This window comes from Paenibacillus sp. FSL H7-0326 (assembly GCF_001955535.1).
Lineage (GTDB): Bacteria > Bacillota > Bacilli > Paenibacillales > Paenibacillaceae > Paenibacillus > Paenibacillus shunpengii.
This window is the reverse complement of sequence record NZ_MPVN01000003.1, coordinates 461185-576527: the sequence shown is the minus strand read 5'-3', so window position 1 is coordinate 576527 and position 115343 is coordinate 461185. Positions and strand designations below refer to the sequence as shown.

The following is a 115343-nucleotide window of genomic DNA, read 5'->3' as shown; positions in this document are numbered from 1 at the left end:
TTGAGCCTTTTGTGTCGTTTCATCTACATAAAAGAATCCGGCGGTTGCTACAGGTAATTTCAACGGATCATGTCCATTTTGACGTGCAGCTTCTCGGTAAGCATCAATGGATCTTTTAAATAACACGGCTGGTCCACCTAGATGAGCCAAAAACATAGGAACTCCTGCAACACCTGCTTTAATTGCACTGGCAGGGGTTCCCCCTACGGCTCTCCAAATAGGTAGATAGCCTTCTTCAGGTCGCGGGAGAATTCTTGCTTGGTTAAGAGGAGCACGATATTCGCCTTTCCAATTCAGCACTTCATTCTCGTTTATCTTCAATAACAAATCAAACTTTTCTTCGAATAACTCCTCATAATCGTTGAGATCATATCCTAATAACTGATATAACCCTACTCGAGAGGCACGACCTGCAATGATCTCAGTCCGGCCATTCGATATAAGATCAATCGTTGCAAAATCTTCGTACACCCTGACTGGATCAGAGGTGCTTATTATTGTAGATGAGCTGCCTATTTTCATTGTAGTTGTAGCCTGTGCTATGGCTGCCAGGACAACACTGTGGGCCTGAGTTGCAAAATATTCCTGATGGCTCTCTCCAACACTAAAAAATTCAATGCCTGCTTGTTCTGCAAGCTTCGCCAATTCAATGATTTCCTGTATACGCTGTTTGGCTGATATCCGCTTACCCGTTTCAGGATTAGCTAAATGATCCCCCAATGTATATAGTCCAAACTCTAAACCGTTGTTTATATCAATCCGGTATTGTTCCATGTTCATCCTCTTTTCTCCGCTCTTGTGAGATCTATGGTTCTATTAATAAATCTTTGTTAATATATTTTTGTTAGTTACTATATTAAGTATATTTAATCATACAACTCCTGTCAACTTTTATGCTGGGACAAGAACTTGTGCCGATAAAACAAAAAAAGCCGCTAAAATAGCGACTTCGATGCTCCATATCGGTTATGCTCTAGCTTATTTTTACTATGGGTTTAATGGCCAAACCTTTTTTAGAATCTTCAAATGCCTCGTTTATTTCTGCGAAGTCATAGAATTTTACTAATTTATCAAATGGAAATTGACCTGCTCTGTAGTAATCAATTAATTGTGGAATAAAAACATTGGGCACTGAATCGCCTTCGATTACACCCATCATTGTTTTTCCTTCGGCCATTAGATCATTATGCACATCAATGTTCATTTCTGGTGTAAATCCAACAATCGCAGCAACGCCTAGTGGACGTAATGCTTGTAAACATTGACGGACAACGGGTGGAACGCCTGTTGTATCGACAGCGTAATTTGTACCACCGTTTGTACATTTTTTAATTTTTTCCACAACATCCACTTTTGTTCCGTTGTATGAATGAGTTGCACCAAGCTCTTTCGCTAGCTCTAAGCGTGAATCGTGTACATCAACGACAATAATCGTTTTGCATCCTACAATTTTTGCGGCCATAATAGCACTTAGACCTACTGCACCTGCACCATATATGGCAATTGTGGAGCCGAATTCAGGCTTAATTTTATTTAAAACAGTACCTGCACCTGTTTGAATCCCACAGCCTAAAGGACCAAGTAATGCTAGATCCACATCTTTATCTACTTTGACAACATTGCGCTCATGAGCAACGGCAAATGTACCGAATGAAGATTGACCGAAGAATGTTGAGAGTTGTTGACCATCTTTTGATAAACGATGTGTGTGATCGTCATGCATGCCACCAAAGTTTAAGTCATTAAACGTTTCGCAAACTGTTGGGTGACCTGTTAAACAGTTATCACAATGGCCACAATGTGCGAATGATAATACAATATGATCACCTTTTGCTAAACGTGTAACTCCTTCACCAACCGCCTCTACAATACCTGCACCCTCATGTCCAAGTACAGCCGGCAGCGGTGTGATTGCTGCATCACGTGCAACTGCGTCTGTATGACAAACACCTGTAGCAACGATTTTCACTAACACTTCATTTGCTTTTGGAGCTGCTAATTCTACTTCTTCAATTTTGAATTCTTCTCCCTTACCGTGAGTAACAGCTGCTTGAATTTTCATGGTTACCTCCTAGAAATTGATAACTCAATCAAATACCTTAAATGAGTTCATGAAACTAAGTTATCCAAACAGCGATAATGTATTCACGTGACGTCTCATGCATACCACGACATGCTGCCACAGGTTGGCGCCCAAATCAGCATGTCACAATCGAGGAAGCACAAAGAAGAATTGAAGAGTTTATCCGTTTTTATAATGAAGAACGAGCGCAAAGTAAACTAAATAAGCTGACCCCTGTTGAGTACAGGAATCAGCTTGTTAGAAGGGGTCTTGACCAGACTCCCTCTAGGGGAGTCTTTTGTTTACTATTATTTCAGGTTTTTTGATGACTTATTACATCATGCCGCCCACGGCCCTTTTTTGTTACATTTTTATTGTTCTTGTAGCAATTCTCTTTTGGAAGGTATGGTCATGTTCCACAAAAACCATCGTCGGTTTAAAGGTTTGGATAAGCTCTTCAATCTGCATGCGTGAGTAAATATCAATAAAATTTAATGGTTCATCCCAAATATATAGATGAGCTTTTTCACATAAACTCTTCGCGATAAGCAGCTTTTTCTTCTGTCCACCTGAATAAAAGGAAATATCTTTTTCAAACTGGATTCGGTCAAAATCCATTTTTCTTAAAATGGATTTAAATAACGTTTCATCAATCTGATGTTCCTCAATAAAATCCGATAACATCCCCTTTAAATGCGAGGTATCTTGTTGAACATAAGAAATGATGAGGCTGGAACCTATATTCACCGTGCCTGTATGCTGAATTGAATGGCCTAGAATTAATTTTAAAATACTACTTTTCCCACTGCCGTTCTTCCCGTCCAATACAATTCGATCTCCTGGTTCGACATTAAAACTTATGGGTGAATTCACCATTTGGCCGTCATACATGACAGACACATCAGTTAATTGAACAAGCTCCTTTGATTTGTATTCCAAAGGTTCTAACTGTAAGGATTCCGTCTTTTCAACGTTTTTTAAGAGCTTCGACTTTTCTTCAATCGCCTTTTGCTGCCGAGCTTCAAGATTTTTTGAGCGCTTCATCATTTTTGCAGCTTTATGTCCAACGAATCCTTTGTCTAATTTAGATCCTGAATTCGTTGTTCCGTTTTTTGAAGCTTCGACTTGATTAGACCAGCCTGCTGAACGTTTTGAAGATTGTTTTAACCTTCCGATATCCTTTTGCAAGCGTTCATTTGTTGCTTCTTCATGATCTTGTTGGCGATCAAAATTCAGTTTCCAAGACGAATAATTCCCACTTTGGACTTCTATATTTGCTCTATTTATAGACAAAATATGATCAACGCAGCCATCTAAAAACTGACGGTCATGCGAGATTAAAATAAATCCTTTTTTTCTCCTTAAATAATCAGAGACCATCTTACGAGCTTCCGTATCTAAATGGTTTGTGGGCTCATCAATTAACAAGAATTGTCCTTCATTCAAAAAAAGAGCGGCAAGTAAAACCTTGGTTTGCTCACCGTTCGATAAGGTCTCAAACGGGCGGTACATCGCTTCTGAATCAACATCTAAATAAGCGATCTCTCTAAGAAATTCCCAGTCTTCCGCTTGAGGGCAGATTTCTTCAAGAATTTCATAGGTATATTTACTTTTATCTTTGACTGGATAGGGGAAATAATTAAATTCCACCGAAGAACTTATTTTTCCGATGTATTCGTACTTCCCTAATAATAAATTGAAAAAAGTTGTTTTCCCTCGTCCGTTCCTGCCTATGAAGCCTAGCTTCCAATCTGTATCGATCTGAAAGCTTACATCTTCAAAGATGTTATCGAAACTGCTCGGATATGAGAAAGACAAATTTTGAACTTGGATTATTGACATATTTAAATCCTCCTTTGTATATCATCCTTTCTTATGATTACAAAGTCGGTATATCCATCCGTATTACTTTACTCCGTATAAGTTTGATGGAGTATATCGACTTATACGGAGCATTACATGCGTAACATCCAATTCTATAGCCATGTTATCTCTCCTTTTCAATAGGATTTCCAATTGGTTTCTTGTATTATAAAAACATAAAAAAACACCGATATAATTATCGGTGTTACGCTTAAATACAAATCACTCACAACTATACAAGACATGATGTCATTGAATTTGTCGTTGAGGATAAGCTCCGATAACTGTTTTTATATCCACGTTTGCTTTTTTACCACCAAACATAATTCCAAAAACGGTTAACATTGCTTTCACCTCTTTCTTATTGATTGAGACTAACATTGATTAACTTAGCATAATTGATTTCCTATGTAAAGTCACGAATCACGAGCGATTCCACCAGCTTAACATTACAATTGGCAGCCGCTCTCTCACAACTTTGACGCGCCTCATTACCTCTGTGATCTCGAGATTAGCAACTCAAGCATCGTTGAACTTACATCCTCCATAGTATCAGATGATATTTTTTTTCGATCATAGCTAAATCCAATCTGCATTTTATCTGCTAATGTGGCCACTCCAAGCACAACATAACTGCCGGGGGCTTTGGGTGCAAAGAATACCATATCACGAATGTGGTATGAACCTATCTGGCAATCAAAATTTAACCGTCCAAGATTAGATACTGCCGTAGAAGAAGGATTATCAATCGAAAGCATAGCCGCCGCTTTCTTTGCCGCCATATCATCACAGTTGCCATAAGCGGCAAAATACATAGCGTCAGTAAGCAAAGGATTCAAGAGTGCAAAAAGATTCAAGGGCACCCACGGGGCTTTAGCAGATTCCAACTTTGATTTCAACTTGCTTCGCACCTGGACGGCATTTTGCCAAAAATCTTTTTTTGTATCGTAGAGCTCTTTAATGGTAACAGCTGAAGCAAAGTTGCCCAAGCAATCATCCGTGGGTAATGAAAGTTGTCTTCTCATATTTATTGGAACTCCTACAACCGTTTTTTTATTGCTCCTGTGTAGGCAAATTTCTTGCATAGCCCCAATTAATGCTGTTACAATTGCTTCATTTACGGTTACGCCATGTGCTTTGCATGCTATGTATAAGTCATTCATCTCACTTGAGTTTATCGTTGAATAAGATAATCCAATATCCGCTATTTGATGATAGTTAAAAAACATTTCTTGAAATTCATGTTCTCCAAAACGTCGCCTCTCACCTTTATCCCACATTTTATTCATTGTTCGGGTAAATGCTTTTACAAGAAAAGTTGGTGTTGCGGTATGCGGAAAATCATTTTGACTTGAAATGAGTATTTGATCTTGATGTGACAAATCAATACCCGCATAAGCAGTTACCACGTCCCGCAACAAACGGGCAATAGCGTCACCGTCACCAATCAAATGTTGTACAATGGCCAGAATATCGAAGTCCGTTTCACTGTAAAACACAAAAAAACGAACAAGTGGCCCTTTTTCACAATGAAAGGGATGCTTGTTTTCGGTTTCGGCAACCTCCAGCCATTGATCTTTACGCTCACGCATTGCACAATGCAATTCAAGTCGTTGGACGGCATTTTCACGATAATAAGCCTCTCCGTCATTATCTATGACAACGGACGAATAAAGTAACGGATGAACATGTTTTAATTTTTGCAATGCCTTTTCAAAACGCGGCTCATCAAAATGTCCATCAACGCTTATCTTCATCAATACAGTAAGTGCAGGGTTTCGCAACATATGACGTTCGGTATAGATGCGCAGCTTTTTGTTTTTCATTGTAATCCCTCCTACTAATATACTATCCCATCTTTATATCCCATATTTTATGTGTGGACAAGTACAATGTAGAGTAGATTCTTCCGTCAGCAAATACGATAGCAAGTGCTCGTATAAAACAAATCAGCGCTGCATTAATTCGGCAGCGCTGATTTGTTTTTTTTGGTGGCCTAATATGGTGGTAAGGATATATTAATTTAGAGCTGCTAACCTGCTGACCCGCTACGAGCCCGCGAGGCGCAGCTTAAACCGAAACGCAACGCCGCCCCGCTCGTTGCGGACTTCGCAGCGGCTGCCGTGCAGCTCCATAATCTCGCGCACTATCGCCAGACCGATGCCTGTGCCGCCGCTTTCCCTGCTCCGCGCTTTGTCGATGCGGTAAAATTCACCCCAAATGCGCGTAAGCTCCTCCTCCGGGATCGAATCACCTTCATTATAGACGGTGACCGTCCACTCCTTTTCTCCTGCAGACGCCGATAATTCAATTATCCCGCCGTCCGGCGTATGCCGCACCGCATTTGAAACAAGATTGGTCAGCACCTGATCAATCCGGAAGCGGTCCGCAACAGCGGCCGTCTCGCCATTAGGCGCTGGCGTCACATTTACTTTGACGTGCAAGCCCGCTTTTCCCGCATGTAACCCGTCCGCCCGATCCGCCGCCGCATTCAGCAGCTCCGCCACATCAAACGTTTCCCATTTTAACGCATATTGTCCCGATTCTAAATGGGATAAATTCAGCATATCGGCTACAATCGCCGCCATCCTTCCGGTCTCCTCGAGTATGACTTCGGCATACTTCTCGCGTTTGGCTCCCTTGCCAATGTTGTCTTTCAGCCCTTCTGCATAACCTCCAATTAGGCTCAACGGTGTTTTCAGCTCATGTGATACTCCCGCTACAAATTGGCGTCTCATCCGCTCCAGCTGTTTCTCCCGTTCAATATCTTGCCGCAGCTTCTCATTTGCCGTTTGCAGCTGCTCCAGCGTTTGCTGCAAATTATCCGTCAGAAAGTCAAACGTACGCGCCAGCTCTCCGATTTCGTCCTTGCGTTTCCAGCCGATGCGTTTATCGAACTCCAAATTGGCAAGGCGGCCGGCAAATGCATTCAGCCGAATCAAAGGATTAGCAATCATTTGAGCGTATCCAAACGCCAGCAGCAGCACAAATACAAGAGCGGCGCCAAAAACATACAGTGACAAGCCTCTGAACACACTGGCCGCATGGGTGATGGGCTGCAAAGAGGAAACCGCCAGCAGAATGGTACCGCTTTGGCTGCCATCGGTTGAAGCAGCCGTTATGGCAATTAACGGACTCACGGCGGTGCCGGCAGCAGAGGAAGCTGCTTCTGACTTGTAAGTGAGCGTTTGGCCTTGCTCCATCACCTGCTGGAACGAGTTTTCATCACCTAACCATTCCTGCAGTGCAGCCATTAAGCCTGACACCTCTGATTCCACGGAAGGTTTTGGCGTCACAATAAAATCAGAATTGCTGGGGGCCTGCAGCTGCAATACTAATTGCGAATTTTCCGTACCGCCGCCTGTTAGCAATTGGTTGGCAATGCCGTCTTCAATCGTCAATACTGCAACTTTGGCGAAGTAGCTGCTTTCAAATTGCGAAATATAAGCTGGCAAGCCTGGTTCGATATTTTGCTTCCAATCCAAACCATACTGCTGGCCAATCCCCTTCATAGCTTCCGTAACATCACTGACTTGACGCCGCTCATAAAAACGGGAAAACCCGTTCCCCAGCAATACCAGCAGCAATCCAACAAAGACCATCATCACAACAAATGTGATTACAAAAAGGCGGAATGCAATCGAGTGGCGAAAACGAATCATGGCGTCACCTTAAACCGGTAGCCATTGCCGCGCAGCGTGGTTATCCAATCCGCCCGCGAGCCCAGCTTCTGACGGAGCCGCCTGACATGGGTGTCCACCGTTCGCTCGTCGCCTTCGTAATCATAACCCCACACTTGCTCTACCAACTGATTCCGGCTGAGCACGATATTTTTATGGCTGACAAAATAATGCAGCAGATCAAATTCCTTTGGCGACAACGCCAGCAGCTGTCCGTCCAGCAGCACCTCCCTGCCGGATACGTCGATCTGGATGCTGTCCAAGCTTAACGGCTCCCCTTCCGTTGTCGCCTGTTCAGCCATCGCCTTGTCGGCGCGCCTGAGCAATGCTTTCACTTTTGCTACCAGCTCTTTCGGGCTGAAGGGCTTGGTCATATAATCGTCGGCACCAAGATCATACCCGAGCAGCTTGTCTTCCTCTTCGCTTTTGGCCGTCAAAAATAATACCGGTGCGTCCGACACCTTGCGGATTTCCTCACACACATCGTACCCGTCGAGACCCGGCATCAAAATATCGAGAATAACCAGATCCGGCAAGGCTTCGCGGAACACCGCCACCGCCTCGTCACCGTCAGCGGCTTCGCGCCATGCGATACCTTCGGCTTCCAGGTAATCGGCTATCAATTCCCGCAGCTTCTTCTCGTCTTCAACGATCAGCACAGTCTTGTTCAATTGAATCTTCCTTCCCGCATCAAAATAGACGTAGCTCCATTGTAACGGGATAACTTCTCATTTGCCACATCCAGAGCTGTCACACAGCTGTAACAAAGCCGGGTTATGATTAGGGACGTCAAAATCAGGAAAGGAGGAAGCATCTTGACCAAATTTAAGGCGCCGAAGCTTCGCATTCGGGAGGCAGTTGCCATTTTGGCATTTCTGGGGCCAAGTCTGGCCGGCTTTCTGCTGTTTTTTCTCATTCCATTTGGGGCTGTTGTCTACTACTCTTTCGTTGACTCGCCTATGCAGGGAAATTTCGTTGGATTGGACAATTACCGTCAGCTATGGGACAGCTCATCATTCCGCAAAGCGTTTATGAATTCGCTGCTGTTCGCAGCCACAAGTGTTCCGGTCTTATTCGCCGTATCTCTTAGCCTCGCGCTGCTGCTGAACAAAGCGATGCCGCTTCGCCAAACGTTCCGGACAGCTCTCTTGCTGCCGCTGGTTGTTCCAGTCGCTTCGGTCGTGCTCGTCTGGCAGGCGTTATTCCATTACAACGGGGCGTTTAACGGTTTATTAGTGAACGCCGGGCTTAACCCAATCGATTGGATGAACAGCCGCTGGTCATTTGTCGTGATGATGGCTGTTTTCGTATGGAAAAATACCGGCTACAACTTAGTGCTGTTTATGGCCGGCCTAGCAAACATTCCGGCGGAGCAGCATGAAGCGGCGTCGATTGACGGAGCCGGCACGTGGCGGCACTTCCGGTCCATTGTATGGCCGGGACTGGCTCCTGTTTCTTTTTTTGTTATCATCATGTCAATCGTCAGCTCGTTTAAAGTGTTTCGTGAAGCCTATCTGGTAGCCGGCGCTTATCCCCACGATGCCATCTATACGCTGCAGCACTTCATGAACAATCAATTTTACAATCTGGATTATCCAAAGCTGACGTCTGCGGCGGTGCTTCTCGCGCTTGCCATCGGGGCTGTTGTGTATGTGCTGTTTCGAGCAGAACGCCGTTTTAGGGAGGGGATGGAATGAAGAAGGTAGCTATTAGCCGGCTTGCCATCGCTGTCAAGCTGACGTTTCTCATCCTGCTGTCCGCTATTGTCCTGTTTCCTATTGCATTGACTGTTACAAATGCTTTCATGTCGGAGCGGGAAATTGGGCATCATTACGGCGCGTTGTACGACACCGAGGCAGATGGATTGGATGCGGCGGCCATGCCCAAGGAGCACGTAGGGATCCGCTTCATTCCGGAGCTGGTCACGCTGAAGCCATTTGCAGAAGTGCTTATCTTTAAGCCAACCTTCCTGCTGCTGTTCTGGAATTCGGTTCGGCTGACGGTACCTATTCTTATCGGGCAAGCGGTGGTAGGAACACTTGCGGCCTACGCTTTTGCCAAGCTGAAATTCCCCGGAAGAGACAAGCTGTTTTTTGTTTATCTGCTGACAATGATGATGCCGTACCAAGTAACGCTGGTTCCCAACTACATAGTGGCGGATAAGCTGGGGCTGCTGGATACGTATGGAGCCATTATTTGGCCCGGCGTGTTTGCAGCGTTTGGCGTATTTTTGATGCGCCAGTTCACGTCCGCTATTCCCGATGCGTACCTTGAAGCGGCCAAAATCGACGGAGCCGGTCATTTTCGCGCCTTTTTCCATATCGTGCTGCCGCAAGTCAAGCCGGGCATGACCGCGTTATTGCTGCTGGCTTTTGCGGACAATTGGAACATGGTGGAGCAGCCGCTGTTGTTTTTAACGGAAGAGCTGCGGCAGCCGTTATCCGTCTACCTTGCTCGCATAACCGCTGGTGAGCAAGGCGTCGCTTTTGCATCCTCCGCGCTTTATATGGCACCGATGGTACTGCTGTTTCTGTACGGAGAAGAGCGTCTGGTGGAAGGCATTCAGCGGTCCGGGGTTAAAGGATAATTTCACATTTACTGCATTATGCAAGAAAGGGGGAAAGAAATGTCCACCAAAAAAAGAACCTTGCGTCTTATCATCATCCTATTTTTCACAGTACTGCTGCTGCTAACGTTTTTGTCCAATACGATTCAATCACTGACTTTGCCAAAAGTGGCAGTAGAGAAGGCGGCCATGGGCAGCCTTGACTTAAGCGTATCCGAGGAAGGGTATTTGCAGCCCGCTTATTCCACTCCGCTAATGTCGGCCGGCAATTGGACCATCTCAAAGGTTCATGTCGAAAAAGGCGATCGTGTATGCAAGGGCGATCCGCTGATTACCTTTGATCTCGGCGTTACGGAACGGGCGCTGGAGGATGCAAAAACGCGGTATCAGAAGGAGGAGCTTGTGCTGAACCAATTAATGGAGGCATTAAAGCCGCTGCTGCGCGAGGATGATACCGAAGCGATAGCCAATCAAGAGCATCAAATCGAGATCCAGAAGCTGAATATGACCATCCAGCAGCGTGAACTCAAGGATTTGGAGCAGCAAATCCTCGATGGCCGCGTACTTCGCGCGCCATACGACGGAGTTGTCACCGAATTAACAGCCAAGGAAGGCATCACCGTGTCCGCAGCGCAGCAGGTATGTATAATAGCCAGCGACGATTCAGGCTACAAGCTGGATGTGATCGTCTCAGAATACCAAGCCTCAACCCTGCGGATCGGGGGTGAAGTTAAAGTAAATATTGACGATGGCGGCGTGCGCGTTCTGGACGGGATCATTTCCAGCATCGAAAATCAGGGGGATCCAGCTTCAGCTTCAGCTTCCGAAAGCGGAGCAGCGGACCCGGATTCGAGAGCCGTCACAATTGACGTAAACGGAATCGGCCTGAAGCCAGGATTGAAAGCAACCGCTTATATTCATCAGGAAAGCCAACAGCCTGGATTTATGGTTCCGGCAGATGTAATGCAATCGGATTTAAACGGAACATACTTGTTTACGGTATCCGTCACGGAGGGGCCGCTTGGATCATCCTATTTTGCCAAAAAAACATATGTCAATATAGGCGCCAAAAACAACGAAACGGTTGTTATTACGAACGGATTATTGCCCGAGGAACTATTTATTACGGATACAAGCGAACCGCTTAGCGACGGCAACCGCGTACGCTTGGAATAAATTATTAGGGAGGAATAAGCAATGAGAAAGGTATGGATGACCAAATGGGCCATAACGGCATCTTTAACGCTGCTGTGTTCGACATTAGCGGCCTGCAGCTCAGGTAACGGCAGCACTCCGGCAGTCACCAAGGAACCAACCTCTCTTGATGTAAGCGAGAAGCAGATACTTAAAGTTTCCGTGTTCACGGAGGACCGATTCCTCGAGGAGGCTGTCAACAAATTCGAACAAGCTTATCCGAATATTGACGTGCAAATCCAGGAGACAGTGCCCACGGAGCCTATCGCTAACATGGAGTCGCAAATGTATGATATCGTCCCTGCTGCGGAAGATATTGAGAAATATGTCAACTCGGTCAATACCGCGCTTATGTCTGGCAATGCCGCCGACCTCATCTCGGTGGGTTATCTCCCGGTAGACCGTTATTTGGATAAAGGATTGCTCTCGGACTGGAGCAAGCTGGCTGATCAGGATGGCGAATTTCAGACTGCGGACTATTACGAGCGGGTTCTGAAAGGAATATCCGATACGAATAACGGCTGGTACGCCATCCCGATAAGCTACTCCCTTAAAGTTATGCTTGGAAATAAGGCAGCGATTGCCCAAGGGGGCGAGATCGATGATGAAACATGGACATGGGAGCAATTCATGGCGTTATCCCAGAAATTCGCTTCGCAAGCACAAGCAAGCGGAACCAAAACCTCTGTATTTGGGGGCATGAAGCCGGAAGAGCTGCTTGGCTATTTGACGGAAACGATATATGAAAAGCTTGTTCTTAAGGAAGGCACCAGCCGCACGTTCGATGAGGAGGCATTCCGCGTTTATATGGAACAAATCAAAGAGCTATACGACAGTGGCGCCGCTTCAAAGGATCATCTTGGCATTATGAATCAAGTTTTTTCCACGATGGACATACTAGATCCACTGGCAATAGCTACGCTGCCAAGCACGCTGGGCAACGGCATCGCAGAAGTGCTGACGCCTCCGGGAACGGGAACGGACGAAGGACTCCCTTTCACCTCCGATTTGGCTTTTGCCCTGAACAAGCAGTCCAAGGTGAAGCCGGCTGCTTGGGAATTCGTTAAATTTCTGCTGTCGGAGGAAATCCAATCGTCCCCGTCATTGACTGTGCTTCCTGTCCATCAGGCTGCCGTAAAAACGAGAGTGGAGCAAATCACCGAACGTTTAAATAGCGGCGAGGCTTCTGTTGTGCTCACAGATAAGAACGGTGCCGCTCAATCCTTGTCCGCCACAGATGAACAAATTAACGACGGGTTAAATCTGCTCCCTTCCGTAGGCAACTATGAACACAAGGACGATAAGGTTATCGCCATGATAAAAGAAGAAACAGCCTCCTTTTTCTCAGGCAGCAAATCGGCTGAGGCAGTTGCAGCTGCTGTCGCTAGCAAAGTTAATACGTATTTGAACGAATAACGACAGATCAAAAAACCTCTAAAGCCATCATGGCTTTAGAGGTTTTTTTTGAGGATTTATTTTGATAAATTTATGCCGTTTTATTGGGCTGGCCCCATATTGATGAGGCTCACTTCAGATAATGTTATCGTTGTATTCCCGTCTTCGGCCCCACTGATGTTACCCATATCAAACACAATACGACTGTTTGCATAGCTCGGCTCGGTGGTATCGAATGTGAAGGTGTATTCCTGCTCAGAAGTGGTCAAATCTACTCGTTCACCATAGAATCCATGCCAAACATATCCAGCGGGAACATCAAGCCAACCGATGCCAAGTCCCATTTTACGTGGTTTGTCAGCTTTGGCTGTAAACTTCAGCTGGTATTTATAACCTTGTTGTATCGCAAATCCTTCATTAATAACTTGTCGGTCCCAAGGATTATTCCCCGCCTGACCAATTACTGCTTGAAGCTTCTGATTCTCAACGCTCATCATTAGTTCTGACTCAACCCCGTCAGCGTGTTTAAACCATCCTTCACTGCCTTTAGAGAAATCTCCATTCGGGATCAGATTGACATATACCGGCTGTCCACCTTGATCTGCATTCGGATTCACCTCGTATAACATCACATTCTGAAGAGAGACTTTATGCTCTCCCGCTGGAGGGGTACCCAGACCAAAATTCAGTAAGGCCGCAGCATCCCCTTGTTCCCCCATTGTAAAGTGATAAGCATATTGCTGCTTGGTTTCCGTCAGATGTACGGTTTCATTCATATACTTTATATCTCCGCCGCTGCTTTGTGAGACGACCGCTTGTATCGACTTTGGAGCGGATGCTGAGGCCTCAAAGCTAAGACGATACGTTTTACCCCCCTCAAGAGAAAGCTGCCCCTGCTGCAACAACACCTCCCACCAATTCTCGGTTGTACCCGGCACAGTAATGCTCATGCCGTGATCATGACCATACGTTGCTGATAAAACGTTAGGAATCAGTGTCCAATCCGTCGCATTTTCAGTCAGTTCGCCATTTTTCACCTGGCTCTGTGAAACGTCCAACCAGCGTGTGTTGTATTCGTTCCCTTCAAAATTAACGTAATAAGTAACTCCGGCTTTCAATGGAACTGCTGGCAGATGTACGGTTTTGTAAGTTTGCCATCCACCCGTGTCTCCGAGCATTAGTTCCGAGCTTGCTACGGTTATTCCTTGCTCGTCTTTAACACTGAATCGGACGGTTGAATTGGCCGCGGCACTCGCCATACGTGTGGAGAATGCGTAGACTCCGTCACTCGTAACATTCATTTTAAATTGAAGCAAATCACCTTCATCCATATAGCCGACATGTTTGCCGCCTTCATCGGAGTTCTCCAGTTGTAAGCCTTGCATCTTCCACGCCTCGCCTGCAGGAATATGGGCATAACCTTGGATCGATATCGGCTTTCCGTACTTGGTCAACCTGACATTATCCACATAGACCTTGCCAGTAGAACTGCCGAAGAGAAGCTTTAATTCAGTGGTTGCTTCAGCCGCTCCCTCACCGATGACAATCTCACCTGTGTAATTTTGAAGTTCCTGTCCAAGCTGAATTTGCTGCCCCCCATTTACCTTCACTTCATGACCCTCAGCGCTGGATAAGTTCACATCCATGGTGCGGGACACATCCGCTTTGGCATCAAAAGAGAATCCATAGGTCGTACCACCTTCCAGTATTATATCCGGCTGGACGACTGCGACTTGATCAGGCTCCCCATTCGTTTGCTGCACCTCAACCACGAGCTGCCTCTCCATAATCGGGAACTTCAAGAAGTTATTCACGGATACTTGAGCTTCGGCACCCGTTTCAATCCGGCTCTCCCAAAAGCCGAGACGCTCTTTTCCTTGATCAAACGTACCATTATAGATGTAATTACCGTCCGGCAATACTTTGCGTTCCACCGGGAGAGGATCGGCCTCACCGATCTCGATCAGCTTCACATTCGCCAGTGTAACTTCTCCTTCAACTAATCCTAGATTGAATTCAAACCTTGCGTTGTTGTCGGAACCATTACGCATGTTGAATGTGTATTCGTACGGTTGCCAATCGGACGTTATAGCAAATTCTTTCTCTTCGGAGTAATTCGTCCAGCTCTTTTCAAACTGCGTCACTTTCGAACGAATGATGCGGTTATCGGAAGCTTTTGCATCGAACTGAACCTTGTACTTTTTGTTTTTCTTCATGTAGATTGGCATTTGTGTCAGTTGAACTGAATAATTCTCAGTTCCTGCCTCTGAAATGGTCACCTTCGCGGCTTTGCCTTTTTGTTCATCATCAACAACTTCAACCTTGCCGGCACCACCTGCATTGGTAATAAACTTCCATTCCTTCGGTACACCTGCTTCATCTACACCTTCCGTGAATTGTTCATTGTATATCTGGTTCCCATCCGCTTGCGGCTCGCGCTGAAGTTCGGGCTCAATCGGATTGGAGGTTACATCAGGCCATTGATCTAGCCCTTTATACGAATACACTCGCACAAAATCAACGTTCATCTTCTCCGACACGAATTCACTATCCGGTGATCCCGGCCAGTCTCCACCTACCGCCAGGTTGAGAATCAGATAAAATGGTCGGTCAAACGGTGCAGGGAAGGTGTAGCTTTCCGGCTGCCCTGCCGCTGTGGTCTCCCAATTGTTTACCTGATGATGCAGATTGCCATCCACATAGAATCGGATCATGCCAGGCAGCCATTCCACCTGAAAATCATGATATTCATCGGCAAAAGATTGCTCCTGTGGCAGGGAGAACTTGCCTTGATCATGTCCGTGTGAACCGTCAGGTCTAACGGAGTCATAATGGATCGTGCTGTAGACTTCATGATCTCTGTCCTTGCCACCAATCAGTTCCATAATGTCAATTTCGCCTGAAGCCGGCCATCCCCCATAATGAGCTTCGTCCGTTGGCATCATCCAGATCGCTGGCCACATGCCCTGCTGAACAGGAAGCTTCGCCCGAACGACAACTTTTCCGTAGGTCCAGTCTCCTTTGCCCATGGTGATCAGCTTCCCTGAAGTGAATTCTTTCCCGTCCTTTTGCTCTCGCTTGGCCTCAATTTGCAATACATTCCGTTCACCATCTGTAACGATGCGTGTATTGTCAGGGCTGTAATACTGCATCTCATTGTTATAGACAAGTCCGGTATCCTGAACGGTCCATTTGGTGGTATCTACAGTGGAACCGCTGAATTCATCATTCCAGATAAGCTCCCATTGCTCGTTCGGTATAGTAGTCGCAGGAACGGGCTTCTCACCTGATGGCGTTTCAGGTACGGATGGTGTTCCTCCGCCAGGATTGGACGGTGTGGTATCTGAACCGTTTCCACTACTAGGTTGGTTTGGTTTAGGTTGTTCGGACTCCTCATTGCCTTCTGTTGTGTTAACATGATGCTCCCCGATTGCAGCGGATTCCCCGTTAACAAGTACGTTTCCGGCTTCCACTACCATTAGCTTGATTTTACCTTTGGCATCGATGCGGGTATGAGGGGCTGTGCTGTTCACGCGTAACCTGTTAATGATGCTCTCCTCTGATAGTTCAACCGTTGCTTGGCGCTTAATGGTCATCTCATCGACCACGCTGGTCCCTTCGATATTTACACGAACCGTACCAAAAGCTTTATTGACGTTAACCTGTTGCAGTTTGGAGTCGCGGATGTCAATGGATTGACTTCCTCCACCTGTGATTATGACACTCCCCGTAACGGTTACACCATCCAGGGTCACTGTACCCTCTCCAATTCCTTCGGTGAGTAACAGATTGCCGTTGACCGTCATATTTCGAAGGGTGATATCCGTTGATCGAACGACCAGGTTACCTTCAACGTTAGATTCATACGTACCCGGCGTATGTTTCACATCCGAGATCAGGTTGGAGATTATGGTGGCTGCCTCTGCACGTGTAATTTCTGATTTTGGAGCTAACTTGCCGCTGTATCCGTTTACAATTTGCTGCTGAACAAAATATCTGAATGCTTTCTGTGCGTAACCTGCCACATCTCCTGCATCCTTGTAACCGGTTAAGGCTTGCCCCTCTTCCTTACCTGTCGACAGCTGAAACGCCCGATCGATCATAACAGCCGCGTCTTGTCTGGTAACCAATCGTTCTGGCGACAGATGTTCAGCATCGGTTCCCTGGATGACCCCGGAGCCATGTGCACGTACCATGACATCGTAATACCAGTCTTTTTCATTCATATCTAAAAAAGAAGCTGGAGCTGCTGTTTGCCTCCCGGCAAAGCCGAATATCCGGTCCAGCAGCGCAACTAATTCGGCCCGGCTCATCGGTTCATTCGGTTTAAATGTGGCGTCCGAGTATCCCTTGATTAAGTTCAGATTCTGCATTCGCACTACCGCTTTTTCCGCCCAATGACCCGCAAGGTCCTGGTATGGGGCAGAATGCAGGTTGTCCGCCTGCATCTGTCCCGTCTCTACTTGCTTCGCTGTGCTCCCCGCTCCGGCTGATGCCGGAGCGATCGGTATAATCATCATGCTTCCTGCCAAGAGACAAGCCAAACCTTTTTTCATCCATATTCCTCCCTAAATGTATGGTTGCTTTCAAGGCAGAGCTATTCCTTCACTGCCCCGATCACGATACCTTTTACGAAAAAGCGCTGCAAAAATGGATAAACCAGCAAAATAGGCAATGCTCCGATAAAGATTTGTGCTGCGCGGACCGTACGCTGGGAGACATTCTCCAGCATGGACGGATCTACATTGATTTTACTAAGATCCTGCTGCACGATAATGGTCTGAAGTAAGGAAGCAAGCGGATAATTTTTTACATCAGACATATAGATCATGCCGTCAAACCAGGAGTTCCACTGACCTACCATCGTGAAAAGCGACAGTGTGGCGATCGCCGGGAGAGACAGCGGAACATAGACCAGCGCGAGTGTTTTGATGTGACCAGCACCATCCAGATAGGCAGCTTCCTCCAGTTCCTTGGGCAGTCCTCGAAAGAAGTTCATCATGAGAATTACATTCCATACGGACAGCGCACCCGGTAGAATCAGAGCCCAGATGGTATCCATCAGCCCCAGCTTCTGAATGAGAATGTAGCTCGGAATCAGACCTCCGCTGAATAGAATCGTAAATACGAAGAACCATGTGTATATGGAACGACCCTTGAAGCTGATGTCTTCCTTCGAGAGTGGAAACGCTGTAATTAACATAATGACCATACCAAGGACGGTTGCAATGACTGTTCGTTCGAGCGAGACCAGCAAGGAGTTAATGAAATTTGAATTGCCAAACGTCTTCACGTAGGCATCTGTAGTGAATCCGATCGGCCACAAGCTGACCAGATTGGATGAAGCCGGCGCCATGCTGCTGAACGAGACAGCCAAAATGTGAATGATAGGCAGTATGCACAGCAGTGACAATACACCGAGAAAAATATAATTGGCAACGCTGAATATTCGATATCCTTTTGTTTTGTAATACAAGCCGTTTTCTCCTCTCTAAAACACTCGATAGTTAGCCCATTTGTAAGCAAGTCGGTATGAGATGACGATTAGAATCGTTGCTACGACCGATTTAAACAATCCTACCGCTGTAGCAAAGCTCATCTGACCGTTCAGAATACCTAGTCGATAGACAAACGTATCAATGATATCGCCTTTGTCATACACAAGCGGATTGTACAGATTGAACACCTGATCGAACCCTGCATTAAGAATGTTGCCGATGGAAAGTGTCATGAGTACGATAGTTATCGGCATCAGCGCAGGAATCGTAATGTGCAGCGTCTGCTTGAAACGGTTGGCTCCATCCACTTCTGCAGCTTCATACAATGCCGGGTTAATGCCGGATAGAGAAGCCAAAAATACGATCGTACCGAAGCCGAATTCCTTCCACACATCGCTGACAATCAGTGTTATCCGAAACCAGGTTCCATCCCCAAGGAAAAAGATCGGGTCACCGCCCATGGCAACGATCACTTGGTTTACTAGGCCTCCTTGCGGAGAAAGGATATCCAGCAAAATGCCGCCTAGAATAACCCAGGACAAAAAGTGTGGTAGATAAACGAGTGTCTGACTGACTCTTTTAAAAGCAGTGAGCCGTACTTCGTTTAACAAAATAGCGAACAGGAAGGGAGCAATTAATCCTGCAACAATTTTGAAAAAGGCAATCACCAGCGTGTTCCAGATCACTTGCCCCACATCTGGATAGAGGAACAAGTATTTGAAATTATCCCATCCTACCCATTCCGATCCGGTAAAACCTAGATAAGGTTTGAAATCCTGAAAAGCAATGACAATGCCTCCCATTGGTATGTACTGAAAAATGATCGCCAGCAAAACCGCCGGAATAAGCATCAAATGCAAGGACCAATTTCGTTGCATGTTCCAGCGCTGTTTTTTCTTGATAGCCTGCCGTTCTATCGGCGCTTCTAACGTATGTTCCTTCACCCAACATCCCCCAAGTTCTAAATTTTGTATTTTACAAGTCCACATGAACTTGTATATTAAAATTATAGCAACGGTCATTTGCAATCTATATCCTAATATTGCAACAACGATATCAATATTTTAATGAATTGAGGAGGTGGTGCGTTGTTTGCCCGTCTAAATATCTTTACTAAAATTACGTTGCTGTTCGTTGTGCTGCTGGTACTGGTACTGTTTCTGTATACATACTCAAATAGAGAAAGCGTACGTGTAATTGAACAAGAAATCCAGAATAATACGATGAATCAACTATCCACTTTTGCCGAATCTGTGGAATCCAATATTTACCAACTATCTCTCTATGGCATGTCCATGGGACAAGATTCCAGCATTCAGGAATACCAGCGCCCGGACTACAAAGATATTCCATATGAACGTGTCAAGGTCGGCAGTGCCATTCTGGAAAAGATGAATCTGTACAATGCGGCAAGCCAATGGCATTCGACCATCACGTTGTATTTTCCGCGTTTGCAAAAAGTCATCTCGACGGATTATTATGCCTACATTCCGTATAGCGAAGACGAATTCAGCCAGCCGCTATCGAAATCATGGACGTATACACATGACCAGTTTGAGTGGTACACGACCGACCCGACCACAGCGAGCATCAAGCCTGACGAAGCCCGGTTAATTACCAAGATCAGTTTTCCGGTACGTCATTTAACGGCGATGCTGGATCAGAACAAGTTAAATAACAAGGGTGACCCCTTCATGTTTCATCCAGAACTTGGCCTGATCAGTAATAGCAGCGGAAGCAACACCTTGAATGCAGTGCAATCCAAGCTGCATGAGATTGAATTGCAAGACAAAGGCGGCTTCACCGCCAACCTGAACCAGACGGAGTACTATGTGTCTTATATCCAATCCGACAGTCTTGGATGGTACTATGTGGATTATGTTCCGATGCAGCAGATTCTGAAGCCGATTACAAGCAGTCGGAATCTCTTTTTTGCTTCCATTGCTGTACTGATTGCCATGAGCATCGTGGTATTATATGTCTTGTTCAGGAGTGTTCAGCTCCCGCTTCTGCAGCTGGTGAAAGGTACGAATCGATTATCTACCGGCGACTTTTCCGTTCGTTTACATGATTCTTCCCGGAATGAGTTCAGCTTGCTGTTTGCACGATTTAACATCATGGCCCAGCGAATTCAGGAGTTAATTGAGAACGTTTACGAGGAGCAACTGAGAAGACGTGAGGCCACGCTAAAACAATTGCAATCGCAGATTAATCCGCATTTTCTGTATAACTGCCTCTTCTACATCAAGAATATGGCCCGAATGAAAAATGAAAAAGCGGTTGTTGCCATGGCACTAAATCTAGGTGAGTATTATCGATACATAACCAGGTCGGAGAAGGACCATGCCACGATTGAGGAAGAGCTGACAATGGTCAAGAATTATTTGGAGATCCAAGCGCTGAGGCTAGAGCGAATGCATTTTACAATTGATGTACCTGATGAAATTTTGGGCAAAACCGTACCTAGGCTCACCCTCCAGCCTATCGTTGAAAACGCTATTATCCATGGCATTGAGCCACGTTCCGAGGACGGTCATATTATCATTCGCGCGGATTACAAGGACGACAGGTACAGGATAACCGTTGAAGACAGCGGGCGTGGCATGGAGGATAAACAGCTGGATGAACTCAGGAACAACCTGCTGAAACCACTGGATGAGAATATGGGCTGCGGTACCTGGAACGTACATCAACGTTTGTACTTTTTGTATGGTGAAGGTTCTGGATTAGAATATGAACATTCAACCCGTGGCGGAGTGAAGGTACACATCAAATGGCAAGACAATAATAACGAGTAGGTGACATCTATGTTACAGATTTTATTGGTAGACGATGAGAAATCCGTTGTGGAAACGTTAGCCGAAACGATTCCGTGGGAAAGCTGCGGCATCGGCACTGTTCATGAAGCACTGTCTGGCGCAGTCGCATTGGAAATTATGGAAAATCACGATATAGATATCGTCATGACCGATATTCGCATGCCGGAAATGTCAGGCATTGCACTGATTACAGCCATTCACGAACGCTGGCCGCATGTACAGACCATTCTGTTATCGGGATACGCCGATTTTGAATATGCCAAGCAGGCAATGGCACAGGAAAGTTTCGACTATTTACTCAAGCCCGTCAGTGATGAAGACCTGATTGAGACCGTGCAGCGCCTCGTGAACCGCATCAAACAAAAATGGGAAACAGCTGCGTCGTATCAACGTGCTATGCATGCATTTCAAGAAAACCTTCCTCTTCTGCAATCGACCATGCTCCATGAATTGCTCACAGGCAAAACCTATTCTGAGCAAGCACTGTCAGACAAGCTTGAGTTGTTGGAACTGCCCTACTCTGTCGGTGAAGAGCTAGGTATGATGGTGATTCGTATGGAAGAGCATTTAACCGAGATGGGAAACCAGGATCTGTCTTTAATGGAATATGCGATATGCAATATTATCAGCGAAGTGATGCAGCATCATTTTCATATCTGGCACACAAAGGATGTCCATGATTATCTTGTCGTCCTGGCTAGTGTTAAACAAGCTGCACCGAAGGGATCGACCAAGGATGAGAAACCGCAAGCCCTGCTAGAGCATTATGCAGCTCAGATTCAAACCAATGTACAGCTCTACTTGAAAGGAGCCATTTCCATTTCGGTCTCTCATTGGGGCAAATTCCCACACGAAATCGGGGAGATCTATGAGGGCGCTGTGCGCTCCATGCGCAAACGCATGGGTCAGGTACGAGGCCTGTTCGTGACCGCATCGGATGATCCGGATGTTCATCCGATACCAGCAATTCGTTCCTTGTACAAGCCACCTACACTGATCAGCCTGCTTGAAGCGGGACGTTTCGACGATGTAGAGCAGAAGATTGAGTTGATTTTTGAAGAACTGCTGCAATCTGGAGAGTATCATGATATTGCGGAAACGACCATCGAAGTGTACCATGCCTTGGCCGGTGCATTTGCTTATATCATTCATAAGAACGGCAAGCAGATCTCTTCCGTCCTCCCTGCAGATAAGTTTCGATACTTTCAGGCACCGAGTTACGCGACCGCGCAGCAGCTTAAGGATTGGTCTATCCGGACGCTCCATACGATCAGTCAGGATGCCGAACAAGAGCTGAAGGACAATCACAGTACGATTGTCCGCAGTGTCAAAAGCTTTGTGGATCAACATCTCGACGGTGATGTCTCCTTGCCCGCTATAGCAGAGTATGTTCACCTTCACCCGGTGTATTTGTCCAAGGTGTACAAAGCAGAAACCGGAGAAGCTCTTACCGCTTATGTGTATCGGTTACGAATGGAGAAAGCGGCCTACTACTTACGTTCATCCAGTGCAAAGGTATTTGAAATTGCTGAGCTTGTCGGGTATAACAATACCGCTTATTTTATACGAGTATTTAAAAAGTTCTATGATGTAACACCGCAAGAATACAGAGAGAATCTGCCCGTTTGATACAACAAGGAACCAAAGTCTGGCTGTACCGCTGTCACACATAACAAAATCATGTACTATGCCCTTACAGCCAAAAAGGCATTGCCGGAATTTTTCCCAGCAATGCCTTTTTTATTTTGTGTGGCCGCCCTGATGAATGGACTTGAGCTTAATCGTGAGCTGCATTTAAGTACTTACTTCCGTCGTTTATTTACTACTCGATACAGACTCATACCACTCGTTTACTTCCTGCGTAATCAGATCGCCGCCGGAAGATTTCCATTTCTCTACGAAATCGTCGAATGCATCAACAGGAGCTTTGCCGTAAACAATCTGTGAGAACAAATCTTTCTCCATTTTGGACAAAATATCGTTGTTCATCTGCATCGTCTTCGTTGGTGCGCCTGTGAACATTTGGTTGTAGACAATGTCTTTTTGATCCAGGACAATTTTGGCTGCCGCGAGCATCGGCTCCGGTACACCGGATTTTATCTTCTTCTCGAAAGGTGTTGTTGCTTCTTCCCCGCTTGCGAGTTTGGCAAGTGTCGTCATGCTCAGGCTTGGAATCCGCGCACCGTCAAATGTCAACGTGTACTTCTCGGGCGCATAACCTTGCGTTACACTGGCATCTGTAGAAGGTTTGCCGTCAACCATAGCCCAGTCATATCCTTCTGCGAAGCCGTGTTCGAACTCATCGCCTTCTTGTGGATTCGCGTAGTGGTCAAACAGATAGTTCTGATAGGTAAAAAATGCTTCCGGGTTCTTCATGTCCTTGTTGATCAGAATTACACCGTTACCGTTGGAGGTACCGTGTCGCCCTGCTTTACCGTCTGGTCCAGCCGGAATAGGATAAGCTTTGTATTCCGCTTCCGGATTATTTTTCTTCACATCCTCGAGCGGCCATGATGGCATCCAGTGAGGTCCTACCACAATACCTGCTTTTCCAGCCGTGAATTCTTCAGCTGCTTTGGTCTCGTCATAGACGCCCGCTTCTTCTGGAATATATCCTTTGCTCATCCAGTCCTGCAATGTAGCCAGAGCCTGTTTAGCGCCTGGTGTAACGGAGCCATAGACAAGCTTACCATCAGCGTCAAGATTCCATTGATTCGGCATGGTTCCGTAAGCTCCGAAAATCCAGCCGGCATCAGACATCCAGGTGTTCAGCCAGTTTTTGAATCCGATCGTCAGGCCATACGTGTCTTTTTTGCCGTTTCCATCCGGATCTTGATTTGTAAACGTTTCCATAATAACCTCAAGATCATCCAGTGTTTTAGGGGCTTCGAGATTGAATTTCTTCATCCAGTCTTCCCGAATCCACATCACCGGATCTCCATTATAGGCATAATCCAGAATCGGAATACCGATTCGTTTGCCGTCCTGCATATAAGGATACCATACAGTTGGATCTTCATTTACTGCGGATTTCCAAGTGTCGCTCGCATATTTATCGAATAACTCGCCAGCATCGACAAACTTGCCGGTTTCGATCAGCTCACGTACCAGATTGAACTCTCCACGATAGGAGATAATATCGGGCATCTCTGCGTTGGATGCAAGTGACAAACGAAGCTTGGTTTCGAAGGCATTATTGGTGGAAGGTGAGACCCACTGATTTTTCAATTCGATACCGAGCTTGTCTTTAGCCCATTTCGTGTGTACGTTGTTGTCTTGATCCTCTCCCGGCTTGAACTTCACATCTGGACCCCATGGCCGCAAATAAGTGATGGTTACAGGTGGATCATATTTTCCATCCTTCATCTCCAGTGCAACACTTGGTGTACTTGGCGCAGCTTCCTTACTCTGCCCATTGCTGCTGCACGCACTGAGAACTGTTGAAAGCACGAACATTCCTGCGAGTGCTAGACCGCCGATCTTTCTTTTTTTGCTAGTTTCCAACTTTTGCTCCCCCTGTCTATATAGTAATGTTGTCTACAGAGTCCATCATAATGAATGATCCATATGTATGCCCATACTAATATTACAACATTTATTGTATTAATTTAGGATATTGAAAAATGGATATGAATCTTGTAAAAATGCAATCCTCACAGGATACAAAAGAAGCAGCCTGAACAGCGGCTGCTTCTGCATGTAAGTTTAGTTACTCGTATATTTCACCCAATCGTATTCAGCATACAACGGATTAGCCCCGTTATACGGTCCAAGCCAGCTGTCAACGCCTGTTCCATTCCACAGATTCATCATGATTTTGCCAGGCGTACTCGGAATGTTGGACGTTGCCGTATGTTTCAGAACACCGTCTACATACCATTTAATCGAACCAGGCTGCCAATCGAATGCATACGTATGGAAGCCTTGGGAAGCATCGAAGCCAAGATTTATGATCTTCTCATGACCACCGACTCCGTTCGTATAGTAATTGAATTGGACCTTCGTCGTGTCCTTTCCTAGAAATTCGATATCAATTTCATCCCACTGCGTGCCATGAGCAGGCCCGGTATAAGTGAAGAAAGAAGATACCACTCCCGTATTCTTCGCAGGCTTCATACTCACCTCGTACAAACCATACCCATAGCTGTTCGTTGACCGATATTCCCCGCAATCAAATTTGTTGTATGCTGAACTTGTCAAACCTAGTCTGAGTTTACCATCACTCGTAAAATTAACATTATTCGCTCGCCAAGTACAGTTGAACATGGATCCATTGGAGTAACCGTCAGCTTTTTGCCACGTACTGGAGTTGAAATAACTCAATGGCTCCCAGAACACATATCCCGCAAAAGCACTTACTGAAAAGAACAAAGACACTAATCCAGAAACAATCAATGTATACCAGGTCTTCCTTCTCATCTTACACCTCCATCTCTAATTCCATCCACGTCAATAAAGCGCTTTCATAGATGGTGTCTCCATTTTATATGGACTAGGATAAGCAAGCTATAGTAAACATTAAAGAATCAATGTTCATTTTTTAAGCAAATCAAAACGACAAACCATTCAGTTTGTTTGAATAGCATCGTATAAAAAACCCATCGAAAAAAAGTAAAAACCACTTCTAAAATTGTTTTTAGAAAGTGGTTCTCCCATATCTAGCCTATACTCTTTATATAAAATACAAATATAGTAAAAACTATTCTTTGAGCAATCCACTTAACCCAACCTACTCTGTTGAAAGCATTATATTCAATTTCAGGCTACATTCAATTTGTTAACTGGCTAACTCTTGTTTTATTTTCTTTGTTTTTGAACGCGGAAGAGTCACAGCAACGATTAATCCAACTAGCATACCTACTGCTGCCAAATAAAAAACAGTTCTTCCTCCTGAGGCTAGAGTAGATATTAATGTTGCTCCAGTCTTACCTTCGGTTCCAATATTAGCAACCGCAATTAGAATAGCCATCCTTACAGCATTTCCAATGTTTAGAGCTGTTGAAGCCATTGCGGAAGCAACACCCTGCTCCTTATCAGCTACTCCCATTGAAGCAACAATCCACATCGAGGTCCAAGTAATCCCCTGACCAATTCCTGAAATGATAAGACCAGGTAAGATTGACCAATAACTACTATCCTGATGACCGCCAATTGTCAGTAATAGGGTTCCGATGATTCCAATAATAAACCCAATTATTAATGTACTTCGAGTCTGGAAATGAGTGACAAGTTTGGCACCCAATTGTGTTCCAATGGCTATGGAAATGGCAGGTACAAGAAACGCTAAACCTGTCTGTAACGCACTGAACAGTTGCACACTTTGAAAAAGCACTGTTAAAAAGTAAGGCAATGCGCCGAACGTGCCCATAAAGATAAATGTTGTGGTCATTCCTGATATTAGATTTCGATTTCGCAAAAGGTGGATCGGCATCAATGGATCTTTACTACGTAGTTCAATCCATATAAATAAAGCTAATAATAGAATGGATAAGACTGCACTAATAATAATACTTGATGAAGTCCAACCGATCTCTGGTCCTTGCACCAAAGTGTACACTAATAAAGTTGCTCCAGCAGTAACCGTCAAAGCACCAAATAAATCAAAACTACGCGTTCTGTCTAACGAACGGCATAACACGCGAGGATGCTGCAGCCCAAAAGAGTGAGAACCTGATTCAGAGAGTCTTTAGATCCTCACCACCGAACCAAAAGTGGCTATCGGATATCACCGAAGTCCCTTGTTCAGATGGCAAGCTATATTTGTCCGCCGTGCTGGACTGCTCGCGGAATGATTTAGACAACTCCAATTCACTATTATCCAAAGCGAACAAAACCTCATTGATTCCAAACCACATCATAACCCTAAGTTATCTGCGTGATAACTTAGGGTCTGCTCTCTTTACGCTTTGTGATATTTTAAAAAACGAATATCCAAAATTCCAAAAATAGCTGCACTAATAATAAAGACGTAATTACCTTCTCCATTTGCCCACTCCCAAGGACTTATCCAGTAAATTAAAAGACCGACCAATAAATACGTGACAAAAATGATCAGACTATTCCTTGTAAAAAAACGTACAGTAAATGAAATCAAAGTACCAATAATTACTACAAAAAAGTAAAGAAAAGTCACCATGAAGAACATTTCCATGAACTTATCAGAGTTAGTTAATTCATGAAGAAAATATTCCTTAGACTCTGAAATTTGTAAAAGTACAGTAGTTAACAAACTCACCACTATTGAAATAATTAAGATATAGAATATTCGCTTACTTGTTGTCACTCTATTACCCCTCCCTCTTCAGTTCAAGGGTTAATCAATGTGCACTCTTCTTATAACAACTATATAAAGAGATACTTTAAACCTCTCAATTTCCGTCCATTGTGGCAATTAACCACTCTCCACTTTCTCTATCTTTTAATAATGAATAAGTCATTATGCCCTGCTCAATCTCTTTATCTTTGAATTCGTTCAGCATCATTGTCATAATTGATTTCGTTTACTTCTTTGAATTCGAATCTAACGTCGTTTCCATATTTGTAGTTAAACCAATGTATATTAAACTTAATTGATTCATCATCATACATATTCTCTTTGTATTTAGCCTCGTTGTGCTCCACAATAGACTCCATATTATTTTGAAGTTTATCCGCTATATCCTGAGTGAAGAAATCCTTTACATAGTCAGTTAGTTCAAAAGAAATTCCTTCCTTGAATTTCAAAAGATCCGGATCTTGTTCCCTGAATTCCTTTTGAACTAAAATTGTTGTGCAAGTTAATTGGTCCTTACGCGACCTCGAAGCTAGCTCTTTCACTATGGACTCAGGCCATCGCATCACAGCTCGCCAAGGACGACATCAAGATCCTTAGTGTCGACCCGGGCGGCAACAACACGCTAAGAAAAGGGAAACAATCGGGACTGCCCGTTTTGATTGAAGTAGTGATGAAGCTATTTTTCTCGCCTCCTACTCTCGGAGCTAACAAGCTGTATGAAGGGGCATTCGGGGATCATCATCATGAGAGCGGCGTATTTTTGCTAAAAGGGCGTGTCGTGGAACTAAAGTTTAAAGACCAGGCGCAGAACGTTCTGGAAAGGATTCACGCGATTTATGAACACGAATTTCTCGTGTCTTGAAGCACAGATCTTAAACAGGATACCGCACTAATCTACTCTTTAGCTTAAACGAAGGAGGGAGCAGCTGTTGGCAATGACAAACTGCTCCCTGGCATATGTCTTAAATAGATACTAAAATTGCTCGGATTTGTTTCGTTATAATCAAAAGGAACTAGAGCACCTTAAGGCACCTTAGGCTCAACACACTCTTCTTATGAGAAAATACGAACGGTAAGTCCACCTGTAAAACCCTCAATACTGGCCGTCAGATCTGCATGATTAAGAAAATCAAGTGCTCTGCTATCTGTATGTAAATCAGGCTTCAGCTCTCCATTCACACGCTGGTTCACAATATGAATTCGGCAGTGATCCCCCACATAGTCAACGCCTTCCAGCGCATAATCTGCTCGAATGTTAGTCAGGTTACCTTCATAATAATCCTGCACGTCCTCAGCCCCCTGGACAATATCACCTTTGAAGAAAGGGCTTTCACTGCTTCCTGTAAAAAAGACAGCAATCTGCTTATCTGTTCCCGTATCCTTCCTCACCTCGCTGCCAGTAATTAGAACATCAATCGTTAACACTTCCTTTTTTCCTTTTAAAAATTGATGTATGGAAACAATCATACTTTCCGTTTGTTCCTCGGTAAAATGATGTCCGGCCTCCTTGATGAGTTGCAGTTGACATTGACTTGTTTCATAAGAATTTTGGGCTTGAACAGAATAACTGTAATGTACAATCTCATCTGAGGTGCCATGGATCAGAAGTACAGGTCCTGTGTAAGGAATGATCTCTTCATAAGGATCCATATCTGCGACGGTCTCATGAAACATCTTGCCAATAGTCATTTTCCCGCAATCTATAATTTCAGGAACACAATTGATATCATAGGATGAGTTCGCTAATGCACCTCTTCGGGCATCGTCCGGAATACAAAATGCCGGGTAAATAAGTATTATTGAGTTCACTTCATTTGCGCGTTTGGCAGCGGCAAGCGCCGATACAAATCCGCCCTGACTAAACCCCATTAATGTCAATTTGCTGTCATCAACATAAGTTAACTCTTTAACATAGTTCATAACGGCTATCAAATCGTCACGTTCGGTCAGTACAGTCATATCCGTTGATTTTCCGTCACTTCTTCCCTCTTCATCAGGGCAACCGCCACAGAAGTCAAAACAGTATGTCGCATATCCCCATCCTGCAAACGTTCGGCAGTATGATTCCAGGTTCATTGAATTTCCACCAAATCCATGACTAATGATGATCGCTGGTAAATGATCTCCTTGTGGCAGGAATTCTCTTCCTCGAATCATCAGCCCCTCTCTTCTGCAACAAAAATCACGCTCGATTAATCGGTTAACCATCCGTAGCACCTCTCCCTGTAATACGTCATAAATTACATACAAGCTGTTTTGCTGATCTCCTGTTATATATACTGATTGTCCTAAGTGAATTAGTGCAAAACCAACCTTTCTGTTTTCGATATAAGCAAGCTACTCTCCTCCTAACAAAATCCAAAACAAACGAATTGAAGAAAGGGAAGTACCACCCGTTAGATCTATGGCATGATTTGTGAACAAATGAAAAACACCTCCAAGGTTGTTCTCCATATCTTTACGATAAGAGGTATTCCCTTGAAAGTGTTTTATTTTGTTTCACACACGTCTATTAAAGCACATGTTCAATTCATTACCAAGGGAAATTCCCTATTTGTTCTAGCACGCTATCAATCCTTTTAAGTTCGTCTTCGGTTAATGCTGGGAAAGATACGGATGCTGCATTTTCCTCAATCTGGCTTACCTTGCTTGCTCCGATTAACACGGAGGTAACTCCACCTTTTCGCAAAGCCCACGTAAGTGACATTTGTGCCAAGCTTTGTCCGCGGTGAGCTGCAATGGATTCTAGTTCACGAAATTTAGAGAGTCTTTCTGCAGTTACCGCCTGAGGCTTCAACGTGATTTCGCCGGAGTTCAATTCATGCTCCAACTTGTCTACATATTTGCCTGTTAATTGGCCACGACCAAGCGGACAAAATGCGATGGATCCTACACCTTGTTCCTGCAGCACTTCTGTTAGACCATCCTCAATCCACCGATTCAGCATAGAATAGTTAGGCTGATGAACAAGGAGGGGCGTTCCAAGCTCCTTAAGAATTTCAGCAGCTCGTCTTGTTTCTTCCGGACCATAGTTGGACAAACCGACATATAGTGCTTTCCCTTGTTTCACGGCTTGTGCAAGTGCGCTCATCGACTCTTCCAAGGGAGTATCAGGATCAGGTCTATGGTGATAAAAAATATCAACGTAATCGATTCCCATTCGTCTCAAGCTTTGATCCAAACTCGCGAGCAAATTTTTACGAGAGCCCCATTCTCCATATGGCCCGGGCCACATGTAATACCCCGCTTTTGTTGATATTAGCATTTCATCGCGATATGGCATCATGTCTTTCTTGAGTACTCCCCCAAATGTTTCCTCAGCTGATCCTGCAGGGGGACCATAGTTATTGGCTAGATCAAAATGTGTGATACCCAGGTCAAATGCACGCCGTATCATCGCCCTTGATTCTTCAAAGGGTTTATTGCCTCCAAAGTTCTGCCATAATCCAAGTGAAATAGCAGGAAATTTTATACCGCTTTTACCGGAACGCCTATACTCCATCCTATTGTACCGTTGATCATTCGCCTGATATATCATGACTATTTCTCCTCTGTGTAAAAATTAAACTAACAAATATTAGGTTCGTATTACTAGTTAGATCTTACAAGAAAAGAAAAGTGTTTATAATGTCACAATGTGTTTCTCTTATGGTTTTATGTATGTTATCTCTTAGGGATAAGAAGCGAGATCTATTCGATCATGCACGTAATGTGGTACTGTTAATTTTATATATCAAACGTTTAAGCTTTACGGCAAAGGAGATATCTGCATGACCGAATTTATTTCACCGAACCCTCATTTGCATGATCTCTATTTAATCCAATTCGGTATGGAAGCCTGCAAGCCTGGACACTCCTTCGGCCCGTCCATACGTGAATACTACAAAATACATTATATTCTTGATGGTGAAGGTGTGTTTCAATATGAAGGAAAAAGGTACAATCTAAAAAAAGGTGACGGATTCCTTCTCTGTCCTGAAAAAGTCGCTTTTTATAAAGCAGATCATGAACGTCCGTGGCATTATTGCTGGATTGGATTTAATGGAACTTCTGCTGAAAATTTGCTTCTTGAAGCAGGACTTTCAAACGATGTGCCTATTTTTCATATGAATAACGGCTCCTTAACTCAATATGTTGAAACGATGTTGAGGACAAATACGAGTGCTCAGGGACGAAGCATCTATTTAAATGGACTATTGTATATGTACTTTGGTGAGCTGGCACAAAGAAGCACTGAAATTAAAAGTGTAGTTTCTCATAACCCAAAAGAAAAATACGTAAACCAAGTCATCGATTTTATTAGATTAAATTATGACAGTAGAATTACGGTGGAAGGCATCGCAAAGAGCATTGGTTTGCAGCGCAATTACTTAGGCAGTGTATTTAAAGAGTACACGGGTCTTAGTATACAAGCTTTTCTCATCAAGTATCGAATGAACAGAGCATGCGACCTTTTACATCACGTTCATTTATCGATTGGTGATACTGCACGCTCGGTGGGCTACGAGGATCCACTATTATTTTCAAAATTATTTAAGAAAACGATAGGTCATTCTCCTTCAGCTTATCGGAAACAAATAACTTCGATTTCTACTGAAGAAAGCTCATAGTCTAAGCTCATTACTCTCTTTGAATTTGATATCGAAGCTTATCACGAAATGAAATAAACTTCATCTCTAAAGAACTATTTATTTTGTCGTTTGTTAACTTCAATTGTAATAAACTCTGGTAAATAGCTGGGAGTACATCCTTTTGATACGATTTCATCTTTGTAAAGACCCGTTTTCTCACCCATTTTAATACAACGTTCACGATTCATTTCATCATAAACGCCTATCCAGCCTGCGGTGAAATTCATAGCCCATTGAACTTCCGGTTCCTCCTGCGTAATATTAGCCTCTAATCTAGATAGTAAGTCTGCGGTGTTATCAGGCGGTGCTTGTCCAGTCCATCTCAATCGCGCTTGATAATACCAGTAAGCTCGCCTTTGAAGAGCAGAAGGGCTATTTTCCCATGACTCCATCATTGCAATCGTCTTCTTGTCTTTGGTGAGCTGATTAGCCATTAGCCAATCCATTAAGTTATTTCGCTCATCAAAAGTGTGAGTCTGCATATCCTTATCAAGTATATTTAGCACTTCTTGTGAAAGTAATTTTTTATCCATGATTAAGATTGCTAATAGTCTGGGCAAAAACTCTTCGGTTGACCACAGTTCCATCGCTAACTCGTGATCTTTTTTAATGTCCTTTGCGATTTTTCGTAGGTCGCCTAGCTTTGTTTTGCTATTAAACTGGGATAGAATGCTTTCTGCTTTTGAAGAACGTTTTATTTCTGTAGCTTTATTTTCATTCATTTTATTTAGCTCCTTAATCTCAAAATTAATGATCCTCTTCCCGGTCCCTCAACTTTGTTATACGCACGTGCGATATCTATGTCCCCATCTCCCTCCCTACTTCCTCCATAATGATCCTTACTCCCTCTTCAATTCTCTCCGGCTTGACCAGCGAGATACTGACTCGCATAAACTTTTCCCGCTCAAGCCAGTTTGTTAAATAAAACGGCTTGCCGGTCATGACTTTCACATTCCTCACCGACAGCCGCTTCATCAGCCGATCCAAGTTAACGGTTTGCGGTAGCTTGAACTGAATATACAGGCCGGAGTCGACCCCCGATAATTTCACGTATCCCGCGTCATTTTGACGGCTTACCGCATCGTTTACCCCCTTGATCCGCGCTGCATATTGGCTTCTGATCTTATATTTGTGCCGTTCATACATGCCGTTTCTGATATATACATCAAGCGCCGCTTGCGACAATAGCGAAGTATCGGCATGCCCCTTGTATGCGAGGAATGTATCCAATAGCCGTTCCGGCAGCACGACCGTACCTAAGCGCAAACCCGGGAAAATAATCTTGGAGAAGCTCTTCACGTAAACGACATGCGATGTCCGGTTATACGTGTAAATTGAATCAAATTCTTTTTCCTCTCCTAAATCCCCCATATAATCGTCCTCGATGACGTACACATCGTATTTTCCCGCTAGCCTGGCAATTGTCTTTCGCTCTTCCGCGCTGTACGTGGTTCCTAGTGGATTGTGATATCTGGACATTGTGTAGAAAAATTTAATTCCTCCGTACTTGAACTTCTGTTCCAGCACCTGCAGATCAACGCCAGCTGCGCTTCGCGGAATTCCATCGACCGGAATACCCTCCGCTTCAAGATATCGCAAGTAGATATCGTAACTTGGCTGCTCGACCAGAATGGTCTCTTTACCATTTGGAAATGGCATTCTAGCCAAAATTTCCAATGCCCGCTGAGCTCCCGAAGTGATCATAATTTGCTCCATTTTGGCAAACACCTGGTCATTCGCCAAGTGGGACATTAGCGTCTGTCGAAGCTTCGTCAACCCTCTCAAATCGCCACCCGTAAACAGCTGTTGCTTATACGTATCAATTGCCTTGTTCAAGCAATGCTGGAAGTCTATATAAGGAAATACGTTAATATCCGGCAGTGCTGATGAAAAATCAATCTTGTTGTCATCTCTGCCACTGGATAGGTCTTCCGGTTTGGCAACGACATAGTACCCACTTTGGGGAATGGAATAGATGGCGTGTTTCTTTTCCAGTTCAGCGTAAGCCCGGACGACGGTACTGACGCTGCATCCGTACAGTTTTGCGGCATCGCGGACGGAAGGCAGCCTTTGTCCTGGGTGGTAGTGCCCATCATTTATTTTGAGTTCCATATCGGTAAGGATAGACAAGTATCTTTTCACGCTGCTCACCTCTTCCTTCCATTTCATCATACTTGATACGAACAACTGTATCGATACAATTTTGTAAATTTGTTGTTGTTGGCATCTTCATTTCGCTTTACCATTTCAAGTATCACTTCCATGTTCGCGAACATGACACTAATTGTTGAAGGAGGCAAATGCTTGAATGAATTCTTCCGGAATCAAACTTGCTTATCTCTGCGCGGTTCTGAATGCTTTGATCATAGGCTTTTCATTTGTATTCACCAAGATTGCACTCGAATTCGCCGAACCCCTAGATACACTGACATTCCGCTTCGCCGCATCATTCGCCGTGATATCCATCCCTGTACTGCTGGGCCGGGTCCGTTTAAACTATCGTAGGAAGAAGCTTCACAAGGTACTGCTCTTGGCCATTCTGTATCCGCTGGGATTTTTTACGCTCCAATCATACGGCCTGAAGTATGCCACTTCAAGCGAAGGGGGGATTCTGTTTGCTTTCACACCGATTTTAACGGTGCTGCTGGCATTCCTGTTTTTAAAAGAAACGACCACTCTCTTGCAAAAGCTATCCATCTGTCTGTCGGTCAGCGGAGTCCTGTTTATCTTTATCATGAAGGGCAGCCGGATCGACTGGTCCAACATGACGGGGATCATTCTCTTATTCTTGTCTTGCTTGATAATGGCAGGGTACAACGTACTCGCGAGACGGCTGCTTAAATCATTCAGTCCTGCGGAGATGACGTATTTCATACTCGGCATTGCCTTTCTTTCCTTCCTTTCTGTGTCACTCACCGGGCATGCAGCGGCAGGAACGATTGATCAATTGTTCTCTCCGCTTGCCAGCGGTACGTTTATCGTGTCCATCCTCTATCTTGGCATCATGTCCACACTGGTTACGGCGCTTAGTTCAAACTTTGCCTTGTCCAGAATCGAAGCATCCAAAATGAGCGTATTCTCCAATCTATCGACGATTGTGTCTATCATTGCAGGAGCGCTTTTGCTTGGCGAGGAAGTCAGAATGTACCATATAATCGGTTCTGCACTTATTATTGCCGGTGTCATGGGAACCAATCTGCTAGGGAACAAATGGGAGGAGCAAGTTCTTCATCGTGCAAAAGCCGGATAAAGATTAATACAATTAAAGGAGCGGATAGAACTATGTCAGATATTATACAAAAGGAATTCTTCGCTTTGGTTCGGAATCGCCATGCCGTCAAACATTTCGACTCTAACTATAAGTTAAATAATCAAGAAATCATGACAGCCAAGGCCAAAGGGCTCGACTCCTGTCCTATAGGCGGATTTGATAGCGATGCATTCAATGCTGAGTTTGCGGTTCCATCTCGGTATATTCCGATCCTGCTGGTGGCCATCGGCAAGGGAACTGTCTGTGCCCACCCATCCAGCCGCTTCCCTGTTGAACAAACAATCACTTGGAACAGCTTCCGATCTTAACATGTTAACACTAGACAGATTGGTACCTCCTAAGACTTCATTGATAAGTAAAAAAAGCCGCTCGTTTCACGAAAGGGAACTGAGCGGTAACATGATACACTGGTATGCGATAGAAGTTTTCATTAAACCATAGAGATCTAACGAAAATGCCCTAGGAATCTTCCTAGGGCATTTGTTATATAACAACATCTATATCATTAAAATAAGAGCTTTGCATCTTAGCGTAATATCCGCTAATCATATACTCAAAATCTGCTGAGAAATCACTTTGCTTCAATTCCCTTCTCTTTCTCTAACTTAGTAGCACTTAGATTCAATCCTTCCTGAGTAGTTGAGCCTTCCTCCTGTGATTCAACCATCTCAATTACTGCCGCTAGGAAAGCGAGACCCAGCCCTTGCCCCCAGCCTTGTGCCCATTTCCGGTCAATGCGCAGATACCCTTCAATGTCGTTCATAACAGCTGTTCCGCCCGAGACGTTCATTACTCGTCCGTTCGCGGAGATGTTGGCAAGGACGCCGTCTAAGGCCTTTCGAACGTACTTCGCATGAAGCGGATTATCTTGCATTATCATGGCGGCAGCGATACCCGAAGTGGCGGATACTTCACCATACGCCTCCGGGTAATCAAGTACAGTTCCCCAGAGTCCGTCTTCCTTCTGCAGCTTTTTAATTGCCGCAAGCTGATCTCGAAGTGAACTCCAGATATGCATCATCGGAGGATATAGATAACCTTCAGGCACCCCTCTTGCTGCACGAGACATCGTGTAAGCGGCCCAAGCGTTAGCACGCGCCCAATGAATTCCTGACATGTGGTCTTTGTTGATATGATTATAGCCGTGATACCATAGACTGTTGTCCTCATCCTGCAAATAATTGATATGCCAGAAATACTGATGCAGAGCATCGTCAACTAATCGCTTTTCCTTCAGCTTGACGCCAACACGAAGCATAAAATAGGCGGCCATAAATAGGGTGTCTGCCCAGCATTGCTCTGGAAAATCATTTTTTGAGGACACGGTATGCTGAAGTACACGATCCCCAAAACGCAATGCCTTGTTCTCCAAATAATCCACCTTACTGAGAATAAGATCGAGGTACTTCTGGTCATTTGTCTGCTCATACAGAGTAATTAACATATGCCCCATAGCGCACGTGTTTACCGTCCATCGCGGAAGACCTGCTTCCAGATATTCATCTACCCAATCTGCCATTCGTTCCAAGTAGACCTGTTCACCAGTCACTTCAAATGCCCGGCTTACGCCGTAGAAGGCAACCCCGCCTGGCCAATCCCAAGTCAAATCCATGCCAAATGTGTAATCCACCACACGATCCGCTATGTGTCTTAAATCGGCAGCAGAGTTAGGAATATTTAATTTCATAAATCCTCCATTTCCGGATCCTCCACATACAGCAGAGGCACCTATAAGTTGATAAGAATGAATGGCTTCAGAAAGACCTTATATGAATATGTAATTCCATACATTTAACCTTAACGTTGCTAAGACTCCTGGCATATTCATCAACACACTCGTTCGCTGCTCTTCACCCCAAATCTCATGAATTTTTCCTTCAAGCACTCCTGTTTTCTCATCGTAACTGACGATAAGCATCGGCAAAATCAGAATTGAAGCGCTTCCACAACAAAATCACTGCAATGTTGGTTTTTTGGAAGATTAGGATTGTACACATATTATAGGCAATATATAAATATAAAGTCTACTACTTTATGTCCGTTTATGATGAAAATCAACATAATCACAGATATTCACTGTCACTAATCGTTAGAAAATGGGGTAGTTGATTAACTTGATATCAATCGACTACGTCTGTATCTTTGGCTTCGGCTTCGTAAGTTCAAAGCTGTGATGCACCATCTCGAAGATATCATCCTCTTTCATGTTACGATCCAAAATAATCGTATTCCAGTGCGTTTTGTTCATGTGATAACCTGGTTTAACATCTTCAAAAATGGTACGCAGCAAATCAGCTTTGTTTGGTTCACACTTAAGGTTTAAGCAAAGATGTCCGTCAAGATTAAAAATCATTGCAAATATTTTCTTATTTCTTTTGTGACGTATAACGGTCCATTTGTCATCAAAAGGTTGGTCTTTATAGACATCTGGATAGGTTAGGCAATAGGAGATTATTTCCTCCTTTATCATTTTATTTTCCTCCTTGCTCTGAATAAATGCTTGTATTATTTTCTTATTAGAACGGTCAGTTCTCCTTCAAAAACGACCTCCTCTTTCTCATTAAACGTTGTTAGTAAAACAGTTACTAATCCGGTTTCATTTCGTTTTTCCTTAAGTTCAGTGACCTTCACAAGGGTATATAGTTCGTCTCCCGGATATACAGGTTTTATAAACTTGATATTATTCATAGCAGTTCCGGCAATGACTTCATCACCATAATTACCTGTTTCAACCCATAGTTTGAACGAAACCGCTAGGGTTTGAATTCCTGATGCTATAATTCCATTGAATCTTCCCTGATTCGCTTTGTCCTCGTTTAAGTGCATATATTGGGGATCGAATTCAGACGCAAACCTGATGATATCATCCTTGGACAATCTCAATGACTTGGTTTTAAATTCTTGTCCAATATAAAATTCTCCAAACCGCATTTAATCACACCTTCTTATTTTCATTTATGCTCTGCCCATAGTGTAGCATTTTTAATAAATATCCTGCCAATTTGTTTTTGAGCACCCACTTCAATCCTAAACCATCAAAAAGCCATTTCCGTAAGGAAATGGCTAGATGTTACGACAATTGTATCAATGTGCTCCTCCATGCGCTTGTTAACTTAGTAATACAGTCAAAGGATATGACAATTTGTTGATCTCTTCATCTTTACACTACATATCTTTACTCTACATATCTTACCAAACGTTTCAGCTCAAACCCACACATCATTGAGTGCTGTTAAGTTTGAGTCTGCTGTGCCCGTGTTTATTGTGCCTTTAGGCTCCACCAGCATGATATGACACTCCTTGTTGGCAAAGGGCTTGTGTTCTACTCCCCTTGGTACAATAAACATTTCTCCTTTGGACAGCTTGACCTGACCATCTCGAAAATCAATGAACATCTCCCCATCGATCACAATAAAAACCTCATCGGTGTCTGTATGATTATGCCATACAAAATCACCGGCAATCTTGACCAATTTAAATTGGTAGTTATTCATTTCGCCAATGACTTTTGGAGACCAATGTTCATTAAACTTTGACAATTTCTCCGACAGATTAATCGTTTGGTATTTGATTTGAATTCCTCCTCTTATTACGATATTCACGACGCCCGCCACTTTAAGCTGCCGGTCGTATGTATTGCACGAACATGCCGGCCGCGATGCGGTTAGGAAATTCGTAATTTTTAAATCTAAAACATTCTAGAAAAAATTGGATTATCCTGCCTGTTCTTAATTAGCGGCTCTTTTCATCGTTAACAGACGCATGTCGTTTGTGCTAGATTTAAAAAAGTCGTAGTCCCTTATACCTGAATGAATAGGACTAGCAGATGAGTCGTTTAGATTATTTTCCGATTGTGTCTTCACAATCTTTCTACAATATCCGATAATTTTTGATGTCTCTGAGAGATGTCAATAAATTTAAAGGAGAGAGATAATGATTAGCAAAATGTTTAACACTTTAAACTTAAATGCAGGGGTTAAGAGGAAAAAGGCACTGCAAGCAGCATCGTTACTCGTATGTGGAGTCATCGGATCAATGTTATTCGTTGATCAAGTATCTGCTCATGGTTATATTCACTCTAGTCGTGCGGCTCTATGTAAGGAGCAGAAGAACACAAGCTGCGGACCCGTGCAATACGAACCGCAAAGCGTGGAAGGTCTGGGCGGCTTCCCGGCGAGTGGACCTGCTGATGGCCATATCGCAGGTGGTGGTGTGTTCCCACAGCTTGATGAGCAGACAGCTACTCGTTGGAGTAAAGTAACGATGCATGGCGGGAAGAACACCATAAATTGGACATTAACTGCCCAACACGCAACGAAAGAATGGAAGTATTACATAACCAAGAAGGACTGGAACCCAAATAAGCCTTTAGCTCGCTCTGATTTTGAGCTTATTCAGACGTTTAACGATGGCGGAGCCAAGCCGTCAAGCTCGGTTTCGCACCAAATTAACTTGCCGACAGATCGCAGCGGCTATCATGTAATTCTGGGTGTATGGGAAATTGCGGATACCGCAAATGCTTTTTATCAGGTAGTGGATGTGAATTTGATTAACGATACTAACGGAACTCCAGATCTACAGGATACAACGGCACCAGCGGCCCCTACTGCAGTGACCTCTCCTGTACAAACGACGAACACAGTTGAACTGCGCTGGAACGCAGCTTCCGATAACGTAGGTGTTAATCATTATGAGTTGTATCGCAATGGGGTGAAGGTACAGACGGTAACCGGTACTTCCGTTGTCGATACAGGACTGGAAGCAAATACCTCTTATACGTATACGGTAAAGGCTGTGGATGCGGCAGGTAATGTTTCCAAGGAAAGCACTGCAATTACAGTGACAACCAAGCCAATCCCAGCTAAAGATACAACGGCCCCAACGGTCCCGACCTCCCTGCACACGATGGGACAGACGACCTCGACGATTGATCTCATGTGGAACGCCTCTATGGATAATGTAGGGGTGAAGCACTATGAAATCTATCGTAATGGGGTTAAAGTTCAGACCGTAACAGGTACATCGGCAACAGACAGCGGCTTACAGCCGAACACAGAGTACACATACGTTGTGAAGGCAGTTGATGCGGCAGGCAATGTATCGGAAGCGAGTAATACTATTACATTGAAAACAAAAGAACAACAAGCCGGAGAATTACCAGCGTGGGATCCTTCAAAAGTGTATACAAGCGGTAACCTTGTTGTGTTCCAAGGCAATGAATATGAAGCGAAATGGTGGACGCAAGGCAATCAACCCGATAATTCGGATGCATGGAAGCTGCTCAGCAGCATAACACCAGTATGGAGTGCGAGCAAATCTTACTTTGGTGGAGATCGTGTCCTATATGAAGGCGTTACATACCAAGCGAAGTGGTGGACGCAAGGCAATGTGCCTAGTCAACTAGGTGTTTGGCAGATTGTACAATAAAAGAACAAAATTATCATTGCTAGTAAAGATAAAAAAAGACTTTACCGTCTCAACTGGACGGCAAAGTCTTTTTTTTTGAAACAATAGCTACTTTATTGTCTTGAAGAGATTATTGAAACTGAAAAAGCCGCGGATTACGCGGCTATGGATTGCTTCAATGTATATGGCATGATTACTGAACAGCTGTGACCGTAATGTTATCCACATTCGGTCCTTCTGAGCCAGTTGTGACCACTTTAATCGAATTGGTTCCCGCGTTCATGGGAACCTGAATGTTTTTTTCACTCCAAGTCGACCAGCTTCCGGTTGCAGGAAAAGGTTCGTTGCTGATGACTTTGGTTCCGTTAACGAATATATCGAGGTTACGAGTTCCGCTTTCCAATGCATAACGAAACTTCACGTTTTTGGTACCTGTAATCGTGTTATTAATGGCATTCCATTGGATGGCCGAATTCGTCAAAGTGCTGAAGTTCACGTATCCGGCCCCAGTGTATCCAGGATAGAGGGTTTCAATGACCGCATCGGTAAGAGTCGTACTTGTCTCCGCTTCGTAAGTTGTGCCACTACCTGGATTATTACCACCGCTACCGGAGATACTGGCTACGAATGTCGTTACACTCTGGGCTGGCAGTTGTGCCGTAAAGGCTCCACCTGACACTGTAATCGGCGTTCCGCTTGCCAGGTTTCGGCTGCTATCTGTAACCCATGAGGATACGGTAGAGGCGTTACCGTTTTGTAGAACAAATCTTTGGCTTGCAGCGGAGGTGCCGCGATTAATCGCAACAATGACCACCTTGTTATCGCCTTTGTAGGCTGACACAAAAGTATTGGTATCCGGATTTTTGGTTGCATCTACTCTGTAATATCCTGGCCGAACAAATTTGGAGAAGTGTGCCATGTTATATCCACGTTTGCTAATACTCCCGTCCTCATTCATCGGACCATATTGTCTCCGAATATACCACCATACATAAGCCTGGAAATCCCCTTCAACCATGGCATTGTGCATATGGTAAGATACGTCCAATGCCTCAGGCCAGCGGTCCGATGAGTTGTTATCACTGTTCGGATAGTACACTTCGGTCATCCACAGCTCTTTGCCAGCTCCTTTTTGTTTAAAGAGCGGGTATGCAAAGTCTTTGAACTGGGTTCCATACGTATGTGCTCCCAAAATATCCATGTTGGCAAGTGCCTGAGGATCATTCAGGATCGGATCAGACATGTTTTTCAAATATTGAAACGATTCAGGCGCCATGACCTTTGTATTTTGGATGGACCCAGCATTCTCCTTCATGAAACGGAGCATCTCCTGTGGTGTCCACCAGGTCCAGTCATGGGCATAATCCGGCTCATTTTGAACCGAGATAGCATACAGGTCTACGCCATTGTTTTTCATATAATTTACAAAGTCGTTCAGATGCTGCGCGTACGCGGCATATTTGTCATATTTCAGTCGTTTGGCGTTCGGATCCCCATTGTGGGTAAAGGTTTCGACCATGTCACTCGGAGGGTTCCACGGTGAAGCGAATACAAGTGCACCTTGCTCAATCGCTCTTTTTGCGGTAGGAACCTCTCTGTACCAGTTATTTCGATCTTCGTCGACATAGATTCTCAGAATGGAAAAACCAAGCTGATTCGGTCCATTGCCAAATGCGGTTTCACGCTGAGCTGGCGTCAAATCGCCGATCCAAGCTGGATGGTTAATTCCTCCGAAGCCCTTGATCAGCTGTTTCTCAGAGGACAGATTAATGTTGGCATCACTAGCGGCTGATACATTTGTCGGGGTTAACACTAGAGGCAGAATGGTTAATATGGCCAACAAAATATGGAACGATTTTGTTAATTTCACTTTCATCATCTTCACTCTCCTTAACTAATGTTAGAAATGAAAACGCATTCAATAATAGAAGCTTCTTCGTCTATCAAAGGTATACTTACCACTTCCTCTCGTATTGCATTAAATGTAAAACAAAATAACTATTTTTTTGTAAATCTTACAATATAATTCTCGGGGTTAAAACCTGATATATTATAGTTCTTTTACATACATAGTCGTTCCATATTCCATCACCCTGCTATAGTAACGGCAGCCGAAGAATCGGCTGCCGTTGTCTACACATTATGTTAACCTTCTTCTTGGTTGTACAGTTGGTCAAATATCCTTCTCAATCATGGCCAACGATTCGATGAGGTACATAGGGCTCTTCCAAAAATGAAATTTCTTCGGAAGTTAGTTTAATGGAAAGGGCGGTTTGCGCATCTTCGAGTTGAGATATTTTAGTCGCACCGACAATTGGAGCGGTAACTGGATCTTTGTGGAGAAGCCATGCAAGTGCGATATGGACCCTCCGAACGCCATGCTTCTCGGCAAGGTTATTGACCCGTTCGATCACCAATTGATCAGCATCCGCTGTTGCATCATATTTTTGTTTGGCAATTTCATCTGTTTCAGCACGATGTGTAGCTGCCTCCCGCGCCAATCTTCCTCCTGCTAGCGGGCTGTAAGGGATAACCGCGATTTTCTCTTCCGCACAAAGCGGCAGCATTTCTCTCTCCTCTTCGCGGTAAATGAGGTTCAAATGATCTTGCATGGATACGAAGCGGGTCCATCCATTTTTCTCTGCTACATGTAGCGCCTTTTGGAACTGCCATGCCCACATGGCAGAAGCACCGATATATCGTGCTTTACCCGCCTTAACTACGTCATGAAGAGCCTCCATTGTCTCTTCAATGGGTGTGTCAGCATCCCAACGGTGTATTTGGTACAAATCCACGTAATCGGTCTTCAGTCTCTTAAGACTCTTATCGATTTCGCTCATGATCGCTTTGCGGGAAAGCCCAGCGCCATTAGGTCCTTGGTGCATTCTTCCATGTATCTTCGTTGCAATGACAATCTCATCACGGTTAGCATAATCCTTTAACGCTGCTCCAAGAACTTCCTCGCTGGTCCCCTCAGCGTAAACATTTGCTGTATCAAAAAAGTTGATTCCCATTTCCAATGCTTTTTTTATGATGGGACGAGACTGTTCTTCATTCAGTACCCAGCGATGATGCCCTTTTGAAGCATCACCAAACCCCATACAGCCTAGACAAATTCGGGATACATCCAATCCTGTATTACCAAGTTTCGTATAATACATCTACTTGTTCCTCCCTTTTTAAATAATTAAAGTGATTTTAATTTAAACCTTAGCGATAAAATGAACATTGATCGATTAATCAACAATCGTTTATAATTTTAACCAGAAACAAAAGCGATTCAATAATCAATATTTCACGATGTGTGGTTTACTCAACAGCTTTGCAGGAATTGCCCATTATCTCACAAGGAGAAGACTATAGAAATGACCAACACTAAAGTAGATCGAAGGGTTCTTAAATCTCAAGAAGCCATAAAGAAAGCCATTCTTGAATTAATGACTGAGAAAAATTTTGACGCTATTACCATTCGAGATATCGCTGATAGAGCCAACGTGAACCGAGGAACCATTTACCTTCACTACCTGGATAAATACGATTTACTGGATAAGATCATTGAAGAACACATCAACAATCTCCGTGAACTTTGTCATTCGGCATCTGAAATGAGCTTCCAAGAAGGAAATTACGTCTGGTTTGAATATTTTGCAGATAATCACTTGTTCTTCTCAACAATGCTGAATACTAAAAGTGCGGCTTATTTTCGAAAACAGTTTCTTGAGTTAGTTGTTCAAGAATATCGGGTTGAAGTGAATGTAACAGAAGGAATTAATGAAGATTTAAATGAAGAAGTTATTCTTCAATTTTTTGCAGCAGCTGTTGTAGGGGCCGTGGAATGGTGGTTCAGGAATGGATTAACCATCCCTCCTCGCGTTATGGCCAAGCAAACTGGAATTCTGTTAGATCGAAATTTATAGTCATCCAACTTGACTCAATATTGCGAATTTCCCAAGACGGCCACTACATAAAATAAACAAACTGACGCCGATCGAGTATCGACACCAGTTTGCTTCTATAAATGGCCACACCAAAATTTAAGTACTCCACGCAGCTTAGTATAAAGCTTCTCTCTAGCCAGCTCATCTGTAGCCGATTAATCCCAAGGAATAATAGTAAGGGCTGGCCATATTCCCTTCCATCTATCTACTTTTTTCTCATAAATCTCTTTTGTGATTTGGGCTTTATTTGCTCTTACAATTAAAGAGAATAGATCATTCAAACCGAACGGTGCATATATGCTCCATTCTCCATTTACATCTTTTCGCATCCCTATCGATGTAGCAGTTGTCGGCCAAGTGTTTATGGCTTCTTCAAGTGAAGAATATGGATTTATGGGATACCCAAAATGGTTCTCATACCATAAATGGACACGTGATTGATTTTTTATATCGAGTCTTATAGGAAGATCTCCGAACCTTTGTTTTACTTTATCGATGACCTCGCATTCCTTGTCATATGAAAGATCAGAATCAAAATAAACAAAATCAATATCATTGATCCCATAATTTACAGGTAACCCGCATGCATAGTTCCAAATGCTTTGGGCGATGCATCCTGCACCTATATAATAATCTGTTAGTTTTAGATCAGGTGCTTCCATGAGAATATGATTTGTAATAGGATTCAACGTAACAATCTCTGTAAGACTATTGATTTGACTGAACAAGTCTTTATTGGGAGCCAATAAGTTCATATCTGTCATCATCCCCCTATTAAAAGCGAAGCTTTCATCTAAGTCCTCTTTTTATTCATCAACACAAAAGGCAGCCGTTCCTGGTTCTTTAATTTTAATGAACTTGGCGCTCAAATAACACATTCCGTTGATTCATTTTTGTTAGCCGGCGCAATAAAAAGATATTGACAATGAACAACAATAAACCAGTGATAAGCAGGATCTGTGGACTTAGGAACACGATTCCCGTGATTTGGGAGATTGCAGCTCCGACGATGGGCAGTACGACGACGCCTCCTAATTGCTGAGCTTCTTGGAACCCTTTGGAACGCGCGGAGATAAAGATGCTGATCAGAATAACTAATCCGGTGAACATTGGCGTCACCCACAGCAGGATGATACCCCAGGATAGATTCGGGAAGATCAAACCGTCGAACATGGAGTATGACAGCCCATTAATGACGATACCGCACAGAACAAAGCTCACGAGCGTAACGATAAAGGTAGGAATGAAGGTCCCGACCAATTTGCCCATAAACAGGTCTTTTACCTCGATCGGAGCGAACAGTAGACTTTCCAGCGTTCTGCGCTCCTTCTCTCCGACTAGACTGTTCAATGCAATCATTAACGAATTCAGCACAGGGATAAGCATAAAGAAGGGTCCAAGCATGTAGTTAACGAAAATGTAGATGATTTGATGATTAATCGTGGGAAGTTGGGTGATTAATGCCTTCTTGTCTCCAGTAGGCAGCTGATTAACAACCCTCTGTACCATGTTGACTAAATCTGAATCAACAATATTCACCAATTTCATTGCGAGGATCAAGCCTCCTGGTAACAGCACACCGAATACAAGTGGCAGTATTATAATCCCGATCCATACCTGCGCGTTGCTTGTGATTGCTTTAATATCCTTCTGAGCGATGGCTCTAATCTGGATCCAATTCATGATTTCTCCCCCCTCACGTGAAAATATAGAGATTCCAGGTCATGATTCATGATCTCGACAGTGTGCACCCATGTTTCTTCCAATATTTTACGTAGTACAACCGATATCAAATCGGTTGAAGGCAGCTCCAGCAGGATCTCACTTGGGCCTAGTCGTTGAACGAGATAACCATGGTAGCTATTATTTTCTACGGATAATCCTGTGGTTAAACGAAGCTGAACCGTTGTAAAATGCCTCTTATTCAGCTCTTCTTTCGTCCCAATGTCCAGTACGGTGCCGTTGCTCAAGAATATATAGGAATGACACAGTGATTCCAACTGCTGCAGCACATGCGAACAGAGGATGATCGTCGTGCCATGAGCTTCATTCATCGCTTTCAGGTCACTTACAACTTGCTTGATGCCTTCCGGATCGAGACCGTTTGTCGGCTCGTCCAGAAACAATATCTCCGGTTGATGGAGAAGTGCCTTCGCCAAGGCCAAACGCTTTTTCATACCGGTGCTGTAGCTTCCAACCTTCTTGTCCTGAGCTTTTTCCAGGCCATATTGCTGCAACAATTCTCGAATTCTTTGTTCATCATAGCAGTTGTAAAGTTTGGCGAAAAATCGCAAATTATCTATACCGCTCATCTCATGATACAGTCCTGCTCCCTCCGTAACTACGCCACTAAGACGCCGGATAGCATTTCCGTCGGTGACCGGATCGAAACCATTGATCCACATCGTGCCTTGATCGGGAAGGATGACGCCATTCATCAAGCGAACGAGCGTCGTTTTTCCAGAGCCGTTTGGACCAAGTAGTCCGACTATACTCCCCTTCTCAATCGAGAAGGAGACTCCTGTTAATACCTTCTGTGTATTGTAGCTTTTATTAATGTCACGAACTTCGATGTAGGATGAATTCAAACTATCGCTCCTTTTTATGTTATAGTTTGGATTTTCTTATCCTCACTTGATGAGCTGCGACGAAGAAAAAGAATATCATGCATATCAAGCAGAGGATTGCCGCGCCCAAGGCACCCGTAGGTTCATTGCTTGCCTGCAGCCACTGCATCGATATTTGCGGCAAGGAACCCGGGCTGTAAGCTGTAAACCGTGGCAGCCACCCCGAAGCTACGGACAGCAGTATTGCCGACCCTAAACTGATGAAGGCGATGCCTGCCGCAGAATTTATGAGAGAGCTAATAAGCAGCGTAAGCGATCCGGTAAACCAGAGCCACAGCAAATAGAGAAGTCCTGCTCTTAGGGCTGTCCCGGTCTCGACGCTTCCAATTATCTGAACAGTATAATACCAGGCACCCGCATAGCCTAACACGAATGATACGGTAACGAGAGACAGCATGCTCGCCCACTTCGCTGCAGCATAGGATACGTAAGACACCGGCTTTGCAAAGATCATCTGCGAACCCCCGCTTTGCCTCTCACCTGAAATCATCGTCATGAGGGACAGCACCAGAATCATGAGCCCGACAGAGTTGTATTGACTAAGCGTCTGCCCCATCACTTCCGTTCCAGAAGGAAGCTCGAAGTTGATCGTCATGCCTTTAGGCATATTACCCGCTGATTCCAAAATGACCGGCATAAAACGCGTGACCAAAGGCTGCATGATCCCCAGCATCAGAAACACGAGCGGCACCCACAGCCATTTATAGCTGCGTCCCATCTCCAGCATTTCTTTACGAAGAAACAATAAGAACTGCCTCATGATTGCACCACCTTCATAAATAAGTCTTCGAGTGTGCTGTGGCCTGCTTCTAGCGAACGAATCATGATGCGGTGGGATACTGCATCGGCCATGAGTGCAAGGGAAGCTTGCTCCACGTTCGCGACCCTCATCTTTGCACGCCCTCCAGAAATCTCGGAATGGATGACAAAATCCTTGCCGCAGACAGCGGTTAACCAGGACCGCGATGCCTCGTCTCCACCCACCTCCAGACTGATCACTGGCTCGCTGTAAGTTTGGCGGACATGATCAAGACTTCCTTGGAGGGCAATATCGCCACTCCGAATCATGAGAATTTCATCACAAACCTCTTCAACGTCATGCAGCACATGTGTGGAAAACAAGACCGTTGTCTCCTTGCGAATGCGCTGAAGCAGAGTCAGTACATCCTTGCGTCCTGTGGGATCGAGCGCTGACACGGGCTCATCAAGAATGAGCAGCTTCGGCTTATGAATGAGTGCCTGAGCAAGCCCCAAACGCTGCTTCATGCCGCCTGAATAACCGCCGATCTTGCGCTTCCCCGCATCCCGAATGCCTACTGCCTCAAGCCATTCTCCCGTCTCCTTCTTGGCCTCATGGCTTGTCAAACCGGCAAGCTCCCCAGCATAGAGCAGAAATTCAGCACCGGTCATCCAGGGATAAAACACAGGCATTTGAGGTAAGAAGCCGATGTATGGACGCCGATCCGTAGTCGGGCTTCCGTTTACCAGCAGCTCAATCGAACCTCCTGACGGTTGGAGTAATCCAGCCAGCATATTGATCGTGGTTGTTTTGCCGGCACCATTTGGACCGAGCAGAGCGGCGCAGCTGCCTTCCGTAATATTGAACGATATTCCTTTGACAACTTCACGCTCCTTAAAGCGCTTGGATAAATCCCTTACCTGCAGCAATGTTTGGGTCATGAGACATCCTTCCTTCCGAAGACAAAATAAGCAACAGAGCCCAGAATGTTACCACACAAGATGATGATGACCCACAACCATTTGGGTCCGCGAGTTGCTTCCGCTTTATATAAAGATATCAATCCTACCACAGCCAAAATCAGCTGCAGGACGATGATAGGCATAATCAGATTCCAAGGTATGCTTGACATTGTATCCATGAGTGTTTCCCCCTTTTACTTGTTTGGTTTACTCCGATCTTTCCCTCTCTTCAGGTGTTCTTTTCTCCTAGGCCAATAAATATGAACAAACCAATAGGCAATAAGCGGTCCCGGAGCCTGGATCAGCCCCACGATTCCCCAGATCCAGTAGTATTTCGTATGACGGCGGGAATGGATGAATAAAAATAGGCTTTGAGTCAGCAAGATGCAGGCGACGAGTAATAGAGCCCACACAGGAATCGTTTCGAGATTCGTATTATGCATGCTCGGATCTCACCTTCTTCTTTGAACGATAAAAAAATCGTACAGCAAACGCGATTGCCCCGACGAAGACCAGCGCCTGGATGGCGACAAATACAACGATGTTCATGGATGCCAAGAGCATATTGCTTCCTATTAAAGCCAGAGCAATGATCAAAAACAGGGCAACTTCCAGTCCTGTGCGTTTGCGGAGCCTTTGCTGCTCAGCTGCGACAAGCTGCTCCAGTTCATGCAGTGGAGGGGGGTCCGGCTTGCGAATGGACAGCTCCATCTGGTCGAACCCATGCACTAGCTCAGCAATCAGAGCCTGATCCTCTGCCGATACTTCATGGAAGCCTTCGCCATACGTAGGATCCTGCTCATTCAGATTGGCGGATCGTTCCTGCGTTCCTTTATTCCTTTTCATCAGTCGCCATCTCCTTTCTTAACTGCTGCAATCCATGATGGATTCTGGACTTAACCGTCCCCGGCGGAATGTCCATCATGACGGCAATCTCATCATAGGCATAACCGTAATAATGTTTGAGCAAGATCGGCAGCCGCCATTCGTACCCCAGTCTGGACAAAGCCTGCATCGCATCAGTCCATTCCTCCTGCTGAGCTTTCATCTGCCACTCCGTTCGCCGGAATGCCTGCTCCCGGTCCCTCCACTGCTTCTCTACCTTTGTGCGACGCATCTGGTCGATATAAATCCGGGTAGCAATCGTAATCATCCAGGAAGAGAACTTCGATCTTCCGTTATATTGATGAATCTTCTCAATACACCTCAGCATGGTTTCCTGCGCCACATCCTCGGTCTGCTCCGGATTCATCGTCATTTTAATGAGATACTTTGTTAAAAAGGAGTAGTGGGTCTGCAGCAGAAGTGCCATCGCCTGACGATCCCCACGCTGCGCGCGTTTTATTTGCTTAAGCTCATCCAACTGCAGTCACTGCTCCTTTCCTTGATTTATGTTTGCTATATGACCACATCAGCAGAATCAAATATATTACGAAGAGGTTCACGAATTCGTTCACTTGAGTATAAAAATTTTTTTATTTTCCTTTTCATTATTTAAACAACGGATTTATCTTCATGAAATTAGCATTAAGTATCCGTTAGACATTTATTCCTTTATTCCACAATGGGGACGCATCTTTACTCGTAATATCTAAGTCCACTAAGTAAGAGTTAAGAAAAAAATAGCAGTACCTGCTTGTATTTTTCAGGTACTGCATGAGTTCTTAAGCTTATTTAGTTGTCTATAGCCTTCACTTCATTTTATTAGCAGCAAAACTATGCAAAATCATTCCAAGCATAACAATGATTATACCGCACCAAGATAGCAGAGAAGGTAAGGGAAGTGATAAAAACAATATCTCTCCAATTAATGCAAAGAGTAGTTCCATCGACTGAGTAGCTTCAACTGCCGCCAGCGTTCGCATGTTTTTTCGCACCATCTCGGTAGCCTTGAAGAATAAGATGGTAGCGATAACACCGGAAAACAGAGCAACCAGTAAGGATTGAAGGCTCTGCTCCAAACTCGGCAATCCTGTGCTAGACAGGGCGTACAAGGACAGGATCAACCAGACAGGCAGACTTGCAATCGTCATTCCCAGTACTCTCTGAATCGTATCGATGCGCCCTTCACATAGTTCCATCATTTTACGATTCCCCAAAGGATAAGCAAAAGACGCGATCAGAACAGGGATTGTTCCAAGGAGGAGATGATGAAATGATATGGTCTTAGCTTGATCGATTTGCATTAAGATAATTCCCAACAAGATGAATAGCGACATGAAGAGACTTTGAATAGGGATTTTGTATCGAATGTTTACTAATCCTTTTTCAGAGGATACCTTCTCGCTAAAAAGAGGAGTAAGCAGTATACCTGAAATAATGGTCACTTGCCATGTGCCTGCTATAAGCCATCCATGAGAAAATGCGGTTGAAAAACATATAGGTGCATAAAACAATCCAAAACCTACCGTGCTCCACAAAAGCCAGGCTCTCGGTTGTCTCCTCATTTCAGCCCATAGAGGGTGCCATTTTTTTTGAATCAATACGATGCACAGTAATATGGGTAGCATAAAAAGAAACCTCAACGAAGCGCTCCAAGCCCAATTTCCGCCCGATAGCTCCATAGAAGCATTAAGAACAAATGCAAAAGCAAAAAAGAAGGCCGAAGCAACACCAAAGAATATGGGCTTCATTTGATGACCTCGCGATTGAATGACCAGCCTGCAGAACTTTTCAGGTCATTGAAACGAATCTCCAATAGTACGCTTAACAACATACTTTCAATGGGTCTAATATTGTCCTTGTTCATTTATTTTTTTCTCCATTACGAATACTGTTTTCTCACGATCATTGACCACAGTTCTAGCCGTGCTTACGTCTTCAAAGCCTTGTTGCCGCCAAAAACCAAGCGCAGAATCATTTCCTTCCAGAACACCGATTCGAAATACAGCGACGTTCCGTCTCCTCATCTCTTCCATGTAAAGCCTCAGTATTCGAGAACCGTATCCTTGACCTTGCAGCTTTTTGTCCACTTGCAGCAGCCCAAGCCAAGGGCAGTTATCGCTGGGGTTTAACATTATAAACTCCAATATTCCGACAAACCGTTCTTCCTCCCGAACGAGAAACCGTTCAGCACCTAGCCTCGCTCCGTTTTCTTTATCGCGTGCCAGATCCTCCGGATTCATTACTTCGGAATCGAACGATACACGGTTAAAATACGGATCCGAGTTCAAAATCTCCATTTCTGCCTGCAGCAAATTTTCGCTTATTTCTACTAGTGTCAGCATGTTTTCCTCCTGTTATCCTGTTATCCAATACAAGCTGCAATCATCCGTCCGGTCCATAAAACCGTGTTCAATCATTTTACGACGCACAGAGACATAAACCTGCTCCCAAGGCATAATAAACCGTCAGCGGATCTTTGATCTGCTCACGGTCAATTGTTTTGAATTAAAGGTTTATGACATTATTAGTTTAGGTAGCGTTTTTTTATTTTTTCAAATTAATCCATTCGGACTGAAGTATGGAATATTGATACTCGTTGACCCATTGTCCATTTGAGTAATAGTTTTCCAAAAGATGACCTTCTCTCCTCATACCCACCCGTTCAAGTAGACGAATTGAGCCTTCGTTTCTAACATCGGTAAACGCGATAAGCTTGTGTTTATTAAGCTGTTCAAATACAAAATTGAATAAAAGTTTAACCGCCTCACTGGCATAGCCCTTTCCTTGATGCTCTTCAGCGAGCGTAAAACCAATTTCAACAATTCGAGGCTCATCCAAGAGTGTGTGTAGAGCGCAATCTCCAATGAATTGATTCGTTTCAACCAAAACAATGGCAAACTGAAACCAGGTACCAGGCTGACCTGGCACATTTGTTATTTGCTGTCTAACAAACGATACTGCATCGTTATACTGATAGTTTCCCCATGGTTGAAATTTAGCCACAACCGGATTAGTGCGGTACGAATAAAAGGGCTCAATATCTTGTTCTGAGAATTGCCTTAAAAACAATCGTTCTGTGCTGCCATAAATAGGTTCAGATATACTCACGATGGATCCACTCTCCAATGAAGTCAGCTATGAAATTGAAGTCTTTGTTATGCTCAATGTTAAGATACGCAATAAAAAAATACAACTTATGTCCCGTTTCCGTTCCTAAACCATCAAAAAAAGCCATTTCCCTAAGGAAAAGGCTAGGATGTTACGATCATGATTACAATGCGCTGCCACCGAATAGGAACCGGTATTCCCAATGCTTGCCTTCAATGGAGTCGACTCTTACTCCGCCGGATTCAGCTGAATAAGTCTGCAGGATTTTGCCATCACCAAGATAAATTCCAACATGTGTAATTGTAGCTGAGCTCTTGTTTATTTCGGAATAAGCAGATTTGCTTGTCCCTTTATAAGACATAAAGAACATCAGATCTCCACGTTTCAAGGAAGAAATACTGGATTTTGCATTTCCTTTATTTTGGACGTAAGCTCCTTGCTTACGAGAATCTGAAGGCAGGGTAATTCCTGCTCCATCAATGAATGCTTGTCTCACAAAAGAAGAACAGTCAAATGTATCTGTGCTGCTGCGTGATGCACCGTATTCATAAGGTGTTCCCAGATATTTCATGCCAGCAGAAATGACTTTCTCTACCGTTGAGCTGTTGTTAGTTGAAACAGAGCCTTCGCTGGAGCTGCTTTCATTACTTGAAGAGCTGCTTCCATTTACGGTTTGTGTATATTTAGAGGAGGACGAAATATATCCCGTGTTTCCTTTTGTATCCTTAACTTTAATCCAGTTAGAGCCGGAAGTGCCTAGCAGGGTAACGGTCTCGCCCTTTTTAAGCAATCGAATAACAGAAGAAGAAGTACTTGCTTTCTCTCGCAGGTTAACTCCGTATAGCACCTCTTTGGTTGTTGCTGCTGCATAAGTTTGGCTTGTGAATACTGGCAGGCTTACTGAACCGAAGAGCAATGCAGATGCAACAGCTCCAGATAGTATCATTTTTGTAACCTTCATGTTGTAGATCCTCCTGATGTAATAGGTTTGTTAATTTTTAAATCCTTCAAAAGCCATAAACTGAACTCATTGTATTCTAGTATATAGCTAAATTTCATCAGACTTAAGACTTAAAACACCCGCACTTTACATAGTAGAATATAACTACAACAGCTATTACAAAATAAATCTATGAACTATATCTTTTTTATATACTAACGCTGATTATTAGCTAAATATCAGATTTAAATATATCATTAACATCAAATATCAGCCTGAATTATATTAGGTCAATATATCTATATTTCATTTAGCATCTTTTTAGTTGGATTTACTTACCACATGCTGAAGTGTCAAATATAAATACTGAAAGTTTGTTTTGTTTTCTTAACTTTTTTGTAACTATTTCAGTATCTAGCGTATCGTGAATATTAGTGCTTTTTCAGAAAAATATCACAAAGGAAGCACCCAAATTTCCATACAATTCATTTCTGGATTTTCCTTGTCATATTTTTCGGCAGAGAACGGATGTATTCGATTTCATGGTTCTTCAGCCATGTTTCAAACAAATATTTATTTGCCTGATTCAATGCGGTGGTAACAAGCTCTTCGAAGGACTCTGCTTCAATTCTACATACTACATATTCGCCAGAAGGAAGAATTTGTTTAACGATATCGTCACTTACACTTCTATTCGTTGATTTGGTTAATCCACCGACAAAGTAAAGGAAAGTCCCTTTTTCTAGATTCGCCATATGTCTAAGTCTAATGATGCTTAAGATAAAATATAGCCAGCTGTGTGCGGTCGCGAAACTGAAGTTTTTCAAGCAGAGTGGTTACATAATTTCGCACGGTTCCTTCACTTAGGAATAAGAGCTCAGCAATCTCCTTATTGGAGTGTCCATTGGAAATTAACTCCAGCACTTCCAGTTCACGTGGATTCAAGCCTACCGTTGATACAGGCTTCTTAACTTCTTTCAGTAAGCCGGATAAGGCTTGGGCAACTTCTTTCTCAAATACGGTGTTTCCTTTTCCTACTGCACGAAGGCTTTCAATTATGCTGTCAGAGGACTGATTCTTCAATATGTACCCTTCCGCTCCGGATTTCACAGCTTCTTTAATGTATTCGTCATCTTTAAACGTCGTCAAAAGAACAACCTTCATATTCTGAAAATGACGTTTGATCAGTTGAGTTCCCTGAACGCCGTCCATAACAGGCATGCGTATATCCATCAACACCAAATCCGGCCTGTTCAGCTGACACATCTCAAAAGCTTCCTGCCCGTTGGCCGCTGTACCGATTACTTCGAAATCGTCTTCCATTTCAATCAAAATTTTGAGTCCATCCCGAATTAATGCATCGTCATCCACGATAAGCACCTTCAAGCATTTCCCCGCCCCTCTGCCTTGGAATAACACATACGATCATAAATCCGTCTAGCGAGTGATAACTGAAGCTTCCGCCCAAATTACGGGTACGTTCCTTCATCCCGCTTAGTCCTAACCCTTCCTTAATGTTTACACTGCCGATTCCGTTATCCTTAACGTACAATCGGGTATAGTTCATATTTACATCAATTTTTATTTCTACCTTCGTCGCTTGGGAATATCGTGCTGTATTGGTCAATGCTTCCTTGATCGTGGCACTTAGAAGCTCAAAGTGTGCAGACGGTACACTATTGAAGTCCCCGCTCAATTGCAGATCGACGGGACAAAATTGATAGTTTTTAATAATTTCCTGAAAGTAATCTGCTCCGAGGCTTTCCCGAGGCTTGATATTATGTACAGTATCTCTGAGCACTTCAATCGTATTAGCCAGACCATCGATGGATGCTTTGACAATGCTCATCGCCTTGTTCTCATCTTTGGCATGAATTTTTTGGGCTGCCTGCAGTTGAATAAAAATCCCCGCCAGATTATGGCCAACGCTGTCATGGATTTCGCGTGCGATCCGGTTGCGCTCTTTCACCTCGGTGATTCCGGCAATTTCTTTAGAAGCATGCAGCAGCTGGGCCTTTGCCTGCTCCAATTCGTAACGTAATCTCCGCTCATTATCAAGTGTTAGAGTAAAATGACTTGCCTCTTCCCTTTTCCTCCGGATCTGATAAGCCAGCATACCGGATAGGGAGATGAATGCAACCAGCCAATAAAATTGCGGTGCATAGGCTAGAAAAATGACGACACATATTAGTGTGGCCAACGGCCCGCCCCATCCTTTTTTTAACATAAAATCGTAGAAAACGATCGCAAACCATATTGAGAAATGAAAGTCCATCGCAACGCCTGCACAAGTAAGCAGCAGCATTGCGATGGTTAACCAAATGGAATCGTAATATCGTTCCTTTACGAGCTGAAGAACAATTGCAATCATAACCATCACGAGCTGTTCATAGGGAATATTTCCTCCCAAGATCAACTCGATGATTAGAAATCCGAAAAAAACGGTTTTTACAATATAGTTCATGTCAGACCTTTCCATGCGCTTTTGGACACAGTATATCAAATGATCCTATTTGGCGATATCTGTTTTCCTTATAGTCCCGAATAGGAAGAAGATAATCGCGAACAGAATGATCATGACCGCCTCTTTACCAAGTCCAAGAAGGGACTGGCCGCGCAGAAGCTGATCAATACCGTCCATTACCCAATACACCGGGGTAAATTGGCTTATAGTTCTGACAACATCTGGAGCCCAGTCCAGCGGGCCGTATGCCCCGCCAAGCATGGATATTGGTTCAATAAGGCAAATGCCAATCAGACAGGCTTGAAGGATTGATTTCGAGATGGAACTGACGGCCACTCCGAAAGAGACAGCAGCCACCGAAAACAAGATCAGGAGTGCATATATCCCCCATTCTGAATCATTCATCGGAACCTGATAGCCCCATTTCAACACAAGCATGGCAAAGGTGAGTTGAATGACGGCCACAAATAAAAAGCTGCCGATCATTTGGAGCATATAGCTGCGAATGCGGACTGGCGCGGCTAGTGTCCGGTACAGCGTATGATTATTTCGGTTGGATATAATCTGCAGGCCTGCAATTAATGACGTATACAGCATAGGGATGACAAGAAAACCGAGTACCTTGCGCGACTTGTCCTCTTGCTGATTTTCAATAGGACGATTATCCAGCTTGAGAGGAGTATGCTCCTCATATTGCTTGTAAGAAGTATAGAAGGCATCGGATTGATGTCCGGCGACAGCAGCGATCATCCCAACTTGATCTGCCCACTGTCTCAAATAGATGCTTAGCGGCTGCGACAGATTCGACTCCTTAACGGAGTACTCACTTAGCCCGCCGTTCTCCCCTTGGATGAGACGCTCTGTAAACCCATGATCGATCACAAGAACGTAATCAACCTTCAAATCTTTTAGTTCACGTTCGATATCCTCCTCCTTCACGGCTTTCATCACGGCCATTGTCTCCAAGCCTTGAATAAGGTGCTCTGTTAATTCCGTTTGATCATGATCGATGATTGCCGCTTTGAGCGGCCGCTGATCGTCTATTAACCCAAGCGACATGTAAGCAAGCGGAAATAGAATAATGAAGATCAGCTGAATCTTATTCCGGAAGATTCGTTTTATCGTATGTTTGAAGATGCTCAAGCTACTCTCCTCCTTCCAGAAACCATGGCCAGTATGATCGTTATCCCCGTGTACAAGGCCAACCCGAGCATGGCTGATGACATGAAGGTTCCATCATATATGCTGCCAAACAGTATTTTTTGACCATATGAATTAGGCGCAAATCGGCTCAGCGTATCAAATACGGCTCCATCAATCGGCGTAATGCCGCCGGAGATCAGCGTAAATACGAACGAAAGTATAAAGAGCGAGAGCGAAGAAATCAACGTGCTTTTGGTTAAATACGCCATGATCATCCCCAACGAGACCGAAATGGCTGCGAACAAGAGCAGAACCAGCATAATCATCCATAAACTTGTATCCCAATTCGCACGGAAGACATATTTGGATACTAGAAATAGAAACATTGAAATCCCGTACAGCGTGATCAAACTACCCAACAGCTTGCCTAACGTTATCCGACTGCCATATACAGGGGCGGCTAAAAATCTCGAGTAAGTATGATTGCCGATATCCTTCGTTACGGCAAACACGCCAAACAATGCGCCAAGCAGCAGGAATTGGAACATGGTCGTAACAGCATAATAATCTACGCCTGTCGGTATTTTCCCTTCCGTTTCCAGCTTCACCTCACGAATGCTCGATTCGCTCTCTGTCCCTGCGGCCGGATTCCCTGCATGATCTGCGACTACTCGTAAATTTTGCGTTCGGATAAAGCTTTCAACGATAGGCTGAATGAAGGGGTGATCCTCTTTACCGTAAAATTCCACCTGTACCTCATCTCCATCCAAGAGCTGATGGGACAGATGAGTCGGCACATGGATCAAGCTGTTGATTTTACCCGTATTCATAAATTCGTTTCCTTCGGCAATATCCGAAACGGGAATCAGTTGAACCAGTCCCTGGACCTTCTGAGAAAGCAGATACTTTTCGAGTTCGACACCTACTCTACCCTCGTCTTTGTTCAGGAACCCCACATTCACGGGCTCTACCTTGGTTGGCGTAAATTTGCTGCTTTGCATCGTGCCGAGCAGCAGCATCATGATCAGCGGCAGCAGCAGAAAGGCAGCCATCGCTTTAACATCACGCACATGACGCAAAGCGGTATAATAAGCAATTGTCCAAACTTTCATTCCGTTCCCTCCTCTCTTGATTAATCTCGGAGCGACCTGCCGGTCAGCGTCAAGAAAACGGCCTCCAGGCTTGGTTTTTCAACATTTAAGGACAAAATATCGGCTTCCGACTCGGAGATGACCTGTATGATGCGGTTAACATTATTTTCACCTTTCCTGCCTACTACATCTAAGCGGTTTCCGTTTACAACGCATTCGCTGATGCTCTCGATTTTTTTGATGCCCTCTACCATGGTGAAATTAACGGAAGACAACTCGATCGTGATCTTTTCTTCCGATGATACAAGTGATTTCAGTTCTTCCTTTGTACCTTGAGCAATGACCCGTCCACGGTCTACAACAGCAATTTTCGTACAAATCTCTTCGACCTCTTCCATATAATGCGAGGTGTATATGATCGTCGAACCCATACGGTTCAGTTCTTTGATCGATTCCATGATGTGATTCCTTGATTGGGGATCAATGCCTACCGTTGGCTCATCCATAATGATTAATTTGGGGTGGTGCAGGATCGCGCAGGCGATATTGAGCCTTCTTTTCATCCCGCCCGAGAAACCCTTTGGCCGGTCTTTTCTCCGTTCCGTAAGGCCTGTGAATGCCAGCGCCTCATTGATCCGCTCCTTAAGAAGTTTACCCTTCAGTCCATATAAGCGTCCGAAATAGTCCAAATTCTCCTGTGCGGTCAAATCCTCAAACAAGGCAATATCCTGGGGGACAATCCCCAGCTCACGTTTGGCCTCCATCTCATTTCTGCCGATTTTTTTCCCCAGAAATAGAACCTCTCCGCCGTCAAATCCTGTCAATCCTGAAAGGATGCTGATCGTCGTCGATTTGCCTGCTCCATTGGGACCCAGCAAACCAAAGATTTCCCCTTCCCTTATCGAAAAACTGATATGGTCCAGTGCCAAAAAATCGTTATAACGCTTAATCAGATTTTTTACTTCTATGATCATCCCTCTTACTCCTCACTGTTCTGTTCTTATTTGTATCTGAAATCATCTTACTCTTGTAAAGAACGTGCTCACAGTGAACAGAGGAATGAATTGACATGACAATTGTCATATCTGCTTATAAATCAGTAATTCGGTTTTATTAAACACAACAAAAAAGCCGCGATATCCGCGACTTATTTGCGGCGCAAAGTTCTTCTGCTCCTTAACGCTGTTGAGCATAATAAGCTGAACTCTGGCCGGAGTCCTCCTATTTTTATCAGTTATTGTAAAGCCGCCGGTTACCTTTTGGTAAGTACCTGAAAAAAATGTGCGTACTTATAATTTGAGGCAATCGCCATTATACTCATGAATAAAGGAGGGGTCACATGAAAACCCTGGTGATTGTAACGCACCCAAACTTAGAAACGTCAACGATTAATAAACGGCTGGTAGAAGAATTAAATAAGTTTCCGGAGAAGTATACCGTCCATGATTTGTACAAGACATACCCCGACGGTAACATTGATGTAAGGAGCGAACAGAGATTGGTAGAATCGCATGCAAATCTAGTATTTCAGTTCCCGATCTTCTGGTTCAATTGCCCGCCACTGTTGAAAAAATGGCTTGATGATGTATTGACTTACGGCTGGGGCTATGGTTCAAGCAGCGGTAACCAAATGAAACATCGAAAAGTCGCTCTAGCCGTGTCAACCGGGATAAGACGAGAGGAATATAGTTCTGACGGGAAATACAAATATTCGTTAGAGCAACTGCTAGCACCATTTGAAACAACGTTCCACTACTGCAATTCAGACTACCGCTCGTTCTTTGCTGTTTATGGTAAGGAGGGCGACGAAGCGTCAACAGTCGAAGACAATAGACCGACGACCAACCTATTGGAAGTGAGAGCACATGAATATCTTCGCTTTATAGACACTCTGTAAGGCATACACTCTTCAGGAGGTTTAATCAAGCCTCCTGTTTTTCTCTCCCCACTCACACATCATATGTAAAATTGGAATGATCGATTGCCCTAGTTCCGATAAGGAATATTCAACCTTCGGGGGAATTTGGGCATAATCTTTGCGGAGAATCAAGCCGTCCGCTTCGAGCTCTTTTAGCATCATACTTAACGTCTTGAAAGGAATGCCGTTAATTTTACGCAACATTTCATTGGGGCGCAGAACATTGTGTTCGGCCAGACAATATAGAATGGTCATTTTATACTTGCCACCAATAACGGACAGCGTATAACCGAACCCCGTTTCTTTCTGATTCACCCCATGCGGAACACAGGTTCCACGATTTACATCCATAAAGATCACACTTCCTTTGTTGTTTTTTTATATTAAACTTCCTGAATCCTTATCATCTCAGAATCAGTCGACATGGAGAATTTGCCGGAGATGATGATTCATATGCTCGACATAATCATCCACTAGCCACAACAAGGTTCGGATCTCCCCATCCGGCAGCAGCACCTGACTTGAAGATAACGATTCTTCAGGGATAGAGGAAACGACTCTAAGAATAGAGAGATTTACACTCTCCCAGAGCGCCAGGACCTCCTCCACCGAAGCCGTTTCATATCGTTGCGCCGAAACCCAAGCATCTTGGTTATATGAAGTTACCGTATATCTTCCCGATGTATGCTGGGCGTCAATGAATCGAATCAAATTATGAATGGCCGAATCGCACAGATGACCCAGGATTTGCAGTCTGGACCATTTCCCTTCGGACCGTGGAACCCTCATATGCTCACAGCCCAATTGTTCGATTATTGCGGGAATTGCTTGGACAAACCCTTCAAGTCGGTCGATAGAACTCTTCTCCAAAACGATCTCTCCTTTGCGTCAGTTATATATGTTATTATATTCGGGTATAATCCGCTGGCTGTCTAGGGCTGATTCAAAAAATGATATTTATAACTACTAACCGATTTTTGACGCTGATACACTAAGGTTGTAATCAAAACCTTATGAAGTGGGTGACGAAATGAACAGAATCTTTAAGGTTGGTATAAGTGTAGGATTCCTTTCCGGGATCATGTGTATTATTCTATATTATGTCTTGTGTGCGCTGCTGGATCTTCGGTTTGAACAGCTGAATCCCTTCTCAATCATGATTGCGTCAATCGTCGTCAATGTAATAGGCGCCTTTATTTATAACAAGATCCAGGATAGGACTTCTAAACCAAGGTTCTACTATGGGCTAGTCACCGTTCTGGTGGCACTACTTCTATCGCTGTATGACTGGGCTTATCCATCTGAACCCAATATTGCAGGGATTGCAAACACGCTTCATGCGCTAACAGCCTCCCTGTCGATTGCGTGGATTCCAACCTGGCTTACTAACCGGCGCTCTCCAAATTAAAACGATAGGAACGTGTTATGAATACGATTTCAAGAAAATGGCTTGCCTTCGTACCTCTGATTATACCGGCAGTCTATTTATATGGTTTCACACCGCTTCAAGAAGCATGGCTGGATAAATTCCTATTTTTGCTGCTTGCCTTCTGTTATTGGAGGAGCCTGCTATATACGAAGCACCGTGAGATGAATATCTGCATTCAGCTTATTGTCGTTTCCTACTTCATCCTTGTTCATACTCCTTGGCATATGAGCTTCGGCTTTTACCCTTCCTTAGCCATGTCGATGCTTGTCTCGTATCGCAGAATTTCCTGGCTGGTCGGTTTCATGGCAGGCTGCTTTACAATCGCGGTCTGCCTGTCCGCTTACCTGTCCGGCGAACCTCTTCGGTTCGAATGGCTGCCCATCTCTATCGCTTTGATTGTCCTTCCCTATGTGTCCAAACTGTACCAAGTCTCTTACGAGATGCAGATGAAGCTTTATCATGCCAGCGCAGAAAATGTGAAATATGCGGAGAGAGCACGCATTGCAAGAGATTTGCACGATACGCTTGGCCAGACGTTCTCCATGATTACTGTAAAGAGCGAGCTGGTGGAGAGACTTATTCGATCTAGTCCCGATGAGGCTATTATTGAAGTCGGTGATATCCAGCGGATCTCTAGAACGGCCTTGCTGCAGGTCCGGGAAATGGTTAATGATATGCAATCCATCGATATCCGAGATGAGTTTCATCGTGCTGTGCATATTCTTCAAACTGCCGGCATTGAGGCAGAAACGCACATACGGATGGACGCGGAAAGAATGATGCCTATTGTTCAGAATGTTCTTGGCATGTGCTTGCGGGAATGTATAACCAATGTCGTCAAACATAGCGGGGCAGGAAAATGTTCCATTCAGCTCCTGGAAGATAAGGAACGCTATTTGTTACTCACTTGTGACAATGGGATCGGCATAGCGAAGGGTCAGAACCAAACGCGGAAATGGGGTGCCGGTCTGCTGGGCATGAAGGAACGGTTATCTTTAATAGGAGGAACGCTGGAACTGGATTCTGATGCTGAGAATCGCACGAAAGTGACGATTACCATACCTCATCACCGAACGCGGGCCAAGGAGGAAACAGGGTGAAGATTGTCATTGCAGAGGACCAAGGAATGTTAAGAAGCGCCATCAGCCGGCTCCTCGGTATGGAACCGGACATCGAAATCGTCGGAGAAGCCGACAATGGCGAGCTAGCTTTGCAGCTGATCCGAAAGCTGTCGCCGGATATTGCCGTACTAGATATTGAAATGCCGCTATTAAGCGGACTCGACGTAGCTGAACAGCTTATGGCAGAGAGCAGTAAATGCCGGATCGCCATCGTGACGACTTTTGCCAAAAGCGGATATTATCAGCGAGCGGTTCAAGCTGGAGTGATGGGTTATTTCCTAAAGGATGCTCCCGTATCGGAACTTGCCGTATCTTTGCGCAAAATTTATAAGGGCAGTCGCGTATTCAGTCCTCTCCTCACCTTCTCCATGAGCGAAGAAGTGAATCCTTTAACGAATCGGGAGTCAGAGCTTCTATCCTATTTGAGAGACGGATATTCGGTGAGCGAAATCAGCAAGCTATTATATTTGTCTCCCGCTACCATCCGTAACTACATCTCAGAGATCCTTCAGAAACTCGAGGCGAAGAATCGGATCGATGCCGTTGCCATTGCTCTAAGCAAGGGCTGGATCTGAGCCTCGGAAGAACGTATAAAAAACGAAAGGAGCAGCTACACATTGACAGCTGCCCTTGGATTGCAAACGCCCATTCCCCTTCCTCACTCCGAATTAGAATGCCTCAACTATTCGATGTTTTTACTTAAAAATTGCACTTCAAAGGGTAAGAATGGATAGCTCTTTTTCTCATTACAGCGATATCCATGTTGCTCATAATATTGTTGTAATCTTTCAAAACTTGCAACAATCGATAAACGGATCACCTTACATCCATTATTGAATAGTTCCGTTTCTGTCTTCTCCAACAAGCGTTTACCATAATCATTTCCGCGGAATGTTGGAAGAATAGCTAACCTTTCAATATATCCGACTTCATCTTCCTTATACGAACCGATAGTACCTATAGGCTCTGCATCTACAAACAAAATTTTCACTTGCGTGTTAACAATTCTATTTCTTGCCATTTCTTCCGTCTCGAAAGCAACATAATTTGGGTATTCTGACTCTGATATGTTTAATAACTCAGCTTGTCGCTTAAAGGACTCTTTTATTAACGCTGATATTATTTTGCCATCTTCAGAGTTAGCTTTTATAATTTCAAATCTCCTCATCGCTTTTATCTCCTATCATTAGTCTGAAGGAATGCTGTAAGGTCTTCCGCTTCTTCCCATAACTTATATTGCGTCTACCCTATCCCTGTAATCGGGACAGCCCCCTTCCTAAGATATCGTCCAAGCGATTGCTAGCTCTAGTCCTACCGCTCTAATATTTTTTCAATATACCGCATTACTTCCGTAGACATACCGTACGCTCGTGGTGACTGTCCATCTTCCGGAGTAATGTATTCCCAGTACTTCTCAGCAAGTTGTTCGTCACCATGAAATAACACGGAAGCATACTCGCTGATTCGCTTAGCCAGCTTCTGAGAGGCCTCGGAATCCGGCGCTTCGTGCATGTGTTTGTTAATTTCTTTTAGGATGTCCGCCCATTCCATCTCTACAGTCCCCGATTTGTCTATTGGCAGAACCTTCAACTCTTCCGGCGTAAAAACTTGCTGTAGCAGTGTACTTCTAGAAAGGTCCTTAGGTTGATCCAGTTCTTTAATAAAGTTCAGCATCTCATCGAGATTAACCTCATCAGTAACACGTATTGAATAGAGGGTAGAGAACAGAAGCTGTTCTACCCTTTTCAAATCTTCCTTTTGCTCTCTTACAATCTTAAGTTGTTTTTCTAAGGACTGCATCCATGCCGTCACAACATGATGAGATGACTCACCAACCACAGGTCCGTTTTGATCTAGAAACACCGCAATCTCGCTCAGCTTGTATTTCATTCTTTTTAGAATTGCGATCTGTTGAAGTATCAAAATATCTCGGTCGCTGTATTGTCTATATTGGTTAATCTCATCCCGGATCGGATTAAGCAGCCCCAGCTTCTCATAGTAATGCAGCGTGCGAATCGATATTTTCGTCAGGTTCGATAACTGTCCGACTGTATACAACTTAAACATCCATCCTTTTAACGTTTTGCTTTCTTTCCATTTGTCCTCAGCCAGATAGAGAATGCTCCGACGATCAAGATTCCCACCAATATCACCATCGTAAATAAAATAAACAAGCTGCCTGTACCTTCATGCAGTTCGGAATACGTCAATAATCGCAGATCATTCTGCGCGACCATAAATCTGGATATCTCCAAGTAACTAAGGTGAAATCCTATAGACGCCCATAGAGATCCTGTAGTACTTCGCAACAGCTGCAGTACTGTTCCAAAGGCTATTAGCAGAAGGATATAATCAGTATTAATTTCAACGCCAGGCTCCATACCGACCAGCTGCTGCAGAAAATTTACGGTGACAGGCACAAGTACGAACAAAAAGATTTGCCCGGCATAGGCCAGAAAGGCAGGGAGTTTCACTCTTAAGCCACTATATACCAACCCCCGCATCGTCAATTCCTCGGGCAGTGCCTCGTATAAAAAAGCAAAACATACATTTAGAATGATACCGAAGAATAGTGAATAGGAGAAATGCCACTCCACAATCTCAATCCAATTTAATTGACTAGCTATAATAAAACCACATATTACTAACAGTAAAGGAAGCATTGCCCCACTTAACAAATGAAGCAAACCGACCCTAGACAATGGTGTCAGCTTAAGTTGATTAGGGTAACGTCTTCGTATCCAGAATACCACAGTAACCACGATAAATGAGGTAATTATACCTTTCGTCCCTGCCGAAACCCAATATGGATAACCCGATTGTTCAATCTGTCGTCCTATGAGCGTTGCTGTAAATAGCGCGATTACCATCGACAGCCAGCCTAGTAATTCGAGGGTAAGCCCTTTGCTAAAATCCAAGCCTTTTTCTGATTCCGAAGTGTTCCTTTTTTTCAAGTCCATTCCCTCCTTCCCTTGACTATAAACCCTACAGTATACGTCAGGGTCAAGTCATTGAAGAGAGAATCTTATATACCAACAGCATTAGTGCATTAGCGTATAATCTGCCCGTTCAACCATAACACGATAATGCGTGTAGTACGGACTTTATTTACAAAACTACTCTACAGAGTCAGGTCCAAATACCGGGGCTAATTTTGATGCAGATCGTTGCTCGCCCAGACCGAAATATTCGCAGAAATTCATAATCATTGGATTCCATTTTGAAGGATCGACATAGTTTGAGTTCGCATTCATTAGAAGCGAATCTTCGATATGAACTTTTTCAATATGCACTTCAATGGCGACAAGGGAGCTGGGTTGTTCGAATGGATGTATCATCACAAATTTGGCCTCGAGATGGACGGGGCATTCTTTCACACGTGGTGCTTGAACAAGTTGCGACGGAAGCAGGGTTAACCCTGCGACGCCGAATTTATCGGCTTCATATGTATAGCCCCTCAATGCTTTGGATTCGGGTACCGGATTACGTCCTGTTAATAGGGTGAGCCGATCAATCGAAGGAATCAAGTCAATGGAAGGAAGATTAAGCACACATTCGTGCTCACGGATCAGATTCTGAACGGTTTGAGACTTGCTGCTCATACCGAGCATACACGATTGATTGAGCCACCAGGCAGAGGACATCGGAGCAAGATTGGACGTTCCGTCTTCATTCATCGTACTTATAAGTACGACTGAGGTGCCAAAGTAAAGAATTTTGGGTTCAATTACCGTATGCATAACAAACTCACATCTCCTCTAAGATCTATTTTTCATTAATTTATCACACACCTTTAACGGGATATAGAAATTCGGAGTAAGACAGCAAGATTTAGATATTGTACACGGTGCATTAGTTGGATAATTATCTTATCAGCGGAGCAATTAAGTTCTTGTCGTTCTTCTTGCCGGCACAGGTTCGTCCTTCACAACACGGTACTCGATAATATTGCCGTACCGATCGGTTTCAATTTCGCAGCAGCTGGTCATCATCGCCTTAATCATCTCACGGCCCCGCTGAACTCTTGATTTAGTCCCGGAATATGAGAGTTCTAGAAACTCACTAAGCTCTTTTTGAGGCATTCCCTTTAAGTCAGCTAGCTCGACTGCTTCTCGGTATTTGTCAGGCATCTTCTGTAAGATGGACTTCATTCCCTCTATCGCCTCCAGGGCGCTATAGCAGGCTTCATCCTTTTCCGGCTCTGCCATGTCCGTCAGCTCCTCGGTCGTTCTATGCCTGCGGTAATAGTCCGCGATTCGGTTACGAGCGATCTGATAAATCCAAGCGCGACATTTTTCTTCGTCCTTAAGCTGCGCTAAGCCTTGAGAAGCCATGATGAATACGTCCTGTACGATGTCTTCAGCATCGTTATGCTCACGAATCTTCTTATGAACAAAGTGACGTATTTGCTCATGATAATCCATCCACAATGTCTCCAGCTCCATAATTATTCCTCCAAAAAAAATCTCGCATAACTGCGTCTTTTTACGATGTTCTGCGACATCATTAGTGTATTTCAATTATTTAGACATGAAAAGGAGAGAAAACACAATGAACAAAAGAATCAATGCCCTTCTAATAGGTGATAACGGTGTGGATGTTTGGCATCCTTTAGAGCCGGCTCGTCAGCAGCTTGTGCAGATTATCGGTGAATCCACTAATCTTACCGTTACGGAGGATTATGATTCCTTGAAGGAGCTGTCGAGAGATGAATTTGACGTCGTTATTTCCTATACGGACTGCTGGCTGCGGAACTTGACAACCGAACAAACCGCAGGGTTAATCACCTTCGTTGCAGGAGGGGGAGGCATACTGGTGATTCATAACGGTATCTCCCTTCAGCGGAGCTCTGAATTAGCACAGATGATAGGGGCGAAATTCATTACCCATCCACCTTATCAGATTTTGAGCTACCACGGCATAGAACCGACACATCCTTTGCTTGAAGGAGTACCGGATTTTGTTATGGCGGAGGAGCCTTACGTCGTTGAGTTCGACCCCTTTGCTCCTGTGAAGGTATTTCTGGAATATGAATATCATGGCCGTCGATATCCCGCAGCGTGGGAGAATGGTTTTGGATTGGGCAAAATTGTCTACCTGCAGCCAGGTCATGACGCTCGCTCATTCGAGCCAGAGCCCTTCCGGCAATTGATCCGCAACAGTGTTGTGTATACAGCAGGAAGCCGGCCGGTTACGACGGCTACTTAATATGGCTTAGAAGCTTGTTCTCCTTAAATGTTCGTCATATTCATACACACAAGGCAGTTGTCCTAGCTACGCTGCCTTTTGTGTTATTATCTTAAAACGAGGCTTTCGTAAGTAAGTGCATGCGCCTGTTTGCTTAAAGATATGAAACGGATATATATCCGCTTCCCTATGTTATTCAATCGTTTTCCGGTTGTTTCGTAAATTCGATATGCTTGAAGCCCCATTTGCACATATCGTTTAACACCGAGCTTAGTGTCTTGCCATGATCGGATAACGAGTACTCAACCTTCGGAGGAATTTCCTGATATGCTTGACGCACGATAAGTCCATCCTGTTCCATCTCCCTGAGCTGACTCGTAAGCATTCCTTGAGTAATGTTCGGGAGAAGTCGGCGTAATTCCCCGAACCTTTTCGTCCCATCATGCAGCAAAATAAACAAAATCAACGGCTTCCACTTTCCACCTATTGCATGCATTATCGCTATAATACCTTGTGTTCGATGATCTGGATCTCGTATTTCGTCATACACGCTTTTCGCCTCCAAGTACTACTAACTAATTAGTAATGCCACTTTATCAGAGTATTGGAAATTTGGAAAGTACACCCATTCACCGTACTTAGTACACTTTTCCATACTATTAATAAATGTTTCAGGAAATCCACAGTATGTTCGACAGAACTTAGTATGAAAAAAGAGCGTACTTTGCAAGATGCTCTTACTCCCCAATAATAGAGAGTGCAGATCGCGATGCTGCCAAAATCGATAAAAAGGATGATCTTATGAATAGTATGGTGATTACTGCGCATCCCGATTTAAATCAATCCAGAGTCAATAAGGCCTTAATTCAGAAACTTAAAAACGTGGATATTTACGTCCGCGACCTGTATCTCGAGTATCCCACTTGGCAAATCGATGTTGAGAAAGAACAGCAGACTCTGCTGCAGTACGACAGGATTGTGTTTCAGTTCCCTTTTTATTGGTACAGCTGTCCGCCGCTGTTGAAAAAGTGGTTCGACGATGTACTTACGTTCGGTTGGGCTTATGGTCCAGGGGGAGACAATCTGCGTGACAAAGAGTTCATGATCGCCACGACGACAGGAGGATCGGAAGCAAGCTACAGGTCAGGCGGTGACAACAAGTATACAATCAGCGAGCTCATGCGGCCAATCGAAAGAACACTGACGAGATGCAAAGGTAACTTTCTTCCGGTATTCGTTGCATACAGCGTAATGCAAGCTACCGATGATGAACTGGAACATATTGCAGAAAGTTACGTTGAAGCCGTAAAGGCACCCATGGAAATCCTTATCCATTAATTTCAAGACAATTGGACATTATCGCTAAATACGGCTATCTGCTTCATCCCATACAATTCACGTAACTTTGCATCTCACAATAAATAAAACCTCCAAAATTAGCTGTTCATTCTAACAGCTTCTTTTAGGAGGTTCTTCATTCTCATCGCTCATAGAGCTGAGCCATCATCTGAATGTGATGCTGTATGTTCGAAATTAATTCCGGGGGCTCAAGCACTTTTACCATACATCCGTAGCTTATAATTTTCTGAATCGCTCGTTCCATTGATGAAAAATAGGTGGTTAATGACAAGGTTCCATCAGGACTTACAATCATTTGGTCGAAGCCGAATTCATCACGTACCCGGGTTTTTATCTCGGGTTGAAAAATGAGTTCCACCTGCAATTTTTTGAAATCGACTCTGCTCATAAATTGTTCTTCAACATCTTGCAGCGTGATGTCTCGTCTCACAAATTGTTCTGTTAAGATCTTCAGGTCTCCTATACGGGACAGTCGAAATACGCGGATGTCCATTCGCGTCAGACAATAGCCGTACAAATACCAAGTATATCCCTTGAGAAAAAGACCCATCGGTTCCAGCTTACGTTCCGTCTCCGCACCTTTATTATCCAAGTATGGGAATGAAACGTATTGACGATCTTTGATTGCCTGATGTATAGGGCCCATGTGCGCTTTGTCGTTTGGTGCCGGCTTGAAATCGAGATCCACATAAGTCTGATCTCTGGCTGTTTTTTGCCCAGGCATTAACGCACCGATTCTTTCAATTAATCGATCGATTTCCAAATGATCCGTCGCGGAACGCACTCCGCGCAAGGCGGAGCAGATTGATGAGAAATCTTCCAAAGATAATACCTGCTTTTCCAATCGGTAGCCCTGCATAATCTCATACCCGCCTTCCGATCCGGCGAAAGACACAATTGGGATACCTGCTTGATTAATTGCATCCATGTCACGATAGATCGTTCGCAGGGAAACCTCGAATCGCTTGGCTAAAGCACCCTGACAACATTATGTCAGGGTGCTTCTATTAATTAAAACTTTTACGAAAAATACTTCGCTTTGAAACCTCACGGCTATAAGGGATCTACTCAGAGGAGCAATTTCAATCCGTTATCAAAAAGAAAAGAAGTCGTTTCCCCCGCTAGCACGATTTTAATACGATCGTGATCTTAAGCTCTGTGCAAATCCGGATCTCCATGTCGGGTATTTAGGAACCCAGCCATATTCATTTATCGCTTTGGTATTCGATGCCCCGCGCGCCCCCCTGTCTATTTTCGCTTGATATTCCGGGGAGGGGGCTTGCAGAGCATCAGCATAAACTGGCAGCCACTGTATACCAGCAGCAGGCTCATTATCCACGATATTTACCGGGCCGCTAGGCCATTCTAATGCCAGCATAGCTGCATTTGCCGCATCCTCCACATGCAGGAAGGAAGTAATTCCTTCGGTTGCAGGGACCTGCCTTTGCAGCACTTTTTCTGCCATAACTCCCTTTTTGTCGTACCAGGTTCCAGGTCCATAGAGCATTCCATACCGGAGAATTACGTGGTTCTGCACTTCAGCTACGGCCTCTTCAAGTGCAACAATACCATCAATAGTTGATTTCCGCGGCAAAGGTGCCTGAACATCCAAGGGAACCTCTTCCGATGCCGGAAGATCACCTGGCTCATAAGCCCAAGAGATGCTCTGTGCAATGAATCGGCTAACATTTGCAGCCTTGGCTGCATCCACCAAATTTCTAGTCCCTTCTATTCGTATCCTGGCATTCTCCTCGAGATCCCAATTGCTAAGCGAAGTAAGCTGATGAATGATGACATCGGGACGTTCTTCCTCAATTACAGAGAGAATAGCATCCCGTTCATATGCATCAACGACGACAGATTTCGCCCCAACAGCTTGAATAAATGGCTTGCGCTCCGGTCTATGGGTCATTCCAATGATTTCATGTCCAGCCTGTACTAATCTGGGTAGAAGCAACCGTCCAATTACACCTGCAGCGCCAGCTACAAATATTTTCATAACATGACCTCACCGCTCGCGGAATCCTCTTGAGCGTATACCGTATCCAGCAGCGCCGCGTTTATGCCGTTCAAGAACGCCTGAGCGCTGGCTTTGATAATATCAGTATCCATCGCGCGGCCGGCATAGGTCTTGCCGCCATATTCAAGCTGAATGTTGACCCGTCCAACCGCTTCGGTGCCTCTAGAAATGCTGTTGATCTTATAGTGCTTCAAGCTGACGTCCAGCTCTGCCAGTGCTTTTATCCCGCGAAACAAAGCGTCGATGGGACCATCGCCGACAGCGCTGCCCTTTAATACCGAATCGCCTTTGCGCAGCGTGAATGCTGCGGTTGGACACTCATCATTTGTTACGACTTGGAACGATAGCAGTTCAAAGAGCTGCCGGCTGCTTGCCGATTGCTCTCGATGCTCCGATACCAAATAGAACAGATCATGATCATATACTTCCTTCCTGGCGTCAGCCAATTCAAGAAAACGCTGAAACAGCTGCTCCAGCTCCTCGCCTTCACCGGGATCGAAGCCCAGCTGCTGCACCGCATGCTTGAATGCATGGCGGCCTGATCGAGCCGTTAATATCAACTCCATACTATCTGCCCCCACTTCTTCCGGTGACATGATCTCATATACCTGTTTATCCTTCAGCAAGCCATCCTGATGAATACCCGAGGAATGGGCGAAAGCATTCTCCCCGGTGATAGCCTTGTTTACTTGGACATCCAGTCCCGTCAAATAAGTCAGCAGCCTCGACGTTCGCAGCAGCTCGGTGGTTTGGATGTTCGTGCCGCATTGGTAACGCGCTTCTCTAACCTTGAGTGCCATGACAACTTCTTCAAGCGAAGTATTGCCCGCCCGTTCGCCCAAGCCGTTGATCGTGCATTCGATTTTGCCGGCGCCGTTCTTGATTGCACTTAGTGTATTGGCAGTTGCTAATCCCAAGTCATTATGGCAATGCACACTAAGTAAGACCTCAGGATTCAGATTCATAAGCCGCTCGTTCAGCTTGCGGATCAACTCGCCGAATTCATCCGGTTCCGCATATCCGACCGTATCCGGCACGTTAATGATCGTTGCACCTGCCTTTACGACCGATTCGATCGTCGTCCACAAATATTCATAGTCCGCTCTCGATGCGTCTTCGGTTGAATACTGTACCTGCGGCAGCAAGGTTTTGGCATAACGAACCGCGTCTACGCCCATCTGCAGGACGGCTTCCTTGGAGCGGTTAAATTTCTTCTCCACATGGATATTCGAGGACCCCAGCACGATATGAATGAGCGGCTGCTGCGCGATGCGGATGCTCTCGTAGACGGCATCGATATCACTTTTTACTGCCCTGCCAAGTGCCGTGACCGACACGCTATCTCCCACCGTACGGGCAATTTCCCTCACCGCTTGAAAATCCCCTTGGGAAGATGCCGGAAATCCGGCTTCGATAATATCGACCTTCAGGCGCTTTAGCTGCTGTGCAAATTCAACCTTTTGCTGCATGTTCAATTTGGCCCCTGGCACTTGCTCCCCGTCACGTAAAGTGGTGTCTAATACAATAATGTTACGCTTCATCAGTTGAGCTCCTCCTCTTAATCTAATGGAATATCTATATCAAGCGGGGTTGGCGAAACCCGGAATTTCGCCAACAAAAAAACCCCGTCTCTGCAATAGAGACGAGGTTGAACCCGCGGTACCACTCTAATTTCATTACACTGGGGTGAAATGAACTCCTTCGATGGCCAACACCATCTATCCTTGTAACGGCGGAATCCCGGTATCCCCTACATGTCAGGAAAACTGTTCATAGACGAGTTCGAAGCAATCGACACTGCCGTTTCGCACCAACCAACGGCTCTCTGAAAGGTCTCATGGCTTCTACTAATTCTAATCAGCACATTTAAATGATTTGAAATTATTGGTAATTATATCTATAGGAATAACCTTTGTCAATTGTCAGTCTTCGATAACTTCATAAACCATGGTCCAGAAGCATTCGCAAACTTATAGTTTGCCAGAATTTTATCCGGCTTTTCGCATCATCCCCAATATGCTAAATCCAAAGTTTCATCGTACGCTAGTCTAGTCCGGCGTTTGTTAAAATAGCTATGTATCCGTTTCTAAGATGAATTGTTTATTATCTAAATCCAAGGTAAATGTGATTTTTTTAATTTCAGACTCTTGATTCTCTCCTTCATTATTTCTAGTCATGACAACCAATTGTTCACTTTCATTTTGCGGGAAGTGATCTACTGCGTAATTAATGGTTTCTCTTACATTTTTGCCGTAATTAAAAGTAATGGGAAATGCTTCTCCATTTTCTTAATTAATTCCAAATACATATGAATTCGTTCCTCTCGTTGCCATGTACTCAGGAGTTAGTAAGTATACATCTGCCTTCTCAAAAGGAATTACATCAAACGTGATTGGCCCATCGGATTTCTGTACAAAGATAAGATCTTTAAATTCTTTAATCACTTGTACAGATCCGTCGGTACTTAGCACAACATTGTACTTCCCTCTAAAGGTAACATCTCCTTCAGCTCCAAAAACACTCGGCGTTGTTATATGGCCGACTTCTTCTGTGCCTGTTGAAACAACGGAAAGAACTCCGTGATCTGTGTTAATTTGGGCTCGAACTGAGAGTTCTTCTTGGACTGTGTCAATTTCAATACTGTATCCATTATCCGGAAACTGGGATTTCAATTCACTTGATATATCAGTCTCCATTGATGGAGTATATTCTTGAAATTCACTTCCTTGAGTAACAGGGGCTGTCGGTTCATTGTATCCACATGTGATAATATTAATCAATATGCTTAGAGAAGAGGATACTTTATGATAGATACGGACCGGAGATTGAAGTCAGATGGATTTGAAGAGGAAAAGATTTTTATACAACCCGAATTTATGCTCAAAGAATTACAAAATAATGCATTAACAAGTCATTTCCATATAAGCGATATCGGCTTTTTCCCTGCGGCAAAATATCATTACAGACAAAGACCCAAGGGATCTCAATCTCATATCCTCATCTATTGTGTCAAGGGTGAAGGCTGGGTGGAAACCCATAAATCCGTTCAAATTCAGCCCAGACAGCTTATCGTTATTCCAGCGGAAATTCCGCATCGATATGGCGCATCTCATGAAAATCCTTGGACCATTTACTGGATGCACCTTACAGGGACAGACGCAGAATCTCTTATCCGAACTTACTCTTTAGACGCGGGCCCCCTCCCTTTTACATTAAACTTGCATTCTAGGTGGATCGATGACTTTGAACAATGCTATGACATGTTATCAGATAAACCGTACGCCATGAACAATCAGATTTATGTGTCCCAGTGTATCCGGCACTTAATTAGTCATGTAGGATTTAGTTTAATGCATACACTTCAAGATAATAAAAGTGAACGTTATTTGGAACAGGCTGTACAATACATGACGGATCGGATGACAGAATCTCTGACGCTTCCCGAATTAGCACGTCATTTAGGCTTATCCAAACAACATTTGATATACTTGTTCAATAAGGAAACAGGCGTGCCTCCCATTGAGTTCTATCTCAGACTCAAGATGCAGCGAGCTGGGCAAATGTTATCTTTATCCGATAAAAGCGTGAAGGAAATAGCCGGAGCTGTCGGTATAAAGGACCCTTATTATTTCTCAAGATTGTTCAAAAAAATAATGGGATGCTCGCCGACCGAATATCGGAGCATCCCAAAAGGTTGATCATAGTAAGTAGTTAAGAGACTGTATTATTGAAGTAAATGATGATCTGTAAAATGTCCTTTATACTTGTTCAATGGACCGCTTGTTACCGAGAATCCGGTTGGTCTTTGAACATCCAGTATGAATTCTTCCGTTTTAATTGGAGGTATATCCCAAAAATGTAACACGCAATGCTCTCCAGGTTCTAATGCCGGAATATCTTTCTTGTAACTGTTACCAAATGGATCAGTAAGCTTAATTGTATATCCAGATATTCTGTAAGACGGAATGTCATTCGAAGTATCTATAACGACTGCCATACTTCCTTCTTTATTTTCCAAATTTACGGATACATTGATCGGTGAAGCCAATTGACGCAAGGTTTCATATAATGGCTTAGGCGTACCATCCAAATGCATAGAACCGTGTACACGTTGTCGCAGCATGCCTTCACCGGCTTCACCCATCTGTGTCGGATAATCATTCAGACTAAAAAATAATAATGCAGCAATACCAGAGTGCTTCCGGTATTCCATCGTGTTCTCAATTAGAATTTCCTTACGTCGTTCGTCACCTCCCGCATATGCAGGTTCACATAGTCCATATTCGGCAACAATGATCGGTTTATTCTTGTAAGCTTCTGTAATCGTTTCGATTACAGCCGGTCTATCTAAATCCCCATGCCAAGTCCCAATATAATCATTCCACATAATAACATCACCTACACCGGCTGCGTCAGTAGAAGGATTTTCATGTACTGTATTGGAAACGTAGTTAATAAATCGGGTGTCATCCAAATCGCGGACAAGCGTCTTCAATTTTTCAAAATAACGAACTGTGATGGGAGATTGCCCATTTATCTCGTTACCCAGTCCCCATGCATAAATACATGGATGATGATAGTGTCGATTAATCATTTCACGGGCATGCTGCATAGACGTCTGAAGCCATTCGTCGTCTGGATCATACGGCGTTTGCCAATGCGGAATCTCTTCCTGTACCAATAGACCGTTGCGGTCACACCATTCTAGTAACTTGTTATCTTGCTGCCAATGAAAACGGGTAATTACGCAATTTGCTTCTTTCATATGTCGGAGCATTTCCTCAAGCTCGCTAAGCGTTTCAGCCATGCCTCGATCCGGATGAGATCCCGGCATCCATTCAACCCCCATAAGTCGGACGGGCTCTCGGTTGAGTAGCAATGTATGACCATCTGATCGAATTTCTCGGAAGCCGACCTCTATGGATTCCTCATCCGAAAGCGAATCATCCATGTACAAAGCAAGATTAACCTTATACAAATGAGGATGATCAAAATGCCAGAGCTTGGGGCTCTCCACCTTTAAATTTTCAAAACGTAACATGCCTGCATTGCTAGCCAATTCCCATTTTTCTGAAATTATGGAGCCATCATCACTGGTTACTGTTACCATAAGCCCAAAAAGTGCTGTGGTTCGACTCCCCTGTTCTTCTTCCCATAAACGAATCTCCCCTAGCTACGCCCATTTCTTTCATCACTAAATACAGGCACGGCCTGTATTTTGCTGTAATCGATTGCTCCGTGTCCGCTAACAATAAGGGATACTCCACGAATTATTCCGCCATCATCCGCCCAATCAAAGCTGTTAGCGATACCATACCGATTTCACTCGTGCTTCTCGCACAAAATCCCCGGGTACCCACTCCTCTTCCGCTTCCCTTTCATTTCCTCATTTTATAGGTTTGGTGTAATTTATTAGGACCTAAATCTGTGCGATTTTTTATAAAGTCTTAACTGAATCTAAAGATTACATAAAATTTAAGCTTACATACTATATATAAGACATCAAGCTACAAGTAATTTATACATAAAATAAAAAAAGCAGCAAATATGCGGCTTTCGGGTCACCAACATTCTACCTAACGATTTCAGTAAACCAGCATGTTAGCTGAAGAAAAAAGAATCTTTTGCTCATAAGTATTTACAGTTTTTGTTTAGCTTCAGCCCAGGATGTACAAGGGGATTGTTATTGTTAGTGCTTTAACTTGCCACCGTATTAGAGTCCTCACCGCTGGTTTAGTGTTTGAATACTACTGTCTTGTGGCTCAATGCCAAATATTGCTCGAGTATTAGATCATAAAAGGTGGGATGGGAAAAATGGCGATTCAATCAACTGGGCCGATACTAAACAGTCCCGTTTCGGGAGTTAGACCGACGCAACAGGTGACAATTAGATTGGTGAGTCGTGCTGCTATGGACACTCTAACTGTATCCGTGCAGGGATACGCGCTTAGTACAACAAGAACACTGTATATAAGTGAAGTCATCAGTATTGCACCTAATGAAGTAGTGACCAGAAATTATTATGCAGATTTGGATGCTTATGAGTTTGTTTTTGAAACAAACGCAGAAGGTGTGGAAGAAGTAGGAATTTCAGTGTGGGGCAAACAAGCGTCCGGACAATTGGTTGAAACACATCGTGTGGTGACGCACGAGAAGACAATAAAGAACATCTAGCGAATAAATCCTCAAAAAAGGAGATGTAGCGATGAGCTTTTTATCAACAGGACCAATTGAAAATAATGCGGTAAGCGGTGTAAGACCGACTCAGTCAGTTACTATCAGCATCGATAACCGCAGCGATTCGACAGCCTCATCTGTACAAATACAAGGGTATTACATGGATGGTGGAATAAGGACTTTGTATGTCAGTGAGTCAATTAACATTGAACCAAATCAAGTAATTACCAACAACTATTTTGCCAATTTTGATGCGTTCGAGTTTACTTTTACAACAACTTCAACAGTGAATGATCCTATTCAAGTATCCGTATGGGGTAAGAGCAGCACAGGTTCCTTGGTAACAGCGCATCGTTTGGTCTCTTCCGAATTGCTGAGTGAAATCCCAAGCATCACCGGGTCCACCGGCGCGACCGGAGCTACGGGAGCGGCAGGCTTACCAGGCACAACGGGTGTCACGGGCGCTACGGGATCACCTGGTGCAACGGGGGCCACTGGAGACACTGGTGCACCAGGTGCAACAGGAGTCACCGGGGCTACGGGTTCAGCTGGTGCAACGGGTGTCACTGGGGCTACTGGATCGGCAGGTGCAACGGGTGTCACTGGGGCTACTGGATCAGCTGGTGCAACAGGTGCAACCGGAGATACGGGAGCGGCAGGTGCAACGGGTGTCACTGGGGCTACTGGATCGGCAGGTGCAACGGGTGCAACCGGAGACACTGGATCAGCTGGTGCAACAGGTGCCACCGGAGATACTGGATCGGCAGGTGCAACGGGTGTCACTGGGGCTACTGGATCGGCAGGTGCAACGGGTGTCACTGGGGCTACTGGATCGGCAGGTGCAACGGGTGCCACTGGAGATACTGGATCAGCAGGTGCAACGGGTGTCACCGGGGCCACGGGTGCTGCAGGTTCTGGAGCGATCATTCCTTATGCATCAGGACTTCCTGTTGCGTTGACTACGGTATTGGGTGGACTTTTGAACACCTCCAGTTTAGTTGGTTTTGGCAACAGTGCTACTGGAATAAGTGTTAACGGAGGAATTATTGATCTCACCGGGGCTGCAGGAACTTTACTTAACTTTGCTTTCTCGGCATCCCGTGCAGGAACCATTAATTCACTGGCCGCTTATTTCAGTACGACAGCTGGACTTAGCTTGGTTGGATCTACAGTAACCATAACTGCTCAATTATTCCGTTCTACTACACCTGATAACACATTTACGGCTGTACCGGGTGCACTGGTAACCCTCGCTCCACCACTGACTGGCGTCTTGGCACTGGGCACGATATCCAGCGGATTAACTACAGGGCTCAGTATTCCGGTTGCCGCCAATGACCGACTGCTTATGGTTTTCTCAGCATCCGTAACGGCCGGAATTGATGTGGCTACAACCATTGCGGGATATGCAAGCGCAGGTCTTACAATCACTTAATGGCATTTCTTTTAATGTATCAAGGCAAGAAACAGGGACCCTCACCGAACTTAGTGAGAGGTCCTTGTTTATTTATAAACAAACCCGTTGAGCATAGTACTATTAGATCTGTTCGCAGGTTTCGTCTGAATACAGCAACGCTTATAATATATACCTGCCCTAAGCTGGCACATTTTTTGTAACTATTGAACCATCTGCTACAATGGAATGATTACCTTTTGAGATCTTCGGTATTGCAGTCATTATTTTATAAATAAAGCAGTGAAAATCACGACATCCTGTAAGAAATGAATCGTTAACGCCCAGAAGAATCCCTTCGTTTCTAACATCGATTTGGCCAAAAACCATCCGATAAAAGCAGCCATTAATACACCCACTATTCCCCCTGGATTTCCGAAATAATGAACAATACCAAAGGTCAATGCTGCTAATCCCTGCGCTATATACGGTGAGAAGCCATATCTGCTAACGATGGATACAAATGAGAACCGGAAGATGATTTCTTCTGAAAAGGCATTCATAAGCGAAAAGATAAGAATCAATATAAATCCAGGATATAGCTCTAAACTTATGCTTTCCCCATACCCCAGTTGGAAGTAAATGACCACAGTGGTTACCAGTGTAATCACAATCGCGAAGTTAAAACCTAAGTTTTTCCATGACTCCGTTTCTTTTGGCTTAATTCCTATCCATGGTTCCGGCAGAATTATTCCATCTCGCCTTCTAAGGCTTAAATACGTAAGACCATCTTTACCCGCGATTCCATATACAATGCCTATAACGATAATAGCTAATAACAATACAGTAATTTGATAACTAATCTCCAGATTGTATACATCTCTATCAAATATCTCAAATGCGAGGAGCGGGCTACTTCTGAAACTTAGCAATAGAGGGGCACAAGCGGCAACCACGATGGTGATCAGCAGGATGGGCATCCAGTTGCTACGTTTCTTACTCATCTATAGGCCTCCTGTGTGGATCGTTTAATATTGAAAGTGCGTGGTGACACCATTCGATGGTCATTTGCAGATACCGCTCACCATAGTCGAGAGTCAATAACCAGAGCTGGGCTTGTTTACGATCTGCTCCAGGAACACTCGCTTTGATTCCTGCAAGCATCGCTGTTAATCGCTCACTCGCTTCTAATTCTTCCTTCAGAAAAGTGACTAATTGGGGAACATTCCGTTCATCGGAGACGAAGAGCTTCATCAGTAATTCATTCCTCATCACAGGCTCCATCGGAGGTTGAGTTAACCAAGAATCAAGTTGATCACATCCCTCTTGCGTTATACCATAGACGATTTTGCGCCTACCTGTCTCTGCTTCTTCCACAACCGACACTAAACCCTCTAGCTCTAGTTGCTTAATGCTCTTATGAATATGTCCATAGGATTCGTTCCAAAATAGGCCGATGCTTTCCTTCGAGAATTTGACCAGTTCATAGGCGCTCATAGGTTTAATCCGAAGTAAGCCGAGAATCGCAAAATGGCTAGTATTGACTCTTTTCATATGCCCCTCCTCACACATCATATATCTTTAAGATATATAATTAACATATTATCCCACTGCATCAAAGATTACAATCCATAAAAAAAAGACCTATTCTGTATGAACAGGTCTACTTATACGTTTATACGTTGTGCCGAAACCGTTAATTAGTCATCTGACATCCTTTTCAGAAGCCTAACAGCTTAAAAATATATTCCTCCGTTGCTTTGCCAACCATCTCTTCCCAGCTATCAAATTTCGTTTGCTTAGCTACATAAGCATCCAGCTCTTCTCGATGAATAGCTTCGAAATCCTCCTCTGTGTCAGCATTAAATCCGCTTCTATCGAAGAATTCATCTATACTCTCAAAATTTGTGAATCTCGTCATGAAATAAGAGTTAAACATTTCATCAAAAGAAACAGAGCGATTATTTTCAAGATTTCGAACATTTTCTTTTATCTCATTTAACCTGCTATTGCTTAACTCTTCTATTCCGTCAATACTCATGAAGTCACCCCCTCCGGCTTCCAAAAAACATTCGCCAAAGAGAGAGTTTATCCCTGCCAAGACGTTCAAGATGTTCAAGAGTATCTAACGAAATCTAACGGATTTCATTATATTCCATAATGAACCGGTTCCATTTCTGCTGCCAAGAGATGTCGTCCCAGAACGGATGATGCGGTGCGCAATTGGAGCATAGTGTCATTCCCCAGAAGCCAAGCTCCATTCCTTTGCGGATTGCATATTCGGCGATAAACTTCCCAACCGGCCCTTCTTCAAACCCTGCATACAGCGGGGTATATCCAACGTATCCTTCTCCAATGACAACCGGAATACGGTTACGCCGTACCCAGTCATGAACTTCCTCAAATCGAAGATCCACTTTTTGCAGCATTGCGAGTTTATGTGCCGCATAGCGCTCATATAAGAACAAGTCCCACTTGTCTGGATCCGCCCAGTCATGCAGATAAATAAGCTTCATTCCGACCGGATTACCATCCATCCGCCATTCCTGTCCTACCGGAAGTGTCCATTCTTCAATGGGTGGAGCATCTTCTCTAAGCAATGACTGTACAAAAGGATTCGGAAACGGCTTGTCCTCGTTCAGTCCGGCTAAGTCCATCAGCTCGTTCAGCACGCCTTTAATGTATAAATGAAAATGAGCGACCTGAAGGTTACGCGCAACATCGCTTTTTGGATAAGCTTCGTTCAGCGTATAGCTTGCGGTTATCAATAGATCAGGATGACATTCTCGTAGATAACCTACGGCCTCTTCAATGTATGGCTGCATCACTTCGACAAGTTCCGGCGTATTCGTATCTGATATCCCTTGGCTGGTTCCAATCGCTGTCAGTTGTCCGAACTCCACCTCATTATGCAGCTCTGCATAGACAATTTGGCTGCCATAGCCTTCCTTCTTAACGAATTGAATTAACTGATTCATCGAAGCAGCGATAGCCATGAACCGTTTCTCTGGCGGTATCGCAGCCAGCTCATCCCGCAGCTCGGGATGGGCCAGGAAGCTAGGGCTCTGTTGATACTCCCAGGAGGATAACATAATATAACAGTTATGAGCTTGTGCCTGCTTAAATAGCTCCAGCAGATGAGCATGACCGTCCAGCTCAGCTCCACCGCGGCAATTGTACCAGCGCGTGCGCTGACCGACTTTTCCTAGATTACCGAATTTCAATGGACCAGTGCGTTTCCCTTCACTTGTGAACAGCATGAACGGCATAGCGCAGATCCGAATCGTGTTGTATCCTCGTTCCACCGCTTCTTTAAAGCGCGCGCTTAAGTCACTATACGGCTCACCCCGCATCGTCATCGTATACCAAGAGAAATCCCACATCGTAATCGTGAGCTTCCGAGGCAGATCATTTCTAATCTTGCTCATATTGAGTTCACTTCCTTAACGATGAAATGAAAGAGACAAGGCTGCCTCATAAATCGGAGTCGCTTCGATATGATGGAATTCAGCGATTTCCCTTCCTTCAAATCTTTCCACAAGCGCTTGATTAACAAAGGTATGAACTGTGCCTTCTCGCAGAGGCGTTATCGACAGTGTAAGAGAAGCGGATTCCAGCTCATTACGAAACTGTTTTAACCCAATAGGCCACGCCTCACCATATTGAATATGATCTGTAAGCAATTCATCCTTCAGATATGCTGCTGCTACATCACCGCTGTAATCAATAGATAAGAACACGTCACCGATCTGCTCTGGCCAATCGGTATTTATTTGTAATACGGCATGCTTGTCGGATGGATAAGTGATCTCGACCATCGGACGATAAGAGGGTACGTTCACCTCAATTAGGTCAAAGCTGCCTAGAGAGGAAGAGCTAATAGAGCCAACCGTAGTTTGCAGATCAGACGATAATGCAGGATAGACGGCAACCTGCCAATGCTCTGCTCCTTCAGAGCTGCAGACGAGACGCCCGTCTTTGGCATACAATCGGCTGCTGCTGACTATAAGCCTCTCTTGATCCCATAGATCAAGCTTATATGTCTGAAGCGCCTCTTCCCTGGAGAATACTGCAATTTTAACGGTTTCTCCATTTGGCTTCAGAACATCAATCGTATATTCCTTGCCTACGGCAGGCCTTATAATCCAAACCGATTCCTCCTCAATTACTTGTCCGCCTTCTGCAGATATGCGAACTGCTGTCTGTTTATCCAACACGAGCTCTGGCTCGATGTCATTCAGTGCCTGAAAGACAACCAGCGGCGACGCTTCGTTATCCAGCTTGGTCAGCGGCTGTACGGTAGCGGTTACAATTCGGATGCCATGTATGGCCATATGAAACGGAAGGACCGCGCCCATCCCACGATTCATCGTAAGCGCGCCCTCACGAGGAAATGCAGCAATGCCTCTGCCCGTGTCGAGCTCAATACGTACATCGGAATGTTCCTTCGTCTCCACGTGATCCTGAAAATTGTTCAAGAATAGAAAGCCGCTGCCATCCCTTTGTCGTACACACCAACGAATCGTTTCTGTATCCTCAGGGAGGATTTCGGATTGACCTGGGGGCAGCTCCGTACCAAGGGGGGCAATACTCTCGCCAAAGGCATCCAGCATGAGTGCAAGTGCCCGAATACGATCGTATGATTCTCCGACTCTGCCAAATTCACCTAATGGAGACTGATAGTCATAAGATATTTTGGGAAGTCCGTGTTCGTTTAAATACGTATGTTTACCCTTAGGATTCGATCCCCCATGATACATATAATAGCCTAGAATATTGCTTCCGCTTGCCAGCTTCACCAGTGTCATCGCCTCCACACTGTCTGGAGACACATTCGGCCGGGCCGTGTAGCTTACCTGCATTCCCCCAGCCATCTCACAGTATGCGACTGGGTACTGGAGCGTATCGTACCCCACGGACTCCATAGGAGTCACATGTAAATCCCGATAAATGTATTCTCCGCTCGGCGGCTGATTCGGAATCCACGGTGTATATGCATAACCAGCAAGCATCGGAAGCGTTCCGCTCTCTGGAACAGCAGCCCCGCCCCACGCTGTGGCCGTAAAGAACATCGGCTTCATACCTGCTTCCTCAGCGAGCCTGCGAAGCTCAGCAAGATGCTGATTGCCTTCTTTTCCTGCGCTCAGAAACACGCCTGTCTTATATCCCCATGCGTCTAGTGGGGCTCCGGCATGCATATATTCATTCTCCAGCTGGATCCCGATAATCGGTCCGCCATCCTGGAACAAGGTGCCTTTCACCTGCTTCGCGATTTCACGATACAGCCTGCGCGCTAGTGCTAGATACTGAGGGTCGTTCGAGCGGACTTCAAGCGGCTTGTGAAACACCCAATCTGGTATCCCCCCATTACGCACTTCCCCATGGCAAAAAGGACCAATACGGAGGATAAGCGGTAATCCGATTTTTGCACACAAGTCAATGAAATGGCGTAAATCACGCTGGCCTCCCCATTCGAAGACACCTTCCTCCTCTTCGTGGTGGTTCCAGAACACATAGGTCGCGACGATGTTTATGCCGCCTGCCTTCATCTTAAGCAGCTCCTCCTCCCAGTGAAGAGAGGAGAAACGCGAGAAATGAAATTCACCGACAACAGGTATAGCCGGTCGCCCGTCTTTTGTCATATAGTAATTCGTAAAACCAAAACTCTCACCCTTAGGATTAATTCCCTTGCAATCTCCCAGCCTGCCCGAATGGATCGGCTTCGCTTCCGATTTAAGCTTGAGTGTAAGCAGTTTCATATATTTACCTCCCCATGGAACAATACTCCTTGATGGTTGGGATCCAGCTCCAGCACCTTCCGGAAATCCTCGGCTGCTTCTGGTACCCTATTCAATCCTAGTAAGCCTAATGCTCTCATATATCGGCAATGAATGACATTGCGCCGGTTCAGATCATCATCAAAGACTAGAAAGTCAGGCAGCGAAACAGCAAAGTAATCGATCTTCACATCATCAAACAAATGCTTCTCTGCATAATCAATCAGCTTATGAAACCGCCGTGCAGCCTCTTTAACATTTCCGAGCTTATTCCACGCCAGTCCTTGATAATAAATCATTTCTGGCGGTTGATCATTATAATACATCGCACTCGCAGGCTCATCGAGGCCATAAGATGCAGCAGCAAAAGCTTCTTTCGCTTCCTTAGTCAAGCCAAGGGATTCATAGGCACATCCTAGATAATAATAAATGTGGTTTTCTTGAGCACCAGCTAATTTGCCCTCTCCTAGGTTAAGAGGATAGACGGTTGCCTCTCTCAGAGTCTCTACTGCTTTCACATATTGTCCGTCGGCGATTGCCTTTTTGGCTAGTTCCACCTTTGCCAGTACATATTGCCCGGTAACTTTACCTTCACCACCTTCCCAAGGATGGAAGGTTCGTTCCTCGATCAGTCTTAGTGCATCCTCATGCCGTTTGAGCGTATTGTGCAGTGTAACAAATTCCAAATATAAATCGTCCCGCTGAACGACGAGTTCTGTATTCGCGTTCATTAATTCCAGTCTAATATCTGGCGGAGTGTTCAGCTTCTTGTGCAGCTGGTCGAGCTCATAGAATACGCGGGCATCACCGGGATTACGAGCAAATGCCTTCTTCAATGAATCGAGAGCCTCGTCTGGTTGATCCAGCTTATTGTAGTAAGCAAGGGCCAAATTTCGGTGCACAACAGAATAGCTGTCGTCCAGTTCACGAGAAGTCTCCCAGCACAATATCGCTTCCCTGTGGCGTTTTTTATCATATAATAGATTTCCCAAGTAATAATGAGCTTTGGCATCGTTAGGACGGACTTGAACAGCGAAATTTAGTACATCGAACTCAAACAGACTGTTAGGGAAGCAATAATCCGGTGTTGCTGCTGCGGCAGATGTTAACGCCAAACTCATTTCTTCCTCCATTGCAAGCTTCTCGTATAAGTATGCCTTAGTGTAATGTATCATAGGATACAGGGCTGCCTTTTCTGGTGCACCGTTTACGATTACAGCTGCTTCTGAATACATCCCCGCCGCCGCGTAATCTGATGCCAATGCCAAATAATTGTGGACTTCGTCCCGCATCAGCTTATGGTATTCTTCCTTGACTGCTGCTGCCTCGGCTTCTCGGCCAAGCGCTTCTAATGACAAGCACTTCTCAAAGTAAGCGCCAAAATCAGCTATATCAATGGCGATGGTGCTGTCTAACCAAGTTATTGCAGATTCCAGTCGTCCCAGCTTACGAAGCAAAATAGATTTCAAATTCCTTGCTTTAAAATGATGTGCATTACGTACAAGTGCACGCTCTACCAGCTCCAATGCTTCAACGTACTCCCCTGCCTCGGATGCGATCTGAGCGAGTGAAAAATAGCCAACATCCTGCCATGCGGAAGACCATACCGATTTGTAAAATGCAGCATATGCCTCCTGCTTTCGGCCTTGAGCTTGGAGAGATAAGCCAAGCATATAATATGCTTCACTATCGTATGGATTGGGATTTAACCAGGTCAATGATAATACTGCCTTTCGGAAATGCTGTTCACTCTTCTCGTACTCGCCTCTGCGAAGTAACAAGGTACCGTAAGCGACATTTATCCGAATATCATTTTTGTCCCGCTTCAAGCCCTCCAAATAATAAGCTTCCGGCTCAAATGTTGCATGCCTATATTGCTCTAGATGAAGGCCTGCCAAGTACAGCTGCTCATTGGTTTTCAGCTCTTCAGGCTCTGGAAGCGCTCGTGCAGCATCAGGGAATTGCTCGATCTCGGGCTTATGAGGCTGGTAACTCACGAGCCTGCGGCCAGTGCCATCCATAACGGAAGCGACTAGGTCATATTCTTCAACGTCTGGAGGAATTGGCACCTCCTTCATAAAGGTAACAGAAGGTGACAAATCCACAGTCTCTAGCAAATACGTCCCTTTGCTGCTCCTTAACTCAATGCTTGCCCCTTTCTGTTCCGAAGTGACATAGACCTGTATCGTTGCAATCCCTCGATTACGATCGGTTTCTAAGTTGAGCGCTGCATGAATGGAAGCGTTTTTAATTAGTCCAATATTTTTATAAGGCATAAAATATTGTGTGAACGACTTTTCCTCATATGGCGCCAGCCAAGTAAAGTCTGGCTGATTATCTGTGAATACGCCGGTCATCAGCTCGATATAAGGTCCGTCCTCATCAGTCAGGTTACGGTCCCATGCTTGCCCGAATTCACCGTTGCCCCATGTCCACTGCTTCTTGCCCGGTGAAATATGGTGATTAGCCACGTGCAGCAGACCAGCCTTCAATTTATGGTCATAGCCCCCAACGAAATCGTAATTCGATTTGTAAGCCATATAAGAGGTCGGCACCGGAATGTTCTTGTAGCGTGAAATGTCCACACCTTCTGAATAATCCATCTTGTAATAAGTGCCCATTGCAATCGGAAAACGAGACACATCCCTCTTACCGTGGTCAAACACGGCGTTAACATCTGGAGGAAATACCGACTGTGTATGCTCATTCACCGCTACTGCCGGATTGGCCCACCAGAGAAAGGTTTGCGGAAGGCTCGTTCGATTATATAAGATAGCTTTGATTTCAATGTAAGCTTTATCTGGATGTAGTGTAAATCCGGTGGTAACCTTCGTACCATACATTCGATCGATTTCACTTACCCACGCGGTCGCACTTCCACTCTCGCACTCCTCCAGCTTCAACTCTACGGGTCCGAACGTGTTCGGACGGTGATGCTGCGGCCAGTTGAATTCAATTCCACCCGAGATCCACGGACCTGCTAATCCTACCAGTGCCGGCTTGATTACCTGATTATGATAGACGAAATCGTAATTGTTCGTTTTGTCCACGGCACGGTATATTCGTCCGCCAAGCTCTGGCATCACCTCAACTCGCAGATACTCATTTTCTAGGATGATCATCCGGTACTCCTGAATTTTCTTCTGATTTTCGATCTTATCGATGACAGGATACGGATACACACGGCCAGAGCTGCCCTGATATACTCTTTTTTCTAAGAACATCGGATTCTTATCCGGTTTACCCACGCCATATGTAGGAATTTGCACGATCGTTTCCCGTACGGACGCCTTTAATACTCTAGTACTCAACTCAATCACTCCTTTGGTCCTTCTTAAGCTGCTTACATGTCTTAGCTCAAGATTACAGGGTTCAAAGCCAGCGGACAATTGATAATCCTCTGTATTTAATGGACTATATTCTTATATTCCCTTACGCTTATGCTCGGAATGGGTCAAACATTAACCTACTGGGAGATCGTTCATATAGGCATCAATGGATTCCTGGAATAGTCTCAGTGCTTCTTTCTGTGCAGGAACTTCTTCATCGACTTGATTTTCTGTATAGCATTGTAAAGTCACTTGCCCAGCTTACTTCGTTCTTGTATTTATCCTGGTCAAGAATGACCGGTTTTCCGTCTTCCTCCAATTGATAAGCACACCTATCATTTGCGACGATGTCTTTTGGATAACTTCATACAGCAACAAAAACGGCATGTCCCCTATTACGGGAACACGCCGTTTGTACAATGAAACGCAGGCACTCAATTATTGCATACCTTGCATGATGGCATTAATGATGCCTTGCTGGGTAACGGTATTATTCGAGCGGTTAAACAGAGCAAATCCATGCTGTCCGTTATGACCATTGTCCCAATAAACCGGAACCGATTTGTATTTCTTAGAGGTTGCTGCTACCGCTTTGGCAAAAGCTTGACGGTAAACGTTATTAGTAGAATCATACGCCGTTTTATCGATAGAGCCGAATTCACCAATGACAACCGGATAGCCTTGGGTTACAAACTTATCATGCATCGCTTTGATTTGCGATTCCAGATAGTCCTCTTGTCCCCAAGTGGATTTCTTAGAAGGATTCGTTGCCGTTGCACCCCACTGTGTAATATTGCCGGATTCTTCACCTGCAAAATCCCATGGAGAGTAATAGTGCGCCGAGATCATGATTCTCTTCTCCGAGCTTGGAATAGCGGAAGATCTGAAATTATCCGTCGGAAGAACGAAGCCATAATTACCTACCGTGTAATCAATGTTGGTATTCCAGCCTGGAATCAAGAGCCATCTGGCATTGTTATTGCCTCCGGTCTTGCGGACCGTATCCACAAAGATTTGATTGTAGGCGTTTAGGTTCGCGTAGTATGCTGCATTCGGATTGCCGTAAGTTCCATCAAACACTTCGTTCATTGATTCAAAAATAAGACGTTCATTATAGCTGCTGAATCTAGTAGCAATCTGCTGCCAGACCTTTTGATATTTTTCCTTGATAGCAGCTTGATTACTTCCATTCACCAGCAGCCATCCGCCAGAAACGGAATTGTAACCATCGCCATGAATATTAATGATGACATACAAGCCTTCGTTATAAGCATAGTCAACCACGGTTTGAATGCGATTCAGCCATGCTTCGTTGATCGTGTAGTTCGGAGCGCTTCCAATATGATTAAGATACGACACAGGGATTCGAATCGTTTTGAAACCGGCAGCCTTCACCTTTTGAATCAGCTGCGGTGTAATGACCGGATTGCCCCAAACGGTCTCATTCGGGGTGCCGTTTATGGATGCTTCAAGCTGATTGCCTAGATTCCAACCCGCACCCATCTCAGGCACGATTTGAGATGCTGACAATGACCTGAAATTAGCTGCGGATGCGCGGGTGCTCCACCCTGTAAGGACAACAGTCACAAGTAATACAAGAGCTAAGCTGAGAACGCCAAATCTCTTCATTTGCGCTAGCATAACGAATCCTCCGATTATCATATTTTTGTTTTAACAAACAATTCATATAACAAGCTCAAACACATTATTTAGATAACATTTATCCTCCTCCCCCTAACAATTAAACAAACAAAATAGAGTTGTAACACTAACAGAATAACATAATTATGGAAACGCTTAAATATGTTGTTTTGTTAGTTTATTACAAAATGTTTGTCAGAAGCACCGTCACTATATAACCATCAATATTATCTCCGGATACGTCATACTTGCTCCCTGATGGTATAGAAACCTTCGGCTGCTTTGAAACGGGAACATAGGCTGGTACATAAATAATTTGGTATGTTTCACCACCAGCTTCCACCTGAATGGAACCCTGATCCTTCAGATAAGCAAGATATTCCTCTAATACGAAATCTTTCTCCTTCATGATGAGGCTATGCGGTAGACCTACATAGCGGAAATGCCAAGGCTCATATTGAATGCCGGTTATATTTGTCTTGTCCTTTGGATAACGGAGAATAAAGCCGTAGTTCCAAGCATTCTTCTTTAGCCAATTACCCTCTGCGGACTGATCAATGGGTCCGGACGTGGATCCGATGTCGAGTGACAGCCCGAGATTATGCTCGCTATGCCCAGCCGGAAGCGCGTAATCCTCCCCCTTTTCCTCAAATAGCTGCTCTTGATCAGACATATCCCGATACCCACTACTAATACGAAAGTCGTGCACACCATCTTTAGCGGCAGCTTCAACCATCTCTCCGAACTTGCGGGCAACCTTTTCGGACAAGAGTATAGAAGATTCGAGTAATTCAAACCCTTTCGTTAACTCGTCCCTTACTCCTAAATCGATAATATCGTTCGGTACTGCCTCCTTATGAAGCTTACGTTCCTTGTTCACCAACACCAGTGATCCAGTATATACTTGCTTCCTCGTCAATTGCAGAGAAGGGGACGTTCCATCTATAGGTATCTTTGCATCAACCGTTATTTTAACATCCTGTTCCTCCCCAAAGCCGCAGCCCGATAGAACCAAAAACATTGATACCCAAATCCACCACTTTTTCATTCCAAGTAACTCCCTTGTATTTCAATGTGATTCTCTAAGGATAAGGGAGAATGTTTAACATGAAAGTGGGGAAATGTTTAATTTTTTCTTAAAATTTTACTATAAGTCATGAAAAAAACAGCTCATTACGATAATGGCATCATAAATGAGCTGTTTTTGGCCTTGCATTTATCAAATTTTGAACGGGATAGCACCTGCTTCCTTTTGGGTTAATAGACACTTCATCCCGTCTTATTCCTGATTCACCTCATCTATCATTGGAATTAACTATTCCAATGACGTACCTGTAGTAATCTCTTGATCAGCGAAATTATCGATATGACCGCTTTTCTCATAGAAATGAATGGCATGCTGTTTAACTCCTGCCTGCGTATAGAATGGATCACCCGCAACCAGCGGTAGACTAACAACCTCTCCAGTACTGGCAGCTGTATAGATAGCCATGATCATTTCCAAGGTCGTACGTCCGCTAACTCCGTCAATCAACGGAGGTTCGCCTGTCTCAATAGCACGCAGGACATTATCAATTTGAGCAACATGCCCCTCATACGGCAGATCAGGCAGACGCTCATAAGCTTGTTGCAGCTGTTCTTCGAGCTCGACATTTTTCTCAGGAAAACCGTTCGACTTTGAAGAGGAAGCGTATATTTTCCAAGGGGCCGAAATTCGAGCATGCCTTCCTTGAAAAATAAACTGCTGTTCTTCACCATGATGCACAACCGAGCTGGTGATCTGTCCGAGTGCCCCATTCGGAAAACGAAGCATCGCAATCGATAGATCTTCCACCTCCGCATTGTCATGGGCAACATTGCTCATGAATGCTTGAACCTGAATCGGACGTCCCATCATCCAGAGCAAGGCGTCGATATGATGAACCGCATGGTTCAGCGTACATCCGCCTCCTTCCTTCTCCCAGGTACCACGCCACCAGAGATCATAGTAACAGTGTCCGCGCCACCAGAAGGAATCTACCTGAGCATGCAGGATTGGACCTGCTAGCCCGGTGTCCAGCATCTTTTTAAGCTTCATGATTGGATTGGTGAACCGGTTTTGAGCCACAACCGACAAGACTTTACCGCTCTTCTGAGCGGCTTCGATCATGAGATCACATTCCTCCAGCGATGAAGCCATCGGCTTTTCCACTAAAACATGAGTTCCTGCATTCAGAAAATCAATCGCTGTCCGTGCATGCTCATATGGAGGTAAACAGATGGAGACGAGATCAATTCCGTCATGAAGCAGTTTCTTGTAATCGCTAACAACTTTAGCGTCCAGTCCATACTCCTCTTTCTTGGCTTCAGCCTTGTCAGGATATATATCACATAAGGCTGCTATCTGACAGCGATCCTTAAACTGTAAAAAACCATCAATATGCGCTCTGGAAATTGCCCCAGCACCTATTATCGCAACCTTCTGCATTGCAGCTCCTCCCTATACCTAACGTTATTCTCAACATGATCATACCTCAACAAGAAGATTCGATGTGATGCTGTAATGTGGATAAAATAACGCTATATTGCGGTTTTGTAAGAGGTTCGATATATTGGTAGCATTGGAGATACTTGCTTGGAGGATGATGCAATATGCGATATGATCTTCATCAATTTAGTGAAAAAAACCTTCATTTTGCTTACAGACGCAAAAGTATTAATAATGAACATAGGGAAACATTTCACTCCCATCTGGGCATCGAGCTGCTATTCATCCACGATGGGCGCGGTACGATGATCGTAAATAACCGAAGCTACGATATTAAACCCGGCATGCTCTGTATATTTCAGCCTTATCAGCTTCATCATCTAACATTGGATTATTCAAATGATCAATGTTTTGAAAGATCCATGGCTATTTTTGAACCCAGTCTATATGAAACCTATTTCGAAAAATGGCCTGCGCTTCACGCTTTTTTTAAACATATTTGTCAAGGTAATCTGCCCTTTCCCTGCCTGTATGAAGTTGACGATCAGCATATCCTCATTCACCAATTCAAATCCTTCCAAGAGCGTATCCCTAATATAGACGAGTCCAACCGCTCAGAGGAGGTTTCACTCTTTCTTGTCAACTTGTTTCATTTTATTCATCCCCTGTGGATGAAACGGGAAGGTAATTCGGCATTTCTTCCTGTTAAGCGCAAAAACCACCAGGTGGAAAAAATATTAAGCTGGATCGAAAAGAACTATCATATTCCTTATCGTTTGGATGACTTAGCCGCTTCCTTACACCTCTCTTCTTACCACCTTGCTCACTTATTCAAAGAAGCAACTGGAGTCAGCATTTCTCAATATATTGCGGCTCGCAGAATACATCAGTCTGTTCAATTGTTAACAACGACAAACAAGCCGATCCTGGTCATTGCAGAGGAAATCGGCTTAATGAATGTGTCGTATTTTTGCAAATTATTTAAAGAATATATGGGTGTTACTCCGCTCCAGTATCGTAAAAGATGGATTAATCATCCGTTTAATTGACAGTAATGAATCCAACTCCGCCTAAGATTTAGTTAACCAATGAGCAGGGAATTTCAAATAACGAGGTAATTTAGTATGTTGATTCCCCTTTGCAGAATTGACTTGTGCTTGAGTAAGGAAGATACATCCCGTAAGATTTGCACCAGACAAATCTGCGTTTCTTAGATCTGCCCCTATAAAATCCACTTTTCTTAAGTCAGCATCTCTCAAATCAGAGGCAATTAATAATGCCCCTCGGAGATTTGCACCTCTGAAGTCAATACCTCTCAAATTTGCACCTAAATAATCCAGCCCTTTGCGTACTTTTCTTTTTTTATTATTTTGAATGAAATCTCTTCGAACGAATTCACTTGTTTTTACTAATAGATCATTCACGATTACCCTATGATTCGGTACATCTAAATCCAAAATATCTCTAGGGTTAAGTCTCGTTAGGGATAAAGTTCTCTCAAAAACGTTGCTCAGCTCATCATGTATGGTTTGAGTGTCTTCTAAATCCAAGGCTTGATTTAAGTAATAAAGCATTTCATGTAATTGTTGAACAATAGGAAACACCGCAAACATTTCATTCGATAACGCTGGAGTTAATCTCCAATCTTTGCCTTCATAAATTTCTTGCGAAACATGTTGTCCTGCTCCAAAGCATTCATAGGAGACACATCCATGAAAGCCCTTATCTCTCAGATGCTCATGGATGCTGCAACGATGATCTAAATGCAAGTTACGACAAGGGACTCCCGCTTCTTTATCAAAAGAAAAATCGGCTGATTTTGCATAGGGTAAGGCCACACAGCATATTCCAAAGCAATTCTCACAATCGGATTGTAATCTGGAACTCAAATAATATCTTCCCTCTCATCTCGTTTATTTTGGTTATGATGTTGACCCCAATCGCTCATCTGATCAAGGAATACAATCATGGATCTTCCTGAGGAGGTCAATGTATATTCTACTCTTGGCCTTGGCTCCGGATAAGATTTCCTTTCAATAATTCCGTCACGCTCGAGCTCACGCAGCTGTTCTGTTAGCATTTTCTTCGAAATGGATGGAAGATGTCTGTGCAATTCGCTGTAACGTACGGGTCTGTTATTATTAAATAAGTACCGATATATAGGGATTTTCCATCTCCCGCTTAGTATAGATATCACCGACTCTACGGGACATTCACTCGGCTGGACAGGCATTCTCTCACCTCATTTATCTTCGGGTTCAATTATATATTAAAGCATATGAAAACAGATTGGATACTAAAAAGTGCCTAATTGTACACAAGAATTAAAGCTCATATAATCACTCGTAGAAGGGAGAGAATGTACATGAATATTGGTATTCTTGGGGCGGGGAACGTAGGTAAAATGTTAGGCAAAGGATTAATTCGTGCGGGTTATGATGTCTGCATCAGCAGTCGTGTTTCACATGATCCAAAGCATTTTGAATGGAAGATTGAAGTAGGTAAATCAGGGAATATTACATCATTTCATGAAGCCGCGCTGTTTGGTGAGATCATTATTGTGGCCCTTCCGTGGTCTTGCTTAAAGGATGTAATAGAAACAATTAATCCTGTCTATTTCAAAAATAAGACGGTCATTGATGTAAGCAATGCGGTATATTTTGATGACGGTCCACGCTTGCAGCTTGTCGATACATCAGCAGGAGAAATCATTCAACAGCTGTTACCGGAAAGTCATGTTGTTAAAACACTAAATACGGTCAGCGACAAAATCATGATTCATCCTCATTTCAAGGAAGGCTCTCCCATTATGTTTATATCTGGGAACAATCCATCATCCAAAGATCGGGTCAACGCTCTTCTTAAGGACCTGGGTTGGTCCACCATTGTTGACTTAGGTGATATTAGACAAAGCAGATTACAAGAATCCATGATGCTAGCGTGTGTGATTAGTGAAACTCAATTACAATCGCCAGGATCGGCGTTCGCCTTATTAAGAAATTAAGCTTATCCTGCATTAATCTTATATGAAGAAAAGAAAACGCCCACTCCCTGCTCATCGTATGGGAATGGGCGTATTGATGTTACCAGAATGCTGTCAGCTCGCCTTCGCGAGTTTTGCGCTTCGAACCGATGCTGCAGCGTATACAACGAGTGCAACCCAGATCAGTGCGAAACCAATGAAGAGAATCGGTGAGACCGATTCCTTGAATACAAATACGCTTAGTAACAGCATAATCGTCGGCCCGATGTATTGAACAAAACCGAGTGTAGACAGTGGCATCCGTGCAGCTGCACGTGCAAAAAAGAGCAGTGGCAGCGCCGTAACCACACCGGATAGCAGCAGCTCGATGAACGTGTGGGCAGGCAGTGTCCATGCTGTTGTCTTTCCTGTTGCGGCCAAGTAGACCCAGTAGCCAAGCGCGATAGGCAGGACTACAGCCGTCTCTGACAGCAAGCCTACCGAAGCATCTTGTGCGATTTTCTTCTTGGCGAGTCCGTATAATCCAAACGATACCGCAAGAGAAATCGCAATCCATGGAAACCGTCCATAATCGATGGCAATGATGAGCACTGCGGCACCAGCAATCGCAATCGCAAGCCATTGGCCGCGGTTTGGCTTCTCACGAAGGAATACGACGGCTAGCAGCACATTCAGTAACGGATTCAAATAATAACCAAGACTTGTCTCAACGACATGCCCATTGTTAACCGCCCATATAAAGATCAGCCAATTCACAGCAATCAGTAATCCGCTGGCAGTAAGTGACAGGAGAAGCGTTCTGCTGGCCGCAATCCGCTTCATATCCCCCCAGCGCCGCTGCAACGCGACAAGTATACCCATGAAGACGAATGACCAGACAACTCGATGTGACAAGACCTCTCCTGCCGGTACATTGTCAAACAGCTTCCAATACAGTGGGAGCACTCCCCACATAATGTACGCAATAATCGCGTTAACCAAACCACTATTCATAATCTATTTCCCTTTCTCCTCGCTCCGATGTCAGAACGAATTATACGCCTCGATCCTCGCTTAAGTAAAGGAAATTATCTTATCAATGAGAGAAGGGAACCTGCCTTTCAACTGCAACTGCAATTCGATTTCTATAATCCCTGCAGCAATAACGTTATCTGGTATTCATTGATAACAAAGAAGCAGACTGCTGTGGCAATCTGCTCCTTGAAGTAAATACGATTAGAACTCTTTATCTGCAATCGGACGAAACTGGTCTGTGACCGTAATCAATTTGCTGCCTCTTAGATAAAACTCGTCATCGGCTCTCCATGTATGGCTCTTCTTGTTCTGCCTGCGATGATACACATAGTTATAAGGTGAGGTAGCATATGTTTTAAATCCTCTCTTCCTGCACTGTCTCAGAAACGTAACATCCTCCCCTACTGACCGATCGGTGAATCGAACCTTTCTGAGAACTTCCTTCTTGAACAGTATCGTTCCGCCTTGTACAAATTCAACAAATTTGCTTGCCTCATCAGGGGATCTGATCAGGAGCTTCTTTGAAGCGCCTAGATATACAAGACAAGAATGTTTTCCTACGATATCACTGTTGGTCCTCTTCAGTGCTCCTACTTGTTCTTTCAAATAATAGGCGGAATAATAGTCGTCGTCATCAACCTTCGCAATTAACGGAAAGCGGGCACGCTCAATTCCTGCATTTAAGCATTGTCCTAATGATATCCTTTCGGGAACTTGGAATATACTTACATTGGCGTACTCTCGAATACGTTTGCGATAGGATTCTAGATTCATGCTGTCATGATTCAGGATGATAATTAGCTCTTTGTTCTTGTATTGCTGCCTATTAAAATTTGTCAGGATATTGTTAAAAAATTGCGGTCTATTCGTACATACAACAATAGAAACGCCATATTTACTTCCTTTTCTCTTCAAAGCTTAACCTCTCTTCTATCCATGATTTTTTATCATATGGTAGAAGGGTTGAGCCCGTGTAGGCAAGCAGAAATGAATTATAGAATAACAACCGTATAGGAAATATGACTTCTACCTCTCCATGAATCAAAGTGAGTTAAGTTCACTCAGTAAAAAAAAGAATGTACAAAGTAAAATTTGTGCACGCTTGACTCTTTGTCTTTAGGCCTATTCATGATAAAGGTAAAAAAGTTGCGGCTTCTCGTCAATAACTTTGATATCTCTTTATTTCTTCCTCCTTTACAATATTTTTGAGCAAGTCTTTCATGAATTTATTGTGAATAGGGGGAAACAAAGTATGGCTAAGAAGACTGCAGCTTTAATCCTATCTCTATGTATTTCAACCGCTTTGTTGGCAGCCTGTAGCAATAACAGCAGCTCGGAAAAGGATTCGATCAATACGGATTCAGGAACTAAGGATTCGGGGAATGTAACCATTCACACCGTGACGTCCGAATACACTTCCGCAAAATACCCCGCAGGAGACGATATTACAGACAACGTGTGGATCAGACGGTACAAAGAAAAGTTTAATATCGACGTCAAAACAGACTGGGTTAGTGATGAGTATGATACGAAGCTTAATCTAGCTATTTCATCGAATAACCTCCCCGATGTGTTCAGGGTCAATCCTTCCCAGCTGCAGCAGCTGATCGAAGCAGATATGGTGATGGACCTCACGGAGGTCTTTGATCAAAATGCATCAGAGCGCCTTAAAGGCTACATGGAAGCCGATGCAGACAGCTACGAATCTGGCAAGAAGGACGGTAAATTGTATGGGATTCCGCAGATGCACTGGGGATTGATCGATCAACCGGACTTTATCTGGATTCGAAACGATTGGAAGGAAGAGCTTCAGCTTAGTGATCCGAAATCTGTTGATGATATCAAGAATATGGCCCTGAAATTCATGGAAAAGTATGGCGGTTACGGCATAGCCGTAGACCAGACGCTGGATTATCTGAATCTGCTTGCCATTGCCTGGAATGCTCATCCGGATATGTGGATTGAGGATAGCAGTGGACAACTCGTTTACGGCTCCATTCAACCCGAGATGAAGGCTGCGCTGGCCGAGTGGGCGGAATGGTATAAGCAAGGTATCATCGATCCGGAATTTGCGATCAAGGATTTCAACGCAATGAACGCGGATATTGTAGCAGGCAAAGTTGGTATCCAGCCTTATTACCAGTGGTGGGGCTATAACCCTGGTGTCGATACCGTATCGAATCTGGGTAAGGATGCCATTTTCTACCCGTATCTCATCCCTACAGTGGACGGAAAGGAAGCAAAGCAATCGATCTTCTTCGCGAACGGCAACTATATTGTTATGAAAAAAGGATTCGAACACCCTGAGAAAGTCATCGAGATACTAAATGACTATGCCTACATTGTGGACGAAGGTGTGGGTAAGGAATCCGAGGAAGAATTGTCAGCCCTGCTGGACAATGATATTGCCCACGTTGTCGGCGCGTTCCGGGTGCTTAATCCGAATTCGGATTACGAGCAGTACGAGGCCGTATCGGCAGCACTTGAATCCAAGGATACCAGCGGTCTGACGACTTCAGGGATGTGGCAAAAGTATAACAACAGCGTAGAATTTATGGAAAATGCAACACCGGGAGCCGTCGGCGATTATCTGCAGCAAGGTGCTCCAAAAACGGCTTACGGCCTGTCTAAGCATATCCTGGACAGCGGGAACTACACAAAGACGGCAATGTGGGGAGCCATGCCAGAACAACTGGCGAGCTACGGTACAACACTTGACGATATCCTGACAGAGGGCTTTACGAAGATCATTATGGGCAGCGATATTGACTACTTCGATACAGTTGTTCAGAACTGGCGGGCAGCTGGTGGAGATGAAGCCACCAAGGCAGTTAACGATAAATACGGGAAATAACCGCTTTATGCCAGGAGAGGATGCGTACGTTCTCCTCTCCTTTATTTTATACATCCTTATTACCTCAAGAACGGAGGATCAGGAATGTTCAGAAAATTAAGACAGCAGAGCACCTATCATCTGATGTTGTTACCAAGCATTATCTTAGTGTTCATCTTTAGTTATATCCCTTTTTACGGACTCATCATTGCATTTCAAAAGTACAATCCTGGCCTTGGCTTTAACTCGCCTTGGGTCGGGTGGGACAATTTTGCTCACGTGTTTAGTCAGCCTAACTTTGTGAGGACGATCTGGAATACGCTGTATATGTCCGCCTTTAAAATTATTGGCGGCATCGTTGTACCCGTCATTTTTGCCCTGCTCCTGAACGAAGTTGCTCACAATGCCATTAAACGTACTTTTCAGACACTTGTGTATATTCCAAATTTCTTGTCCTGGGTAATTATGGCAGGTATTATGCTTGACATACTTAGCTCTGATGGCATCGTTAACACTTTTCTGGGTGTACTCGGGATGGAGCCGATCTCCTTCCTTGGCGAACCATCCCTCTTTCCATGGACAATGATTTTAAGCGATATTTGGAAAGGATTTGGCTTTGGCACCGTTGTTTACTTAGCAGCCCTTACCAGTATCGATCCGGGAATTTACGAGGCAGCCGTCATTGACGGGGCCAAAAGGTGGAAGCAAACAATCTACATTACTCTCCCTCTCCTTATGCCGACGATTGTTTTGATGACTGTACTCTCGCTAGGAAATGTACTCAACGCTGGCTTCGACCAAATTTATAACCTGTACTCCCCTGTCGTCTATCAGACCGGCGATATTATCGACACTTATGTTTACCGTCTTGGAATTCAGCAGGCACAATATTCCATCGGTACAGCCATCGGATTATTCAAGTCCGTCATCTCCAGCGTGCTGGTTGCCTTGTCGTATTTCCTTGCCTACAAGGTAGCGGGCTATCGTATCTTCTAAGGGAGGCACTGCCATTATGATTGAAGACAAAAGCATGGGAAGACGCTTATTTCATATCTTTAACTATATGATTTTGATTGTAATCTCTCTGCTCTGTATCCTCCCCTTTATCAATCTGCTGGCCGTTTCATTCAGCAGCAGTGCGGCTGTGTCCGCCGGCAGTGTTTCGTTCTGGCCTATCGATTTTACGACCAAGGCTTATGAATTTGCATTGACAGGGGGGGAGTTCTATAGTTCCCTCTGGGTAGCCATAAAACGGGTCGTGCTCGGAACAACAGTAAATCTCGTGTTAATGATGCTCACCGCTTACCCGCTCGCCAAATCAAAACATAAGCTGATGGGCCGCAATGTGTATATGACTTTTTTCATCGTGACCATGCTTTTTAATGGAGGGTTAATTCCAACCTACCTCGTCGTCGTTAAAATGGGACTGATCGACTCCATCTGGTCGCTGATCCTACCTGGTGCCCTTCCTGTATTCAGCATGCTTATCCTCATGAATTTCATTAGGGGGCTGCCAGAGGAAATCGAAGAATCGGCAATCATTGACGGAGCAGGTCCTCTCCAGGTGCTAGTCCGTATTCTTCTCCCTCTCTTGAAGCCTGCTCTCGCAACAGTCGGCTTATTTAGTATCGTTGGACATTGGAATTCGTGGTTCGATGGGATCATCTATATGAACAATCCTGCCAATTATCCGCTGCAAAGCTATCTTCAGACCCTTTTGCTCAGCTTTGAGCAAATCATGCTGAAATCGGGAACCGATTATACGCAGCTGCTGTCTATGATGAACGCCAGGACCGGGCGAGCAGCACAAATGTTTCTAGGCGCCATTCCGATTCTGATCATATATCCGTTCTTGCAGAAGTATTTTACCAAGGGCTTAGTGCTCGGCAGCGTCAAAGGGTAAATAAAAGGCTTGCAGCCAAATACTGCAAGCCTTTTATTATTAATGGTGAGCCTCTTTCAAACCAATGGATTAGGTAGCGACTATTGACTAACTGCACGTTTTACCGCCTCTGGTTGATTCGAAATAGCAGGCAGCAGAATGGTAAATACTGTACCTTCCCCCAGTATGCTTGCAGCCTGCAATCCATATGATGGACCAAAATGAAGCTGTATCCTCCGCTGCACATTTTGTACCCCGATCCCCTTGACTCCATCATCTGCACCCGCACTGCTCATCTCCAATAAGTCTTGGATCGTTTCCTGGTCCATACCGGCTCCATTGTCGTAAACTTTGATAGCAATGTCATCTCCTTGGAATTGAATTTGGATCGTAATGATTCCCCCTTCTTCAAGTTCGGCAAAACCATGAAAAATCGCATTTTCAATGATCGGCTGCAGAATCATTTTTGGCATATAATAATCGAGCATATTATCCTCAATCTCATATTTCATCTGGATAGAATCGTAGTACCTGACATTCTGAATGGTAATGTAATTTGATATATGATCTAACTCCTCGCGAATTGATACCAAGGTTCCATCGGACCTTGTTGCATAGCGGAGCATGGAGATCAGTGCCTCTGTCATTTCCACAATCTTATCAGCTCTTTGCATGGACGCAATCCATTTAACCGATCCGAGTGTATTATACAGAAAATGGGGATTGATCTGGGCATGCAGTGCACGCATCTCCGCTGCTGCTTTGTCGATTTCTTCCTGCTGCACTCTCTCAACCAGCCTTTTTAATTCATACGACATCTTATTGAATCGAATAGACAAGTAACCTATTTCATCCCGAGAGCGAATATGCTCTACCTGTTCGAAATGCCCTTTTTCAACCAAACCGATATTCCGTATGAGCTTCTTAATAGGACGTGTAATGACATGGGATAAGAAGATGGAAATAATGGCCGCAAAAACCGACATGACCATTGCCAGTGTCACAAGATTGCTTCCTAATATCGCGCCATCCGCAGTCAGCTCTTCCATAGGCATATACAAATAGGTTGTCCATTTCTGCTGACTTAGCGGATTAATCGCAACGACGTTTAAGGATTCGTCAGGTCTTACGTTGTCCCGAAATAACGTGCCGATGAGCTGGTCGTTAACGTTATATACGATTTTCTCATCCTCATCGACGATCATAAACCTCGATCGAAGCCCTTCCTGCAAGTTACGATTCACGATCTCAACAAACTTAATATCGATGCTGACAACAATCACCCCTAGCAGCTTCCCCGTGGCCACATCATAAATTTTTCGAGCATGTGATACTGCCAATATTTTATTTTTCAGTTGATTGTCGATCCTTGTCGTCAGCGTGATGATGCGATCATTCGAATGCATGAATTTTTTGAACCACAATTCGCTTTCCACATTGTAGCTTGTGTCGATGGGTTGGTTGGGGCTGACAAACAGATCATCTCCTCCGTTCAGATTGTAGAGATAAATGGAAAATACGCGGTCCTTCATCATGATGTAGTTCATCAAAATATTGTAGGCCGCATTCTTGTTCTGTTTGCCGCCATCTCTTAGGTAATCTTGGATTGGAAAGCTTCCTTCATGAGTTGCAGATACACTGCTGCTGAGTCCGTTGCTGGCCAGTAACGAAATTTTCTCAATCTCTTTAAGGAACTCGTCAATGCGAATATTCGTCTGTTTGGCTAGATCGTTCATCAGCTTCGTGTAGTTCTGGACCAATAACCGCTCGGAGGAATAATACGAATTGATGGTCATCACAAGTACCGGAAGTATAATTACGGTCAAACAAATAACCATGATCTTGTTCTTGATTCGAAAAAGTGAAGCACGCTTCCACATCATGCACCTCTATTCAGTGATTACAGTGAGCTATACAATGATTCATCCTATTTATAAATATAGGGCTGTAAGCCATCTACAGCATGGTTCACAGCCCTACTCCTCCTGTTCATTAGTCTGAGTTATTCTTTCCACGAACCGTAATCTCCGCTTTTGCTGTGTGGCCTGCCGTTTCAAGTGTCCAGCCCGGCTCTCAAAAATAAGGTGTACCGTCAGGCAGCCACAAGAGCTGCTGCACGCGGGCGTGTCGATTAGGATCATATAACGGTTCGCCTGTAATCTCGCAACCGCTTTCAAAAATTACGAATATACTAACCTCTGTATTCTTCAGGACTTACACCGACGATTTTCTTGAAAATTTTGCTGAAATACGTGTAATTGTGATATCCGACCTTATCCGCAACCTCGTATACGCGCAATCTTCGATTCTCTAAATATGACTTCGCCTTCTCGATGCGGATACGAGTTAAATACGAGACAAAATTCTCATTCTTCTCTTGTTTGAATACTCGGCTCAAGTAGGATGGATTCACATTAATCTGGCTGGCTACGCTCTGGAGTGTGATATCTTCCGCGTAGTACTGGTGAATGATATCGACGGCGATGTCTGCATAGGTAAGCTGCTGCATAGTACGGCTTTTGGTCTGTAAACATTCCAGCACATAATCCTGTACAATCCGGTGCAGTTCATACCATGTCTCGGCAGCTGAGACCGACTCGTAAGGAGACTTTCTTTCGGATAACAGAAGCGCCCTGGAGGCTTGGGAAAATTGGGTATTGAAGATCTCCAAGAGCAGAACGTAGGCCTTGCGGATAGCTTGCTCGTCAGCCCACGCTTCCTCTAGTTCTATACGAAATTCATCCAAGAAGTTACTCATCCACTCCGCATTATGACGATCAAGAAGGAGTCGCAGCTTATTCTCACGATCTCTGCTCAATGTATATTGAACGCCTGCACAATCGGTTGTGAATGTCATATCTTCGAAGAAATGAATGCTGCTGCCGCCTGTAAAGAAACGATGCCGCCATGCAGCATCTGCCTCTCGATAAGCCCTCTTCAGAGATAACAGATCCGGAACAATCGTGCTCACTCCGACAGAAAAGGTTAGATTCATGAAGTCCTTCATGGTACTGAGAATCTTACCGCACAACTTCTCGATCTCCTTCCGCCAAGCCCCTTCCTCCACTTGGGTTGCATTTCTGACGACCAGGTACTCGGAAGAGCTCTCCACAACAATTTCGCAGTTCTCTCTAGTCGGAGTCACCTCTTTAATGACATTCAAGATCGAGAAACGAAGCAGCTTCTCATCCTTCTCCTTGTATTTCTTCTTCACTTCTTCGAATTGATCCATCTTGAATTTGATGAGCACCAGCTGATGTGGATTCAAGCGTACCTGAAGCTGCTCGGCCTTGAAGGCAGCCTCTTCCCCAACTGGAAGACCGCTTATTAAATCCTTAAAGAAGTTTTCCTTCAGATGCGTCAAGCTCTGCGTATAATGAAACGGCGCAGCAAACAAGCTGTCCTGGCTGCCCATCTCGGACAACATTTTTCCACGAATTCTAGTCAGCAGGTCTGTAAGTGATGCCGGCGAGATTTCGCTCTTGATTAAATAGTCCAAGGCTCCCAGCCTAAGCGCTTCCTTAACATAGGCGATCTCATCAAAATTACTAAGAATGACATATCGGCAGGACGGTAGTGCCTTCGATATTTCCCGTATCAGCTCCAGGCCATCCATAAGTGGCATTTTGATATCCGTAATGATTAAATCAGGGGTACTTCTAAGCGCAATTTCTAGAGCTTCCTTGCCGTTCCCGGCTTCTCCCACAATGCGGAATCCATGCTCTTCCCACATTAACGAGGAACGGATTCCGATTCGCATCAGCATCTCATCATCCACAATCATCAATTTATACATCGATACCCCTCAATTTTTCCTAAATTGTTCTATTAATTCGATAGATGACACCGATTTCCTGCCCTAATTAGCTTCTTCATCGTATACTTGAATTATGGAAACAATTATCGCATGATATAAACAATAATCTAAGGTGAATGGTGACACTCATGAAGAAGGTTCGATTAAGATGGTTTACGGATGATAAAGAATTTCCATTTTTCATTCAATACGGTGGTCATACCGAAGATTTTCCTCTGCACTATCATACAGATTTCTCAGAACTTGTTATCGTACTGAATGGTCATGCAACCCATATTGTTAATGACGAAATTTCGTTTATTAAGAAGGGACATGCTTTTGTAATCAATGGCGAAACGGCCCACGCTTATCTAGATCCTTGTGATTTTAGAATATGCAATATTATGTATCAGCCCGAGATGTTACAGCATATTGGAGCTGATCTCATCTCTTTCAATGGATATCATGAATTGTTCGTGTTGGAACCACTTTATCGTAATAAGACCAAGAATCATTTATATATGTCTCTAACCGATCTGGAGTATATAGAAGCCTTCATTGACGGCATGATAAATGAGTATCAAATAAGACAGCCGGGTTATAAGACCATGCTAACTTCAAAATTCACTGAACTTGTTACTTATCTATCAAGACAACGTGAATCAACTCGAAAATCCACACAAGAGCATATAAGGCATCTGGCGACAGCATTATCCTATATTGAGGATCATTATCTGGATCAGATTTCTTTAGAAGATATAGCGCTCCATTCTAATATTTCTCCAAGACATCTCAACAGAATTTTTAAATCTCACTATCAGACTTCACCCATCGCATACCTTCAACGTTTGCGATTAGAACGAGCCTGCAATCTTCTAAGGCTAACCCAGCTGCCTATAACTCAAGTATCATATCAATCCGGTTTCAACGACAGTAATTATTTCACAAGAAGATTTCGCAGCACTTATGGAATATCTCCCAAACAATTCAGACAAAGGGAATTAACGTGAGACCTCGATCCCCTTTAGATTTAGCCGGAGAAACCAAATGTTTTCCGATTAAATCTAAGGGGGCGACATTGCAGTCCAATCCACTAAGCAAGGTATTAGATCTTTATGTTTAATTCAATCTTGCACATGCTTTGTAATGTTAGACTCCTGATAGATATCAGCATAGGTTTTTGAATCCTTGATCAGATCATCACAGAAAGCCGCTACGTCACGGCCCGTTACTTCGAGCACACCTTTTCCCGCGGCCGCACCCTCTTCAAAAAGATCGACAATCCCCGAGAGCAAACCTGTTCCTTCGGTCAATTCTACAGGACCCACCTTAAAGAGATACCTTTGAATTTCTTTGTAGACGATCTGATAATCCTGCGGGAGCGCTTTGACACGTGCAACGTGGGCTCGCCATTCCTTTTTGCCTTCGATGATATCTTGTATTCGCATTTTACCCTCCTATTTACCTAATTTTTTGGCAATATTATTATTGAGCTGATCGCGCCACTTATCTCGATAAGACTTTGCCCCTTCTTCGCCGGCCAGTGCTGAACAAAAGCCTTTTATATCTCCACCAAGCACCTCTTGGACACTCTGACCCTCTGCCGCTGTTTCTTCGAACAGGCCAAGCACACCATCAAGAATGGGCATAAGGTTACGGCCCGTGAAATCGGAGTGTGGCCAGAGATGGGTATCAATCTCTTCCCATGCGGCTTGATAGTCAGACGGCAGCTTCTTTACTCGTGAATCAAAAGCTTTCATTTCTTTCGTCATATCGCTGCCTGTAATTTGCTCCCAAAAATTCATTCTATCTTCTCCTTTAGCTCATTCATTTTTGAGGATACAAACTCCCATTTAACCCAGAACTTCTGTAATTCCTTACGCCCCGCATCGTTGATTGCGTAAAATTTTCGCGGGGGTCCGATGTCAGAAGGCTTCTTCGTAATCTCCACTAATTTGTTCTTTTCAAGTCGGATCAGGATGGTGTATACCGTTCCCTCCACAACATCGGTGAAGCCGAGCGCGTTCAGCTTCCGTGTGATTTCGTATCCATAGGTTTCTTTGCGGCTTATAATTTCAAGGACACAGCCCTCAAGCACGCCTTTGAGCATTTCAGTTAGGTTTTCCAAGCACACTCACCTTCACTATTCTGTATGACTTGTATGAAGTAATACTTACTACTACTATAAAGTAACACGTAGTAGCCAGTTTGTCAAACAGGATGGCAATCATACAGCGGATAACGACAAACCGCATAAACAAATCCTTGCAGTATTTTAAGAAAGCGCATTTAATGATCACATATAAAATGGGATTACCGGCTGAAGCTCACTCGCAACCGGTAATCCCTCATGGACAGTGCCGACCCATTTTGTTTCGTTAATTATTCTCCGGCTCGTAAACCGCAAAATCATCAAACCGGGTCGCCTGATTTGCCGACCGAATGCCTGCCTTACCTTGCGAAAGCGCCGGCGGCTGGCCCGGGAACAGGCTTCCATTGTCTGTAACGTCAAATACAAGTTTATCGTCGACATACCCCATCAACCGGCTTCCATTTACGACGAGGCGAAGCTGATACCATTTGCCAACGACGTATGGATATGGCATTTTCACCGTGTATTCCTTCAACGCACCGTCTACAGACCGACCTAACGAGATATACCCTTTGCTGCCGCCTGCCAGCCCGTTCTCTCCATCATGAATCCGGAGCATATAAAAGTTTCGGCCGTCTGCGGAGGCACGTGCGTTAATACCCGGTAGAGCAGGGCTAGCCACAGCCTTCAACCTTGCTCTCACCTCATAGTTCGTCCATGCACCGGAGCCAACGGTAAATGCCATGTTAGGATTCGTATATTTCTCCAGCACCTTTCCACCGCCGTCGTTGACGACACGGAGGTTCGCCGTATCGATTGCCGTGCCTAGCTTCCAGCCGCTTGATGGATCTTGATTATAAATACCGTTCTCGAAGTCTTCTTCATACAGCACTGCTCCGTGCGCTGCATCCGGATTCGCCTCTAAGTGAACAGTATAGGTCTGAACATTGCCTGCTTCAGCCGTCACCTTGACAGATGCTGTCCCGCTTCCCTCTGTCAGCACCGCATCCGTAATTTGCGCTGTTGCGACATTGCTTGCTGTCGGTACTGCTTCGGTTACGGCCACATACGTCGTCCGTGACGGCACCTTGACCGTATACTCGTAAATACCCGGAATGAGTATAATATCACTGTCGGCAAGTGCTCCCGGGTTATAAGGTCCGCTGTCCGGGATAACGGACAGCTTCAGACTGCTCAGCGTAGCGTCTTCGCTTGCCTTGGCCATAGCCAGCGTATAGTAGGTTGCTCCGTTGTCATCCGCAGACATAGCGGATACCGTATACTGTTGTTCCTCACCTACACACCGAGTGGAACAGAAGCTTCCTCCGATGGATGTACCCTGGCGTGCGCTCCGTCATAAACCGAGGCGGTTACCGTTGCAGTATCGGATTGAGCAACGGGCAGCTTCAGCGAATAGCGGCTGATGTATGGGCTAAATCCTTCAATGCTTTGGCCGTTAACCTGTATATCGCCAAGCAGCGGCATAATCGGATACACCTTTATTTCGTCAAATTGAACCGATGCCAGATTACTGCGCAGCCCTGCTTTCCCTGAGGCAAGCTTCTGATCAGTTGTATCCGTATATTCGATTAGCTTCGAGCCGTCTACATAACCGGTCAGACGATCACCCACTGCCTCAAGCTTAAGGGTGTGCCACTCCATAGGATCAAAGGACTCCGGCAGTTCCGCACTGCCCAGCTCTTCTTCATTATTGCCGTTTGAATGATGCCTGTTCAGAACAACACGGGTACCTGAAGTGGAATGCTCCAAGTAAAAGAAATAGTGTTTGCCGCCATTAGCCGTCCTCACAAGCAGCCCCATCTCTGCACTGCTACCTTCAAGAGAAGCAGCTAACTTCAGCCGGGCTTCCATGCCAAGGTCGCGCGTATCCTTCATTTGAGCGTCAGTAAAAATGGCAACCACAGGCGTTTCACTAACGGATGCGCCTTCTGACATCACATAAGTATCACCGTATACGGAATCCGTTACAGTTAGCCATCTCGCTTGCTTTTTGCTATTCCCTTTCTTATTCCATTCCTCAACCTCAGCCTGTTCTTCTGCCGTCTCAAAGCTGTTCTTATACAGAGCATCCGCATAAACGTTGATCCCATTAATGGATAATGCACCGCTCGCCGTGGAACCGGTAACATTCAGCTTGACGTAACGGGCTCTCGGGTTATTCTCAAACCCGTTTAGCGACCTGCCTAATTCGTATTCAACTTCAGCGGCGGTGGAGTAGAATTGGCCGTCTCTGCTCGTTTGAATTGTATACTGAAAGCCGCGGGAGGACGAATCAGTCCATTCCACCTCCGCCCCGGACAAATGATATTCCTTCCCTAAGTCAATCACGACGCTTTGCGGGTAATCGCTGCTCTCCGCCGCCGCAGCTGATATAGAATCACCGTCTACAAGTGCCTGCAGATTCTTTAGGCTGCCTTCCGCCAGCTTTACCTCTTTACCTGCAGATACGATATTGCTTATGCTGGAGTCAACAGCCTCCAGTTCAATGAGCATGACGGCATTTGGGCTTAAAGTCTGAGTGAGTACCTCATTCCCAGTCACATTCATCGAGCCTTGCTCGGCAAGCTCCAGCTCATCCTGCTTGTTGTAGGCATAATTGCTGCTAGTCGCATCTACAATATATTTTCTGTACCTGATCGCTTTCCCTTCGAAACCGGCCGGAAGATTGCGCACCGCAATGCTAACATCCTGGCTGACCGTTCCATCCAGCTGATGGTTCCATACCAGCATCGAAACTTTAGAATCGCTGTTCCGGGTCGCCAGCAGTCTTACGCCGGTATTGCCTATATGTCCTCCCTCCGTATGAACCTTGTCGTCTCCGAGCCGGGCGAACATTCGCATCGTGTTGAAGTAGGGCGTCATGTACGTATGACCAAGAAGCTCGTAATAGCGCAGCTTATCCGGCGTGCCGACAAGCTGAAACTTATTGATGTCCGGATTTCCCCATAATATATCAATACGGGCGACCTCGTTCAGTGCGCCTAAATCAAGCTTCAGCCACGACCAATAATCGGCCTGCCTGAAGAAAGTGGAGGGGTCATTATCGATGACGGAAGCTACCGATGGATCGCCAGCTGCGTTTGGAATGGTAACCGGATTACCATCGCGATCATAGAGGCGCAGCTCTTTGATTGTCATTTCCCCTGTTGTTGCCGATTCGCGCCAGCCGCGCAAATTCATATATCGCACCGGCCCCTCGTAGCCGGAATCAAAGCTTTGATACGCTTCGGTATTCCCGCTGCTTAAGGCGTAATCCACATCAAACTGGTTTTTGAAATAAGCATTCAGCGTATGGACTGCCACCCAGTTCATCGGTATATCGGTGCCGCCCTTCTCGTAGTAATACGCCGAATCCGTCATGAAAGCCGCTTGCTTGGCTAAGGCAATATTGTTAGTAGAATCGCTTAATCCCCCTCCCCCTTTCCAGCCGTATTCGCTGACGACAGTAATAGCTTCCGGATAATACTGCCGTAAATACCGTTTCATCTCCAGCTCTTGCGTTTCATTCTCCGACGTTTGTGTCCGGTAGCGGTGCCAGGAGACAAAATCGACATGATAGCCTTCCCGGTAGGCGATATCGACAAATTCCTTTTGCTTCGCAAAATCATAGCCAGAAAGCACGGGACCGCCAACCTTAATCCGCTTTCCCTGCCCTTCCTGGAATGTATCATCGAGCCCAAGCTGCTCGTTCACCCACAGCACCGCTTCGGACATCCCTTGATACATTCGCATATAGCCGGGTTTATCATCGGTATGCTCCATGACGTTCAGCTCATGCCCGTAAAAGGCCGGCTCGAGATTAGGCTCATTCCCAACTTCGATATATTCCAGCTTCGGATTTTTTTGCTTTAAGGTCATGATGATTGTTTTCATTGCCGCATCAAATTCAGACCAGTTCATTTCCGATTCACCGGCTATGAGCCGATTTTTACCGGGATTAGAAGCGCCCCCATACGAATAGCCAAGTGTCAGCATCAACGATTCAGAGAACTGCCCCATGAAATCGTACGTTTCCTTCCTGCCATGCTTCAGGTCCGGATTCGTGGCCAAATTATCCGGATCATTGATGGAATAAGCCAAGTAATCCGGATTATTTGCATCCTTGTTGTAATACCAATTGATTTTGACAAAATCCCGCACGACTTTAGTTCGAATTCCTTTCAGTTCATCGACGACATGAACAGGGAGCGGCGTATAGTTCGTATTGTTGAACTGCTCCGTACGGATCAGCTTGCCATCCGGTATCGCGTAATCGGCTGCCAATTCCACCTCGGCAGAGCTGGATGCCATTGCATGGCTAACTCCCCCTCCTGGTGATGATGTCGGCGATAGTCCGAGTACTGCGGTTGCGGCCATAACGGCTGCCATCAGCCTCGATAAGCGCACTTTGAATAATTTTGCACCTTGTAGTCCAGTCGTGTACATTTTCATGTGTGCCGGATTCCTCCATTTACCATAGATTTGGTTCCCTCCTATGCTCCACATCGTTATTCACGCTATCCTCTACACCAACCTGAATATGGTGGCGGCAATTTATCTCTCAAGCAAGTAACTCCTTATATGAACCGCAGCTCTGTAAAAGGAGCCTTCCTCCGATGGAAGTGATTTCCCCGCATTAACCCAGCTTATCCCTGTAATTGCCCGGCGTCATCCCTTCCATCTTGCGGAAGTAACGGATGAAGTTTGCGGGATTATTATAGCTGAGCCTGTAGGCAATATCTGTGATCGTCATATCCGTTTCCTTCAGCCAATGCTTCGCCATCTTCAGCCGGTATTGAGCTAAATAATCTGCAAAGTTAATGCCGGTCTCCTGGCGGAAGACGCGCCCTATATATTGGGGATGATAATTAAGCCGCATGGCGCATTTCTCCAGCGTAAGATCGGTATCAAATGCCTCTTCAATCAGACGGATAACGCCTTGAGAGATCGTATCAAATTGGGCCTGCCTGCGGTCATCCAGCAGACGAATGCCCGGTATAAGTACATGGCTTCGAAACCATTCCTGTGTCTCGGCTGCCGTATTAAGCTTCTGAAATTCGCCAAGCAGGGAGCTTTCGCCAAACTTGAACAGCTGAGACGATATGCCGGCGTCCTGGAACAACCGGACAACATCCATCAGCAGCCTGGCAAGAGCCAGCTGGTAATCATTATGATTACCGTCTTGTTTGGCCAGAGCTTCCATCAGAACCTTAAGTGCAGCCCCTGCCCGCTCTTCGTCGACCGATTGGATGGCAGATAGCAATTCTTCTCCTAGCTCTTTCGGATAAATTACTTCCTTACTTTTATCCGGCATGACGTCCTCGATGAACAGAATCGCTTCCTCGCCAAGCCGTGCACGGTATTTGAGTGCCAGCCCGCTTTCTGCGAATGCTCTTCCCGCTGCTTCCCATTGTCCGAAAGGTCGGCTGATCCCGATACTCGTCTGCAGATACACATAGTGCTTGACTGACGCCTGTACCTGGCTGGACCGTTCGAATACAGCTTCCTTGAACGACTGATCGGACAAGGCACCAGCCCCAGCCAGTACAACTACCGCGTCCTGCACAATTATCGGCGGGAGGCGGTCACCTGCCGGCATTAGTTCAGCAGCTATATTACTGACCGCAAACAACAGCAGCTCCAGGTCCTTCTCCGAGAAACGACCGCTGTTCAGTCGTTCAATCTGGATCTGGATAACCCGCATTGTATTCCATTGCTCCACTTGCTCATAGCCGTAATAGTGAAGCCGCTCCCGCAGATCCTGGCCATTGCCCTCATTCAGCAGCAGCTTGCGTACAAGAAGCTCCACCAGCTGTTCCTGCTGTCCTTTCATCTCAAATCTAAGACGGGACTGATCCGATAGAATCCGCTCGATCCGCTCTGAGATAGCCAGAAACTCATCCCGCGCCTGCCCTTCCTTCCCGTCCAGCAGCTTGTGATAAATGCGCCGTACAGGACTATACATCCGCCGTGAGCCAATCGTGGCAAACAGAACGGTAGCGGCCAGCAGGGATACACTAATCAAAATGGAGGTCCAGCCAATCGCTCTCGCCTGGCTCGTGATTGAAGCGGTGGGAACAACAGATAAATAGGTCCAGCCGTTATAAGGGGATTTGCGGAAGGATATCGAAACCTGCTCGCCGTTCACTTCCTCCTGAATGACGCCTTCTGAGCCGGAAACCTGTACTATATTCTGGATATAAGCTTGGTCTGTCAAATCCGCTCCAATGATGGCATCGTCCGAATCGGCGATGACGCGATGATCTTCATCCATAATGAAGATACGCCCAGGCAAGGAGTCGCTTGCAATCCACTGATTCAGCTGCTGCGGTGATAATACGACTGCAATGAGACCTCGCGGACTAACGGCATTGATCGGCCACTTCTTCACGCTAAGGACTGCATTGTCCAAATCGACCGTGCCTTCCGGGCCTTGCAGCGGAGCCGAGCTGCCGCTGATCCAGACTGAGCCTTGCGGAAAGTCTGAATAGTTGTGAAGCTTTTCCTTCAGGCTAGGAGGGTTGTATTCGTTCATGCCGGCATTCGTAATGATCCAATCCTTCTCCAGACTGTACAAATAAACGTCCTTGATGCCCAATTCGTAGGATTGAATGGCAGCGATTACATCGTACAGCTCAAGAATGAGCTCCCGGTCGCTGATACTTAGCGAAGTTGGAAATGCGCCGGTTACGGCGGGCATGCTTAATATTTGCGTGGTGGAATTATCGATCATCTTCAGTGCTTGCTCTACGCGGAGCTGGCTTTGCCGTAATACTTGAGCATTGCTATCCTCCGCTTGCCGCAGCACCGACATAGAGGAGTAGTGATACGAATACCATCCCAATGTTAGAATTGGAAATATCCCGATCATGGATGTGAGAATAACCAATTTCAATAAATAGCTGGATGTGCGCATCGTTCACTACCCCCGGTATACGTTATTGTGCCTGCATCATTCAGGCGCCTTTAGAGCACATGCTCGATATAGTTGGTTGATATCTTATCATAATAATGTGGGTCAGCAGCACTCCTATATCGTACTATTTAGCACTATCGTTATAGGCTTTCGTATATTCCTCAATAATTTTGTCTCCGCCTTCCTCCCTCCATCTGGCAACCGCTGCGTCAAAATCCGCTTCGGTAATCTCGCCCATAATGAACTTGACTCTTGCATCTACAATAATTTTGTCCAGCTCAGAGCCCACTTCGCTGTACGTATCGGATATATGAGAGAGTACCGGATTGCTGACGGCAATCTCCTTGTTTTTGTTGTACATTTCGTTGCGCATATGAACGAGCGGTCCGCCATATGTTGTAACCTTATCGCGCAATACAGCTAGCTGAGACGAATCGCCCATACCGTTTCTACAAGCATTTTGGAGTCGGTCGTCTTCACGTATTCATCGTTTACGATCTCATACTGACGTCCTTCTAGACCGTTCACCAGCATATTCTGCATATCTTCATCCGACACCTTATCGAAGAAGTTGAGCACCGCCTTCAAATCTTCCTCCGTTTTCACCGTCGTCTTCGGAATCATAAATAGCCCATAAGAACCCGAGCCGCCTGCGCTGCGAAGTCCTTTAGGTCCTTCCAGTGCATTGGTCATCGTAATCGTGCCGGTCGGCACAATCTTTTTGACGCTTTCCTCAATACCTTGCGCATCGTTCAAGTTGGCAACCCATGCACCTGCTTTGCTGGCGTTAATCAGCTGCTTGCCATCCTTCACTACAGCGAAGTCCAGATTGATTAGTTTCTCGTCGTACAGCTTCTTATAGAATTTCAATGTCTCTTTATATGCTGGAGTCATATGCGCCGGAATCGCCTTGTCATCTACGATCTCCCAGTCGACCGGACCTCCGTGCCATACAAGCATCGAACGCCAGCTGCCTGATTCTGCCGATTCAGCAAGCCCAATTGTATCGGCCTTGCCATTTCCGTCTGGGTCACCATTTGCAAAGGCCTTCAGCACCTCATAGAATTGATCAATCGTCGTCGGCATCTCCAGGCCCAGCTTCTCCAGCCAGTCTTTGCGTAGCATAACGCCGTCCCTCGCCAGATCGCGCTCCCGGTAAATGCCGTATACTTTCCCGTCGATGGCTATACCGTCAAGAGCGATCTGATCCATCCGGCTTGAATTTGGATAATCCTTCAGATAAGGCCCTAGCTCCCAGAACATCCCTGAGCGGACGGCATTCAAAATGTACGGCAGCTTCTGATTCAATACCAGGATGGCGCTAGGCAATTCTCCTGATGCAACCGTCGCGCTGACTTTATCGGGATAAGTGGTCGACGGCACCCAAGTAAGTGTTAAATCCGTATTGGTGCGCTCCTCCAGCCGTTTATAGATTTCGCCTTCCGGATCAAGA

At 44.7% G+C, this 115343-nt stretch carries 106 protein-coding genes, 2 pseudogenes and 1 other annotated feature (2 of these 109 only partly in view); of the genes and pseudogenes, 28 read left to right on the top strand and 80 right to left on the bottom strand.

The window, feature by feature from the left end; genetic code table 11:
* On the bottom strand, positions 1 to 774 hold the 5' portion of the coding sequence (locus BK126_RS18570) for an LLM class flavin-dependent oxidoreductase (RefSeq protein ID WP_076314014.1). It extends 285 nt beyond the left edge of the window; 774 of the gene's 1059 nt are visible here — the first part of the coding sequence; it begins with the start codon at positions 772 to 774; its stop codon lies beyond the left edge, outside the window.
* A gap of 199 nt (positions 775 to 973) precedes the next feature.
* Positions 974 to 2062, bottom strand: coding sequence for an NAD(P)-dependent alcohol dehydrogenase (locus BK126_RS18565; RefSeq protein WP_076314013.1), 1089 nt, complete (start codon positions 2060 to 2062; stop codon positions 974 to 976).
* Between the two features lie 77 nt (positions 2063 to 2139).
* On the opposite strand from BK126_RS18565, the gene BK126_RS30265 reads away from it, so the two are divergent.
* Positions 2140 to 2388, top strand: coding sequence for an IS3 family transposase (locus tag BK126_RS30265; protein ID WP_076314012.1), 249 nt, complete (start codon positions 2140 to 2142; stop codon positions 2386 to 2388).
* Positions 2389 to 2425: 37 nt separating this feature from the next.
* Here BK126_RS30265 and BK126_RS18555 read toward each other — a convergent pair whose 3' ends face one another.
* The 4 genes from BK126_RS18555 to BK126_RS18540 form a co-directional block, all read right to left on the bottom strand.
* The gene (locus BK126_RS18555; RefSeq protein ID WP_076314011.1) at positions 2426 to 3904 is read right to left on the bottom strand and encodes an Lsa family ABC-F type ribosomal protection protein; all 1479 of its coding nucleotides are present in this window, start codon (positions 3902 to 3904) and stop codon (positions 2426 to 2428) included.
* Between the two features lie 512 nt (positions 3905 to 4416).
* A complete protein-coding gene (locus BK126_RS18550; protein WP_083655963.1) occupies positions 4417 to 5751 on the bottom strand; it encodes a condensation domain-containing protein in 1335 nt (444 codons plus the stop codon).
* A 222-nt stretch (positions 5752 to 5973) separates the two neighbouring features.
* A complete protein-coding gene (locus BK126_RS18545; RefSeq protein ID WP_179085567.1) occupies positions 5974 to 7500 on the bottom strand; it encodes a sensor histidine kinase in 1527 nt (508 codons plus the stop codon).
* 83 nt (positions 7501 to 7583) lie between these two features.
* Positions 7584 to 8276, bottom strand: coding sequence for a response regulator transcription factor (locus tag BK126_RS18540; protein WP_076314009.1), 693 nt, complete (start codon positions 8274 to 8276; stop codon positions 7584 to 7586).
* Positions 8277 to 8420: 144 nt separating this feature from the next.
* On the opposite strand from BK126_RS18540, the gene BK126_RS18535 reads away from it, so the two are divergent.
* The 4 genes from BK126_RS18535 to BK126_RS18520 are packed head-to-tail and all read left to right on the top strand — an operon-like array spanning position 8421 to position 12781.
* Positions 8421 to 9302, top strand: coding sequence for a carbohydrate ABC transporter permease (locus BK126_RS18535; RefSeq protein WP_256702919.1), 882 nt, complete (start codon positions 8421 to 8423; stop codon positions 9300 to 9302).
* Complete coding sequence (locus tag BK126_RS18530; protein WP_076314008.1) at positions 9299 to 10192, top strand: carbohydrate ABC transporter permease; 894 nt, start codon at positions 9299 to 9301, stop codon at positions 10190 to 10192. The genes BK126_RS18535 and BK126_RS18530 overlap by 4 nt, the downstream gene beginning before the upstream one ends.
* Positions 10193 to 10231: 39 nt before the next feature.
* Positions 10232 to 11347 (top strand): efflux RND transporter periplasmic adaptor subunit, encoded by a 1116-nt coding sequence (locus BK126_RS18525; RefSeq protein WP_076314007.1) that lies wholly within the window; start codon positions 10232 to 10234, stop codon positions 11345 to 11347.
* Positions 11348 to 11368: 21 nt separating this feature from the next.
* A complete protein-coding gene (locus BK126_RS18520) occupies positions 11369 to 12781 on the top strand; it encodes an ABC transporter substrate-binding protein (protein WP_076314006.1) in 1413 nt (470 codons plus the stop codon).
* Between the two features lie 80 nt (positions 12782 to 12861).
* Here the strand turns inward: BK126_RS18520 and BK126_RS18515 are convergent, their stop codons facing one another.
* From BK126_RS18515 to BK126_RS18505, 3 genes are read right to left on the bottom strand one after another with little or no spacing between them, the layout of a single operon-like run.
* Positions 12862 to 17316 carry a carbohydrate binding domain-containing protein gene (locus BK126_RS18515; protein ID WP_076314005.1) on the bottom strand — a complete coding sequence of 1485 codons (4455 nt, stop codon included), beginning with the start codon at positions 17314 to 17316 and terminating at the stop codon, positions 12862 to 12864.
* 41 nt (positions 17317 to 17357) lie between these two features.
* The gene (locus BK126_RS18510; RefSeq protein WP_076314004.1) at positions 17358 to 18236 is read right to left on the bottom strand and encodes a carbohydrate ABC transporter permease; all 879 of its coding nucleotides are present in this window, start codon (positions 18234 to 18236) and stop codon (positions 17358 to 17360) included.
* 15 nt (positions 18237 to 18251) lie between these two features.
* Positions 18252 to 19202, bottom strand: coding sequence for an ABC transporter permease (locus BK126_RS18505; RefSeq protein ID WP_076314003.1), 951 nt, complete (start codon positions 19200 to 19202; stop codon positions 18252 to 18254).
* 144 nt (positions 19203 to 19346) lie between these two features.
* Between BK126_RS18505 and BK126_RS18500 the strand changes: the two genes are divergently transcribed.
* Together BK126_RS18500 and BK126_RS18495 are read left to right on the top strand one after the other, a co-directional pair.
* Positions 19347 to 21056, top strand: coding sequence for a sensor histidine kinase (locus BK126_RS18500; RefSeq protein ID WP_076314002.1), 1710 nt, complete (start codon positions 19347 to 19349; stop codon positions 21054 to 21056).
* A gap of 9 nt (positions 21057 to 21065) precedes the next feature.
* Positions 21066 to 22706 (top strand): response regulator, encoded by a 1641-nt coding sequence (locus BK126_RS18495; RefSeq protein WP_076314001.1) that lies wholly within the window; start codon positions 21066 to 21068, stop codon positions 22704 to 22706.
* Between the two features lie 186 nt (positions 22707 to 22892).
* Here the strand turns inward: BK126_RS18495 and BK126_RS18490 are convergent, their stop codons facing one another.
* From BK126_RS18490 to BK126_RS18475, 4 genes are all read right to left on the bottom strand, one after another.
* The gene (locus tag BK126_RS18490; RefSeq protein WP_083655960.1) at positions 22893 to 24581 is read right to left on the bottom strand and encodes an extracellular solute-binding protein; all 1689 of its coding nucleotides are present in this window, start codon (positions 24579 to 24581) and stop codon (positions 22893 to 22895) included.
* A gap of 201 nt (positions 24582 to 24782) precedes the next feature.
* Positions 24783 to 25496, bottom strand: a complete 714-nt coding sequence (gene bglS / locus BK126_RS18485) for a beta-glucanase (protein ID WP_076314000.1) — start codon at positions 25494 to 25496, stop codon at positions 24783 to 24785.
* A 358-nt stretch (positions 25497 to 25854) separates the two neighbouring features.
* Positions 25855 to 26715 carry an MFS transporter gene (locus BK126_RS18480; RefSeq protein ID WP_218639258.1) on the bottom strand — a complete coding sequence of 287 codons (861 nt, stop codon included), beginning with the start codon at positions 26713 to 26715 and terminating at the stop codon, positions 25855 to 25857.
* A gap of 261 nt (positions 26716 to 26976) precedes the next feature.
* Positions 26977 to 27360, bottom strand: a complete 384-nt coding sequence (locus tag BK126_RS18475; protein ID WP_076313998.1) for a hypothetical protein — start codon at positions 27358 to 27360, stop codon at positions 26977 to 26979.
* A gap of 478 nt (positions 27361 to 27838) precedes the next feature.
* Between BK126_RS18475 and BK126_RS18465 the strand changes: the two are divergent.
* A pseudogene (locus tag BK126_RS18465) lies at positions 27839 to 28213 on the top strand (SDR family NAD(P)-dependent oxidoreductase); the annotation flags it as partial.
* A 191-nt stretch (positions 28214 to 28404) separates the two neighbouring features.
* On the opposite strand, the gene BK126_RS18460 reads toward BK126_RS18465, so the two are convergent.
* Positions 28405 to 29559: an alpha/beta hydrolase gene (locus tag BK126_RS18460; protein ID WP_076314119.1), complete on the bottom strand. Its 1155-nt coding sequence runs from the start codon at positions 29557 to 29559 to the stop codon at positions 28405 to 28407.
* Positions 29560 to 29884: 325 nt separating this feature from the next.
* Positions 29885 to 30889 (bottom strand): aldo/keto reductase, encoded by a 1005-nt coding sequence (locus BK126_RS18455; protein WP_076313996.1) that lies wholly within the window; start codon positions 30887 to 30889, stop codon positions 29885 to 29887.
* A 232-nt stretch (positions 30890 to 31121) separates the two neighbouring features.
* Here BK126_RS18455 and BK126_RS18450 point away from each other — a divergent pair, with 232 nt between their 5' ends.
* Positions 31122 to 31961: an AraC family transcriptional regulator gene (locus tag BK126_RS18450; protein ID WP_076313995.1), complete on the top strand. Its 840-nt coding sequence runs from the start codon at positions 31122 to 31124 to the stop codon at positions 31959 to 31961.
* A gap of 74 nt (positions 31962 to 32035) precedes the next feature.
* On the opposite strand, the gene BK126_RS18445 is transcribed toward BK126_RS18450, so the two are convergent.
* Positions 32036 to 32704, bottom strand: coding sequence for a DNA alkylation repair protein (locus BK126_RS18445; RefSeq protein ID WP_076313994.1), 669 nt, complete (start codon positions 32702 to 32704; stop codon positions 32036 to 32038).
* A gap of 76 nt (positions 32705 to 32780) precedes the next feature.
* Entirely contained in the window at positions 32781 to 34124 is a 1344-nt protein-coding gene (locus BK126_RS18440; protein WP_076313993.1) for an aminotransferase-like domain-containing protein, read from the bottom strand.
* 166 nt (positions 34125 to 34290) lie between these two features.
* Here BK126_RS18440 and BK126_RS18435 point away from each other — a divergent pair, with 166 nt between their 5' ends.
* A complete protein-coding gene (locus tag BK126_RS18435; protein ID WP_076313992.1) occupies positions 34291 to 35232 on the top strand; it encodes a DMT family transporter in 942 nt (313 codons plus the stop codon).
* A 32-nt stretch (positions 35233 to 35264) separates the two neighbouring features.
* Positions 35265 to 35561, top strand: coding sequence for a nitroreductase family protein (locus BK126_RS18430; RefSeq protein ID WP_076313991.1), 297 nt, complete (start codon positions 35265 to 35267; stop codon positions 35559 to 35561).
* 263 nt (positions 35562 to 35824) lie between these two features.
* Here BK126_RS18430 and BK126_RS18425 read toward each other — a convergent pair whose 3' ends face one another.
* From BK126_RS18425 to BK126_RS18410, 4 genes are all read right to left on the bottom strand, one after another.
* The gene (locus BK126_RS18425) at positions 35825 to 36940 is read right to left on the bottom strand and encodes a glycoside hydrolase family 88/105 protein (RefSeq protein ID WP_083655957.1); all 1116 of its coding nucleotides are present in this window, start codon (positions 36938 to 36940) and stop codon (positions 35825 to 35827) included.
* A 441-nt stretch (positions 36941 to 37381) separates the two neighbouring features.
* Entirely contained in the window at positions 37382 to 37723 is a 342-nt protein-coding gene (locus BK126_RS18420) for an MmcQ/YjbR family DNA-binding protein (protein ID WP_076313990.1), read from the bottom strand.
* Positions 37724 to 37758: 35 nt separating this feature from the next.
* The gene (locus tag BK126_RS18415) at positions 37759 to 38184 is read right to left on the bottom strand and encodes a MaoC family dehydratase (protein WP_076313989.1); all 426 of its coding nucleotides are present in this window, start codon (positions 38182 to 38184) and stop codon (positions 37759 to 37761) included.
* A 275-nt stretch (positions 38185 to 38459) separates the two neighbouring features.
* A complete protein-coding gene (locus BK126_RS18410) occupies positions 38460 to 38825 on the bottom strand; it encodes a cupin domain-containing protein (protein WP_076314118.1) in 366 nt (121 codons plus the stop codon).
* Between the two features lie 361 nt (positions 38826 to 39186).
* Between BK126_RS18410 and BK126_RS18405 the strand changes: the two genes are divergently transcribed.
* On the top strand, positions 39187 to 40680 hold the full coding sequence (locus tag BK126_RS18405) for a lytic polysaccharide monooxygenase (protein WP_179085566.1): 1494 nt from the start codon (positions 39187 to 39189) through the stop codon (positions 40678 to 40680).
* Positions 40681 to 40852: 172 nt separating this feature from the next.
* On the opposite strand, the gene xynC is transcribed toward BK126_RS18405, so the two are convergent.
* Both xynC and BK126_RS18395 read right to left on the bottom strand, forming a co-directional pair.
* Positions 40853 to 42535, bottom strand: coding sequence for a glucuronoarabinoxylan endo-1,4-beta-xylanase XynC (xynC, locus tag BK126_RS18400; protein ID WP_076314116.1), 1683 nt, complete (start codon positions 42533 to 42535; stop codon positions 40853 to 40855).
* A gap of 310 nt (positions 42536 to 42845) precedes the next feature.
* The gene (locus BK126_RS18395; RefSeq protein ID WP_076313988.1) at positions 42846 to 43820 is read right to left on the bottom strand and encodes an aldo/keto reductase; all 975 of its coding nucleotides are present in this window, start codon (positions 43818 to 43820) and stop codon (positions 42846 to 42848) included.
* Between the two features lie 204 nt (positions 43821 to 44024).
* On the opposite strand from BK126_RS18395, the gene BK126_RS18390 reads away from it, so the two are divergent.
* The gene (locus BK126_RS18390) at positions 44025 to 44576 is read left to right on the top strand and encodes a TetR/AcrR family transcriptional regulator (RefSeq protein ID WP_076313987.1); all 552 of its coding nucleotides are present in this window, start codon (positions 44025 to 44027) and stop codon (positions 44574 to 44576) included.
* A gap of 176 nt (positions 44577 to 44752) precedes the next feature.
* Here the strand turns inward: BK126_RS18390 and BK126_RS18385 are convergent, their stop codons facing one another.
* From BK126_RS18385 to BK126_RS18290, 20 genes are all read right to left on the bottom strand, one after another.
* Positions 44753 to 45352 carry a nucleotidyltransferase family protein gene (locus BK126_RS18385; RefSeq protein WP_076313986.1) on the bottom strand — a complete coding sequence of 200 codons (600 nt, stop codon included), beginning with the start codon at positions 45350 to 45352 and terminating at the stop codon, positions 44753 to 44755.
* A 94-nt stretch (positions 45353 to 45446) separates the two neighbouring features.
* Positions 45447 to 46280 (bottom strand): ABC transporter permease subunit, encoded by an 834-nt coding sequence (locus BK126_RS18380; protein WP_076313985.1) that lies wholly within the window; start codon positions 46278 to 46280, stop codon positions 45447 to 45449.
* Positions 46277 to 47185 (bottom strand): ABC transporter ATP-binding protein, encoded by a 909-nt coding sequence (locus BK126_RS18375; RefSeq protein ID WP_076313984.1) that lies wholly within the window; start codon positions 47183 to 47185, stop codon positions 46277 to 46279. Before BK126_RS18375 ends, BK126_RS18380 begins: the two co-directional genes overlap by 4 nt.
* A gap of 19 nt (positions 47186 to 47204) precedes the next feature.
* Positions 47205 to 47984, bottom strand: coding sequence for an ABC transporter permease (locus tag BK126_RS18370; protein ID WP_076313983.1), 780 nt, complete (start codon positions 47982 to 47984; stop codon positions 47205 to 47207).
* On the bottom strand, positions 47981 to 48904 hold the full coding sequence (locus BK126_RS18365) for an ABC transporter ATP-binding protein (RefSeq protein ID WP_076313982.1): 924 nt from the start codon (positions 48902 to 48904) through the stop codon (positions 47981 to 47983). The genes BK126_RS18370 and BK126_RS18365 overlap by 4 nt, the downstream gene beginning before the upstream one ends.
* Positions 48901 to 49095 carry a PLD nuclease N-terminal domain-containing protein gene (locus BK126_RS18360; protein ID WP_370510353.1) on the bottom strand — a complete coding sequence of 65 codons (195 nt, stop codon included), beginning with the start codon at positions 49093 to 49095 and terminating at the stop codon, positions 48901 to 48903. Before BK126_RS18360 ends, BK126_RS18365 begins: the two co-directional genes overlap by 4 nt.
* Positions 49096 to 49119: 24 nt before the next feature.
* Positions 49120 to 49368 (bottom strand): hypothetical protein, encoded by a 249-nt coding sequence (locus BK126_RS18355; protein ID WP_076313981.1) that lies wholly within the window; start codon positions 49366 to 49368, stop codon positions 49120 to 49122.
* Positions 49361 to 49771, bottom strand: coding sequence for a YxlC family protein (locus BK126_RS18350; protein WP_076313980.1), 411 nt, complete (start codon positions 49769 to 49771; stop codon positions 49361 to 49363). The genes BK126_RS18355 and BK126_RS18350 overlap by 8 nt, the downstream gene beginning before the upstream one ends.
* Complete coding sequence (gene sigY, locus BK126_RS18345) at positions 49758 to 50288, bottom strand: RNA polymerase sigma factor SigY (RefSeq protein WP_076313979.1); 531 nt, start codon at positions 50286 to 50288, stop codon at positions 49758 to 49760. The genes BK126_RS18350 and sigY overlap by 14 nt, the downstream gene beginning before the upstream one ends.
* Before the next feature lie 328 nt (positions 50289 to 50616).
* Positions 50617 to 51558 carry a DMT family transporter gene (locus BK126_RS18340; RefSeq protein ID WP_076313978.1) on the bottom strand — a complete coding sequence of 314 codons (942 nt, stop codon included), beginning with the start codon at positions 51556 to 51558 and terminating at the stop codon, positions 50617 to 50619.
* A gap of 96 nt (positions 51559 to 51654) precedes the next feature.
* Positions 51655 to 52152 carry a GNAT family N-acetyltransferase gene (locus tag BK126_RS18335; protein ID WP_076313977.1) on the bottom strand — a complete coding sequence of 166 codons (498 nt, stop codon included), beginning with the start codon at positions 52150 to 52152 and terminating at the stop codon, positions 51655 to 51657.
* Between the two features lie 12 nt (positions 52153 to 52164).
* A complete protein-coding gene (locus BK126_RS30260) occupies positions 52165 to 52266 on the bottom strand; it encodes a DUF2087 domain-containing protein (protein ID WP_076313976.1) in 102 nt (33 codons plus the stop codon).
* An 88-nt stretch (positions 52267 to 52354) separates the two neighbouring features.
* Complete coding sequence (locus BK126_RS18325) at positions 52355 to 52918, bottom strand: GNAT family N-acetyltransferase (protein WP_076313975.1); 564 nt, start codon at positions 52916 to 52918, stop codon at positions 52355 to 52357.
* Positions 52919 to 53081: 163 nt separating this feature from the next.
* Positions 53082 to 53879, bottom strand: coding sequence for a C40 family peptidase (locus tag BK126_RS18320; RefSeq protein ID WP_076313974.1), 798 nt, complete (start codon positions 53877 to 53879; stop codon positions 53082 to 53084).
* 464 nt (positions 53880 to 54343) lie between these two features.
* A complete protein-coding gene (locus BK126_RS18315) occupies positions 54344 to 54613 on the bottom strand; it encodes a GyrI-like domain-containing protein (RefSeq protein ID WP_076313973.1) in 270 nt (89 codons plus the stop codon).
* Positions 54614 to 54623: 10 nt separating this feature from the next.
* Complete coding sequence (locus BK126_RS18310) at positions 54624 to 55238, bottom strand: response regulator transcription factor (RefSeq protein WP_305954047.1); 615 nt, start codon at positions 55236 to 55238, stop codon at positions 54624 to 54626.
* Positions 55222 to 56322 carry a sensor histidine kinase gene (locus tag BK126_RS18305; protein WP_076313971.1) on the bottom strand — a complete coding sequence of 367 codons (1101 nt, stop codon included), beginning with the start codon at positions 56320 to 56322 and terminating at the stop codon, positions 55222 to 55224. The genes BK126_RS18310 and BK126_RS18305 overlap by 17 nt, the downstream gene beginning before the upstream one ends.
* 45 nt (positions 56323 to 56367) lie before the next feature.
* Positions 56368 to 57465: an ABC transporter permease gene (locus BK126_RS18300; RefSeq protein WP_076313970.1), complete on the bottom strand. Its 1098-nt coding sequence runs from the start codon at positions 57463 to 57465 to the stop codon at positions 56368 to 56370.
* Positions 57462 to 58577, bottom strand: a complete 1116-nt coding sequence (locus tag BK126_RS18295; protein ID WP_076313969.1) for an ABC transporter permease — start codon at positions 58575 to 58577, stop codon at positions 57462 to 57464. Before BK126_RS18295 ends, BK126_RS18300 begins: the two co-directional genes overlap by 4 nt.
* 20 nt (positions 58578 to 58597) lie before the next feature.
* Entirely contained in the window at positions 58598 to 59530 is a 933-nt protein-coding gene (locus BK126_RS18290) for an ABC transporter ATP-binding protein (protein WP_076313968.1), read from the bottom strand.
* 365 nt (positions 59531 to 59895) lie between these two features.
* Here BK126_RS18290 and BK126_RS18285 point away from each other — a divergent pair, with 365 nt between their 5' ends.
* Complete coding sequence (locus tag BK126_RS18285; protein WP_076313967.1) at positions 59896 to 60453, top strand: NAD(P)H-dependent oxidoreductase; 558 nt, start codon at positions 59896 to 59898, stop codon at positions 60451 to 60453.
* Positions 60454 to 60474: 21 nt separating this feature from the next.
* Here the strand turns inward: BK126_RS18285 and BK126_RS18280 are convergent, their stop codons facing one another.
* Positions 60475 to 60825 (bottom strand): winged helix-turn-helix transcriptional regulator, encoded by a 351-nt coding sequence (locus BK126_RS18280; RefSeq protein WP_076313966.1) that lies wholly within the window; start codon positions 60823 to 60825, stop codon positions 60475 to 60477.
* A 63-nt stretch (positions 60826 to 60888) separates the two neighbouring features.
* A complete protein-coding gene (locus tag BK126_RS18275; RefSeq protein ID WP_076313965.1) occupies positions 60889 to 61344 on the bottom strand; it encodes a DinB family protein in 456 nt (151 codons plus the stop codon).
* A 160-nt stretch (positions 61345 to 61504) separates the two neighbouring features.
* On the opposite strand from BK126_RS18275, the gene BK126_RS18270 reads away from it, so the two are divergent.
* From BK126_RS18270 to BK126_RS18260, 3 genes are read left to right on the top strand one after another with little or no spacing between them, the layout of a single operon-like run.
* Positions 61505 to 61882 (top strand): hypothetical protein, encoded by a 378-nt coding sequence (locus BK126_RS18270; RefSeq protein WP_076313964.1) that lies wholly within the window; start codon positions 61505 to 61507, stop codon positions 61880 to 61882.
* A 17-nt stretch (positions 61883 to 61899) separates the two neighbouring features.
* Positions 61900 to 63003, top strand: a complete 1104-nt coding sequence (locus BK126_RS18265; protein WP_076313963.1) for a sensor histidine kinase — start codon at positions 61900 to 61902, stop codon at positions 63001 to 63003.
* Positions 63000 to 63599 carry a response regulator transcription factor gene (locus BK126_RS18260; protein WP_076313962.1) on the top strand — a complete coding sequence of 200 codons (600 nt, stop codon included), beginning with the start codon at positions 63000 to 63002 and terminating at the stop codon, positions 63597 to 63599. Before BK126_RS18265 ends, BK126_RS18260 begins: the two co-directional genes overlap by 4 nt.
* 107 nt (positions 63600 to 63706) lie before the next feature.
* On the opposite strand, the gene BK126_RS18255 is transcribed toward BK126_RS18260, so the two are convergent.
* The 5 genes from BK126_RS18255 to sigZ all read right to left on the bottom strand — a co-directional run bounded on the left by BK126_RS18255 (position 63707) and on the right by sigZ (position 67469).
* Positions 63707 to 64192: a GNAT family N-acetyltransferase gene (locus BK126_RS18255; protein ID WP_076313961.1), complete on the bottom strand. Its 486-nt coding sequence runs from the start codon at positions 64190 to 64192 to the stop codon at positions 63707 to 63709.
* A gap of 143 nt (positions 64193 to 64335) precedes the next feature.
* Positions 64336 to 65082 carry a MerR family transcriptional regulator gene (locus BK126_RS18250; RefSeq protein WP_076313960.1) on the bottom strand — a complete coding sequence of 249 codons (747 nt, stop codon included), beginning with the start codon at positions 65080 to 65082 and terminating at the stop codon, positions 64336 to 64338.
* Positions 65083 to 65099: 17 nt separating this feature from the next.
* The gene (locus BK126_RS18245) at positions 65100 to 65978 is read right to left on the bottom strand and encodes a CPBP family glutamic-type intramembrane protease (protein WP_179085565.1); all 879 of its coding nucleotides are present in this window, start codon (positions 65976 to 65978) and stop codon (positions 65100 to 65102) included.
* Positions 65979 to 66140: 162 nt separating this feature from the next.
* Complete coding sequence (locus BK126_RS18240; protein WP_076313959.1) at positions 66141 to 66764, bottom strand: flavin reductase family protein; 624 nt, start codon at positions 66762 to 66764, stop codon at positions 66141 to 66143.
* 144 nt (positions 66765 to 66908) lie between these two features.
* On the bottom strand, positions 66909 to 67469 hold the full coding sequence (gene sigZ, locus BK126_RS18235; protein WP_076313958.1) for an RNA polymerase sigma factor SigZ: 561 nt from the start codon (positions 67467 to 67469) through the stop codon (positions 66909 to 66911).
* Between the two features lie 106 nt (positions 67470 to 67575).
* Between sigZ and BK126_RS18230 the strand changes: the two genes are divergently transcribed.
* Positions 67576 to 68232 (top strand): ThuA domain-containing protein, encoded by a 657-nt coding sequence (locus BK126_RS18230; protein WP_076313957.1) that lies wholly within the window; start codon positions 67576 to 67578, stop codon positions 68230 to 68232.
* Positions 68233 to 68407: 175 nt separating this feature from the next.
* On the opposite strand, the gene BK126_RS18225 is transcribed toward BK126_RS18230, so the two are convergent.
* The gene (locus BK126_RS18225) at positions 68408 to 68707 is read right to left on the bottom strand and encodes a winged helix-turn-helix transcriptional regulator (RefSeq protein WP_076314114.1); all 300 of its coding nucleotides are present in this window, start codon (positions 68705 to 68707) and stop codon (positions 68408 to 68410) included.
* A gap of 305 nt (positions 68708 to 69012) precedes the next feature.
* Here BK126_RS18225 and BK126_RS18220 point away from each other — a divergent pair, with 305 nt between their 5' ends.
* Positions 69013 to 69549 carry an NAD(P)H-dependent oxidoreductase gene (locus tag BK126_RS18220; protein WP_076313956.1) on the top strand — a complete coding sequence of 179 codons (537 nt, stop codon included), beginning with the start codon at positions 69013 to 69015 and terminating at the stop codon, positions 69547 to 69549.
* Between the two features lie 142 nt (positions 69550 to 69691).
* Here BK126_RS18220 and BK126_RS29905 read toward each other — a convergent pair whose 3' ends face one another.
* The 5 genes and pseudogenes from BK126_RS29905 to BK126_RS18200 all read right to left on the bottom strand — a co-directional run bounded on the left by BK126_RS29905 (position 69692) and on the right by BK126_RS18200 (position 74286).
* Positions 69692 to 70294: a helix-turn-helix transcriptional regulator gene (locus BK126_RS29905; protein ID WP_368665074.1), complete on the bottom strand. Its 603-nt coding sequence runs from the start codon at positions 70292 to 70294 to the stop codon at positions 69692 to 69694.
* A 153-nt stretch (positions 70295 to 70447) separates the two neighbouring features.
* Positions 70448 to 70534 (bottom strand): annotated as a pseudogene (locus BK126_RS29900) (HTH domain-containing protein); the annotation flags it as partial.
* Between the two features lie 168 nt (positions 70535 to 70702).
* A complete protein-coding gene (locus tag BK126_RS18210; RefSeq protein ID WP_076313955.1) occupies positions 70703 to 71569 on the bottom strand; it encodes an NAD-dependent epimerase/dehydratase family protein in 867 nt (288 codons plus the stop codon).
* Positions 71566 to 73131: a 2-isopropylmalate synthase gene (locus tag BK126_RS18205; protein WP_076313954.1), complete on the bottom strand. Its 1566-nt coding sequence runs from the start codon at positions 73129 to 73131 to the stop codon at positions 71566 to 71568. Before BK126_RS18205 ends, BK126_RS18210 begins: the two co-directional genes overlap by 4 nt.
* A gap of 94 nt (positions 73132 to 73225) precedes the next feature.
* Positions 73226 to 73460: a binding site (T-box leader), on the bottom strand.
* A gap of 418 nt (positions 73461 to 73878) precedes the next feature.
* A complete protein-coding gene (locus BK126_RS18200; RefSeq protein ID WP_076313953.1) occupies positions 73879 to 74286 on the bottom strand; it encodes a hypothetical protein in 408 nt (135 codons plus the stop codon).
* A gap of 108 nt (positions 74287 to 74394) precedes the next feature.
* Here BK126_RS18200 and BK126_RS18195 point away from each other — a divergent pair, with 108 nt between their 5' ends.
* Positions 74395 to 75288, top strand: a complete 894-nt coding sequence (locus BK126_RS18195) for an AraC family transcriptional regulator (RefSeq protein ID WP_076313952.1) — start codon at positions 74395 to 74397, stop codon at positions 75286 to 75288.
* A gap of 26 nt (positions 75289 to 75314) precedes the next feature.
* On the opposite strand, the gene BK126_RS18190 is transcribed toward BK126_RS18195, so the two are convergent.
* The gene (locus BK126_RS18190; protein WP_076313951.1) at positions 75315 to 76700 is read right to left on the bottom strand and encodes a glycoside hydrolase family 2 TIM barrel-domain containing protein; all 1386 of its coding nucleotides are present in this window, start codon (positions 76698 to 76700) and stop codon (positions 75315 to 75317) included.
* Between the two features lie 785 nt (positions 76701 to 77485).
* On the opposite strand from BK126_RS18190, the gene BK126_RS18185 reads away from it, so the two are divergent.
* Entirely contained in the window at positions 77486 to 77764 is a 279-nt protein-coding gene (locus BK126_RS18185; RefSeq protein ID WP_256702912.1) for a hypothetical protein, read from the top strand.
* Between the two features lie 31 nt (positions 77765 to 77795).
* A complete protein-coding gene (locus tag BK126_RS18180; RefSeq protein WP_076313949.1) occupies positions 77796 to 79202 on the top strand; it encodes an exosporium glycoprotein BclB-related protein in 1407 nt (468 codons plus the stop codon).
* A 242-nt stretch (positions 79203 to 79444) separates the two neighbouring features.
* On the opposite strand, the gene BK126_RS18175 is transcribed toward BK126_RS18180, so the two are convergent.
* The 9 genes from BK126_RS18175 to BK126_RS18135 form a co-directional block, all read right to left on the bottom strand.
* Positions 79445 to 80164, bottom strand: coding sequence for a CPBP family intramembrane glutamic endopeptidase (locus BK126_RS18175; RefSeq protein WP_076313948.1), 720 nt, complete (start codon positions 80162 to 80164; stop codon positions 79445 to 79447).
* Positions 80157 to 80714: a PadR family transcriptional regulator gene (locus BK126_RS18170; RefSeq protein WP_076313947.1), complete on the bottom strand. Its 558-nt coding sequence runs from the start codon at positions 80712 to 80714 to the stop codon at positions 80157 to 80159. The genes BK126_RS18175 and BK126_RS18170 overlap by 8 nt, the downstream gene beginning before the upstream one ends.
* 166 nt (positions 80715 to 80880) lie before the next feature.
* A complete protein-coding gene (locus BK126_RS18165) occupies positions 80881 to 81201 on the bottom strand; it encodes a hypothetical protein (protein WP_076313946.1) in 321 nt (106 codons plus the stop codon).
* 94 nt (positions 81202 to 81295) lie between these two features.
* A complete protein-coding gene (locus BK126_RS18160) occupies positions 81296 to 82588 on the bottom strand; it encodes a cellulase-like family protein (protein ID WP_076313945.1) in 1293 nt (430 codons plus the stop codon).
* Positions 82589 to 82603: 15 nt separating this feature from the next.
* Entirely contained in the window at positions 82604 to 84919 is a 2316-nt protein-coding gene (locus BK126_RS18155; protein WP_076313944.1) for a beta-galactosidase, read from the bottom strand.
* Positions 84916 to 88248, bottom strand: a complete 3333-nt coding sequence (locus tag BK126_RS18150) for a DUF5107 domain-containing protein (protein WP_076314113.1) — start codon at positions 88246 to 88248, stop codon at positions 84916 to 84918. The genes BK126_RS18155 and BK126_RS18150 overlap by 4 nt, the downstream gene beginning before the upstream one ends.
* Positions 88249 to 88704: 456 nt before the next feature.
* Positions 88705 to 89907, bottom strand: coding sequence for a glycoside hydrolase family 5 protein (locus tag BK126_RS18145; protein WP_143757754.1), 1203 nt, complete (start codon positions 89905 to 89907; stop codon positions 88705 to 88707).
* A 181-nt stretch (positions 89908 to 90088) separates the two neighbouring features.
* The gene (locus BK126_RS18140) at positions 90089 to 90955 is read right to left on the bottom strand and encodes a M15 family metallopeptidase (RefSeq protein WP_076313943.1); all 867 of its coding nucleotides are present in this window, start codon (positions 90953 to 90955) and stop codon (positions 90089 to 90091) included.
* 267 nt (positions 90956 to 91222) lie between these two features.
* The gene (locus tag BK126_RS18135; protein ID WP_076313942.1) at positions 91223 to 92374 is read right to left on the bottom strand and encodes a Gfo/Idh/MocA family protein; all 1152 of its coding nucleotides are present in this window, start codon (positions 92372 to 92374) and stop codon (positions 91223 to 91225) included.
* 164 nt (positions 92375 to 92538) lie between these two features.
* Between BK126_RS18135 and BK126_RS18130 the strand changes: the two genes are divergently transcribed.
* Complete coding sequence (locus BK126_RS18130; protein WP_076313941.1) at positions 92539 to 93423, top strand: AraC family transcriptional regulator; 885 nt, start codon at positions 92539 to 92541, stop codon at positions 93421 to 93423.
* Positions 93424 to 93444: 21 nt separating this feature from the next.
* Here the strand turns inward: BK126_RS18130 and BK126_RS18125 are convergent, their stop codons facing one another.
* Together BK126_RS18125 and BK126_RS18120 are read right to left on the bottom strand one after the other, a co-directional pair.
* Positions 93445 to 94263 carry a pentapeptide repeat-containing protein gene (locus BK126_RS18125; RefSeq protein WP_076313940.1) on the bottom strand — a complete coding sequence of 273 codons (819 nt, stop codon included), beginning with the start codon at positions 94261 to 94263 and terminating at the stop codon, positions 93445 to 93447.
* Positions 94260 to 94607, bottom strand: a complete 348-nt coding sequence (locus tag BK126_RS18120) for a winged helix-turn-helix transcriptional regulator (RefSeq protein WP_076313939.1) — start codon at positions 94605 to 94607, stop codon at positions 94260 to 94262. The genes BK126_RS18125 and BK126_RS18120 overlap by 4 nt, the downstream gene beginning before the upstream one ends.
* A 132-nt stretch (positions 94608 to 94739) precedes the next feature.
* On the opposite strand from BK126_RS18120, the gene BK126_RS18115 reads away from it, so the two are divergent.
* Positions 94740 to 95378, top strand: a complete 639-nt coding sequence (locus BK126_RS18115) for an NADPH-dependent F420 reductase (RefSeq protein ID WP_076313938.1) — start codon at positions 94740 to 94742, stop codon at positions 95376 to 95378.
* 93 nt (positions 95379 to 95471) lie between these two features.
* Here BK126_RS18115 and rarD read toward each other — a convergent pair whose 3' ends face one another.
* Positions 95472 to 96350: an EamA family transporter RarD gene (rarD, locus tag BK126_RS18110; protein WP_076313937.1), complete on the bottom strand. Its 879-nt coding sequence runs from the start codon at positions 96348 to 96350 to the stop codon at positions 95472 to 95474.
* Between the two features lie 222 nt (positions 96351 to 96572).
* On the bottom strand, positions 96573 to 97286 hold the full coding sequence (locus tag BK126_RS18105) for a glycosyltransferase family 2 protein (protein WP_076313936.1): 714 nt from the start codon (positions 97284 to 97286) through the stop codon (positions 96573 to 96575).
* Positions 97287 to 97623: 337 nt separating this feature from the next.
* Here BK126_RS18105 and BK126_RS18100 point away from each other — a divergent pair, with 337 nt between their 5' ends.
* The 3 genes from BK126_RS18100 (at position 97624) to BK126_RS18090 (ending at position 101107) form a co-directional block, all read left to right on the top strand.
* A complete protein-coding gene (locus BK126_RS18100; protein WP_076313935.1) occupies positions 97624 to 99225 on the top strand; it encodes a type 2 periplasmic-binding domain-containing protein in 1602 nt (533 codons plus the stop codon).
* Positions 99226 to 99309: 84 nt separating this feature from the next.
* The gene (locus BK126_RS18095) at positions 99310 to 100200 is read left to right on the top strand and encodes an ABC transporter permease (RefSeq protein WP_076313934.1); all 891 of its coding nucleotides are present in this window, start codon (positions 99310 to 99312) and stop codon (positions 100198 to 100200) included.
* A 16-nt stretch (positions 100201 to 100216) separates the two neighbouring features.
* On the top strand, positions 100217 to 101107 hold the full coding sequence (locus BK126_RS18090) for a carbohydrate ABC transporter permease (protein ID WP_076313933.1): 891 nt from the start codon (positions 100217 to 100219) through the stop codon (positions 101105 to 101107).
* Positions 101108 to 101187: 80 nt separating this feature from the next.
* On the opposite strand, the gene BK126_RS18085 is transcribed toward BK126_RS18090, so the two are convergent.
* Both BK126_RS18085 and BK126_RS18080 read right to left on the bottom strand, forming a co-directional pair.
* The gene (locus BK126_RS18085; RefSeq protein ID WP_143757753.1) at positions 101188 to 102969 is read right to left on the bottom strand and encodes a cache domain-containing sensor histidine kinase; all 1782 of its coding nucleotides are present in this window, start codon (positions 102967 to 102969) and stop codon (positions 101188 to 101190) included.
* 308 nt (positions 102970 to 103277) lie between these two features.
* Positions 103278 to 104882, bottom strand: a complete 1605-nt coding sequence (locus tag BK126_RS18080) for a response regulator (protein ID WP_076313931.1) — start codon at positions 104880 to 104882, stop codon at positions 103278 to 103280.
* 149 nt (positions 104883 to 105031) lie between these two features.
* Here BK126_RS18080 and BK126_RS18075 point away from each other — a divergent pair, with 149 nt between their 5' ends.
* On the top strand, positions 105032 to 105892 hold the full coding sequence (locus tag BK126_RS18075) for an AraC family transcriptional regulator (RefSeq protein ID WP_076313930.1): 861 nt from the start codon (positions 105032 to 105034) through the stop codon (positions 105890 to 105892).
* 114 nt (positions 105893 to 106006) lie between these two features.
* On the opposite strand, the gene BK126_RS18070 is transcribed toward BK126_RS18075, so the two are convergent.
* From BK126_RS18070 to BK126_RS18035, 8 genes are all read right to left on the bottom strand, one after another.
* On the bottom strand, positions 106007 to 106330 hold the full coding sequence (locus tag BK126_RS18070; RefSeq protein ID WP_076313929.1) for a DUF1048 domain-containing protein: 324 nt from the start codon (positions 106328 to 106330) through the stop codon (positions 106007 to 106009).
* 9 nt (positions 106331 to 106339) lie between these two features.
* Positions 106340 to 106687 carry a DUF1048 domain-containing protein gene (locus BK126_RS18065; RefSeq protein ID WP_076313928.1) on the bottom strand — a complete coding sequence of 116 codons (348 nt, stop codon included), beginning with the start codon at positions 106685 to 106687 and terminating at the stop codon, positions 106340 to 106342.
* The gene (locus BK126_RS18060) at positions 106684 to 106992 is read right to left on the bottom strand and encodes a PadR family transcriptional regulator (RefSeq protein WP_076314111.1); all 309 of its coding nucleotides are present in this window, start codon (positions 106990 to 106992) and stop codon (positions 106684 to 106686) included. The genes BK126_RS18065 and BK126_RS18060 overlap by 4 nt, the downstream gene beginning before the upstream one ends.
* A 268-nt stretch (positions 106993 to 107260) precedes the next feature.
* Positions 107261 to 108241: a 3-keto-alpha-glucoside-1,2-lyase-like domain-containing protein gene (locus BK126_RS18055; protein WP_076313927.1), complete on the bottom strand. Its 981-nt coding sequence runs from the start codon at positions 108239 to 108241 to the stop codon at positions 107261 to 107263.
* 29 nt (positions 108242 to 108270) lie between these two features.
* On the bottom strand, positions 108271 to 111426 hold the full coding sequence (locus tag BK126_RS18050) for a discoidin domain-containing protein (RefSeq protein WP_076313926.1): 3156 nt from the start codon (positions 111424 to 111426) through the stop codon (positions 108271 to 108273).
* Positions 111427 to 111610: 184 nt separating this feature from the next.
* Positions 111611 to 113890 (bottom strand): AraC family transcriptional regulator, encoded by a 2280-nt coding sequence (locus BK126_RS18045; RefSeq protein ID WP_076313925.1) that lies wholly within the window; start codon positions 113888 to 113890, stop codon positions 111611 to 111613.
* A 124-nt stretch (positions 113891 to 114014) separates the two neighbouring features.
* Complete coding sequence (locus tag BK126_RS18040; protein WP_076313924.1) at positions 114015 to 114332, bottom strand: hypothetical protein; 318 nt, start codon at positions 114330 to 114332, stop codon at positions 114015 to 114017.
* Positions 114311 to 115343 carry the 3' portion of an extracellular solute-binding protein gene (locus BK126_RS18035; RefSeq protein ID WP_076313923.1) on the bottom strand. The gene runs 203 nt beyond the window's last position, so 1033 of the gene's 1236 nt are visible here — the last part of the coding sequence; the start codon falls outside the window, past its right edge; its stop codon occupies positions 114311 to 114313. Before BK126_RS18035 ends, BK126_RS18040 begins: the two co-directional genes overlap by 22 nt.

Bases quoted from the DNA above. Each gene is read 5' to 3' on its own strand.
- BK126_RS18175 (WP_076313948.1), bottom strand. From the start codon at position 80,164: ATGAGTAAGAAACGTAGCAACTGGATGCCCATCCTGCTGATCACCATC.
- BK126_RS18165 (WP_076313946.1), bottom strand. From the start codon at position 81,201: ATGAGTATTGACGGAATAGAAGAGTTAAGCAATAGCAGGTTAAATGAG.
- bglS (WP_076314000.1), bottom strand. From the start codon at position 25,496: ATGAGAAGGAAGACCTGGTATACATTGATTGTTTCTGGATTAGTGTCT.
- BK126_RS18445 (WP_076313994.1), bottom strand. From the start codon at position 32,704: ATGAATGAAAATAAAGCTACAGAAATAAAACGTTCTTCAAAAGCAGAA.
- BK126_RS18550 (WP_083655963.1), bottom strand. From the start codon at position 5,751: ATGAAAAACAAAAAGCTGCGCATCTATACCGAACGTCATATGTTGCGA.
- BK126_RS18065 (WP_076313928.1), bottom strand. From the start codon at position 106,687: ATGAATTTTTGGGAGCAAATTACAGGCAGCGATATGACGAAAGAAATG.
- BK126_RS18155 (WP_076313944.1), bottom strand. From the start codon at position 84,919: ATGAAACTGCTTACACTCAAGCTTAAATCGGAAGCGAAGCCGATCCAT.
- BK126_RS18135 (WP_076313942.1), bottom strand. From the start codon at position 92,374: ATGCAGAAGGTTGCGATAATAGGTGCTGGGGCAATTTCCAGAGCGCAT.
- BK126_RS18405 (WP_179085566.1), top strand. From the start codon at position 39,187: ATGATTAGCAAAATGTTTAACACTTTAAACTTAAATGCAGGGGTTAAG.
- sigZ (WP_076313958.1), bottom strand. From the start codon at position 67,469: ATGGAGCTGGAGACATTGTGGATGGATTATCATGAGCAAATACGTCAC.
- BK126_RS18085 (WP_143757753.1), bottom strand. From the start codon at position 102,969: ATGATGTGGAAGCGTGCTTCACTTTTTCGAATCAAGAACAAGATCATG.
- BK126_RS18305 (WP_076313971.1), bottom strand. From the start codon at position 56,322: ATGAACTATATTGTAAAAACCGTTTTTTTCGGATTTCTAATCATCGAG.
- BK126_RS18525 (WP_076314007.1), top strand. From the start codon at position 10,232: ATGTCCACCAAAAAAAGAACCTTGCGTCTTATCATCATCCTATTTTTC.
- BK126_RS18455 (WP_076313996.1), bottom strand. From the start codon at position 30,889: ATGATATATCAGGCGAATGATCAACGGTACAATAGGATGGAGTATAGG.
- BK126_RS18095 (WP_076313934.1), top strand. From the start codon at position 99,310: ATGTTCAGAAAATTAAGACAGCAGAGCACCTATCATCTGATGTTGTTA.
- BK126_RS18370 (WP_076313983.1), bottom strand. From the start codon at position 47,984: ATGAGGCAGTTCTTATTGTTTCTTCGTAAAGAAATGCTGGAGATGGGA.
- BK126_RS18090 (WP_076313933.1), top strand. From the start codon at position 100,217: ATGATTGAAGACAAAAGCATGGGAAGACGCTTATTTCATATCTTTAAC.
- BK126_RS18160 (WP_076313945.1), bottom strand. From the start codon at position 82,588: ATGAGCAAGATTAGAAATGATCTGCCTCGGAAGCTCACGATTACGATG.
- BK126_RS18265 (WP_076313963.1), top strand. From the start codon at position 61,900: ATGAATACGATTTCAAGAAAATGGCTTGCCTTCGTACCTCTGATTATA.
- BK126_RS18040 (WP_076313924.1), bottom strand. From the start codon at position 114,332: ATGGGCGATTCGTCTCAGCTAGCTGTATTGCGCGATAAGGTTACAACA.
- BK126_RS18360 (WP_370510353.1), bottom strand. From the start codon at position 49,095: ATGTCAAGCATACCTTGGAATCTGATTATGCCTATCATCGTCCTGCAG.
- BK126_RS18380 (WP_076313985.1), bottom strand. From the start codon at position 46,280: ATGAATTGGATCCAGATTAGAGCCATCGCTCAGAAGGATATTAAAGCA.
- BK126_RS18290 (WP_076313968.1), bottom strand. From the start codon at position 59,530: ATGATCATAGAAGTAAAAAATCTGATTAAGCGTTATAACGATTTTTTG.
- BK126_RS18390 (WP_076313987.1), top strand. From the start codon at position 44,025: ATGACCAACACTAAAGTAGATCGAAGGGTTCTTAAATCTCAAGAAGCC.
- BK126_RS18100 (WP_076313935.1), top strand. From the start codon at position 97,624: ATGGCTAAGAAGACTGCAGCTTTAATCCTATCTCTATGTATTTCAACC.
- BK126_RS18425 (WP_083655957.1), bottom strand. From the start codon at position 36,940: ATGAAATTAAATATTCCTAACTCTGCTGCCGATTTAAGACACATAGCG.
- BK126_RS18355 (WP_076313981.1), bottom strand. From the start codon at position 49,368: ATGCATAATACGAATCTCGAAACGATTCCTGTGTGGGCTCTATTACTC.
- BK126_RS18170 (WP_076313947.1), bottom strand. From the start codon at position 80,714: ATGAAAAGAGTCAATACTAGCCATTTTGCGATTCTCGGCTTACTTCGG.
- BK126_RS18320 (WP_076313974.1), bottom strand. From the start codon at position 53,879: ATGAAGGTTACAAAAATGATACTATCTGGAGCTGTTGCATCTGCATTG.
- BK126_RS18350 (WP_076313980.1), bottom strand. From the start codon at position 49,771: ATGAAAAGGAATAAAGGAACGCAGGAACGATCCGCCAATCTGAATGAG.
- BK126_RS18145 (WP_143757754.1), bottom strand. From the start codon at position 89,907: ATGCTAGCGCAAATGAAGAGATTTGGCGTTCTCAGCTTAGCTCTTGTA.
- BK126_RS18415 (WP_076313989.1), bottom strand. From the start codon at position 38,184: ATGCGGTTTGGAGAATTTTATATTGGACAAGAATTTAAAACCAAGTCA.
- BK126_RS18120 (WP_076313939.1), bottom strand. From the start codon at position 94,607: ATGCCTGTCCAGCCGAGTGAATGTCCCGTAGAGTCGGTGATATCTATA.
- BK126_RS18180 (WP_076313949.1), top strand. From the start codon at position 77,796: ATGAGCTTTTTATCAACAGGACCAATTGAAAATAATGCGGTAAGCGGT.
- BK126_RS18460 (WP_076314119.1), bottom strand. From the start codon at position 29,559: ATGGTTAACCGATTAATCGAGCGTGATTTTTGTTGCAGAAGAGAGGGG.
- BK126_RS18115 (WP_076313938.1), top strand. From the start codon at position 94,740: ATGAATATTGGTATTCTTGGGGCGGGGAACGTAGGTAAAATGTTAGGC.
- BK126_RS18565 (WP_076314013.1), bottom strand. From the start codon at position 2,062: ATGAAAATTCAAGCAGCTGTTACTCACGGTAAGGGAGAAGAATTCAAA.
- BK126_RS18335 (WP_076313977.1), bottom strand. From the start codon at position 52,152: ATGCTGACACTAGTAGAAATAAGCGAAAATTTGCTGCAGGCAGAAATG.
- BK126_RS18195 (WP_076313952.1), top strand. From the start codon at position 74,395: ATGATAGATACGGACCGGAGATTGAAGTCAGATGGATTTGAAGAGGAA.
- BK126_RS18190 (WP_076313951.1), bottom strand. From the start codon at position 76,700: ATGGTAACAGTAACCAGTGATGATGGCTCCATAATTTCAGAAAAATGG.
- BK126_RS18050 (WP_076313926.1), bottom strand. From the start codon at position 111,426: ATGAAAATGTACACGACTGGACTACAAGGTGCAAAATTATTCAAAGTG.
- BK126_RS18080 (WP_076313931.1), bottom strand. From the start codon at position 104,882: ATGTATAAATTGATGATTGTGGATGATGAGATGCTGATGCGAATCGGA.
- BK126_RS18385 (WP_076313986.1), bottom strand. From the start codon at position 45,352: ATGAACTTATTGGCTCCCAATAAAGACTTGTTCAGTCAAATCAATAGT.
- BK126_RS18495 (WP_076314001.1), top strand. From the start codon at position 21,066: ATGTTACAGATTTTATTGGTAGACGATGAGAAATCCGTTGTGGAAACG.
- BK126_RS18230 (WP_076313957.1), top strand. From the start codon at position 67,576: ATGAACAAAAGAATCAATGCCCTTCTAATAGGTGATAACGGTGTGGAT.
- BK126_RS18295 (WP_076313969.1), bottom strand. From the start codon at position 58,577: ATGAAAGTTTGGACAATTGCTTATTATACCGCTTTGCGTCATGTGCGT.
- BK126_RS18315 (WP_076313973.1), bottom strand. From the start codon at position 54,613: ATGGCGAATCTAGAAAAAGGGACTTTCCTTTACTTTGTCGGTGGATTA.
- BK126_RS30265 (WP_076314012.1), top strand. From the start codon at position 2,140: ATGTATTCACGTGACGTCTCATGCATACCACGACATGCTGCCACAGGT.
- BK126_RS18520 (WP_076314006.1), top strand. From the start codon at position 11,369: ATGAGAAAGGTATGGATGACCAAATGGGCCATAACGGCATCTTTAACG.
- BK126_RS18365 (WP_076313982.1), bottom strand. From the start codon at position 48,904: ATGACCCAAACATTGCTGCAGGTAAGGGATTTATCCAAGCGCTTTAAG.
- xynC (WP_076314116.1), bottom strand. From the start codon at position 42,535: ATGAAAGTGAAATTAACAAAATCGTTCCATATTTTGTTGGCCATATTA.
- BK126_RS18555 (WP_076314011.1), bottom strand. From the start codon at position 3,904: ATGTCAATAATCCAAGTTCAAAATTTGTCTTTCTCATATCCGAGCAGT.
- BK126_RS30260 (WP_076313976.1), bottom strand. From the start codon at position 52,266: ATGCCTTGGGAGCAGGTTTATGTCTCTGTGCGTCGTAAAATGATTGAA.
- BK126_RS18420 (WP_076313990.1), bottom strand. From the start codon at position 37,723: ATGATAAAGGAGGAAATAATCTCCTATTGCCTAACCTATCCAGATGTC.
- BK126_RS18220 (WP_076313956.1), top strand. From the start codon at position 69,013: ATGAATAGTATGGTGATTACTGCGCATCCCGATTTAAATCAATCCAGA.
- BK126_RS18270 (WP_076313964.1), top strand. From the start codon at position 61,505: ATGAACAGAATCTTTAAGGTTGGTATAAGTGTAGGATTCCTTTCCGGG.
- BK126_RS18515 (WP_076314005.1), bottom strand. From the start codon at position 17,316: ATGAAAAAAGGTTTGGCTTGTCTCTTGGCAGGAAGCATGATGATTATA.
- BK126_RS18075 (WP_076313930.1), top strand. From the start codon at position 105,032: ATGAAGAAGGTTCGATTAAGATGGTTTACGGATGATAAAGAATTTCCA.
- BK126_RS18060 (WP_076314111.1), bottom strand. From the start codon at position 106,992: ATGCTCAAAGGCGTGCTTGAGGGCTGTGTCCTTGAAATTATAAGCCGC.
- rarD (WP_076313937.1), bottom strand. From the start codon at position 96,350: ATGAATAGTGGTTTGGTTAACGCGATTATTGCGTACATTATGTGGGGA.
- BK126_RS18280 (WP_076313966.1), bottom strand. From the start codon at position 60,825: ATGGATGTAAATCGTGGAACCTGTGTTCCGCATGGGGTGAATCAGAAA.
- BK126_RS18340 (WP_076313978.1), bottom strand. From the start codon at position 51,558: ATGAAGCCCATATTCTTTGGTGTTGCTTCGGCCTTCTTTTTTGCTTTT.
- BK126_RS18210 (WP_076313955.1), bottom strand. From the start codon at position 71,569: ATGAAAATATTTGTAGCTGGCGCTGCAGGTGTAATTGGACGGTTGCTT.
- BK126_RS18530 (WP_076314008.1), top strand. From the start codon at position 9,299: ATGAAGAAGGTAGCTATTAGCCGGCTTGCCATCGCTGTCAAGCTGACG.
- BK126_RS18130 (WP_076313941.1), top strand. From the start codon at position 92,539: ATGCGATATGATCTTCATCAATTTAGTGAAAAAAACCTTCATTTTGCT.
- BK126_RS18045 (WP_076313925.1), bottom strand. From the start codon at position 113,890: ATGCGCACATCCAGCTATTTATTGAAATTGGTTATTCTCACATCCATG.
- BK126_RS18205 (WP_076313954.1), bottom strand. From the start codon at position 73,131: ATGAAGCGTAACATTATTGTATTAGACACCACTTTACGTGACGGGGAG.
- BK126_RS18450 (WP_076313995.1), top strand. From the start codon at position 31,122: ATGACCGAATTTATTTCACCGAACCCTCATTTGCATGATCTCTATTTA.
- BK126_RS18240 (WP_076313959.1), bottom strand. From the start codon at position 66,764: ATGCATACGGTAATTGAACCCAAAATTCTTTACTTTGGCACCTCAGTC.
- BK126_RS18200 (WP_076313953.1), bottom strand. From the start codon at position 74,286: ATGGAGACTGATATATCAAGTGAATTGAAATCCCAGTTTCCGGATAAT.
- BK126_RS18140 (WP_076313943.1), bottom strand. From the start codon at position 90,955: ATGAAAAAGTGGTGGATTTGGGTATCAATGTTTTTGGTTCTATCGGGC.
- BK126_RS18395 (WP_076313988.1), bottom strand. From the start codon at position 43,820: ATGTATTATACGAAACTTGGTAATACAGGATTGGATGTATCCCGAATT.
- BK126_RS18255 (WP_076313961.1), bottom strand. From the start codon at position 64,192: ATGAGGAGATTTGAAATTATAAAAGCTAACTCTGAAGATGGCAAAATA.
- BK126_RS18435 (WP_076313992.1), top strand. From the start codon at position 34,291: ATGAATTCTTCCGGAATCAAACTTGCTTATCTCTGCGCGGTTCTGAAT.
- BK126_RS29905 (WP_368665074.1), bottom strand. From the start codon at position 70,294: ATGCCTGGGCAAAAAACAGCCAGAGATCAGACTTATGTGGATCTCGAT.
- BK126_RS18285 (WP_076313967.1), top strand. From the start codon at position 59,896: ATGAAAACCCTGGTGATTGTAACGCACCCAAACTTAGAAACGTCAACG.
- BK126_RS18070 (WP_076313929.1), bottom strand. From the start codon at position 106,330: ATGCGAATACAAGATATCATCGAAGGCAAAAAGGAATGGCGAGCCCAC.
- BK126_RS18430 (WP_076313991.1), top strand. From the start codon at position 35,265: ATGTCAGATATTATACAAAAGGAATTCTTCGCTTTGGTTCGGAATCGC.
- BK126_RS18225 (WP_076314114.1), bottom strand. From the start codon at position 68,707: ATGCATGCAATAGGTGGAAAGTGGAAGCCGTTGATTTTGTTTATTTTG.
- BK126_RS18055 (WP_076313927.1), bottom strand. From the start codon at position 108,241: ATGTCTGCGGATGACAACGGAGCAACCTACTATACGCTGGCTATGGCC.